This is a genomic window from Paenibacillus monticola (assembly GCF_009664975.1).
GTDB lineage: Bacteria > Bacillota > Bacilli > Paenibacillales > Paenibacillaceae > Paenibacillus_AQ > Paenibacillus_AQ monticola.
The window spans coordinates 57,672-173,014 of sequence record NZ_WJXB01000003.1; the positions used below are offsets into that span (position 1 = coordinate 57,672).

Consider the following 115,343-nt stretch of genomic DNA (forward strand, 5'->3'; position numbering starts at 1 on the left):
TAATACTTGAATCGCAAGGTTTCACTTCACCCTTACTGACAGCGAAGTTAACTCTTGATAGGCCTTGTCCAGAATTTCCTCAAACAAATCTTCCTTGGTTTTAAAGAACGTATAGATCGTTCCTTTACCCACATTAGCGATTCTGGACACTTGGTCCATTGTGGTTGCTTTATAACCAAATTGCACAAAGGATTGCGTCGCTGCTGTTAAGATTAACGATTTGCGATCTATGGACATAATTCTAACCCCTTCTTTCTAAACTGCCGGAAAATTGACTAAATTTTGAATCTGGTCAGCTAGCTACAACAATCTAACATATCTCTACTAAGATGACAACAATTTAATTTAAAATTTACATTTAAGCGGTTACAATATTGTATAATAGGTCACCATAAGGTTTGATGGTAAGATTAGTCATAATAATATTTAGTTTAAAGGAGCTAAAACCTATGGAAATATCATCTTTTTTATTACCTAAGGATCAAGTGGCCTTCATTACATCCTCGATGTCTATGCTACAGGCCTTGGAGCAGCTCGAACAACATCACTACACGGCGATTCCCATTATTGACGCTGAAGCAAAGTATATTGGTACACTCTCGGAAGGCGATCTGTTATGGATGCTCAGAAAGACACCCGGTCTAACCTTTGACAATATGCAGGAAGTTATGGTGAGTGAAATCCAGAAGCATGTTCATAATGAAAGTGTATTGATTAACGCACAAATGGAGGATATGCTCACTTTGGCTGCGGATCAAAATTTTGTTCCGGTCATCGATGATTCTGGAGTGTTTCTCGGGATTATCCGCAGGAAAGATATTATTGAATATTACACGAGGAATATAACGGATTAAACGTAACTCTATAAATACAAATCGGCCCGATTTCCCGCATCATGCCCAGGCATGAATACGATTAATCGGGCCGAAGCCACACAGTATTTCAGTGATCTATTAAGGGATAATCAGCTTTTACAGCTCTGTTAGAATAATTGTTCCCTGTGGAGTAATTGCTAAGGTATGCTCATATTGTGCCGACAAGCCTCCATCAATGGTACGGGCCGTCCAGCCGTCACCATCAACCTTGGTCCGGTAACTTCCGGTGTTCAGCATAGGCTCAATGGTAAATACCATGCCTTCTTTCAGGCGTGGTCCTTTGCCTGCCGGTCCGTAATGAGGAACCTCTGGTGCTTCATGCATATCCGAACCGATACCGTGTCCGATAAAGTCGCGTACAACAGAGAAGCCGTTAGATTCAGCGTATACCTGTATGGCATGAGCAACATCGCCAATACGGTTGCCGGCAACCGCCTGTTCAATTCCTTTGAACATAGACTCCTTGGTTGTAAGCAGCAATTTGGCTGCCTCATCACTGATTGTTCCAATCCCGTAAGACCAGGCTGAGTCAGCCAGCCAACCGTTTAGATTCACTACCATGTCTATAGTAACGATATCTCCGTCTTTAAGGGGTTCCTGCTTCGGGAACCCGTGGCATATTACATCGTTCACTGATGCGCAGGTAGCAAACGGATAGCCGTTATAACCCTTTTGCTCTGGAGTCGCCCCTTGAGACAGGATAAATTTCTCGGCAAATTGGTCAATCTCCCAAGTCGTAATCCCAGGTTTCAACATTTGCTCGATTTGCCGATGGCATTCAGCCAGAATCTTTCCTGCAGCCCGCATTTTTTCGATCTCTTCCATCGTTTTCATGATAATCATAACTTCGCCTCTTCTGTGCAGAACACATTACTTAATATAATGGCTCTTTTTATGTTTTTTTTGGTACTCCTCTATATTATGTAAGAAAAACGTCAGAAATCCAAATAAATCATGAAAATTCTTTATTCTTGTATAGTCTTGGTACACAACGAAGACCCGGTCAGAACATCCGGGTCTTCGTATATACCACTTGATTATATCCATACATATTCAATCAAGCATGAAAATTAGTTCCTGAAGTGACCGCTTGAACATACCCCGTACGGATCACAAAATCACCAAAATGCTCATCCTGCTGACGTTCCTTCGCATAACGATGGATAATCGGTCCGAGCGTATCAAGGATCTCCTGCTCATCAATACTTTCCTTGTAGATCTTATTTAATCGGTCACCTGTAAAGCCGGCTCCCAGGTACATATTATATTTACCAGGAGCCTTCCCGATGAAGGAAATCTCGCCTAAAGCCGGTCTTGCACATCCATTAGGGCAGCCTGTCATGCGGATAACAATCTCTTTATCACGCAGACCTGCCTCGTCTATGATCAGCTCCAGCTTATCAAGCAGAGCCGGAAGATAACGTTCAGCTTCAGCCATAGCCAGTCCACAGGTTGGCAACGCCACACAGGACATCGAACTGCGCCGCAAAGCAGAGAACTGCGCACCATCCGTAAGCCCATATTGCTGGGCCAGTTCAACGACCCTGCGTTTCTTGGTACTGGTCACATTGGCGATGATCAGATTCTGGTTTGGCGTCAGGCGGAAATCACCGGTATGAATCTTGGCAATTTCCCGCAATCCAGTCATTAATTTATAGTCGCCAAGGTCATGAATTCGTCCGCTCTGCACATATAGCGTCAGATTCCAGCGGCCATTGCTGCCCTTCACCCAGCCATAACGGTCTCCATTATGATCGAAATGATAGTCGCGTGCGGCTTCAAGCTGCCAGCCCAAGCGCTCATGCAGTTCACTTACGAACCATTCCAACCCATGACGGTCAATTGTATACTTGAACCGGGCATTCTTGCGGACAGAACGGTTGCCGTAATCGCGCTGGATCGTAACTGTCTTCTCAGCCAGATCAATAATCTGATCCGAACGACAGAAACCAATGATACGTCCCAGTTGGGGATAAGTGCTGGTATCCCCATGAGTCATGCCCATACCGCCGCCTACGGAAACGTTAAAGCCAACCAGCTTTCCTTCTTCAAGAATAGCGATGAGACCCAGATCCTGAGAGAATACATCGACATCGTTAGAGGGAGGCACCGCCAAGCCAATCTTAAATTTACGTGGCAGATATACAGGACCGTAAATCGGTTCTACCTCTGCTCCATCTGCCAGGCTGTCTACGACCTTTTCGCCATCCAGCCAGATTTCATGGTAAGCAGGGGTACGCGGTGACAAGTGATCGCTTAGTCTGCGCGCCCATTCGTAGACTTCTGCATGCACCTCCGACTGATACGGATTCGGGTTGCTCATGACATTCCGGTTAACATCCCCACAAGCTGCTAAGGTCGTCATTAGTGTGTCGTTAATGCTCTGGATCGTCTTTTTTAGGTTCCATTTCAGAACTCCATGCATTTGAAAAGCCTGTCTGGTCGTCAGGCGCAACGTACCATTGCCATATTTATGGGCCAGATCATCCATTACCAGCCATTGTGAAGGTGTAGCCACACCACCAGGTGCTACTACGCGCAGCATGAACTGGAAGGCAGGCTCAAGCTTCTGCCGTTCGCGTTCGTTCCGTAAATCCCGATCATCCTGCATATAGCTCCCGTGAAATTTTAACAACCTGTTATCATCTTCAGGCAAACCTCCGGTAATCGGATTACTCAAAGTCTCAACAAGCGCTCCCCGCAGGTAATTACTGTCTAGCTTAATATGCTCGACGTCACTAGGAGGCCCGCCGATGGGCTTCACCACTTCATTATTCGCCATTGTTGCTTATCTCCTCCCGGGGTAATTGTCTTGTACTTGATCTATGATTAATACACGTCACGCTGATAACGCAACTCCTGCTGCATAGTCTCCAAATATGCTGTTGCCTCGTCCGGGGACAGACCACCTTCTTGCTGGATCACTGTAATCAGCGCTGTATGAACATCATGTGCCATATGCTTCTCATCCCCACAAATGTAGACATGAGCTCCTTGTTGCAGCCATTCATACAATTCCCGACTCTTCTCTAAGATGCGGTGCTGTACATATACTTTCTCATCCGTGTCACGGGAGAAGGCCACATCCAACTTACTGAGCACGCCGTCTTTAAGCATTCTCTGCCAATCGGTCTGATATAGGAAGTCCGTCACGAAATGACGATCTCCATAGAACAACCACGTCTTCCCTTCCGCGCCCAGCTCTTCGCGTTCCTCCAGAAAGGAACGAAACGGAGCTACACCGGTACCAGGTCCGATCATAATAATAGGAACATCCGGATTAGTCGGCAGTTTGAAATTCGGATTCTGCTGGATGTAGATTGGCAGGGTACTTCCAGACGGTACACGTTCTGCACAATGAACGGAGCAGACCCCATAACGTTCACGACCATGAGCCTCATAACGTACAGCACGCACGGTGAAGTGAACCTCATCCGGGTTAGCCCTATAGCTACTGGCAATTGAATACAGACGCGCAGGCAGCTTCCGCAGAATAGTTACAAAGATGCGGGCTGGCACTTGCCAAGGGGAGAAATCCTGGATCAGATCAAGAAGATCGCGGCCTTGGATATACTCCTTAAGCTCCGACTGCTTGCCTGGTGCCAACAGTTCGGTGAGTGCGTTGCTGGAAGATAGCTGCACGGCTTGCTCTAATAATGGTTTAGTTAATACCGTAATCTCATAATGATAGGAAAGCGCGTCAAGCAAGGAGCCTTCTTCGCCTTTTTTATTGAACGGAACAGATTCAGCCGGGTTCCAGCCCATAGCTTCAATAATAGCTTTGACCAATTCAGGGTGATTCTCAGGATAAACGCCCAGCGAGTCGCCGGGCTCGAATTGCAGATTAGAACCTTCTAATGATAGTTCCAGATGGCGAGTCTCCCGATCGGAGCCGCGGCCATTCAGGTTTAGATTTTCTAATACCTCAGCTCTAAAGGGATTATTGCGTGAGTATTCCGTTTCCTGTGACTCTGAGGCTTCAGCAGCCTGAACCACCTCTGCTGCTATTGCCGGTGCATTCAGGCGTCCGTTCAAAGCATTTATAACACTCGCAAACCATTCTGCTACCGGCTCATCATAATCCAAATCGCAGTCTACACGCGGGCTTAACCGCTCTGCGCCAAGCTCACTCAATCGTTGATCGAAATCCTTGCCAGTCTGGCAGAAGAACTCGTAAGAGGTGTCTCCCAAAGACAATACAGAGAACCGCAAGTTCTCCAATTGTGGCGCTCTTTTGCTATAAAGAAACTCGTGGAAGGTGCGGGCATTATCCGGTGGCTCCCCTTCTCCATGGGTACTTACCAGTAACAACAGATTTTCAAGTTTCTTCAACCCATTGGGCTTGAAGCCGTTCATTGAAGCTAAGGTTACTTGAAATCCCTGCTCTTCCAGCTTGCGGGACAAGCTAGTAGCCAGACGTTGGCAATTGCCGGTTTGGGAACCAAAAAGCACGGTTACCTCTTTGGAAAGCTGGCCCGCTGCCGAAAGAACTTCCACGCTTCCAGCCACTGTCGGACTTGCTAGTGCTTGTAGTTCTGTTCCAACCGTTGCTACTGCAGCAGACCAGCCTAGTGCAGCTATATATCCGCTAAGCCAAATCTGCTGTGATTCCGTTAAGGACGGCAGAAGGCGATTGAGAAGCTCAACTTGACTCTCGTTAAAGGGACTGTTCGTTACTTGTAGTTGCAATAATATCCACCTCTCCTAAACATAAAATCGTTTTTTTCCATATCACTTCATCATATGTTCAGGCTATCATAATTAGTGAAAACGATCAACGAGCTCGGAGTATACTATAAAATGTTTATATTGGAAATATTATATATAAAATACGAAAAAACCGCCTAAATCAAAGTGATTTACCCTGATTTAAGCAGCTCTATTACAATTAATGATAACTTTGATTAGATAAAATGATAAAGTGATTTTCTATTATTAGCTAGCGCTGGTGAAAGCGGCTAGGTTCTCTGTTAGAAATTCTTTTAGGCTGGCTGGTGCCTGGCCTGTTAAATCTTGAACTATAGTGGTTACCACAGCGTATTCTCCCTTGGCAGAAGCTGTATCTAAGGAAGCAAAAACCTTAGCCGCACCATTAGGCAATCCTATCGATTCAAAAATACCCACTAGCTGATCTGTGGTTAAGGGCACAAATTGAATGCTTTTCCCAATGACTTCACTAGCGATTTGAGCCACATCAGTCCCTGAAAGCGACTCAGCCCCGGTTAAATCTATCGTTCTGGTTCCTGTGAAGGAGGAAGCAAGTGCCGCTGCTGCTGCCCTTGCACAATCCTTGCGGGTCACATAAGCTGTTTGGCCTTCACCTGTAGCTGCTGCGTATTGTCCACTAGCTGCGGCTTGCTGCAAGGAAGGAATCAGATTGTCGGCATAAAGATTATTACGGAGAATCGTGAAGGATAAGCCACTGCTCTTGATTTTCTCTTCTGTACTGTAGTGATCTCCGCCAAGCAAGGACTCCGTACCCGGCTCTGGATTAAGCTGAGAGGTATACACAATATGCTCAACTCCTGCCTTAATCGCCGCTTCTACGGCATTCGTATGCTGCTGCAACCGTTGCCCAGGCACACTCACAGCATCCGTACTGATAAGTAACAGCCGTTTGGCTCCAATGAAAGCTTCATCAAGTGTATCCGGTTGGTCAAAATCTGCTTGCCGTACGACAACGCCACGAGCTGAGAAATCTGACAGTGTCACCGGATTACGAGTTACCGCAATAATCTGACCTTTATAATTCTCCAGCAACCACTCTACTGCTTCACGACCTAAATGCCCGCTTGCACCTGTTACCAATACAGCTTCATTCGTGTTACTCATTTCCCATTCCTCCTCAGTATATTAAATCCAGTGAAATCGATAACCAGTAATACTCCCGCCTACCTGTAACTATTATAGTTACATGAATAGAACATGTCAACAATCCATACAAAAAGGGACAAGCGTATTGACTTGTCCCTACAGATTCGCTAATTAACTTTTCGGCTTCAACTTCAGCTTCAACTGTCCTTTGAGTAGATGGATTATAAACAATATAACGCCTATATTAATAGCCACATCGGCCAGATTAAGAATACCATTGCTCTTCCCAAAGACCAGAAAATCAGTTACCTTATGGAACACCAGACGATCAATCGCATTGCCAATAGCTCCGCCGGCCAGAAATCCCGCAGCAGTCTCCATCAAGACCCCTTTGATCTCTCCTTTACGCCGATAATAGATTAAGCCTGCTACGAAGACCACCGCAATAAGCACAAAATATTTTCCATATCCCTGAAAGGAGCTAAAAGCAGCCCCGCTGTTCTCGTAATGAGTAAATTGCAAAATATGATTCCAGATTGGAACCGTTTCTCCAACTTGCATATTCGATCTTACGATCCATTTTGATCCTTGATCAATCAGAATAACTAATGCGGATATCACAAAAATAAGCAAAACTAATACCTCCTTCTCACTCTGGAACTCAAATTCATCTCAAGCTTATCATACATACAGCAAATATTCTTTAGCAGTAGCATTCCACTTACGCGCATGTTACTTTAATAATCATCTGGGTTATAAACTCTATAATGTGTCAAGGAGGTTCCATATGGAATTAGAATCGATATTAATTAAGTTGATTGCTGGCTTTGTCGGATTATGGGCCATGACGAGGCTGCTGGGCAAAAAAGAAATTGCCGCATTGACCCCCTTCGATTTCATCTCAGCCGTTATGCTGGGTGATCTTGTAGGAAACACCATCTATGAAAAGGATACTTCCGTATGGATGCTGATATTTACCTTAGCTATTTGGACTGTCTTATCCGTCACCTTCGAAAAGATTACCCAACGTTACCAGAAGCTGCGGAAGCCGCTGGAGGGTGAACCGGAAATCTTAATTCGTAACGGGCAAATTGACCTGATGAGACTGCGTAGAAACAATCTTGACTTTGATCAGCTGCGGATGATGCTCAGAGCGAAGGATACTTTTTCGGTAAGTGAGGTAGCTTACGCTATTTATGAAACTAACGGTTCTTTGAGTATTCTCAAAAAACCGCAGTATGAAGTCGTTACCCGGGAGGATATAAATCTAAACGTACAACAAACTCACATGCCACAGAGCCTTGTTGAAGACGGAATCATCCAACTGAAAGGGCTTCGCGATCTTGGCAAAGATGAAGTATGGCTGCATCAGCAGTTGCAAGAGAAAGGCTTCCTAGATATCAAAGCAGTGGCCTATGCCGAGGTTAATGAAAAAGGCGAGCTTTATGTTGTCACCCGTATGTAAGATGAATATAGAAAAAAGGCGGCTTTGTCACATTAGACAAAACCGCCTTAACGTAAAGCCTCATGGACCTTTTTTAGCCACCAATATAGGACATCTCAATCTTCGGTTTGGTATTGCCTGATTTCGAATCGCTATCCTCTCGGCGTAGATCGGAATATCGGTCTTCCCGCTTGCTCCAGATCTGGCCGAGCTTCGCGGTCAGGTCTTCATCCGATATACCGGAGCGAAGCAGCGCCCTTAGATCAAAACCTCCACTGGCGAACAGACAGGTATAGAACGAACCATCGGCAGATAAGCGTGCGCGGGAACAGTTCGAGCAAAAGGTCTGCGTAATGGAAGAGACAATACCCATTTCTCGATTAGTCCCCTTATAGCGGTATCTAGCCGCAACTTCACCTTCATAATGTGCCTCGATAGGTTCGAGCGGCATTTCGCTGTGGATCATCTGCACAATCTGCTCCCGGGAAATGACCTGGCTGAAATCCCAGCCATTCGTGCTTCCAACATCCATAAATTCAATAAAACGCAATATATAATCCGTGTCCTTAAAGTACCGGGCCATCGGCACAATATCCTGCTCATTGGAGGATTTCTTCACCACCATATTGATCTTGACCTGAAGTCCAGCTTCCGCCGCAGCCTTCATGCCATCGAGCACACCTTGTACGCCAACTCCCATGCCGTTTATGGCACCGAACCGTGCGTCATCCAGCGAATCCAGACTCACATTCACCCGTTTCAGACCCGCAGCGTACAAAGCTTTGGCAAAACGTGGCAGCAGCAGACCATTCGTGGTCAGGGCAATATCCTCTATTCCCTCAAGCTCGTTCAACCGCTCAATAAGCGTCGGCAACCCTGCCCGCAAAAGGGGTTCACCACCTGTGAGCCGTAGCTTGGTCCCTCCCAAAGCAGCAAAGGAACTGGAGATTCTTACGATCTCATCAAAGCTCAGCAGATGATCTCTGCCCAGAAACTTATAATCGGGGCCGAAAATTTCCTTCGGCATACAATAGACGCAGCGCAGGTTACAGCGATCGGTAACAGATATCCGTAAATCCTTTAAGGGCCGGTTCAGCGTATCCAGCGTCATTGTATTTCCTCCTCTCCAGTTTCATATCCGCCTATCTTGCGGTGAACTGGGTCCTCTACACTGTTGATGCCTTGTATTCTAGCAAATTCCACCCACCGTGTCACGTTATCCTTCACGACTGTTGGCAGAGAATTAAAAAAGCTGCAGACAAGGTGTTAACCGTCTGCAGCCTGTAGGTTGTATATAATTAATGGAGAACACATACCAATTAGCGGTGTGATTGATTACCAGGCATAAGCTTCAGGAGCTGGACGTCCTGGCCCCGGGAAAATCTCATCAAGCTTCTTCAGTGTTGCTTCGTCCAATACAATTTCGGTTACCCGCAGGGAATCCTCGAATTGCTGCATCGTTCTCGGCCCAATAATCGGAGCCGTCACTGCCGGATTCGCCAGTACCCAGGCCAGAGCAACCTGATCCTCATGGTCGCCCAATTCCTTACAGAGGGCAGAGAATTGCTCCAACTGGCTGCGGTTCTTCTCAAGATTAGCAGAACGCGAGCTGCGTACGCCTGTACCCGCTAATGCGTTGCGACCCAGTAGTCCACCTGCAAGCGGACTCCACGGAATGACGCCCATTCCCAGCTCTTTAGCAGCTGGAAGAACCTCAAGCTCTGGCGTCCGTTGCAGCAGATTGTATAAATGCTGCTCAGATACCAGCCCGAGGAAATGTCTAGCTTTTGCTTCCGCTTGTGCGGTAGCAATATGCCAACCGGCAAAGTTGCTAGAACCTATATAATCCGCTTTTCCCTGCTGAACCAGAATTTCAAAGGCACCCCACAGCTCGTCCCAAGATACATTGCGATCAATATGATGCATTTGGTAAAGCTCGATATGATCCGTCTGCAGACGCTTTAGTGAGGCTTCAAAATGCCGTCTGATTTTATAACCCGATAAACCGGCACCCGAATTGGGCCCATCATTCTCATCAAACATATCATTGTACACCTTGGTTGCCAGCACTACCTTCTCGCGCCGTCCGCCCCCTTGCTGAAACCAGCGGCCAATAATTTCTTCCGTCCAGCCGCGTCGCTCCTGGCCTCCATATACATTCGCGGTATCAAAGAAGTTGATGCCAGCATCCAGTGCAGCGTCCATAATCTTAAAAGCTTCCTTTTCCTCTGTTTCGGGGCCAAAATTCATGGTACCCAGACATAATTGGCTGACTTTTAAACCAGATTTCCCTAAATAGCTGTACTTCATCCTATTTCCTCCCTTTGAACCTTGTTTAGAGACTACATTGTTTCCGCTTACTAAAGAATAATATAACCCTTAGAGTCTACTTTAACGCAAGCTTTATTTTCAACTAAGAGAACGTTCTTGATCTCTAATGGTTACCCGGAAACAATACCTCTCCTGTACCCTGCCTGATCTTCACAATTTCGGTAAGAGTGCTGGATAGTTCACCTGGCGGATAAGGCTTTGTTAAATACTTTTGGACCACAGTCATTAAGTCTTTGTCTGTTGGATCTAAAGCGGAGGAGATTATAATCGGGATACTCTCCGTCCTGGAATCATCCTTTAGCATACGGATTAAATCCCAGCCATCCAGCTCTTCACCCAACATCAAATCTACCACAATCGCCACATAAGGAGTTTTCAAAGCCTGCTCAAAGGCTTGCTCCGGGTGGTAGTGGTGTGTGACCCTAAATCCCTTGCCTTTCAGCTCCTCCGACAGCAGCAATGAAAGACTGTAATCATCTTCAACAATCATGACATTTAATTTATTATCTTTATCTGTACCCCACTTGTTCAAATCATCCTCTTGGGGATTCTCTTCAGCATGCAGGTTCGGGAGACTGAACCAGACGGTAGTGCCCTCTCCTTCAACCGAATCAATGCCTATCGTACCCTGCTGTTTCTCAATAATTTCCTTGGAAATGGCCAGTCCAAGCCCTGTTCCGCCGATTCTTTTGGATGCACTATTATCAATTCTGCCGAATTTTTGGAACAGTTGACCGATTTGATCCTGAGGAATCCCTAGTCCGCTGTCCTGTATCCGTACAATCACCCGATCTGCTTCATTATGCAAGTGTACCCTTACCTCATGACTGTCCGGTGAGAACTTGATCGCGTTACTTAACAGATTGGTCAGCACCTGGATAATCTTATCTTTATCTACCGCCACTTCTGAATGATGCGCTTCATCGACCAGTAGCACCTGATGTGTACTGCTCAGCTTATACTGATCCATTACTCCCAATACAATTTCACTTAGATTCGCGTGTTCCGAATTATATTGCTGCTTGCCTGACTCCATACGTTGCAGATCCAGGAAATCATTAATAAGATCCGTTAATCTCTTCGCTTCCTTATGAATCGTCTCCAGATACTTCAATTGTTTCTCAGGTTTCATAGTTCTGGACAGCAGCAGCTCTGTAAACCCAAGCACACTGGATAAAGGTGTTCGCAGCTCATGACTAACCGTACTAACCAACTCCGATTTCATCAAATCGAGTTCATATTCTCTGGTAATATCCCGGTGTACGAATAAAGTACCGATACGGGTCTCGCGGCGATATACAGGAATAGCATATACATCAATATGCTTCAGGTATTCTGTTCCAATGGAGTATTGCATGCTACTGGAATCCATGGTGTGCTCAGACATCGCTTTTTGATAAAATAACCGCAGTTCAGCGGATTCATTGGACGTTTCTATGAAGTGTTCCTTCCATTTTTCCTTAGGGATCAAGGTTCCCTCAGTCCAATCATAGTAATTAAAAATTTCGCAGAGCGCTTTATTAACATGCAGCATGGTACCATCTGTGTGAACAAACTGAATGCCTTCATTGATGTTATTTACGATATCCCGATTCAGCATGCGGCCATGTTCAATTTCTTCATATATAAATATCCGCTCAATGGCCAGAGCTGCCCGGTTCATCATGCCTTCAATCTCATTGATCTCCTCACCTGTAAAGGAATGTCCAATCCGACTGCCGCAAAACACAGCCAAAATCTCATTTTCGGCATTCACAACGGTTGTGTAGAAATCGTAACAGTAGACATCTTCAGCAGAAATACCCTGCTCTGATTGTGTCGCCTGACGTTTAATCTTATAAGTCTTTTCCATTTGTAGGCGATATAGCATATCATCATTATCATTCTCAAGATAACGGTCAACCTTTGCCTGAGGAATCCCTTTAACTGCAGTAATCTTATCTTTAACCAGTAGAAAGAAACTGGAATCAAACGCATAGAATCGATTCATAAAATGTAGAAACTTATCGGCGAATTCTTGTTTATCCAGCGTGTAGCTAATATCATGATTCAGCTGATTATTGAGCTCCAGCATCATTTTGGTTTGTTCCGTATGCTTCAGTGTCTCCGCCAGCTCTTGCTGCACACTCTTCATCGAGGTAATATCATTGGCAATGAGGATATACTGATAAATTTCACCTTCATCGTTCAGATAAGGCACAATGCTCAGTTGCAGCCAGAGGAGGGTACCATCCTTGGCCAGGAGCTGCACTTCGTTGCTCCATACCCCTCCGGTATTCAATCTGTGGAATATCTGCTGCATATCTGTTGAAGAGAAATTGGACAGTTCAAATAACCGGTAGGTATAACCGATAATTTCGGATTTCTTATATTTAGTGTATCCGCTCAGGTTCTCATTGGCATAGGTGAACACCCCTTTATGCGTAAGAATCCCTACAGCCGCTGAATGATCCAGTGCTTTCATCATGCTCTCAATTTCAGTTAAGGAATGCTGCAGTCTTGACTGTTGGTCCTGAAGCTCATCCTGCTGGGCGTGAAGCTCTTCGTTCTGCATCATGAGCTCTTCTTCTTTATCCTGAATACTTCTCGCCATGTTGTGAAAAGCTTCATACAGCCGCCCAATCTCATCCTGTTTCTTAAGCTTGTCCAACAGAACTCCCTCTCCAGCTGCAAGAGAATGGGTTGCTCCCTCAAGCCTCAGAATGGGATCAATCAGGCTTTTTAGAATCCGCCAAACCATTATAGTGAAGAATAGCAGGATAACAATACTGAACATGAACGCGATTAAGGTGAAGTTAGCAGCCTGTTTAATCGAATCCCTGTCCATCACATTTAAGGCATTATCTGCTCTCTGCTTAAATTCTTTGGTATACGCAAGGAAATCATTTACCGATTGCGTGCTGCCTTTCTGGGATAGGGCTCGCAAACCTGCATAATCATCAGCTTCAACCAGTGCAATCGCCGTTGGGAGGATTACCGATTTATATTGAACATAAAATGCGGATAACTGCTCATTAAATTGTATTTCTTCTGCTGTTAGCTGGAGCTTCGAATACGTACTCAGAACCCCATCCAGATTCAGAAGTGCTACATTTAAGAGCTTCAGTTCATTGTCACTCTTAAGTGATGTATAACCTCTCGCCCGAAAAAACACCTCTTTCAGCGTGCTGGCTAATTCATTAATCGTATCCGCCTTGTTCTCCATGACTTCACGTTTATGGCTTAAACTACTCTGCTCATTCTGTATGTAGATGAAGAATACCGTTCCTGAACATATAATTAGCGCAAACACACTGAAAATAATCCGAAAATATCTTTTTTTGATACTATGCTTAGCTTGGTTAGCCATTGTCACTTAGAATCCCCTCCACAATCTGCAGGAGTTCTATTGGACTGAACGGTTTCGGCATAAAATAACGCGCCCCTGCCACTATAGCTCTATTGCGGTCTACTTCCTGTGCTTTAGCTGTCAGCATTAAAATAGGTAAAGTGCTCTTCATGTCCACACTCAGCTGCCCCAACACCTCTATCCCAGTCATTTCTGGCATCATATAATCCAATATCATCAAGTCATAGTGATCCGCTGACAGTCTCGCTAGCGCCTCTAAACCGTTCTCGGCAGTATGGATCTCTACATTCTCCAAATCCTCCAGCGTATCTGTGATTAACATTCTTAACACTTCTTCATCATCTACAACAAGTACCTTCTGCATGATTCATTCCGCCTTTTCTCAAAATAAAAATCGATAAGCCAGTCGTTCAATTCTCGACAGTAGCTCAGGTATATGAAATGGCTTGATTACATAATCATCTGCGCCCATTTGCAGAGCATGGACAATATCCGCCTGATTATTTCTGCCTGTCAGCATAATAACTAATATATTAACCTCTGGATAAGTCCGGCGGATTCGCTCCAATACTTCAACACCATCAATATCCGGCATCACCCCATCGAGCAGAACGATGTACTTCTCTTCACTCGAATACCAATCCGCTTGCAGGAAGTCTAATCCGTTGGCAAAACTTTTGATGTTGACCGTTGCAATATTCGCTGGTGTCCAAGTGGAGAAATGACTGGTCATGATCCGCCGAATCAGGGCATCATCATCTACAATAATCACATTCAGGACCGAGTCTTTTTTAATAGCCGACAAGAGTTTAGAATACAGAGTCGTCTGATTTCTTCCGGCATTCTTGCTGGCATAAAGCGCCTGATCTGCTTCCTCAATCAGTTTGTCGGATTCTTGAGCAGCTTCCGTTACTTCTGTAATACCGCTGGAAAAGCTTACTTGGAAGATTTCATCCCGAGCAGAGAACTTTAAAGAAGAGAAATCCTTCTGAATACGCTCAATGACCAGCAGTGCTGAAGCGGCATTCGTATTGGGCAGAAACAGAGCAAATTCCTCTCCACCGAAACGGCAAAAGGTATCTTCCACTCGTATAGAATTCAGTACAAGGTGAGAGAAGGCCTGCAATACCTCGTCACCGACTAGATGCCCATAACTGTCATTCACTTTCTTGAAATGATCAAGGTCAATCAGTGCCAATGAGAATATACGACTAGTGCGTTTAAAATCTGAAACCAGCTGCTTCATCGTCTGATTAAATTGTTTGCGGTTAAAAGCACCGGTCAGTTCATCCACGATTATCGCTTCTTGCCATTCTCTCTTCAGCTCGAAGCGATTTTTGATTAACATCAGGAATAGATCCAGATCTACCGGTTTCTGTACAAAATCCATCACACCAAGCGAATACGCGTGCAACTGAATTTCTTTGGAATGTTCTCCACTGATAATAATGATTGGAATATACTCTTTTTTGGCCTTGCCAATAATTTGACTTAAGACTTCAATCCCGCTTTTATCGGGTAGTAGAATATCGAGCAAGATCATGTCCGGTTTACTTCCATAGAATTTCTTCAACCCACGTTCAGCGGATAAGGCAATGCTTACATAATAGGACTGTTTCTCAAGTGCTTCTTTCAGAATAGCAACCAATTCAACATCATCGTCGATAATAAGGATTTCACTCTGCCGACACTCTTCATTATTTAGCTGATTGGCTGAATTGGGAGGATTAATCATTATGGAAGACGAGTTCTTGTCGATAAGCGTTTTAAAGGGAAATAAATACTCGCCCCACTCCTCCATGGACCAGTTTTTATGACTATCATCCGAGAAGAACAGCATTGTGCTCTCGGCTAAGGCTTCAACCTCTTTCATCCCTACCGTTCCAGCAGTACCTTTTAGATTATGCAGAAAACGGTAGATCTCTTTTTCCGTAATTTGCGATTGTTCTGACCACTCTTGCAAGGTTTGCGTGATTCGTTTCTCAACTAGGTCTTTATACTTTTGTGTAGTCATAGCTGCTCCTTCAGTTCATCGTCTCAATCTATCACTTCAACACATATTCAACAGATTGTCAACAAGATCTATTTTAAATTTAAATTATAAATTCACTGGAACAGAATACTGATCAGAGTGATATAAAACCTTTGGTTGAAGCTTCTGCTCTCATTTGACATAATAGTTGAAATGGTTCATTCCGTTAACGCGGCGGATGATCACAGATAATCAAGGGAGGCCGTTTCATTGAAAGGGATTATTACTGTACTGGGAAAAGACAAAGTAGGAATTATTGCCAAGGTCTGCACCTATCTTGCTGAGCACAATTTGAACATTCTGGATATTTCACAGACCATTGTTCAGGACTATTTTAACATGATGATGATCGTGGATATTTCCAGCGCCACTAAATCCTTCGAGGAGATTGTTGAGGAGCTGCACCAGGTGGGCGAGACCATCGGCGTAGAAATCAAACTGCAGCACGAAGATATCTTCAACATTATGCACCGTATCTAAGAATTTTTAGGAGGAGTAACATGATTTCACTCGTGGAAGTGCAAGAAACCAATAAAATGATCCGTGAAATGAATCTGGATGTGCGCACGATTACCATGGGGATCAGTCTGATGGATTGTGCCCACCCGAATATGAAGATTTTTAACCAAAATGTGTATGACAAAATCACCAAATCTGCTGAGAAGCTGGTCAAGACCGGCGAAGATCTGGAAAGACAATTTGGAGTTCCGATTGTTAATAAACGGATTTCCGTTACCCCTATCTCCATAGCTGCTGGTGCGATCAAGACAGATACTTATGTGCCTGTTGCAGAAATGTTGGACAGGGCTGCCAAAGAAGTAGGCGTTAACTTTATCGGCGGCTTCTCCGCCTTAGTGCAAAAGGGCTGTACCACAGGCGACCGGATTCTCATCGATTGTATTCCTGAAGCGCTAGCCGTCACAGAAAGAGTATGCGCCTCCGTGAATGTAGGCTCCTCCAGAAGCGGAATTAATATGGATGCCGTAAAATTAATGGGTGATATCATCGTCCAAACAGCGATGCGCACGAAGGATAGAGATTCGATCGGCTGCGCAAAACTGGTAGTTTTTTGCAACGCGGTTGAGGATAATCCGTTCATGGCTGGTGCCTTTCATGGTGTCGGTGAGCGGGAATGTGTAATTAACGTTGGTGTCAGTGGTCCTGGTGTAATCAAGCGGGCGCTGGAAGAAGTAAAGGGTCAGGACTTCGAGACCTTATGCGAAACGATCAAACGTACCGCGTTCAAGGTTACCCGTGTGGGACAGCTTGTAGCACAGGAAGCTTCCAAACGGATGGGTGTTCCTTTTGGAATTATTGACCTGTCACTGGCTCCAACTCCTGAAATCGGCGATTCCATTGCCGAGATCTTTCAGGTCATGGGACTCGAAGAAGCCGGTGCTCCCGGAACTACAGCCGCACTGGCCATCCTGAATGACAACGTGAAAAAAGGCGGCGTTATGGCTTCCTCCTACGTTGGGGGACTCAGTGGAGCCTTCATTCCGGTTAGTGAGGACCACGGTATGATTCAGGCTGTTCAGCGCGGTGCACTGACACTTGAGAAGCTCGAAGCAATGACCTGCGTATGTTCTGTTGGCTTGGACATGGTGGCAATTCCGGGTAGCACGTCCAAGGAAACCATCTCCGGCATCATCGCGGACGAAGCGGCAATTGGCATGGTCAACAATAAAACAACGGCCGTTCGCCTGATTCCGGTCATCGGCAAAGATGTAGGCGAAATGGTTGAATTCGGCGGACTGCTGGGTTACGCGCCAGTTATGGCAGTCAACTCCTTCAGCTGCGCCAACTTCATTAATAGAGGCGGACGCATTCCGGCTCCGATCCATAGCTTTAAGAACTAATAACCAGCTTTACCTTTCACATGAACAGTAAGACAGCGTTCCTCCACTGAACAATGGAGGCTTGCAGTCTTACTGTTTTTTAATCCACTATATCAAAACCCTTACATGAATTAATTTGCTCTTGATTATGGTCTTATACCTAAAGTCAATTGCTCCCTAGACACATATAATACTTAACAAGACTCAGTGGTAAATCGAACAAACAACTGAAATTTAACAGGAGGAATCATGAAAAAGACAGCTGACCCACTCACTCCTCAGAAACATGAATTTCATTTATTGCAGAAGCAGCAACGTGTACTCAAACATTTAAAATTACTGCTTCTAGTTCCCTTAAAAATAAACGATAAAATGCCTAATATACGATTAATCAAAGATCAGTTCCAGTATCTCGTTAAAGAAGTTCTTGTGATTAAATATCAGCATAAACTGGACGAATATATCAATAGATTCCAACCGGATTTAATTCTCGCCTTAGGCTCGGAGACGTTGTTTCCTGAGGAGAATATAGCAGCCCTGAAGACTTCAACCGTACCCAAAGCTATATGGATGTCTGATGCTACTGGCCTCAGTATAGTAGAACGGAAATTAGCTCTCTTATTTGATTATATTTTCACCCAAAGCCTCTCCAACTTGTTTTATTATGAAGGATTACTTGGTAAACAAAGCAGCTATCTTCCTTATGTCGCCGATACCGATATCTACTTTCCAAGACGTGTTGAGAGCAGATTTAAAAGTGATGTTCTCATCCTTGGAAACTTCAGTAAGAATAACCTGCTACAATCCTTGGCTCAATCACAATGGTTAACGAATCTAAAGGTAACTGCCTATGGAATCGGAGTTGAGAATTTCAGTGATTTTATTGTCGCTATAACCTCTTCAGAACATTTATCTAGCTACTACAACGGCACCCGAATGGTCATAAACTTCTCTGGTTCTTTACAACAGGTAATGGAGGTCTCTGCCTGCGGAATATTTCAGATGACACAAGAGCACCCCAATCTGCAGGGTTACCTCATCCCTCAAAATGGCCTGATCAGCTTTTCTACATTCAATCAACTAACAGACTTTATCAAACATTATTCATCACATAGTGATGAAAAAAGACTTGCAGCCTCCCTGGCTCTCCAAAAAAATAAACATAACTATTCTTATATGCAACAAGGTTTAACACTGCTAAACGCGATATTTGAATGACCGGAAGGAGGAACTTCGTCTTGAAATGTATTGCTTTTGTATTACCGCAGTTTCACCAAATACCCGAAAACGACGACTGGTGGGGAAAAGGTTTTACAGAATGGACTAATGTTAAGAAGGCCTCTTCCTTGTATCCTGAACATCATCAGCCGAACCAACCAACAAATAATAATTACTACGACTTAACAGAACCTGAGGTAAGAAGATGGCAAGCACAGATAGCGAAAGCTCATGGAATTCATGGATTTTGTTATTATCACTATTGGTTTAAAGGTAAACAATTGTTAGAATTGCCAGTTCAGCAAATTCTAACAAGCAAGGAACCAGACTTTCCTTTTTGCCTTTCATGGGCAAATGAGCCGTGGACGCGGAGATGGGATGGAACAGATCATGAAGTGTTGATGCCCCAAGAATACGGAGAAGAACAAGATTGGGAAATACATTTTAATGTTCTACTTAAAGCATTTGTAGACGAACGATATATTCGTGTAGATGGAAAGCCCGTATTTATCATCTATAGAACCTCTAATATCCCACGTTGTGAGGAAATGCTTCAGTACTGGCGCAAACTGGCACTGGAGAACGGATTAGAAGGCCTCCATCTCGTCCGAACACTAGGAGGGTTCCCCCTAACAGAACAAAGTGGTTTCGATGCCAGCTTGGAATATGAACCCCACTACACATTCGCACACGGAGGTCTGAATTTTCTATGGAGTACAAAACAGGTTGGAGATAAGGAACATTCAGTGATTGATTACGATCAGATTTGGGATTCCATGCTAGAGCGGACACCCCATCGGGATGGAGAAATAATCTATCCTGGAGCATTTGTCAATTGGGACAATACGCCCCGTAAAGGTGTAGCTGGGCAAAGCACGCTAGGCTCGACTCCGCAGAAATTTGGACTTTATCTGTCCAGACAAATAGAAAGAGCCAAAAAATTGTTCAACACTGAATTCATTTTCATTAACGCATGGAATGAATGGGCTGAAGGAACCTATTTGGAGCCGGATAACAAACACCAATATCAATATCTGGAAGCCATTAAAGAGGCCCTTAACCGATCAGCACAATGAAGAAGATCCTTCTTCTCTCTGAAGGACCTTCTTCATTTTCCGTGGAAATATCCCTTGTCGACAGAGATGCTGAGCATATATTCTCGCAATCATTGTTATGTCCACTTCACTCTCTCTCTTAAGCAAGATGGATACCGATATGAGGAGTTCCTCCGGTCAAGTCTATGAACAGCACATAATCATTTCCATCTGTCCCCTTTAGTATGAGACCAGGCTGATTGGAAATACCTACAGGGAAGAATCTAACCTGCTGTGTGCTTGGAATACTAGCCGGTACAGTTGCCTGAGTGAGAGATATCAGTCTAGTTCCAACTTTAATGGTACCTGCACCGTCTATTTCACCTGTTACTCCTAAATGGCCGGCTATACTTTGACTACCATTCACTTGAAGACTCAGATCAATAGTCTCATTTCCGTTAACGTGTAAATCTCCCTGAATCGTTTGATTTCCCGTAACTAGAACATTATCGAAGGTTGGCAAGGCTATCATCCCTTTCAATTAGTATACTATATCTTATGTAAAACAAGCCGTTTGGACATAGATATATATACAATTTTAATATTTTCCGCTCATAGGTTTATTAATACAAGAAGAAACGGCTTCGCCGTCCTTTTATGGACGGTACCCGCTTCTTCGAGAAATATAAGGATAAGTTATCGTGTGAAACATATAAATTCTTATATTTGAAAAAAGATCCTAACGTGCCTATAGCAACAGAAGGATCTTCTTTGATTGTCCCCTCATGAATGAAATACAACTCAATTTATTTGTCGCTCTCTATCTGCACTTTGCACTCGCTGACACAAGACAGATACCCGCCGAGGTCATAAATACCACATGCATGCCGGAGAGAAAGATCTCCGGATGACCAGGGACCAGATCGGTTACCCGATGACCCGCTTGGTTGCTCATCACATTGAACACACCGCCCGTTCCGTCAAGTATCTAGAGGAATCGGGATACTTTGCTCCAAAAGATCACCAAGAATTCCGAAGCATTAATTTAGCAAAATTGACAAAGCTGGACACACCAAGAACATAAACAAGCAAGTCTCCGGTTATTGGAGACTTGCTTGTTTTTAGCTTTTTATGCATTGTGTAAAATCCTATATTACGATATGGCTTAATTTATCAGGGTCCATGATCAGATATAAATCCTGGATATGTTCTCCGTCAAGATTCAAACAGAGTACCCCTGTAACTTTGCCTTGATGAGTAAATACGATATTAGACTCTCCATTTATTAACGCAAAGGAAGACTCCCAGTTCCGCAACTTGTCCAACACCCGGCGCGAGGTCAACAGCGCAACCACACCCTTGCGACCCACCATCGGTCTAAGAATCGTATGCACCTCTCCACCGCCACCGTCAGCTATCAGTACAGGATGATCTGCTAACAGCTCCAGCACACGATTGACATCATAGGCTGCAAAGGCTGCAGTGAAACGCTTTAGCAGCGTTTTTCTCGCTGGCTCATTAATGGAGCTTCGTCTGTCAGAAGTAGACACTGGCTGCAAATTGCGCTTGGCGCGGCTGAATATTTTACGGCAGTTCGCCTCGGACTTGTCCACCATCTCCGCAATCGCCTCATATTCATACTGAAACACTTCCCTCAGCACAAAAACGGCCCGTTCAGTTGGCGTAAATTGCTCCAGCAGCACCAGAAAAGCATACGACAATGTCTCATTGCGTTCCACTATCGCTTCAGGACCCTCAAAGGTATCCGTTACAGGTTCCGGTAGCCATTCGCCAATGTAGGTCTCCCGCTGGTTATGCGCCGAATGCAGCATATTCAGGCAGCGGTTAGTGATGCCTTTGGCTAGATACGCCTTGATATTTAGGATCTCGGTACGGTCCCGCCGCTGCAGCTCTGCAAAACAATCCTGTACCACATCCTCTGCATCAGCCACAACTCCGAGCATCCGGTAGGCAATGGAGAAAGCATACTTTTGATAGCTTAAATACAGCTCCTCCATGTTATGCTGTTCCATTACCCCGCTCCTCCTTTGTTGCCCTTAGTATTCTTCGAATCAGTCAAAACATCCCGGATACATTCCTGTGGAGATAGCTATCCGATTCCAGCTGTTTATCGTGTTAATCGCCATAATGAGATCGATGAACTCTTCCTCACTGACAAATTCCCTTACTTTATCATATACCGGCTGAGGTACTCCTGCCTGTCCGATATTCGCCACCGCCTCGGCAAGTTCAAGCACCGCCCGCTCTTTCTCTGTGAATAGAGGAACCTCTCTCCATACACTAAGCAGCAGAATCCGGTCGGCATGATCACCCAGCTTGAGTAAATCCTTGGCATGCATGTCTAGGCAAAAAGAACAGCCGTTAATCTGGGATACCCTTATTTTGATCAATTCATAGAGAACCTTATCCGTGCAACGACTGCTTGTATACTGCTCTAACGACATCATTGCCTTAAGTGCTGTCGGGTTTACCTTTTGATGATTAAATCTTAATTCCATCTTGATCGCCTCCTAAAAGTGTGTACATATAGAAGACAATCAAGCACTCCGTTTTGTGACATATGGCATTATAAATTCTGAAAAGTGCAGTAGTAGAGTCTTTAAGCCGCGGCTCGCTTGGCTTTGCGGATCGTAATCATCCGCCAGCCCGTCAATAGCGCTGACACAAGACAGATACCTGCCGAGGTCATAAATACCACATGCATGCCGGAGAGAAAGATCTCCGGATGCCCAGGAACCAGATCGGTTACCCGATGACCCGCTTGGTTGCTCATCACATTGAACAGGATCGTCGTGGCGACGGTGATGCCGACCACCATGCCGACATTGCGGACTAGGGAGTTCACACTACCCGCTGAGCCGAGCTGTGTTCGTGGCACCGTGGACATGATCAGCGAATTGTTGGGCGATCCGAACAAGCCGCTACCTATTCCGAGCATGGCGATCCATAGTCCGACCAGAACAACAGAGCTTCCGTCATGCAGTCGGGCCAAGCCAAATTGAGCGATGACCATCACTATGAGCCCGGCGAAAGTCAGGAATTCGGAACCTATTTTATCCGATAACGCACCGCTGAGCGGAGCGACAATGACCATAGAGATCGGGAAGAGCATGAGTAGAAAACCTGCATAAAAAGGCGACAGATTCAGCATGTTCTGTGCATAGAACGGGGCAATGATGTTGAAGCAAAAATTCGCTACGAAGACGAGAAAAGCACAGAGAATGCTTAATGAGAACAGCGGATTCTTGAATAGGGACAGCTGAAGCAACGGGTGGGAACCGCGCAATTCGAGTATGATGAAAACAATAAAGGCTGCAGCAGCCGTGATCAGTGCCAAGATAATCCGGTTGTCCCCGTATCCAAGTTGCTGACCGAGCAGCAGACCGGCGAATAGGGTGATAATAAAGACGGCAAACAGCATGCTGCCGGGAATATCAATTTTGGATTTAACGCGGACCAGATCCTTCGGCAGAACCTTCCAACCGAGTACAATCGCAATCAGTCCAATCGGAACGTTCACCCAGAATATATATTTCCAACCCAATGCGGAAACAATAATCCCGCCTAAGCTGGGTCCGGCGATACTGCCGAGAGATACAAAGGTGCCGATAAGACCAAGCGCCTTGCCGCGTTCCGTTGACGGAAAGATATCCGTGACAATTCCCTGGCTGTTCGCCATAGTCATTGAAGCCCCGATAGCCTGAATAATTCGCGAGGCAATCAAGAACGGCAGGCTTGCGCTTAGTCCGCATAATAGGGAGCCAAGGATAAAGATAATAGTGCCTATTTTGAATATCCTGATCTTTCCGACAATGTCCCCAAGCTTTCCGAAAAAGAGAATCACCGAGCAAATCGCCATCAAATAGCCAGTGGTCACCCATACGACCTGCCCCATCGGCAACTGCAGCTGCTTCACAAGTACCGGCAAAGCAATATTTACGATGCTGCCGTCAAGCGTGGACATAAAGGTGAAAATGTTTAGGACAATCAGGATGATCCAGCGTTTCTTCTGAATCTCCGCATCATCCTGATATGTTGCGCTTATTGAACTCATGAGTAGCACCCTCTAAAATCATATTTCCGACATAGTTGCGTGCGCAACTAACCTATATTTTTCAGTGTACAGTAATTTAGTTGCGTGCGCAACCACTTTGCTGTAGTATTTTATTCAAGGCAGCATTTGTTCACCAGTATTTTACCCAAAGAGGTGTCGATTTTGACTTTGAAAAAAGAGCCCATCGGAAAACTAATTTCCCATCTTCATCGCCAGAATCAAAAAATTCTGGCCAAAGAGTTGACGCCATACGGACTCGGCAGCGGCGGGCAGCACAGCTTTCTTAAACTGATCCTTAGCCAGCCTGGTATAACGCAGGATCAAATGACCAATGAAATGAAATTCGATAAAGCAACCACCGCCCGTTCCGTCAAGTATCTAGAGGAATCGGGATATATTGAGCGCAGAATTGACCCCAAAGACCGCCGCTCTTCTCTGCTCTACCCAACGCCCAAAGCATTGGAATTCGCTCCGGTGTTCCAAGCGATCCTTGGAGAGTTCAATCGCAAGCTTGCCGCCGATTTAACGGATGAAGAAATCGATCTACTAGTTACTTTGCTCCAAAAGATCACCAAGAATTCCGAAGCATTAAATTAGCAAAATTGACGAAGCGCACGTAATATTATGTTATGGCTCTAGGCTCGCAAAAAAGCAGCACTCCATTGATCTGGAGTGTTGCTTTTTATTGAAGTTTTCGGATAAACGTATCCGCGAACAACTCCGCACCCTTAGGCCATCTGGCCGTCAGCAGCTGTCCATCCTCAACAAACAAACGGCGTGCTAAACGCTTTAAAGCCCATCTGATCGTCATTCGTCTTGTAGGGTTTCCATAATATTTGGAGCTATTTGCGGGTTTTTGAGTGCAGGTAGCAGAATGCCATCGATTAGCGCTGTGAAGAAAAGTTTGTCGAACGGTTTACGCTGGATAAGTCCGCGAAAAGAAGCCATTGAAGTAATGACCTGGCAAGCCATCTCAATGTCCGCGTGAGCGGGAATTTCACCGCGGACGACGGCTCGGTTCATAAGCTCGCGGTTCATAACAATCCATGGCTCGAAAATCCCGGCTGTTCCTGCCTCAGCAAATTCGGGATGCTGTAAAAAGGAGCCTAGGCCCGCTAGGACTCGAAACTTCCGCTCTTCTTCCGCGATTGATTGCGGCTTCAAAAGTACAAGGAGATCTTCTCGCAAGGTTCCTGTATCGGGCAAGCTTTCGAGCTCAAGATGATTTCGGTTCATCCATGCCAAAGCATCTCGGACTAACTCCGCCTTCGAAGACCAGCGGCGATACACCGTCGCCTTCCCAGCCTTTGCTCGAGCCGCGACCATGTCCATTGTCATACCATCGAAACTCGTATCGACGAGGATGTCGATTGCCGCCTCTAGGATTTTATCATCCCGCGTGTGATCTCGCTTGCGGCCCAATGTTTGCGCAGGCTTCTCTGACACAACCTTAGATATTTCGCCCCTCTCGGACATTTTCTTTTTTATTTCACTCATAAAAGTTGCTCCTTTTAAAATATATATTCAAAACTATTTAGTTCCGGAACTTTACAGTCTCGTTTATATGTGATTTAATATCATTATCCCACATCCAAAGGGAAATATATAGATGGTATCCCATACCAAAGAGGAGATTATATCCATGCAGGACAAACCCGTAGCCTTGATCACCGGCGCCAATAAAGGAATAGGTTTACAAATTGCCAAGGATCTAGCAAAACAGGGCTTCACCGTGCTAGTTGGATCACGCAGCCTCGAAAATGGAGAAACTGCCTCCAAAAGCATCGGATCGGATGCACACGCTCTTCAGCTTGACGTTACAGATCAGGATTCCATCGTTGCTGCAGCAGAGCGTATTCGGAACGAATTCGGTCGTCTCGATGTAGTCGTGAACAATGCAGGCATCTCACACGCAGGTAGAGCGGGTGATTCATTTCCGAGCAGTGGCGCCGCGAGCGGTCTTTTGACCGTTGCTTCGCTCGAAGACATTCGTGCGGTTTATGAAACTAATGTTTTTGGTGTCATTGCTGTCACCCAGGCTATGTTACCCCTTTTGCATGAGGCTCCGGCAGCACGCATCGTCAATATGGGCAGCACCGGCGGCTCCCTTAGCTGGAACTCCATTCCGGAAAACTGGCATCGTGCGATGTTTGGGGCCTATTCGGCGTCAAAATCGGCTGTTCATGCAGTGACACTTGCCTTTGCCTTTGCGCTTGAATCGACAAACATCAAGGTCAATGCGGCATGTCCAGGCTTTACATCGACTGCACTCAATAATTTCGCTGGCACTCGTAGTGTTGAACAAGGAGCGCGTGAAGCGGTCCGGCTTGCGATGATTGGTGCGGACGGTCCAACAGGAACGTTCTCCGATGAGGATGGAGCCATCGCGTGGTAATTATAATTTATACAACAATGGTTAACAGTTTAAGGGGGATTGCATAATGCGTATTTTTCTAACAGGAGCAACAGGTTACATCGGTTCCGCTGTCGTACGCGAACTCATTGATGCGGGTCATCAGGTCGTCGGTCTTGTACGCTCAGACAATAGCGCTGCGAAACTAAATGAGGCCGGGGCCGAAGTGCACCACGGCAACATCGACGATCTCGACAGTCTTCGTAGTGGTGCGGCTACTGCAGATGGTGTCATTCATCTGGCATTCAATCACGACTTCTCAAACTTCGCCGGGTCACTCATAACAGATCTGCACGCCGTCGAAGCGATAGGAGCTGCGCTTGAAGGTTCCGGTAAGCCGTTCGTAATTACCACGCACGCCAATGGAGTTGCAGCGGAAAATGTAATGTTATCGCTTGCTGAGCGCGGAGTGCGGACATCGATCATAGAGCTTTGTCCGTCCGTACACGGTGAGGGTGACACAGGATTTGTGCCAAGACTGATCAACATTGCCAAAACGAAAGGCTTATCGGCCTATGTGGAAGAGGGGACCAACCGCTGGCCGGCTATACACCGCCTTGACGCCGCACATTTATACCGCCTAGCGTTAGAAAAAGCACCCGCCGGTTCACGACTAAATGGGGTTGCAGATGAAGGGGTGCCCTTTCGCGACATCGCAAGTGTTATCGGTAAACACCTGAATGTGCCTGTAGTCAGCATTTCACGTGAAGAGGCAGACGCCCACTTCGGCTTCCTCAGCACACTTGTAGCCCTCGATATCCCGAGATCAAGCGTTGCAACTCAGGAACTTCTGGGATGGCGGCCTGTGCAACCTGCACTGATCCCCGACCTCGAACAAACTCATTACTTTAACAACTAATTGGAATGCTCCCGTAAATCCTAACCAAAGGTACGGGAGCATTTTTCTTTTTTCAGGTTATTCCAAGTACTACACAAATAAGTACGACTTTTAAACCATTCTTGAAATGTTAATAGCTAACATCTCCTGCCATCAGATTTACTTGCTATCATCTTTCGTCTCTCTAAAAACTAGAGTTAGAAACTACCGCTATTTTATTGAACTATCGTGTCCCGTTAGTTGAATTGATTTTGAAGTTTAACTTCATAGTCCACGAGGTTCCAGATACTCCAAAATACTCAAATCCAAGTTTTTCATATAACTGAACTGCTACTTGATTCTCTGGATCGACGCTTAATGAAAGTGATTTATAACCATCAGATATTGCTTGTTGAATTATTTCTTCCATAAGCCTCAACCCTAACCCCTGCTGTCTAAAATTAGAATGTATAGCAATACCTAATTCTGGGGTTTCGCAATCAATAAATCCATACCCCTTATTCGTCTCGTCAAATAATCGATACCATACAGCACCTATTGGTATATTGTCATACAGAGCTATTAAAGCCATATCACCTTTTCTCCCCCAATTCTCACTGTATTTTTTGAGATTTGGGGCATTCAGAAGCTCATGTTTGGGTGGCTTCCCCTGTAATATATAAATGGACTCATAGTGCATATCCATAAAAAAATCATATTCCTGTTGTTCCAATTTTCTTACATCTATCATAGAATCACCCCTTTGCATTTTATTCTAGTTTCAATCCTGCAGATGGTCTATGGAAAGATTAGTTTTATTCAACTCTCCTGCCCGTTAGCGCAGAGAAGGCAGCCAATTTTTGTGTCGGCTGCCTCATGTGTTGTTGAGCTATAGTTTCCCGTTAGTTCAATCGGCAAGGTGACCTTTCAACAATCGCGCCCGTTAGTTTAAGTGAAAGGTTTCAGGATTTCGCATTAATAACTGCTTCCTTTGGTTTTTTTGACTTCTAATATGTATTCCACCTTTTTATCATTATCTTGTTCGTTTTTTCTTTTATTTTCGTTTAAAATTGATAAGGTCTCTAATAGTGAATAATATTCCTTTTGTAAAACTTTCACCTTTTTCATACATATCATCTTGTTTTCTCATTATTTCTTGAAGTTCTTCTTGCCATTTATTAATTCTTTCTTGATTATAATCAGCTTTAGCTTCTTCTGTTTCTATTTGTGTTATTAACATTTCAGCAGTTTTATTCAAAATATTTCTTTTATCATCTCTTACTAGCTTTTGGGTTTCTTGGTCTAGTTCAATTTTTTTCTTGATAGCTTCCAATGCAATTGGTGAAAAAGCTTTACCCGCTTCAAGGGCAATGGTAATTCCTGTCTCTTTCCATACTGAATTTAAACTACCCTTTGTTCCTAAACCCTCAATGTCTTTTGAGTCTACTTTTACTACATCTACTTTAGAAGGTGTGAATTTATTATTCATGTTATTTCTCCTTCAAATAAAATAATCTTTTAGCAGGGTTTTATTTTAAATACTATATGTTTTATAAATTTTTGAACTTGCAAAGTATATTTAAGCAGAGCAATAACCAGATTTATCAAGATAAATGTACCACAACTTTTAATAATGGTATGCATATTTGACGAGTTCCTTCCAGTGTAATTTTACTATTTTTAAAAAAATAAAAAAAGGTGTTGATTTAAAATAAAGTTTGATAAAAATCACCTTACCCATTTTCTTCGATAAGTATAAAAACTTTCAATTCGGAAAATAGATATTTAAAAATTATAGTTAATATTAAAAATTTTGATTATATTTAAGACCCTTCTTCAAAAAAATGACCCGATTGTTGAATACAAGCTAAACAACACTCCTCAACTAATCTGCCCGTTAGCGCAGAGAAGACAGCCAATTTTTGTGTCGGCTGCCTCATGTGTTGTTGAGCTATAGTGTCCCGTTAGTGCAACAAAAAGCCCTTCACTGACACAAATAACGAAAATAGGAAGACAACAACCAAGAGCCAACCATATGCTTTTCGTTTTTTTTGAAATTCCTCTAACCCCATTACCAACATTATTAAACCCAATAGTAATATCAGAAGTGATTGAAACTCAAAATTCTTTGTTATGAGTTCATAAGCAGCCATTATAATAATAACTGTTGATAAAATATAACGTAATATCTTTAACAAAATGGCAACCCCTTTTTCTAATTAATCTATTCGTTAGTTGAAAAGGCAGCTATCGTTTTCCGTTAGTTCAATAATAAATGTACCCCTAAGAAATTCATTCCACCCGAAAAACTATTTCAATACCTGTCGATCTGTTCTTAAAGGGATCACTATATTCCTTGAACACTAATTCAGTTCCAGAAATATCGTCAGATAACGGCGGAGATACTACATAGTTATAGGATGAATGTCCTGATGTACCCCCACCATTAGTCATTCGACAGTCGTATTTTTCTCCTAAATACAACTCAAAATGACTGTGTTTATGCGTATTTGTTGAAATGTCAGTGGCCATGTCCCAATCTATGCTAAAAGTTATTACACTTGCATTGCTATATTGTCGTAAAGAGGTTACTGAATAAAAATGTTCATCTTTTTCAATTGATTTCAGGACTGGAATATGCTTTCTGAATCCAGATGGTTCAACCATTGGTTTAAAATGTTCTTCACTTCTTAAAGTTCCAAATACCGCTTTCAAATAATCTTCGTAGAGTTCGAAAGAACTTGCCCATTTAGAGATATATCCAAACGGTGGAAAACCTGGATTATTGCCCGAGATTTCCTTCCGTTGATTTATCAATGCACAAATTTGCTCATCAATATTAAAAATTCGTTCATCATAATGCTCGGTTGGACATTCAAATGGCATCCGTTTCATCATTTCCCTCCTTATGGCGTTTCTTATATCAATATGCCCATCTACATATTAACATATAATGGAATAACATAAACGATACTTTCTCCACTAGCCTGCCCGTTAGCTTAATAAAATGAGCAGGCCACCGCAGCGCCTGCTCATCGATGTGTACTATTGAACTAACGTTTCCTTTTACTCATCTGCCCCTATGTTAACTGATGCTCCCCGTAGTCTTGCTTGACCGTCAATGTCCAAGGTTTTGATGATCGAACTGTAAGATCTACCCGCATCGATTGCTACGGAAGCAGCTTTAAGGTGGAAATTATTTTGGCCTTGATTCACAAACCGGGGATCGGCAAATATAGAGTGTACATCATTTCTAGTACTGGTCTTATAAGCCGAAAAACCGACATATTCCTCGTTTTTCCAAATCCAAGTTGCTTTCGAAACGTCTCCGGGGGCGTAATAAAGATTGTAGTCTACCACATTTCCCGAGTTTTTCGTGTGTTCGTTATAGATGAAGACATTCGATGATTCCGCAAAGATGATATTATTTGTGATCATATTATTCTTGGTATCATACTGTAGCAGAATTTGACCACTGCCGTGATTCAGCGAATTATTTTGATATAGGGTATTGTTGATGATCTTGCAATTCACAGTTGCGCCTCGTTCACTATCGTAGCCGCCCATCGCTATTCCCGTATACCGATTACTGTAGACAATGTTGCTTCGCACGGTAATATCGCTTGTGGATTTCCCTGCATGTTCACTGGCAATTTCAATGCCAATATCGTTCTTGTAACTGTAATTTCGTTCAATAACACTGTCTTTCCCCCCATCTATATAAATACCGCCGGCCGCGTTGCTATTGTTAGGAAGTGATTTACCGTAAGAAGGGTTAAAGTTGGATGAGATGTTATATACTCTATTGCCACTGACTAATCCATTTCTCACTTGATCGTAGGACGGATGCGGCGCTACTCCTTCGAAGCCGATGAGATCGATTCCGATATTGTCATTATCATGAATGAGATTGTTCGTCACGGAAAAAGTATCGACATTTCCGTTTAAAACAAGGGACTCGCTTGAACCCAGTACCAGCTTGTAAAGCTCATTACCTTCTATCGCTACATGATGAATGGAGGCAGGTGCATCAGTACCATACACAGCGATACCGTGAGCATCCCGGCCAAGCAGGTCACTGCCGGTTGGTGCAGCGGTATTTTTGATATCATGCACTTTGTTATTCAGAATCTTAATATAGCTTCCTGAGCCGTGGACATATATACCTATAGGCAATTGATCTTTTTTCGTTGTGATAAAATTACGGATTTCAAACCCCTTTATCGTGATATGGCTGGCGTCTTCAATCTCAATAATGCCTTGTTGTCCTGTGACAGAAAGTCCGCTTCCATCAATGACTGCCCTTTCCTTCGGAAAGTTTACGAACGTGATCGAACCACCCCGGGCTAAGCCGGAGCGGGTAATTTTTAGCTTTTGCTTATAGACGCCCCCTCTAACATACACGGTACTGCCCGGTTTTACGACGTCTGCTGCATGCTGGAGAGTTCTCCAAGGAGATTTTTTGGTGCCCGCGTTATCATCGTTGCCTCTGGAGTCTACATAATAGGTGGGAGTGGCTGCTGAAGTAGAGGTGGCACGCAATTGCCCCATCATAATTATTACAGTTGCAACTACCGTACCAAGAATGAATAATTTACTCTTTGTTTGCATTGAGACGGATCTACCTTTCCTGAATGTTTCTTTTAATTATACTATAACGAATCTTAAGCACCATCAAGTAAACACTTGAGCAAATGTGATCAAGGAAAAGACTGGCGTACTTTGGACTCAGACGGGAATATCATTATCAGCATTTATTCTCTAGACTTGTTCAACTACCGGCCCGTTAACGTGTCCCGTTAGTTGAGCGATTACATTCAAGCAATGCAAACATGAATGCTTTACCATACAGAAAGTCTTGTTCTAAAATCATTTTCATCTGTAATGAAGTTTACTTCAGAAAACCCCATTGTTAGCGAGTTATTATAGAGCCTTTGGATTGTTTCTGGATCCTTACTATACACCGTAACATACACGCAATCGACCACTAAAATAACGAGGCTACATTCACTGATAATAAAATCTTCAAACGTTTGAATATCAATAATCTCTTTATTTCTTGGAAAAGCCTTTAGGTTTGCAAAAATCACATAATACTCGTTTTTTTCTATAGTCTGCTTTAATGTTTCGCCTTCCATTCCAATAACCTCATCAGGAAAGAGTGGCCGCCCTAACTCCCCGTCCTCGATGAAATATGCTTCTTCACCGCCAACATACCAGTTATATGCAGCTACATCGACTGGCTTCAGTATCCCAGCCAAGTAGCTCCCGTACTTATTTGGTATTTCGAAGCTAATACCTCTTATCATAATAACTCCTCTCCTATACTGCCCGTTACTTCAATGAAAAACGGCAAACGATTAATAGCGTTTGCCGTCTTTTCGTCATTCAACTATCGTACCCTTTCGTTGAACAGCGGCGGATTTATCCGCCGCCAATAAACATTAAAAAAATCTTCTATATAGTTCTCTCCGGCGCTCGCCGCGTAGCTGTGCGTAGATTTGAGTGGTCGATGCCTTCTCATGACCGAGCATTCCTTGGATGAAATCCATGAGGGGCACCGTTATCAAGTAGTTGGCACGCATAGGTATGCCGAAATCGATGTGGGTAGACATTCGCTTCAATTTCTCCGCGATCTGCCAGCCGTTTCAATACCCATCTAATCGTAGATATGGCCATTCGTTTTGTTGGATGGGTATCGGTTACAAATAAGGCTTTACAGGAGTCCTCACGGCTGGCCAGATACCTCTTTAACCATACTTTGCACTCTGTCGTGAAGTAAACTTCTCTCTGCTTTGATCCCTTGCCATTAACGATCGCTGAGCAGTTCTCCCAGTTTAGATCCTCGATGTTGACCTTCTCCACCTCGCCAACCCGGCAGCCGGTACAGTAGAGAAACTCAAGCAGAGCTCTTTCCCTGAGTGACTGGCATGAGATCTTCAAGTGTATTATATCTTCCTCAATTAAGAATTTAGGAATTCGCTTATCTAGTTTAGGTTCTCTTAATTTTAAAGATGGATTTGTAGCCAAATACGTCTCTTCATAAGCGTAACGGAAAAGAGAACGAACAAACCGAATACGATGGCCTAGGCTGCTTGGCTTCAACCGGTTTGCTTGTCTTGCTAAATATTCCTTCAGCATTGTTAACGTTACTTCCTTTATATCCAGGTCGCCTAGCTCCGACATCAACATTTTGTGCTGAAGCGCGTATGCTTTTAATGTTTTTGGACTGAACCCTTGAATACGTTTGTCAGCTCATACAACCTCCACAACTCACTTAACTTCATAAACAAAACCTCCCTTTAGAAGCTATTAAATCTAGTTTGCTTCTAAGGAGAGATTTTAATCTACATAATATATTAAACTAGCGTTCTCCAATGGGTTAGTGTAGATTTTGTCCAATTTTCTTGAGATAGGCTTCTTCGAGATATTCTTTTAATCCATCACATTGACCTTTAATCAGTGTCATCCATAATGTCTTTCCTTTTTCAGCAAGTTCTTCATCACTGTATTGTCCTTTGATAAAAAACCTCTTTCACAATCCTAATCCATTTTCTCTCGCAAAAAAAGCCGCTCCCCGCAAATACGGGAGCGGCTTCGTACACCCAGCCTCTTTATTTCCAATCCGTAATCTCGTCCACGGAAAACCGTACCGAAGCCCGGCCTTCCGCTGCTGATTTGCCGATCGAGACGATCAACACCGACGCGTAGCGCTCCGGGTCGAGGCCGAAAGCCGCGGCGATGTTCGCTTTGTCGAAGCCTCCCATCGGGTTGGTATCGTAGCCCCGCGCATGCGCAGCCAGCATCAGCTGCATGGCGGCGAGTCCGCTGTCCAGCATGACCGATTCGCGCTTGGCCTGAATCGGCATACCGCCGAGCATCGGCAGCATCATGCCCAGCTGGCGCTCTTTAAGCTCCTGCGGCATGTATCCTTGTTCGACCGCGCGTCCGTAGATCTCTTCGGCACGGGTCTCGAATCGCAGATCGCCGAAAATCGCGACGACGGCTGAAGAGGTCGTTACCTGCGAAGCGTTGAACGGGGCCAACTTCAGCAGTGTTTCTTTGGCTTCCGGGCTTTCGATTACGACAAAGCGCCACGGCTGAAGATTGAACGAAGAAGGAGCTAGTCCCGCCTCGGACAGAATCTCGCTCATCTCTTCGCGGTCGATCTTGACCGAAGGATCGTAGCTTTTGACGGAACGGCGCCCGCGCAGGACGTCGTGGAAAATCGCTTTCGGATTCGGAGTCGTTTCTGCCCTCAAACCGGATTGTTCGGATGAATAGGAATGGGAGGTATGCATAAGGATAAGCCTTCTTTCTTATTATTATTTGTTTTCTTGTTATTTGATTATTAGTCAGTCGACTTGTTTGGGACTCTTCATACCTATCTCGGAAAAAATTCGTTCCCCGCCCAGCAGCTGATCGATGATCGCCGCCATCGACTGCCGCTTGGACTGATATTCTTCTTCGCTCCAGGGGAAGATGCCGCGGTCAAGCCAGAACGAAGCGCCGACCAGCAGGAATTCCATGGCGACCTCGGGCTGCTTACCGGTAAACGAGCCTTCTTCCACACCTTGACGCACGATCTTTTTAACATACGGAATGAGTGCCTGAATCTCCGCAACGATCCATTTCTGATGCAGGCTGCTGTTGTCTTCCTTGTGCAGATAATCGAACATCGCTTCGTCGCGCTCCGGCGGGAAAGCTTCCGTGAAAATGCGTGTCAGCTTCTCGGGAGCGCCCCACTGCGCATGCTCGACCGTTTTCTCAACTTCTTCGATGCGCACCGCAAGCGCGCGTTCGCAGGCGGCATTGACCATCTCGTCTTTCGATTTGAAATGATAGTAGAACGTACCCTGCGCCACGCCTACCTTTTTGACAATATCACTAACTGACGTCTGCTCGTAACCTTTTTCGTTAAAAAGCTGCATCGCCGCGTCCAACAGTTCGTTTCGGCGTTCCTGCGGTTTTTTGCTCACTCTAACCATCGTATTTGCCCCTTTTCGTTTCCCTTGCTCTCCTTTCAATATAATTGTTGACTGATAGTCAGTCAACAGTGTATGCTCAGTTTACCTCATGACTGACTGTCAGTCAATAATAAAAAAGGATGTGTCTCTATGAAAAGCCAGACCCCAAACGGACTGAGTCTGCCGACCGCGTCCAACGCCTCCACCTCTCCTTCTTCCCGAAACCGCAGGCTGCTGTTTCTACTAGGCCTCAGCGCAGCGATCGTCTCACTGGCGCAAAGCCTGTATGTCCCGCTGCTGCCCGATTTGCAGCGTCAGCTGCATACTTCGCTTGCCCTGGTCAATTTGACCGTCACCGTATTCACTATCGCCATGGCGGTAATGCAGGTCGTGCTCGGACCGGTCGTCGATCGAAACGGCCGAAAAACGGTCTTGATCCCCGGATTAATTCTCTATGTAGCCGCGACCATTGGCTGTATGCTGTCCGGCAGCATTGAAATACTGCTCACTTTCCGCGTCTTTCAAGGAATCGGAGCTTCAGTCGTACCGCTGGTCGCCGCGACGATGATTGGCGATCTGTTCGAAGGCAAAGAACGCGCTGAAAGCATGGCGACTTACCAGATGATCCTGGGGATTTCGCCCGCGCTCGGTCCGCTGATCGGCGGATTTATCGGCCAAGCGTTCGGCTATACGGGCGTATTCGGCTTTGCCGCCGGAACCTCCATCTTGATTCTCGTACTCAGCCTGCTGATGCTGCCGGAGACCCGCCCCGTTTCTGCGCCTGATACGGACCGCAGAAACGAGGTACCGGACTCCACTCGAAAATCCGGCACATCCGGCATCTTCCGGTCGTTCGGCCGTATTTTCCGCAGTAAGACCGGAGCCGTTGCTCTCTTGGGCGGCTTCGCCCTCTACAATGTCATTTATACGCTGATCGTGTTCCTGCCAGTTATCCTTGAGACACATTACAGTTTGAATATCGCGCAGATCGGTCTTTACCCGCTACTCTTTATGGCGTTGAGCCTAGTCGGCAGCAGACTCAGCGGAAAGCTGCAAAGCCGGATGGAAGCCAGACGCGTACTGACGCTCACTGCTACGCTGAACGGCTTCAGCTTGATCCTGTTCCTTTTCGCCGCGCCCCTGTCGCTGATCGCACTGGCAGCCACGCTCGCGCTTACCGGCTTCGTCAGCGGACTGATGATGCCCGTGCTGCCGACGATGCTCAGCGCAGAGTTTGTGCAAGAACGGGCCACCGCGATTGGCGTATACAATTTCGTGCGTTATCTGGGCATGGCCGCGGCGCCGATGATCGGAAGCCTGTTGTATCCGGCCGGAGGTATCCCGCTGCTGATCGGCGTGGCCGCGGCGGTAATCGCCTTCTCCGGATTTGCGGCCGCCCGGCGCTAAATCGTTAAGTATTCGAATGCTCCAGGCACCTTTGTATGACATATAGTTTCATTTCGAGGGATACTGGACTTCACTTAGACATTGGAAAAACTCCCATCATTGTAAACGTAGAAGTTTTGTTTTTTTCTACTGGCTACTATGATGGGAGCATATCAGAATACCGGAAAGCGGCTGCGGCAGGCCTGTCGTCGGTTTAGTTTGCACCGTTGACCTGACAAAATTCTCATCCTGTCCTTGAGCAGTTAAGGTTAAACCTTCGCCCTACTTATGATACGGTTCACCGCGTTTGATCTTAACCTAACCTGCCCGTTACTTCAATATAAAAAACAGATTGCATTAGCAGTCTGCTCTTTACGCTATCGTTCTCCTTTAGTTCAATCGTGTTTTCCTATCGCTGACTGCAAATGTTGATACTCCAATGAACGATTTTTCTTATTGGCCAATTCACTCAGCTAAACTTTCGAAGATATAACTCCCAAAGCTCCATACAGCTAGATTAGTGTGTAAAACCACCGAATCTAGCTTTACGCGACGGTGGTTTTTCTTGCGATTTCCGCTTCGATTTAACCTTTAATGTTTTTTTGTGTAATACTTCCACAGCGAAAAAAATACGATCAAAACAAATAGTAGGGTAGCCAGTAAGGTATAAAATATCAAGGAATTGAAGAAACCCGCAATCACAGAAGCAATGGCCAGGCCTACGAGAATCATGACTATGCTGAGCAAGCTGGCACTTTGGATAATCAGTCCACTCCGCTCGTCGTTCTCCTCGATGTACAGCTTCTTCAGCTCTGCGTCATTTTTGCTGGCTTTAATGTACTTGGCGAGAAAAAAAACGAAGCACAATTCAGCGCCGATAAAAGCACCTGTGTGAAATCCCTTTATAAAACTGGGCAATTCGGGCAGACCACCGTGGTAAAACACAAGTCCCACATAGATCAATAGCGTGGCAGCAGCTACCAGTGACAGTGCGTTCTTGCGAGTTTTGACTTGAACCTTGTAATTGTCCATTATAATTCCTCCACTTCGCTGAAATCAAAAACATCTTCAATGGCGAGTCCGAAATGTTTAGCAATCTTGTATGCAAGAACTAGGGAAGCCGCATATTTTCCCGTTTCAAGGGAGGTGATGGTTTGCCGGGTAACGCCTACGATCAGCCCCAGCTCTTCCTGGGACAGCTTGTGCTGTTTACGCAGTTCTGCAATTCTTGTCTTCAAGTGACCACTCCCTTGCAATGTTTACTTTGCATTTATAGCATAGTTTACTTTGCATTTTGTGTCAAGCAGACTTTGCATTGTTTGCAACATTTATTTAAAGCCGACGATTTTCGCAACAATAAAAGCGCCCGATCCCTCTGTTTCTGGATGTCGGGCGCAATCTGATGTAAACATCGGTGGGTTACGGCGAAGCCCACCCGAATGGTGGTGACATTTTATCCCTTCATGAACAACAGTGAAGTTTCGGGATGTGCGCTCAAATTTGAAAGTCTTATAACTATCCTGCCTTTAGCTTAACGAGAGCGTGCAGTCTACAACTTTATTTTGACGGTCTAGTACTTTATTGTTCAATCAAATACATCGTTTCGCCGAACACCAATAGATAATTGCATTTCTCCGCCCCATGCATTACACTCTTTATATTGACAAATTTGCAGGTCTATAAAAAGGAGGTTCACGCGCCGATGTGCCCCCGTACCAAAGAACAAAATGAGCTCATACGCATGCAGCGCAGAGAACAGATCCTAGACTTCGCCGCGCGTGCCTACTTCCGCACGGGCGGCAGCTTTGATATTCGCGACGTCGCCCGCGAAGCCGAGCTCGGTTACGGCACGGTATACCATTATTATCCCAACCGGCATTTACTAATAGAAGATGTGCTGGCCAGCGGCTTCGAGCGATGCGAGCAAGCCCTGGCAGAATGGGCGAACATCAGCCGCAGCACCCCGGATAACAGGCAGCTATTGACGTATTGCAAGGTGCTGCTCCGGCTGTGGCAGTCGGACGCCCGCGCATATCTCGTCTACAAAATGGCGGCCGATCATTATGCAGGCTTGCCTGAGAAGGATCGGCAACCAGCCAAGAGACGATTCATGGAACGGCTGTATGTTCCGCTCAAATCGATCGCCCAGCGCGAAGACAACAGCGTCGACTATATGCTTGCCGTGCTGGTCGGCTGTTGCGGGCTGCACTACTATGCAAGCACTTCCGAGCTAGACATCGATCGAATCGCCCAGCTCGCGATGCAAGCTATTACGAAGGAGTCCTGAACCAAACATGATCATCTTAAAAAGCAAGCATGAAATCGAGGCCATCCGCAAAGCATGCCAAGTGGTGGCCGAATGCCATCGCACGATCGCCCCGCTCATCAAACCGGGCATCACGACAAACGAGATTGAGCGCATATTCGAGGACATTATTTTGAAACACGGTGCCAAGCCATACACGAAGGGCTACAAAGGCTATCCATATGCGACCTGTGCCTCCGTCAACGACGTAATTGCACATGGCTTCCCTACAGATAAGCCACTTGAGGAAGGCGATATCGTGACGATTGACACTGTCGCAGAGCTCGACGGTTGGCTCGGCGATTCAGCCTGGACCTATGCGGTCGGGAAAATCTCGCCGACGGCCGAGAAGCTGATGCGCGTCACGAAGGAATGCCTTGATCTCGGCATCGCGCAGGCACAGCCCGGCAACCGGCTCGGTGACGTGACGAGTGCGATCCAGCAGCATGCCGAATCGAACGGCTTCGGCGTCGTGCGCGACCTTCTCGCCCATGGCATCGGTCGGGACCTGCACGAAGCGCCGAACTATATGCATGTCGGCAAGCCCGGCAAAGGCCTTCGCTTCAAGGAAGGCATGGTATTCACGATCGAGCCCATGATTACCGAAGGCACCTACTACATGACAATCGATCCGGACGGTTGGACCGCCCGGACGCTGGACAGCAAGCTCGCCGCTCAATACGAGCATACGATCGCCATCACCGCTGAAGGTCCACAAATCCTGACCGCGCAATAAAATAATTAGAGGCCGACCAACGAGGGGGTCGACCTCTTTTTTTACGTATTCGGCCTAACTTAAGGTGAATAACATCTTCCTCGATTAAAATCTAAGGAGTTCATTTATCCAATTTGGGTTCTCTTAGTTTTAAACGAATTCAATGCTCTAGGCTACTTGGCTTCAAACATTAAGCTGCTTTCCGTTGTATGCCCGCATCGCAAAGATATAAGCTACGAGCATAATTCCGACGCACCACGCAAGCGCGATCCATATATCATTGCCCACAGGCTGACCTGACAGCAGCGCACGGATTGTTTCCACAATTGAAGTCACCGGCTGGTTATCGGCAAAAGCGCGAACCACCTTCGGCATCGAATCGGTTGGCACAAAGGCCGAGCTGATAAACGGCAGGAAGATAAGCGGATAGGAAAATGCGCTTGCACCTTCCACCGATTTTCCGGACAATCCGGCAATCGCCGCGACCCAAGTCAAAGCCAGCGTAAACAGTACGAGTATACCGGTTACGGCAAGCCATGGCAGGACCCCTGCCGACGAGCGAAAGCCCATAATGAGCGCTACAAGAATGATGACGACAAGAGAAATGATGTTGGATACCAGCGAGGTCAGCACGTGCCCCCACAGCACGGCGGAACGCGCAATCGGCATGGTGTGGAATCGCTCAATGATGCCCCGTTGCTTATCCATAAACAGGCGGTAAGCCGTATAGGATACACCGCTTGCAATCGCAATCAGCAGGATGCCAGGCAACAGGTAGTTCACATAGTTATCCGTACCGGTTTGGATTGCGCCGCCAAACACATAGACAAACAGCAGCATCATCGCAATCGGAGTGATGCAGACCGTGATGATGGTGTCCATGCTGCGGAAAATATGACGCATGGAACGTCCAAGCATAACGCTTATGTCGCTGAAAAAGTAATTATTCATGGTTACTCACCCTCCTTTTTACCGATGATTGCGAGGAAGATCTCCTCCAATGAAGGTTGTTTTTCCACATACTCCACCCTTGCGGGCGGGAACAGCTTTTTCAGTTCCTCAAGCGTGCCATTGGTAATAATCCTACCCTCATGCAAAATGGCAATTCGATCAGCAAGTTGTTCTGCCTCATCCAAATACTGAGTGGTCAGGAATACCGTCGTGCCACCGTCGGCAAGCTCCTTAACAATCTTCCAAGTCTCAATCCGTGACTCGGGGTCAAGCCCTGTGGTCGGCTCGTCGAGAAAAATGAGCTGCGGTTTTCCGATCAGGCTCATGGCAATGTCGAGCCTGCGGCGCATACCGCCCGAATAGGTGGACACCCTGCGGTCGGCGGCCTCAGTCAAGCTGAAGCGTTTCAGCAGATCGTCAGCCACTTGACGCGGATTGGCAAGGTGTCGCAGCTTGGCGATCAAGACAAGATTTTCCCTCCCGGTCAATATCTCATCCACGGCGGCAAATTGCCCGGTCAGACTGATCGCTTGCCGCACATTATCGGGTTTTGACACGACGTCAAATCCGTTTACAGTGGCGGTACCTCCATCCTGTTTGAGCAGCGTAGTGAGGATTCTGACAATCGTCGTCTTGCCCGAGCCGTTGGAGCCAAGCAGGGCGAAAATCTCACCTCGCTTCACTTCAAAATCCACGCCCTTTAGAACTTCTGTATCCTTGAAAGATTTTCGCAGACCTTTCACTTCAATTGCTTTTTCCAATCCGACATCCCCCTTTCACTTTTTTTTATCCGTAACCTTTTTCATGGCCTTGCTAACTTCTTGGTCAACAGATTCTTGATAGATGTCAGCGTAAGTTTTTGAATCTTTGATTAGATCGTCGCAGAAAGCCGCTACGTCACTGCCCGTCACTTCGAGCACGCCTTTTCCCAAGGCCGCACCCTCTTCAAAAAGATCGATAATCCCCGAGAGCAAACCCGTCCCGTCGGTTAGCTCAACAGGGCCGACCTTAAAGAGATATTTTTGAATCTCTTTATAAACAATCTGATAATCTTGTGGGAGCGCTTTGACACGCGCCACGTGCGCTCGCCATTCTTTTTTGCCTTCGATGATATCTTGTATTCTCATTTCATCCTCCTATTTACCTAATTTTTTAGCGATATTATTGTTGAGTTGCTCGCGCCACTTGTCGCGATAGGACTTTGCCCCTTCTTCACCGGCCAGTGCTGAACAGAAGCCTTTGATATCGTCACCCAAAACCTCTTGGACACTCTGACCGTCCGCAGCCGTTTCTTCGAGCAGGCCAAGCACACCATCAAGAATTGGCATAAGGTTGCGACCGGTGAAATCTGAATGCGGCCAAAGATTGGCATTAATTTTTTCCCATGCTGCTTGATAATCAGCCGGCAGCTTTTTGGCTCGCAATTCAAAAGTTTTCATTTCTTTAGTCATGTCGCTGCCAGTGATCTTTTCCCAAAAATTCATTATTTTCCCTCCTTCAACTCGTTCATTTTTGATGAAACGAACTCCCATTTTTCCCAGAACTTCCGTAGTTCCTCGCGCCCCACGTCGTTGATCGCGAAAAACTTTCGCGGTGGTCCCATGTCGGAGGGCTTCTTAGTAATCTCCACCAATTTGTTTTTTTCAAGCCGGATCAGGATGGTGTACACCGTTCCCTCCACAACATCTGTGAAGCCGAGGGCGTTCAGCCGCCGCGTGATTTCGTAGCCATAGGTTTCTTTGCGGCTGATAATTTCAAGGACACTTCCCTCAAGCACGCCTTTGAGCATTTCCGTTAGGTTTTCCAGCACAATCACCCCTTGCTATTCTGTATGACTGGTATGCAGTGTTACTTACTACCACTACAAAGTAACACGTAGTAGCTGTGTTTGTCAATATCTTTTGCTCTGATAGGATTTTACATTTTCAACTATCCTGCCCGCCACCAACGTACTTGAATGTTCAGCTATACAAATCACACTCTCTATTTGAAAAGTTAACTATAATGAGAGTATTACAAGCGTACAATAATCCACATTTTCAATAACTTTCATTCAGGGACACTATTCGAGCACCTGTTCATTACGCACAAATAGCCTTGTGAGCTAGCCTCAATACTAACCCGACTGATTCATGAGGGTCCACGACAGAAAGGAATGTATGATTACTATGTCCATAGAAAATGTAAAGGCCCATTTCCGGCTTCATAACAGAGAGCAGGATGTCCAAGAATTCGCCACCTCCAGTGCCACCATCGAACAAGCCGCGGAGACCATCGGCGTCATTCCAGCCCGCATTGCCAAGACGCTTTCCTTCCGGGGAGAGGGTGAAGCTGCTATTCTGGTCGTAGCTGCTGGTGATGCCAAAGTAGACAACAAGAAATTCCGCGAAACCTTCGGATTTAAAGCCCGAATGCTGACTCCAGACGAGGTGCTTGAACAAACCGGCCATGCGATCGGCGGGGTCTGTCCTTTTGGACTAACACATGAACTTGATGTGTTTCTTGATGTGTCTATGAAACGATTTAGCACGCTTTTCCCGGCCTGTGGAAGTACCAACTCGGCGATAGAACTGACCTGCGATGAACTGGCACAGTACTCTGGCAGCAAGGATTGGGTCGATGTATGTAAGGACTGGGAATAAGAGCTTATAACTGGTACTAGCACTGCCACTAACCTCTATTTTAACCGTTGCAGAGCAGGGGATGGGAAATAATCCTGTATGAAATACATTAATTGCTCGTGGTAGGACGTGATATAACAATAGTCCTGTATGAAATCCAACAATCGCTTGTTGTTAAGCATGATGTGGCAACAAATGCTGTATTTGATGCTACATTTAGCTGAATCAGTGCCATATCATCAGGCAATGTTGTATTTGATACAACATTTGCAGAATGGAACTTCTGGAAATGTGTAGTGAAGGCTTTTTCTTATTAATATCTGCAAAAAAAAAGCAACCTGAGCCGTTAGTCACGGTCAGGTTGCTTTTAAAGTTTGGGGTGAGTTTGGGGTGGATAGCTTCACTCTGCGCTCTAGTCTACGCTTCAGACAAAGGGAACAAGAGCGGCACTACTTTACCGGCACCGACATCGATCAGGCCCAAGTCTGTAATCTTCAGCGCTGGACTGACCGGCAGAGAATGGGTACTGATGGACATTATCGGGTTGTAATGGTCATAGCCAAGCGATTCCATGGCACTGCGCAGTGCAGATACCTGCACCGCCGTTCTCTCCAGTGGCTCCTCGGTCAGAATCCCGCCAACTGGAAGATTCAGTGAAGCTATAATCTCCCCCTCACAGACTACGCAGAATCCGCCTTGGCTGGAGATGACCGCGTTAGCCGCCACAGCCATATCCTCAGGATTATGACCTACGACGAGCAGATTATGGTTGTCGTGCGAATACGTGGTGGCGATAGCCCCACGCTTGATCGTAGCTCCTCCAATCAGGCCGTAAGCGCGGTTGCCGTTCTTCCCGTAACGCTCGAAGGTAGCAATCAAGCCATATTCGCTCTCCTGCCATTGCAGTTGCCCGCCTCGAACTTCAACTGCACCATGTAACTCCTCTGTAAACGTAGACACATTATTCACCATCATCACCCGGCAGCCATAACGACCATCCGGCTGCTCCGCGCTTACCTCGAAGTCAATTGCGGTCATAAGACCCAGCTTCACACTGTTATAGAAATGGGCCGGGAAACGCGGAAGCGGCTCCCGCTGTGGAAGTGGGTTATGCCGGTCATAGACCTGTAATCCCCGCTTATAGACCGCGTCTATTTCAAAGTCAGTCAGATCAGAGAGCAGCAGGAAATCAGCGATTTTGTTCGGGGCGATCATGCCTCGATCATTCATTTTCATCCGCCGGGACGGCGTGAACGTAGCCGCATAAACAGCATCCGCAGGAGACATGCCCATCACGATTGCTTTGCGCACCAAATGATCCAGATGACCCGTCGCCACCAGTGAATCCGTCATCACGTCATCAGTCACAAAGCAAAAATGCTCGCTGACCGAATGTTGAATTAAATAGTCCACGACATCAGGGGTCATTGACTTCTCCTGAATCTCAATAAACATACCCGCAGCAATTCGTGCAGCCAGACCTTCCAAGCTCTGATGTGTATGGTCTGAATCTATGCCAGCATAGATCAGTCGATGCAGATCAAGCTCCAGCAGCTTCGGGGTATGGCCCTCAATCACTAAATCGGGATAGTGGGTCCGAATGTGCTGGAGAATCTGATTGCTTTTGCCGCCTGGATCACGAATCACATCGACATAATTCATAACTTCCCCGAGACAGATCATCTTCTCAGTCTGCATCAACTGGTCAATATCCGCAATCTCGATCGAACCTCCGGTAGTCTCCAGTGTCGTGGCCGGAACCGAACTCGGAATGGCATAGAACATATCCACTTCACAGTCCTCGCTGGCCCGAATCATCTCATGCACACCCTCAACGCCAAAAACATTGGCCATCTCATGCGGCTCCGGGACGATAGTCGTAACCCCATGACGTAAAATACCATACGAGAAAGTTTCCGGTGTGATCATCGTGCTTTCGATATGCAAATGAATGTCGATCAGGCCAGGAACCATCGTTCTGCCTTCTCCTTCAATGATCTCATCCGCTTCAAACGTCTCTGTACCTAAGGTCCCGATATATAGAAAACGTCCATCCTTTACAGCCACATTGCCTAGATTGAACTTCTTATAATAACTGTTATACACATTCACATTCAGAATTAATTGATCTGTACGCATCTCATAAACTCCTTATTAAAGCTTTACTGCACGAGCACCAGCTTCTCTTTTGGAAAATAAACCGTAACACGTTGCCCTTGTCTAAAAGGTTCTTCCATCTCCTGATTGACGGTAAATGTACCCAGCTCCGTCTCCACCTCATATTGATAGCTGCGGCCAAGATACGTACTAACCTGCACGGTTCCCGGCAGCGTATTGCTTACCAATTTGGAATCTACGACGTTAACCAGCAACTGCAGATCGTCAGGCCGAATTGCACCCAACAGCCCCTTATTCCCGGCTCCATTCAGCCGTTTTACCGCTTGAAAATTAAACCCTTTGGTGGATAGCTCGATATCCTCACCTTCATCATTCCGGTTCTCAAACGAGATGAAATTGCCAAAACCGATAAAGCGGGCCACATATTCACTGGCTGGATATTTAAAAATCGCGGCCGGATGATCGAGCTGTTCTATCTTGCCTTGATTCATAACTGCTACCTGATCGGAGATCGAGAAGCATTCCTCTTGATCATGGGAGACGTAAACGGTTGTAATTCCCAGCTCTTGTTGAATCCGGCGGATCTCGACGCGCATATTGACCCGCAGGTTGGCATCCAGATTACTAAGCGGCTCGTCGAAGAGGAGCAAATCGGGCTCAATGACAAGCGCTCTGGCAATCGCGACCCGTTGCCGCTGACCCCCAGACAAGCTCTGCGGGAGCCGTTTCTCAAAATCGTTCAGGCTGACAATGTCGAGCATGCGCAGAACCCGCTTCTTGACTTCCGCTTCCTTCAGCTTGCGCAGCCGCAAACCAAACGCCACATTGTCGTATACCGACATATGAGGAAACAGCGCATAGCTCTGAAATACAAAGCCGAAATTCCGCTTGTTCACGGGAACATGGGTATAGTCCTGTCCAGAGAACATGAATTTGCCCTGTTCGGCATTCAAGAATCCGGCAATCAGGCGCAGGGTCGTTGTTTTGCCGCAGCCGCTGGGGCCGAGCAGGGAAAGAAGTTGACCTTTTTCCAACTGCAGATTGAAATCTTCCAATATAAAATGGTTGTCGTAAGCAACCGATACCTGTTCAAGGCTTAAGAGTGCCATTCACGTGTGCCTCCGTTATCGTTTGGTAAAATAGGCGAATCCCATCAGCCGTTCGATGATGAACATCAGGGCTGCTGTCAGTACCATCAGGATGACCGAAATGGCCGCAATCGTCGGGTCAAAATAATTCTGCACATAGGTCAGCATCTGTATCGGCAATGTGCTCACGCCCGGCCCGGTCATAAATACGGAAATGTCCACGTTGTTGAAAGACTCCAGGAAAGCGATCAGAATAGCCGCCATGATGCCGGAGCGAATATTGGGCAACACAATTTTGTAAAAGGTATATAACCGCCCTGCCCCCAGGCTCTGTGCTGCCTCTTCCACGGCAAAATCAAAATTCGCCAGGCTGGAAGCAATCACTCGAATAATAAAGGGAAGCATGATTACCGTGTGTCCGATCAGCAGTCCGGCATAGATCGGCAGTCCGTAGACCACAATCAAATAGCGGAGCAGCGTAAAGCCGAGCACTATTCCGGGAATCAGCACCGGTGACAGGAACAGCGCATTGAGCGTATCCCGACCGCGGAAGCTGAACCGGCTGAGCGCATAGGCCGCAGGCACACCCAGCAATAGTGCAAGCAGATTGCCCAGCATAGAGACGATGACCGAGGTCTTGAATGTCTCCATAAACATACTCACTTCAAAAATATTCTTATACCAGCGCAATGAAAAGCCCTCAGGGGGGAATTTCAGGATGGTGCCCGGCTCAAAAGAAGTGACCGAAATAATCGCGAGCGGGCCCAGTAAAAATATAAAGACCAGCAGCGTGTATAGTGATAACGCGCGGTTTCCTTCCTTCATGTTCTCACCCCTTCGGATTTAATCGGTTGGCCCATTTATTCATCAGACCCACGACCACAAACGTTATGACAATCATAATCACGGCGATCACTGACGCCGCCTGCCAATCATTAAGGGTCATGGCATTCTGATACAGAAAGGTTGATATGACCCGCTCCTTGCCGCCAAGCAGCGCAGGTGTCGTATACGCCGTCAAGCTGCCGACAAAGACAAGGATGCTGCCAATGATGAGTCCTGGCACGGTCAGCGGGAAGATAATTTTGCGGAACGCTGTAAAGGAAGATGCACCTAGACTTCGCGCAGCCAAGACCAGCTCGTAATCCAGATTCTCCATCACACCGAGCAGCGTAATAATAATCAACGGCAGGAACAGATGCACTAGTCCAACCATCATCGCTACAGGGGTATACATGATTTCCAAGGGATCATGAATCAGCCCGGTACTCAGCAGAAAAGTATTCAGCAGCCCTTTTTTACCGAGAATAATCATCCAGCTGAAGGAACGAACCACGGGGCTCGTCAACAGCGGGAAGATCGCCAGTGCAAGCAGAATGCTTTTCTTGCGGGCACTGGTGCGGGAAATATAATAGGCTGCCGGATAACCGAGCACTACACATACAAGCGTTGTTACAACACTAACCCGCAGCGTTGTGAACAGGATTCGATTAAAGTACCCGTCCCGAAAAAAATGGAGATAACCCTCCAGCGTCAGCTGCCCGTCCTGCACAAAGGTTGAAGCGATAGTCAACATGATTGGAATTAGCATAAAGGCTGCCAGAAACAGAATTCCCGGCAGTAGCAGCAGGTACAAGAATCTTTTGTTCATCCTCTTACTCCCGTCTTTCAGTCAGCTCTTGGTTTAAGCTATGGATAAAGCCCTCCATAAAAGCGCGGTCATCCACCTCCAGGCAGACGCTAACATTAGGTGGCTTGTTCAGACGATTCTGAAAATCGCAAACAGTCTGCCCATCACATAGGTCACTGCGGGTTTCTACATCCACATAATAGTCCTGCACCGTGACCCATTTGCGGTTCATCGCCACGGCGACAGCCAGCGGGTCATGCAGGGCACAGGCCTGAACGCCATTGCGTTCGAAATACCGCTGCCGGTAATCAGCGGTGCTCTGGGTTACATACGCCGCTATTTCGGGATTGCGCAATCTGTCAATATCCACTGTCGTAAGCAACGCCTGACGCGTGACATCGAGTCCTACCAGCGTAAGCCGTTCAAAACCGGCTTGGAGCACTTGCTTCCCGGCTTCAGGATCGACATACATGTTGTATTCTGCCGTAGGAGTTATGTTGCCGAAGCCCTTCACTACACCGCCCATGATAATTACCTCAGCGGTATGCTGCACTAGCTCAGGACATTTCTGTAGCACCTGCGCCAGATTGGTGAGTGGAGCGGTCATGATCAGCGTGACCTCTCCGGGCTGCGCCAGTACCTGGCGGATGATGAAATCAGCAGCCGCCTCTGCTTCTGCTTCCTTAAGGACAGGCATATCTGCCAGTGCCCCGCCAATCCCGTCACGGCCATGTACGTTATGCTCGAAGAACGGCTCGCGCTTAAGCGGTTTGCTGGCGCCACGGTAGACCGGTATCTCAGCAGACACGCCGAGCAATTGCAGAATTTTGCAAGTATTCTCGGTGGCCTGATCCAGTGAAACATTGCCGCTTACCGTGGTAATACCCAGAATATCGAACTGTCCGCTTGTTACCGCCAGCATGATGGCTAGTGCATCGTCCACACCTGTATCCACATCCAAAATTACTTTTTTACGTGCTGTCATCCTTAACCGCCAATCTCACGATTAAAGCGGTCGGTCCATTCGGTAATGTTCTGGTTCACAAATTTCATATCCAGCTTACGCAGCTTGCCGATCACATCCGCACCATATGTAACACCTTGTGCTTCCTCTTCAGTCAGCACCACTTCAGTATTTACGGGTGAATCTATTTTGCCCTTGGCTGATTTCTCCTGTACTTCCTTGCTAAGCTGCCAGTTAATAAAAGCTTCAGCCAATTCTTTGTTATCCGTTCCTTTTACCACGTTAAGTGTATTCATTACCGCATAAGCACCTTCGGAAGGAGCTACGAATACAGCAGCTGGAATCGCAGCCTTCAAGTCCTTGAAGTACATTTCCATAATCGGACCTCCGGCAATTTCCTCCTGGGCAAACATATTTACATATTCCGAAGTCTGGCTGTAATATTTAACTACATTACTATCCAGTTCTTTCAGCTTAGCATAGGCTTGGTCTTCATTAAATTCAGTGCTGCCCGAGACAACGGAAGCCGCATCTACGATCATCGGACCTGCAGTTGCCGTAATAGCAGGAAGGGTTAGATTCTTAGGAAAAGCCGTCCAAAGATCCTTCCATGATTTCACTTCACCCTTAACCAGTGCCGGGTTATAGGCGATTCCGAGGCGGCCGATGGTGTAAGCCGGGCCATAGTCTTCGCCAAGCGGTGCTTTCGCAAGATCATAAATACTGTCGATATTCGGAATGTTGGCACGGTCTACTTTTTCGAACAGATCCTCGTCAATCGCCTGCTGCGCATAATAGTCCGACAGGTAGATAACATCAACATCGGAGCTGCCTTGGCGGATTTTATTCAAACGTTCGGCATTGTTGCCGATTTCGACGACGATTTTGACATTATATTCTTTTTCAAAGGGTTCATATACAGCTTCCTTAAAGAAATCCTCCGAAAATCCCCAAGTGGAGATAACCAGATCTTTAGCTGCCGGTTTGTCTGTCTCCTGTGCTACTGCATTGTTAGTTGTTGTGTTAGTGGTTGCACTATTTGCTCCATTGGTGTTATTACCGGATGTGCCGCATGCTGTCAGTGCTGCCGTAAGCGTAAATGCCAAGACCGTACCCATTATTTTGTTCATGATTATTGACCTCCCTGATTTGGTTGATTCGGTGAACTTTAAGCTGTAATCTCCCCACACCTCCCGATCGTAGTCAACTTCGCATTACCTATTTTTTCCATAAAAAAGAGAAAAGTATTCTTGTAGGAACAAGAACACTTTCCTCTGTGTAAACAAAGTAAAGAGGTACCCGTTATAAAAGGACGGTCTTCGTTTAAGATAGATCAAAAACGAAAATCCGTGATGATATCATCACTCACCAGCCAATACCATATTCGTAAAAGCCCATTGTGTCGGTGCATCATAATCCCGAAGCAGAACCTCGATGTTCAACCCCATCTCATCCTCAAGTCTTTCCTTGAATTTCTTCTTAAACAGCAGTGACATGCGAAAATCCACTTCCTGCTTAAGCTCAGGTGCCTCGCCCTCAAGTGCTGTAGAACGGGGGGACCTGCGATGTTTGGCGTGAAAGGTGATGACCCGCTGATCAACCGTTACGCGAAGCAGAGTCGTACCAAAACCAAATAATTCCTTGGATAGCTCGTTGTAGATCTGGCACATCTTCTTCCTGTTCTCCGTACTGTCCAGCTCTGCCATGGAACCACCTTCAAAAAACGAAATATCGTACATTCATATCGATAATTAATGTTATTATACATAAAATTTATATATCCGGCAAGAAAAAAGCCATACTTAACATGAAAGTGACGCCAAACACGAACATTGAACGATTACAGCCCAGTCACTTTCCGTTAACAATAACCGTAACTTCTTGCGTAATTCTATCCCCACCTTGGCTTCTCCATTTCGCTACAAAATGATCAAATTCACTAAGTGGAGCATCTCCTACAATAATATTGAGGAAGGTCTCACTTTCCAGCTTCTGCAATGCCGGCCATTTGCTCTGCATGAGCAGAGTATTGCCATAAAAGACGCTGCGAACCCCCTCTATAGCTGTTGAGGTCAATACGGCCGCTCCGTATTTATAAGCATTGGCAACCTTCCAGCCCTCCAGATTCTTCTTTGGCTGTTCAGTATCTGCCATCCACTGATCATAGATGACTCGCGTATCCGGGTCCAGCGTATCTGGATCAATCTTATTATGCAACGTCTGCTGGATGTCGGTATAATGTTTCTCGATAGCATCAGAGTAATCAAGCAGAAGGTCGAACGGATAGTAGGCCCGTGGCTGAATGCCTGTCTGTGCGGAGAAATCATCCAGCTTCTTAACCTCCTCCTGGTTAGGGTCCTGCCGTCTTTCCAATCTGGTAAAAACATTAAGCAGCTTCACTACAGCCTCCGGATGCTTATAGCCTTTGCGCACAACCAAATATCGATCGGTTACCGGTGCCATATGAGCCACAAAATTGCCCGAGGCATCGAGCGGAGCCGCATAGGCTCTCCATTCCGCTTTGGTGTCTAGGGCCACCGCTTCCGACAATGGATAATAGGGCATCCACCACGGACCGAAGAACATGCCTGTCTTCCCCGCTATTATAGGCTCCTGCGTTTCTTTATAGAGCGCAAATTCAGGATCAATCAGCCCCCGCTTGTACCAGTCTGCCAGCTTGGCAAGGGCCTGTTTCGTCTCCGGTGTGATTGAGCCATATACTACTTTGCCTGAGCTGTCTTTGATCCAGTTCGTCGGGAAAGCATGATAAGCGTTAAAGATCGTATCCAGACCATTCACATGCGGCTTCGTTCCGTAGACAATATTTCTGTAGCCACTCAGGCCTATCGTATCCCGCTTTCCGTTACCGTCAGGGTCTTTGTTAACGAAGGCTTGGGCAATTGTTTCAATATCGTCGAACGTCTTAGGTGCTTGCAGCTCCAGCTTCTCCAGCCAATCCTGGCGAATCCAGAGCAAAGATGGAGAATCGGCGTTAATAGCTACATTGGGCAGACCGTACAATTTCCCATTCCGGGTAGCATCGTTCAGTGCTTCACCTTTCGTTGAATCATACATGTCCTTAATTAATTCGGAACCATAATTCTTATAGGTCTCTGTTAAATCTTCGATCAGGTCATTATCAATCAGCTTCTTCAATTGATCACGATCCACGACCATCGCATCTGGAAGATCGTTGCTGTCAATCGCCAGCTGCGCTTTTTGCGTGAACGCCTCTTCGCCCTTTGCTTCCCAGGAATGAACCACTTTGATATTCGTGATGCTCTCCAAATAACGGGTGATCGGATTATTATCATTGCTGTCGCCCGTGTTAAGTCGGGAATCGGGAACCTTGAACCCAATGCGCATCACTACCGGATCGGCATATTTCCCATACGCAGCAGTCTCGGCATTGCTCCCTCCCTGTGAGAGATTACCCAAATGGCTAGGTTCTTTGTTGTCGCGGCAAGCCGTGAGAGAGAGCAGCAAGAGGACAAGCAGAATATATCCTCTCCAATTCATAACTGTACCCTCCCCTCCGCACGATATTCGCTCGGCAGCTTGCCGATGCGTTCCCGGAACAGCCTGCTGAAATAACGATCATCCTCAAATCCGGATCTGGAGGCAATCTCACAGACGGGAACTGTTGTCTCCAGCAGCAGTGCTTTAGCCAGCTCCAGCCTCATTCCCCGCAGTGTTTCACCAAAGGATTCCCCCGCAAATCTGGCAAAACATTGGCTGAAATAACCACGGCTCATATGAATAGCGGCTGCCACCTCGCCCTGATTGATTTTGTCACCAGCATGGCTTCTCATGTAGCGAACAGCACGGATCAGGCAGGACATTACCTCCTTGCTCAGACTAAGCTCCAGCATCCGTCGCCCCACATTATCCGAGAAACGCCGCAACCAATTCTTCCAATGGCACCAGTTCAAGTTACGCCGGATGGTCTGCTCCAACTGCTCCGCTTCCTCAGGTTTCAGCAATAATGCACCCCAACTGCTCAACAGAGAATGTCCAAATGCCGGAAAATGATCATATCGGGGCTTAAGTCGAACTACGTCAGCGACAAACTGATCCCATTCCACCCCATCTGTGGTCCATTTCAAATTATGTGCTAGTTCGAACAACTCCTCCTCTGTGTGGAGCCGTTGAATAGCTGGTGTCACCATTCCCTCACCCTTCAATTCCTCATAAGTTAATGCAGTCAGTTCCTCGCTACCCGAGCAAACGCTGTAAAAGAGGGTATGCTGCAGCTTCGCATTGAACAGCTCCTCAATCTCCTGAAGCGGCTGTCCTCGCAGCCCGCTGACCAGCGCAGTCTGCCAGCGTGTACCCAACTGAGCCTTAAGCTCTCGCCTGCACTCCTCCTCTGAAATCCGCTGGAGCAGTGGCGATACCCACATCTCCTGAAAAGCAAGCAGCGGATTATTCTTCACCGTTGACAGCTGAAACAACTCCTCTTCACTCGCCTGCCGTTCCAAAGGAAGGTACAGCAGCGCTTTGTCGGCAGCCATTACCTTGCCCTCTCCACGGAGCAGCACCTCACGGGTACTGTCCTCCCACTTCATCCGTTCTACGATACGGCCAATCGTCTCATCGACATTTTCCATCTCCAGCAGTGTCTTGACGATATAATCAACAGCTCCGAGACGCATGGCTTCCTGAACATAATCGAATTCATGGTGGCAGGTCAGTACTACACAGCGGATGCCAGGGAATCGTAACCTCACCTGTCGGATAAGATCAAACCCCGACATGCCCGGCATCGTAATATCCACAAAGAGCAGATCCACCTCCTGCTGCTGGAGCAGTGTAAGTGCGGTTTTGCCATCGCCAGCCTCACCCACGATCACCACTCCGAAGGATGACCAGTCGATCAGCGATATGAAGCCTTTGCGCACAAGTCGCTCATCATCAACCACTGCAGCTTTAATCATCGAAGTCCTCCTTATTTTTTCTAGGAATAATGATAGTTACCGTTGTGCCTTCTCCTGGCTTGCTGTCCATTAGCAGCGTCATTTGTTCCCCGTAGTAGGTTCGCAGCATTCGCGTTACATAGGAGAAACCAATCCCCAGACCCCGTTCCTTGGCTCCGTTGTCTGAGAGCAGCTGTTCTATCATCTCTGGATCAGTCCCTGCACCGTTATCAATTACGCAAAGCTGTACCTCGGCTGTTCCATGTGCTGTGATCATGACATCCACCTTCCCGTTATCGCTTAAGCCATGATAAATGGAATTCTCGACGAGTGGCTGCAGCAGAAACCGCGGCACAGCCGCTAAGAGCACAGCCTCATCGACCTGCACATTGAACTCAAACTCATAATCATAACGAATGCGCTGCAGCTCCATATAATTACGGATCGCTTCAATTTCCTCACCAATCGTGACAATAATGCTCTGCTTGCCCAGATTATAATGCAGCACCTTTACGAGCAGCGTCACCAGCTTATCAATCTCCTTCTGACCGTTCAGCCGGGCCAGCCACTGTACTGTATTAAGGGTATTGTGCAGAAAATGTGGGTTTATCTGGCTGAGCAGCTTCTCAATTTCGAACTGGCTCTTCTGCTTCTCATTGCGGGCAACCGCCAGAATGAGCTCGTTGACCTGATCCTTCATTTGCTGAAAGTTGCTAAGCACGAAGTCGAACTCTTCAACATTTGTGAATGAAACTGGTGCGGTAACATTCTCCGCCATGCGGATAATTTCTAGATTAACCTTTCTTAAAGGGCCATAAATACGCTTCCAAATCAGCCAGGCCAGAAACCCGGCGAAGCCAAGTGTCGATAGCGCCAACAGAATCATTTTATAGAACCAGGAGTAAATCTCACTATTGAAGACTGACTTCTTAACCACAGAGACTAGCTTCCAGCCTTGGGGGCTTTCGTAGCGGAACAGATGGTATCCACCCAGCTCTTCATGTGTACGAGTCGAACTTCCACCCGCAGCTTTTACAATTTGGGCAGGCAGCTTCCCATCCAGCACATTCGTAATATTGCCCTGCTGATTCACCAACAGATGGTTAACCTTCATGCCGTAGGCTTCCTGATTAAAAATTTTGCGCAGCAAACTATAATTCGTTTCCAGATAAATATACAACTGCTGCTGTCCAGTCACCCGTACGATGCGCTGTTCGGAGAAGACAAGATTGTCACCAACCGCATACATCGTGTTGTGTGGCCCATAGTAATCAGCACCGTTATAACGCATAAAAGTGGGCAGGCTGCTGACATCAAAATTCCGCCTTGTACTCATATTAGTAAACAGCACCGGATCATCACTGCCCGGCATAATATAAGCAGTCAAGCCAATATAAGGATTAGTGAAATTGACGAGGTTAATCTTCTGGTTGATCGAGTTCATAATTTGCGATTTGCGATAAATCTGTTTTTCCTGTAGAAAAGAGGACATCTCTTCCACTATTTGACCGTCCAGTGCAAATTGCTTGGAGGCGAAATCCAGGTTGTCGACCGCATTCTCCAAACTTACGGCTTCCTGCCTTAGGCTTGCGCTGATCCCGTTACCAATTTTGCCCGATAGAATTGAGTAAATAGAAGAATAGGTTACAACTCCGACCAGCAACAGCGGAAGCAAAGTCCCAATGACCACATAGATAACCAACGTTTTGCGCAAAGATTTAACCGCTGGCGTATGACTCTTTAGGGTTGCTCGCAGCATCGGCAATGTCCTCTTCTCTCTTTCGTGAAAGCGGTTTATTAGTATCAGAATACCAGATTTATCCTTCTAGGAATATAACTTAGTAACGTTAGTAATGAACGCAAACAAGACGACTCATATTGATATAGAGTCGTCATCTTGTTTCTTGATTTATAGCTATTTTCTTGTAGTAGAAACACATATCAAACAAAAAAATTCGGCAAGTAATCTCTATTCGCTTCCAGCATCTCATCCAGGAGGTGTATGGCTACTTCGACTGAAGGAATGAGCGGATGATGCGCGAGCGCCTGAATAGCAAGATTGCGGTCTCCGGTTACTGCAGCGTCAATGGCCAACTGCTCATAGGTTTTGACGGCATGAATTAGTCCCTTGACCATTGACGGGATCTTGGTCAACGGCAGAGGCAGCGGCCCGGTTTTGGTGACGACACAGTTGACCTCGATACTTGCGTCGTCAGGCAGGAAGTCAAGGGTACCACGGTTAGCGACATTCAAAGTCTGAATATCATTCGTTCCGTTGTAGAGGGATCTCATCAGATTTACAGCTGCCTCTGAGTAGAAGGCGCCGCCACGCTGTTCTAACTGCTTCGGTTTCTCCTTCAACTCTAGGTCACTATAAAGTTCGAACAGTTCTTTTTCTACCCTTTTGACCACCTCTGCACGGTTTCCGCCCTCTTTAAAGGACTCTATCTGCTCTGCGAGCATGGCATCTGTCATGTAGAAATACTTCAGATAGTAGGTCGGCAGGGCGTGCAGAGATTGCAGGAATTCTGGATTCCACTCCCGTGCAGGAACGTTCTTAGCGCTGTAGCTTGCCGTATCTGCCAGCATTTCATCCAGCTTGTCTTCGCCTTCAACATCGATGCGGGTAATCCAGTGCAGATGATTAAGGCCGACAAATTCGGCATATATGCGGTCAGGGGCAACGTTATATTTGCCCGACACCTGCTTGATGAAACCGATAGGCGCATTGCACAGGCCGATACTCTTCACGGTGGAATACTTTAGGACAGCCTCGGTGACCATACCCGCCGGATTGGTGAAATTAAGCAACCAGGCATCAGGAGCCAGTTCCTCCATATCACGGCAGATGCCTAAGATAACAGGAATGGTTCGCAGCGCCTTCATCATCCCACCCGGACCCGTTGTTTCTTGGCCAATGACACCGTATTTCAGTGGGATGGACTCGTCACGGGAACGAGCCTCCAGCATGCCAACACGAATCTGGGTGCTGACGAAATCCGCACCTGCGATCGCTTGACGACGGTCTGTTGTCAGATAAATTTGAATGGGAAGGCCCGCTTGCTCAACCATTCGTTTGGCGAGATTACCCACAATATCCAGCTTGCGCTGTCCAAGTTCGATATCCACAAGCCACAACTCGCGTACCGGAAGCTCCTTATAATGAAGAATGAATCCCTCGACTAATTCCGGTGTATAAGAAGAACCCCCGCCAATGACAGCGATTTTAAGTCCTTGCTTCACTTCCAAGCTCCATCACCTCTGACTTATTCGTTATCCTGATAGCTTCAAAATCCTGATAAACCCGCATCTTTTCATATACTGCATCACTGATACCTATCCCGCTATACTCCATGGCAGACCAGACTGCGCCTACTACGGGCTCTGTAGTTAGAGTAACAACCGTTGCCCGAGGAGCGACAGCAAGTACAGCCTGCTCAATGGGTTTACGAATCCAACCACGGTCCCCACGGGTTAGCAGGCTTCCTACCAGAACAACGTCGAAGATGTCTTGTTCCATTTCAAGTTTGTGAATTACTGCCACCGCCGACTTGCCAAGCTCCACTCCCTGGCGATGAAGAATCTCCATGGCTACGACATCACCTTCATCCGCTGCATCGAACAATAATCTGGCAGCATCTACAGGTACTTGCTTAGCATGGTCGAGGAAGTCATTCTGCATCTCGCCAACCTGTTCATAACCGAGCCTATTCAGCAGCAGCTCGGTAAGCAGAGTGGGCTGCTCCCGTCCGTCCCAGGCCCGAATGACCGATCGGAATACCTCGATGCTAAGCGTAGCTCCCCCGCCAAAATCACCGTGCATATAGCTAAAGCCACCGCATTGATAGTACTGGCCTTGCCGATTCCTGCCTGCTGCATTTGTACCTGTGCCGCAGATGAGGGCTATTCCAAAGTGACGGGGTGTGCCTGCACGCAAACCGATGATCGTATCACAGTTGAGGGTATATTTTGTGAAACCAATTTGCTGTATCATCCGATGGAGAAGTTTATAGTCTGCTTCGCGGTCAGCACCGGCAAGTCCCAAGTAGGCATGCTCGATATCAGCCAATTGGAGTCCCGTATCAGCCAGGGCTTCAATCGTAGCCTCCCGAATACTGAATGCTGCTTCAGTCATGCCCGCCTGATGGTTGCCGTTACCGCTCCTGCCTTTGCCAAGCACATTGCCCCATTCGTCGCACAGCAAAGCGTAGGTTTTGGTCGCTCCCCCATCAATTCCCAAGTAGTAAGTCAATGGTCGTCACTCCTGCCTGAACCGGCTGAATTTCATCACATGCCGTACTCCCATACTTGTATCGCCGCCCCGACCATATTGCTGCTTCCCCCAAGCTCGGCTGGCACAATTCGTACAGCCTCCAGCATCGACGGCATAGCTAGAGTAGATATCCTACTCCGCAGTGGAGCGAACAAAGGCTCTCCAAGCTCGGCGATACCTCCTCCAATAACAACGACTTCGGGATTAAAGATGTGGATCAAGCTCGCAATGGCGGCTCCGAGTCCAGCAATGGTCATCTCAATCACCTGCCTCGCCGCCATTTCTCCGGACAACCAACGTTCTACAACATCGTTTGCACTGGTAGCTTGTTTCTTGATGTTTAGAACGGTTAGCTCCTGGTAGCGGTTAAATATTCCGGTGCCGGAAGCATAAATCTCCAGGCAGCCGTAGCTGCCACAAATGCAGGCAGGCCCGTTCATATTTACTGACATATGGCCGATTTCACCAGCTCCGCCATTTACACCATGCAGAAGACGGCCATCTGCGATAACTGCCCCGCCAACTCCGGTTCCAAGGGCCAGACATACCATATTCCGACAATCCATACCTGCGCCAAAGCGGCTTTCAGCTAGTGCAAGCACATTAACATCATTGTCGATATAAACAGGCAGGTTGAAACGTTGGGTGACAAGATCCTTTACAGGAGTAGCAGTGTAGCCTGGGATAAGTTCACTGGCAAAATGCACGGTCCCGCGGAGAAAATCAATTTGCCCCGCACTACCAATGCCAATGCCGTTCAGGCGATGCGATGCCAATGAATTTTCCCAGACCAAAAGTATTTGTTCAATACCCGCGTATACTTGTTCCATCACCCGCTGCTCAGCCGCTTTCGTAGGAAGTACCAGAGTATGAAAGATCAGGCCATCACTACGCACAAGTCCGAACCTGATTTTTGTTCCACCAATGTCAACTCCGATCGCTACGGAATCGTCTGGATAAGATATCATCAGACCTTCCCCTCTCTACGTTGTCAGCCTTTACAATGCAGCAAGGTAAGCTTCCAGATTATGAATAGAACGGGTGGAGCCTTCCTTCTGCTCCTCGTCGCCTTCATATTCCAGGGTCAACCAACCCGTATAATTGTTATTTTTCAACTCCCTCAAAATATAAGGTAAGTCAACAGAACCTTCCCCCGGAATATGACCTGTAAACTTTTTACCTTCGAGAGAGGTGTAAATCGTACCGCTATATCCATCTTCCACAATGGCAAAATCCTTGATGTGAACATGAGCAACGTAATCCTTTAGTTTCGTGATAGCCTCACTTGGATTCTCATCCACAAGCAAAAAATTACCGGTATCGAACGTACTGCAGAGATGATCGGAATGGACCTCGCGAATCACTTCCAGTACCTGATCTGCTTTCCCGGCGAACAACCCGTGATTTTCTAGACAGAGCTTAATCCCTTTGTTCTCCGCGTAGGAGGCCGCTTCTTTGAGTCCCGCGATTATCCAAGTCTTCGCATCTTCGTAGGTTACATCCTGCTCCTTGTCACCGGAGAATACCCTTACTACTTGAGCTCCGAACAATACCGCACGATCTACGGAACTCGTAATATTGAGAAGTTGTGCCCGACGGGCTTCCGGATCGGCAAGAGCCAAGTTATTGCTTGCACCGAAGCAGGCCATCTGTAACCCCGTCCGCTGCAAAGCAGCATGAATGCGTTCTTCCTCCCGTCCATCCTCCTTCCAGAACACGCTTAGCAGCTCCACGCCCTTCGCGCCGGTAGTGGCTGTAAATTCTATGAACTGCTCATTGTCCATTTCCCCTGAGTACATATATTTATGCATACTCCAGACACTCAAACTTGATTTCATCATGTTTCCCCCTCTTAATTGCTAATTACATGATCAGCCAGCCATTGCTCGACGGCGGAAGTATAGGATTCAGTGATCAGCTGTGGTCTTGTAATAGCACTGCCGACCACAACATTCTGCGCTCCCGCCTGCAGCGCCGCCAGCGCTTCCTCCGGCCGCCATACTTTCCCTTCCATAAATACAGGTACACGAAGAAAAGCACTTAGCTTCTTCACCAGTTCGATGTCCGGTCCATCTCCTTGAATACTGTAAGACGTGTAGCCTGAAAGTGTGGTTGAAACGTAATCAAAACCCATTTGTTCGGCCTGAACGCCTTCCTCATAAGTAGACACATCAGCCATGGCTAGTTTCCCAGCTTGATGGACATATTCCAGTAGTTCCCGAACAATCTCCAATCTGTTCTCCCGGTCCGTCACATCCATCGCCACGATATCTGCTCCCGCTTTCACTACAGCCTGCACTTCTTCCAGCGTCGGGGTAATAAACACATCAGATCCCGGAATATTTCGTTTAATCAGACCGATCAGCGGTAGCGGAACTTCCCGTTTGATCGCCGCGATATCCTCTGAGCCATTGGTACGTATGCCAACTGCCCCTCCTAACTGTGCAGCCTTGGCCATCTTCACCATGGCATCTCCCCCGTGCAACGGTTCGCCAATGAGGGCCTGGCAGGAGACAATAATCCCTCTCTTAATAAATGTAGTCATGGGCCTCCCACCTCTATCTATATCGATTAATAAAAGACACCGCCTGGCGAATATCTTCTTCAGGCTGTCCGCCAACTTCCCGTTCGATGGTTAAGTAGCCTTTGTACCCGATCTCAACCAGAGCACCGAAATAAGCGTCAAAGTCCACATTCCCCTCACCCAGTGGGGTTTCCCGAAATACTTCTCCAGCTGTCACCATTTTGGATATTTTACCGTGGTCCATCGGCTCAAACCCAAGCGCGCCGTATACCTCGCGTGGGTCAACGTCCTGGTAACGAATCCCGTCTTTGACATGGGTATGAACAATATAATTCTTCAAGGTATGAACTCCCTGAACAGGATCATCGCCCGTTACCATCACCATATTCGCTGGATCGAAATTGACTGAAACTCCGTCATCTGATAAGGAATCCAAAAAAGCCTTAAGATGCTGAGCCGTTTCCGGTCCAGTCTCAATTGCAAAATACGCCCCTGCCTGCTTGGCATACCGGTTCAACTCGTCACATGCCTCTTGCATGACACGATAAATCTCCGTATCTTGCTCCGGTACGATCCCAATATGTGTCGTCACAATATTGCAGCCAAGATCAAGGGCCAGATCCAATATGGCCTTCGATTTAGCGATTTTGAAGGGATTTTCCTGCCAGTCCTGAAAACCATGACCACCAAGATCACCGACAAGCGCAGATATCTCCAGTCCAAGTCCTGCAATCTCCTTTTTCAAGGCCTTTCGGTCGGCCAACAACAACTGCCCGGGGTCCATTTCACCCGATACTGCATACATTTGCACACCTTCTGCTCCGACCTCTCTGGCCTTCTTCAGCCCTTCCCGCAAGCCGACGCCGAAGCTGTCTACAATTACACCGATTTTATTGGTCAGTTTTTCCATCTATTTATCCCTCCTATTTCCATAATAAAATAATACTACACTTTCTCCCCCCATTAACCTTTGATCCCCGTTAAAGAAATTCCTTCAATCAATTGTTTCTGGGCAAAGAAAAAGAGGATGATGATCGGAACCGTAAACATAGCGCTTGCTGCCATTAATTGTTCCCACTGGATATAGTGAGTCTGCATGAAAGCATATAGACCCAGCGATAACGTATATGTCTTCTGGTCATTAAGGTAAAGCAACGGACCAAGAAAATCTGACCAGGTACTTAGAAACACAAGTACACCTACAGTAGAAACTACTGGTTTACACAACGGCAGAATGATCTGTACATAAATGCGGGCCTCTGTAGCTCCATCGATTCTCGCTGCCTGAACAAGAGAATGAGGTAAGGTTAGAAAAAACTGACGAAGCAGGAAAATATAATAACCTGCTCCAGCGCCAAGAAAGGCGGGCAGCACGAGTGGGACATAGGTTCCAACGAGATTCATTTTGCTAAAAAGAACGTATAGCGGAACCATTGTCACCTGGTAAGGCAGCAGCATTGTCGCGATTATAATCGCAAATAAAATATTTTTCCCTCTCCAGTCAATGTGGGAGCAAGCATATGCCGCAAGCGGTCCCGAAATCAGAACCCCGATTACTGCCATAATAGAGATGAACATCGTATTGCCGGTCAGACGGAAAAAATTGATCGTATTAAACACATCAGCATAATTATGCCATTGTGGATTGTGCGGGATAAAGATCGGCGGGTCGGCGAACAACTCCACCTGGCTCTTCAAAGAAGTCGATAACAGCCACAAGAGCGGAAGTGCAAAGATGGCACTGCACAGCACCAGAAGCGTATACGGAATGACTTTTTGTTTCAGTGTGGACATTGTTTATTCGCCTCCGTACGTGACCCATTTTTTGGATGTCTTAAATACCAACCAGGTTACTATCCCCGTGATTAGAAACAGCACCCACGCCATCGCACTCGCATGGCCCATACTGAAATCAACAAACGCTTCGCGATATAACAAAATAGCATAGAAGAGCAGCGAATTCTCTGGACCGGACATGGATTGGTCTGGACCCGACGCAGTCAGAGAAGAAAGCATAAACGCTTGGGCGAAAAACTGAAAATAGGTGATCAAACTCATGATCAACTGAAACAAAATTATCGGTGATATGCTAGGTAGCGTCACATGATAGAATTTGCCTAGTTCACCAGAACCATCAATATCTGCCGCCTCGTAAAGACTTCTTGGCACTTCCTGGAGTGCTGCGAGAAATATAATCATAATGCCGCCAGATCCCCAGCCTAACATCAGAATCAACGATGGTTTAGTCCAGGCCGCGTCGAGCAGCCAGTTCGGACCGTTAACACCAAATATCTTCAATATGGAATTGATCATCCCGCTCTGTGGATTGAGCACCCACATCCAGACGAGAGAGGAAGCAATGACCGGCACAATGGATGGGATGTAAAACAAGGTGCGGAAGATGGACTGCCCCCTGACCTTGGTGTTCAACAACATGGCCATAAATAATCCGACTGCGAGACTGACTGGTGTCGCAATGATGACCATGTACATGGTGTTCCTGATACTGATCAGGACTTCCTTTTCCTCGATGATCCATTTATAATTTTCTAGCCCTATCCACTTTAGTGGCTTGAACAAATTGAAATTCGTAAAACTGTAGAATAGCGAAGCTCCGGTTGGATACAACGTGAATAGTAAAAAGCCGATGAGGAAAGGTCCTGCAAACAGAAGACCGGTCATATTGTTCTTTTTTCTCATTTTCAACCCCCTATTCTCTTCAGTCACGCCACTTGAGTATGTAGGGAATGAAGGGAACGGAATAGACAAGCTATCCCGCTCCCACAACATACCTTTGGGATTCCTACCAGTTACTTCAGCAGTTCTTCTGTCCGGCTTTGCAATTTCTGAATCGTTTCTTCAGGCGTCTGTTTCAAGTTAAACAAGGCTTCGAATTCTTCTTTGACTGCCTTGCTGATATCATTCAGAGGTGTGATATTAGGCAGCGACTTTAAGTTCTTCCCCTTGGACATTGCAATAAAAGCAGCTGCATCAGGGACATTGTCGAACAGCGCATTCTCCATCGATGACTGACGGGCCGGGATGTTGCCCATGCCTGCCATAAATGTCGCCAGTTCCTCGGAGGAATACATGAACTTCATAAATTCCCAAGCTCCTTCTTTGTTCTTCGCGTTGTTAGCGATATAGAAGATAGAACTTTGGTTTTCGCCACTTTCCGCCATTTCCGGATGCCCATCCAGGTAAGGAATAGGAACAAGGCCATAATCAAGATCGATATTATTGGTTTTTATAAAGGTAGAGAGCCATGAACCATCAACCCGAAACGCTTGTTTACCGGTCATGAATGGATCGTTTGGATCTAGCCATTTGCCAGAAGCCTGAACCTTCTTAATGTTATCCACACCAAACTGTTTGGTGTAATTGTAAACGGAGGTTAGTGCAGCCAAGTTGGCGTCACTATCAAACATTGCCGTCTTACCGTCGGCGGAGAGAAACTGCCCTCCGAAACCGTGTGTCAACACTTCGAAGTCAAAGTTCGGGTAAACCGGGTAACCCAACACTTCGATTGTGCCATCGGTTTTCGTTTTTGTCAGCTTTGCTGCCATGTCATACAATTCTTGGCTTGTCGTTGGGGGCTCGGTGTATCCAGCTTCGGATAATAGCTTCTTGTTGTAGTACAAACCCCGTACTGTAGTGTTAAGGGGCAACGCATAGAATTTGTCTTGGTACTTCCCCTGCTCCAACGTGGCGGGAATAAAGTCGCTTAGATCATAGGCATCGCGATCAATCATGCTGTCCAGATCTAGTGCTATGCCTTCTTCTGCATACTGAGCAATGTTAGAGGCAAAGGAATCCGTAATATCCGGACCATCACCACCAGCGATGGCTACCTTGATCTTCTGCTCATCGGGCACGGACAGCCCTTCTGCGGTATATAGATCTTGGCTTTCATTAAACCGCTTAATGAGCGATTCGACTTGTTCACCCTCGGCTCCTCCCCACAGATACCATACCGAAACTTTTGTTTTCTCAGCTTTGACGTTGGCTGTATTCCCAGATGAACCCTCTGCATTTGCATCCGCATTGTTACCTGAAGAGGCATTGTTGCCTCCACCGCAACCAGACAGTACAAGAGTGATCATAAGCACCGCTGCAGTAGGCAGCATCCAAGATTTGTTGAGATAGCGATTCGACATTGTCACTCACCCTTCCTACTCCCAATGTAAAGCATGTCATATTCCCTGACCTCGGAGCCCCCGAAACCTCAAAACATGTTATACTTCCTGACTTGATTATAGAGGGGAGGGATGAAACTGTAAAGAGTAATTATTCTTTTTTTATAAAATAAATAAATTTTTCCTCCAAAAATGATTATATAGGATCTACATTCCCAAATAAGGATGACAATCCTCCATTTCGCTTCACCAAACATAAGAATGGGACGCCCCTCGTCTCTCTTTTGGCGTCCCATTCTTATTCAATACTATTAATATTTGAAAATATCATTGCTCTCTGAAGAAATGCGGATAGCTTCCAGTAGTGACGTTACCGTCGCCCCTTGCTCCACATCAGATAAAGGTTTCTTTCGCTGCTGCACGCAATCGATAAAATGTCCAATTTCCTTCTTGTAGAAGTCAGCTTCAGGAACTCCCAGCGAGTGTTCTACGGGTATACCACCGGTATCCCGGAATAAGGTGAGCGGCTCAAGCGTGGCTCCACCTTTCGTTCCGAACAGTTCTACCTTGACGGCATCGTCCTGACTGCCGTTGATAGCCCAACTTGCTTCAACGGTCAATACTGCCCCGTTTTTAAACGTGATGAAGGCTACGCCGAGGTCTTCAACATTATATAAGCCTTCTTCCTTGTTCTCTTTCGAGTGGGCGACATAAGGAAAAGAAGCATCATCACCATAAGGAGCTATTTCCCGGAACAACTTGCCTACTACCTTGTCAGGTTCCGGCTTGCCCATCATCCACCAAGCAAGATCTAACACATGTACACCGATATCCTTCATGGGTCCCCCGCCAGAATACTGATTATCCGTAAACCAGCCGACAGGTACACCACGACGGCGCAGAATCTTGGTCTTTGCAAAATAAATATGCCCCAACTCACCACTTTCTACAGTTCGCTGGATGACCTGGGAGTCGTTGCGGTAGCGGTGGCTCATGCCGATCATGACAAGATTATCCGAGGCGGACTCCGCCGCCTTCAGCGATTCAGCTTCTTCCATATTCATCGCCATCGGTTTCTCCAGCAATACATCAAGACCATGCTTAAGTGCCAACAGGGCCAACTCCACATGAGAGTTGTTGAATGTACAAATGCTGACCGCATCCAGGTCTTCAGCCTCGAACATCTCCTTCGCCGATCCGTAAGCGACAATGCCACCATATTCTGCTGCTACACTGATAGCTCTTTCCTTATCGATATCCGCTACGGCGACTAGCTCCACCTCTGGATGATCACGATAATTGTCTAAATGAAACATATGGGCTATCGATCCAATGCCCACAACACCCACTTTTACTTTTTTCATCTTGCGTTCCTCCCTGGTTTAATATAATTTGTCAGCCACAGCGTCAGCTGTCTTCTTGATCGCGGCGTAGGCGGAGTCTTTCATATGAAGCGTAAGCAGCGTAGACAAAATATCAATCAAGTGGATCTGGGCAATCTTCGTCGACAGTGCCCCTCCCTGAAAAGGCATCTCCTTAGAGGGCACAAGCAGGACAATGTCTGCGTATGTGGTAATCGGGGATCTGGCATGACTGGTTAGGCAAATAATCAATGCACCATTTTCCTTGGCCATTCTCGTCGCAGCGACGACATCCTTTGTGCTGCCAGATGTCGAAATCCCGAACACGACATCTCCTGCCTTTACCAGTGCCGCCGACATGGCGAGAATATGAATATCACGCTGCACGTCGACATTCAATCCAATCCGCATAAACCGATAGTGCGTATCCAGCGCAGTGATGCCTGATGAGCCAACCCCGTACACGAACACACGATTCGCCGCGGCCAATGCCTCCACTGCCTGCGAGACCGTACCCATATCAATTAAATCCAGTGTTTTATCAAGCAGCTTGGTATGATTCAAGGTCAGTTTACGGGCAATGAGCTCCCAGTCATCTTCCTCTTCGATTTCTTCGTCGATATAGGTAGAGACGTTGACTAGGTCTTGGGCAACCGATAGCTTGAACTCGTGATATCCACGAAATCCGATTTTACGGCAAAAACGGATGACCGATGTTTCTCCGACTTTAGCCTTCTCGGCAAGATCAGTTACCGTAGCAAGTACGGCATATTCAGGATCACTCTGAACTGCGTCAGCTACCTTCTTCTCAGCCTTGCTCAGGGAGTTGTAAATGCTCGAAATCATCAGCAGCGTGCTTGAGGAATTTATCGGTTTTCCAAATTTACTCATGAAATTCCTCATTTCAAATAATTTTCTCACGATCATCATATCATCAAATATAGCAGCTTTAAAGAGCTATATTTTATTTTTTTTATAATAAAAGAATATATCCTCCATTTTTATTTATTTATGATACAATACGTCCTAAAGATCATTGACGGAGGGATTCCCTATGGGTAAAATCGTATATTTGCCACTCGACGAACGTCCTTGTAATGAGAAATATCCACGCCTATTAGCTGAGATTGGAGGGTTGACGCTTATTTCCCCTTCTGCTGCTCTTCTAGGTGACAAGAAGAAACCAGCTGATGTTCATGTTATAGCGGACTGGCTACTTACAGAAACAAGGGATGCGAATGCGTTAATTGTTTCCGTTGATATGCTCGTATATGGAGGAATTGTCCCTTCGCGCCTGCACTACCTTGCTGAAAAAGAATGCGCAGAGCGGATCAATCTACTAAGACAGTGCAAGGCGGATCATCCCCAACTACGCATCTATGCTTTCAACCTTATTATGCGTACCCCTGCTTACAATAGCAGCGAAGAAGAGCCAGATTACTATTTGATACATGGTGCCGACCTTCACCGATACGGCTGGCTCTTGGATAAGAACACGAGTGAAGGGCTTGATTCCAGCGAGCAGACTCAATGGGACGAATTGCAGGAGAACATTCCCTCCAATATTTTGCTGGACTTTATACAGCGACGCGAAAGAAATGCGAGCGTAAATGAAATGGCTGTCGAGCTTGCCAGAGAAGGAATTATCGATCAGCTGATCATTCCGCTAGACGACAATGCCCGCTATGGGTTCACTTCCATAGAGCAGCGCAAGCTGCTATTCGCTGTGGAAGCGGAACGGCTGATGGACCGCGTGCTCATCTACCCCGGAGCAGACGAAATTGGCTGTACTCTGCTCGCCCGCGTGTTCTGCGAGGAGAAAAACTACGTTCCGGAAGTCTTTGTCCGTTATTCCTCCACCCAAGGTCCGTTCATCATTCCCCGTTATGAAGATCGTAGCCTGAACGAGAGCATCAAGTCTCATCTCACTGCAGCCGGCGCATTTATGAGCGATTCCTCTGCCGAAGCGGATGTTGTGCTCATGGTTAATTCTCCGCCCGTAAATCAGAGCGACGCGGCCGAAGCCAATCAAACTTATGCCGAAAGGCACCGTTCCTACTTCTCAGAAGTACATCTCCCGGAATTCTCTCAGGCTATTCATACCTATGCCCGTAAAGGAAAGTTTGTCGCGCTAGCCGATGTTGCGACCTCCAACGGCGCTGACGAATCGTTGATGCAGCTGCTCTTCGGAAACGGTGGTCTCTCCTGCCTATCTGCATATGCCGGCTGGAATACTTCGGGCAATACACTCGGGACGGTCATCGCCCACGCGGTCATCGCCTCTTACTACGCCAGTCGCCCCTTGGAATACTCAACAGTTCAGATACGAAAAAGCGAAAAGTTTCTGCTCTATCGTCTTCTGGAAGACTGGGGCTATCAATCCAATGTTCGCACAGGGATTAACCTTGAGCTTCAGGAGACTGGCCACATCATAAAGGAAAGGTCTTCCAGCCAAATCAGTGAGATTACCTTCCAAATTTCTGAACGACTGAAGGCTTTTTTTGATACCTATCTGGCTAGTACTGCCACTGTCCCCACCCACGTAAACAGCGTGAGGCTCCCCTGGAAACGGACATTTGAAGTGAATTTTGATCTCACAGATCTGTAATCGAAATTATCGCTAGAGTATCTCAAAAAAGAGCCTTCCTCCGTTCAACGGCACGGGAAGACTCTTTTTTCTTTACCTCATTAATAATCTCTAGCTTATTGGACGCTTTTGCGGGCTTCGAACAGCTCTTCAGCCTTTTTGACAGAGAAATCCATGACGTCAGAGTAGCCGAGACCATTAACCTTGTCATGCAGCTGTTTATTCAGCTTGTCATATTCAGCCTGATTTTTGGCGAAGACCATTTTCCAGGAAATTTGCTGAATGATCGTCCCGATTTGTTTGTTCTTTTGTTCCAGTGTTTTGTCCATCGTCAGCGGCTCTTTGCCTGTGAAGCCTTGTGGAGCTACCGCCAAGAGATTGTTCTTCTCAAAATATTCCTTCGCAGTCAGCACGCCCATTTTCGCTCTCCAGTCACTATCAAGCTTCGATGGATTACGTTGCAGTGTCGCCGTCCAGAGGTTGTGATCATAGGGCTCGCTGTTCTCCGGATTCACCATCGCTGGCACTACAAACGAGAAGTTCATTTGATTCGAACCATAATAGTAGTCCCCACCGCCATATTCTGCCGGCACCTGTGTATTCTGTTGATCGGTATAAGCTTTCCAACCAAAGTCGGTGACCACCGGCTTGCCACTGCTATCCAGATCCCAAGTCAGTCCCTGCGGTCCGTTCGGCACCGCTGTTCCACTGCCTGCTGAGATCATTGCACCTTCAGGAGTGTACATCCAGTTAATGAACTCCATAATCCGGGCAGGGTCCTGCGCTTTAGCACCGATCGAGATGATACCATTCCCGCCGTATACATTAAAGCCGGTCGAATACATCAACTCATCCTTGAAGGGTACAAGTGCGAAGCCTTTACCTTCCGCTGTTCTTTCCGGTGTATTGTAATTAGCTGCTCCAAGCCATGGGAACCAAGAGAAGAGCAGACGGCCGTCCTTGTACTTGGCGACAACATCATCGAATTTCTGGGTCAGTGAATCAGGATCAAGCAAGCCCATCTGATTAGCTTCGTAATACAGCTTCAGCGACTTCATATACCAGCTGTCATCGGACAGGAAGTCATAATATTTCTCTTCATCCGCTTTCACATAAAGAGCCGTGTCCGGAATTTCATCATAGCCCATCATATTAGCGAACTGTTTAGCCAGCGTCATTTTATAGTTGCCGTCCCAATCGGACCAGAGTGAGAAGGCATAGGTTTTTTTGCCAAGCACATTCTTCGGTTCCAACTCCTGCATCTTCTTCAGCACGGGCAGATATTCCTCAATGGAATTAATCTCCGGCGCTCCAAGCTGCTGGTACAGATCCCACCGTAGATCAGGACCCCAGGTCATATCCTTTCCTTCGGACGGGCCTGTAGGGTTGGTAGCTACGCTATTCCCAATCCCATACACCGCTGAGCCACCGCCAAAAGCAATTTTGGCTTTCTCCACGGCTTTAGGGAATGTCTTGCTAATATCCTGACCGTACTTATCCAGCAGGCCATCCTGGGTCCAGTCCAGCAGCAGCTTGCCTTTGATCGCGTTCGGATAATGGTTCTTGTCATCCCCGAAGATGATAATATCTCCGAGATCTCCAGACGCCATCATGGCCGAAATCTTCGTATCTCCACCTGTCAGGTTGGAGGCGACAATATCCATTTCGATATTGAATTTATCCTTGATAATCTTGGCGAACCATCCGGTTTGCGGACCTGCATAGTTGGCAGTTGTCGAGAATACCGTCAGCTTCAGTGGCTTGGAATGATCTAGCGCTCCGTCTGCCGGTGCCGTGGTTTCTGCAACTGCATTCGTAGCCGGTGCAGTCGTTTCTGCCGCTGCATTCTTGTTGGAATTGGCCGAGTTCCCATTACCCCCACTGCAGGATGCCAAGACGAAGACTAGGACTAGGATTACGCTCAGCATCAGAAGTGAACTTTTTCTTAATTTCATTGCTTCATAACCTCCTAAAAGTTTTGATAGCATAAGCTTCTTGAACGCACTTCGCAAAACTACTTCGAAAGCATAAACTTAAATTTTGTTAGCATTAGCTACACTGAGTTACTTCGTACAAAACTCGCTTCGAAAGCATAAACTTAAGTTTTGATAGCATTTGCTACACTGAATTACTTCGTACAAAACTCGCTTCGAAAGCATAAACTTAAGTTTTGATAGCATAAGCTACACTGAGTTACTTCGTACAAAACTCGCTTCGAAAGCATAAACTTAAGTTTTGTTAGCATGACTTCATTGAGTTTTGTATATGTTGCTAATCAGCCTTTGACTGCGCCGATCATAATGCCTTTGACGAAGTAACGCTGGAAGAACGGATACACGATCAGAATCGGCAACACAACAATCATCGTGACCGTCATTCGCACAGAGGTAGGTGTCTGCATGTTCTGAATGCTGGCAGCCATGTCTGGGGAATTACGTATTAACGCAGCTAGTGAGCTGGATTCGTTCAGATAACGCCATAACAGAAATTGCAGCGTAAAATATTTCGTATCCGTCATCAAGAATGCTGTATCAATGAACGAGTTCCATTGGTTCACCGCCGAGAAAATCGTAATCGTCGCCAGAATAGGCGTGGTCAACGGTACAATAATGCTCCAGAACACCCGCGTGTAGCCCGCCCCATCCATGGATGCCGATTCCTCCAGGGAAGGAGGGATGGCTTCAACAAAGGTTTTGATGAGAATGATGTTGAACGGTGTAATAATCGTTGGCAGAATATAAGCCAGATAATTGTTGGTCAGATGCAGATTGTGCATCGTAATATACCAGGGAATCAGCCCTGCGCTGAAATACATCGTGACAACAACACTGCGATACCAGATTTTGCGGCCCCACATTTCTTTTTTGGTGAACAGATAGCCGAGAAAAGCGGATGCTCCTACAGTCAGGAGTGTGCCCACTACAGTCCGGTAAATCGAAACCAGGGCCGCATGACTCAGTCCGCTGATTCGCAGAACTTTGAAATAGTTATCAAAGTGGATATTCCGCGGATAATATTTGATATAGCCACCTGCACTTAAATCGTTGGAGCTGATCGTGTTAATGAACAGATAATAGAAGGGATAGATGCAGCTCAGGGTGAACACTCCGAAGAGCAGATAGATTAACCCTTGAAATACTACATCTCCAGGCTTTCGCTTTTTCCTCAATGGGCTCACCCCGCTTAAATGATAGACTCGTCACGAACCACCTTGGACAACGTGTTGGCGGCGAACAGCAGAATGACGCTGACGACCGATTTCAGCATGCTGACTGCTGTGGCGAACGGAAAGTTGTTGGCGAACGCGATATTGTATACATACAGATCCAATACTTCAATCGCATCCTTATTCATCGCATTCTGAAAAGAAAAGTATTGCTCCATCCCGTTGTTGACGAAATTACCGATGGAGAGCAGCAACAATACGAAGAAAGTCGGAATCAGGCCAGGGATCGTAATATGCCATATTTTACGGAATCGGCTCGCTCCATCCACCTCTGCCGCCTCGAACAATTCCTGATCAATGCCGGCAATAGCCGCCAGATAGAGGATCGCCCCCCACCCCAGTGACTTCCACCAATACCAGGCAATCATCGTGACCCAGACATTCGAACTGGAAGCGAGAAAATTATGCCCCTCTCCTATCACTCCCAGCTGTACAAGAATGTTATTAATGACTCCGTTATCTACGGAGAATAACGAGAAGGCCAGTGCATAGACGAGAATCCAGCTAATAAAATTCGGTATTGTGGTAAGCGTCTGCACCAGCTTGCGGTACCAACCTGACTTAATCTCTGAGAGCAGGATGGCAAAGATGACTGGAAAGACAGAGGTAATCAGTCCGAGTGAACTCATCGCAATCGTGTTCTTCAAGACGCGCAGCACTTCTGCAGTTTGTGTTGGATTGGATACCATCGTGCGGAACCATTTCAGCCCGACAAACGGCGTGTCCGACAGCGGGATGCCTGGAATGAAATCATAGAAGGCATAAATCCAGCCACTGATCGGCAGATAATAGAAAATAAAGGTTATTACCAGAAAAGGAAGTGCCATAAAGAACAACTTGTATTTGTTCAACATCTTCCTGCGGGATCGATGAACCGGATCGATCCCGCGAATAAGCTCGCCAGATGATGCCGCCATGTCTGAATCTCCTTTGCATTAATTTTGTTCACGCTTTCATCCTAGCAGAGAGCACTAAAGCAGCGAGATAGACGGCCGAAGGGCTTTTTGTGAGAGCGGTTTGACGGTATCGGACCCTTTTCACAGACAATCAGACGAATTTCTCAATGAACAGCAAAAAGCCCCGCAAGAGGGAATCTCACAGAGCTGCTAAATATAGTAATCTATTCGATTCACACAACTTCTTACTGTATCTCACATTCAGCTTAAATAGGGTTTCGTTTATTCATTGACCATTCTATTAGTTAAAGCACCCAGCTGCTCTATCTCTACTGTGACCACGTCTCCGTGCTTCAAGTAAAGCTGCTTCTCAGGCAGATAACCAAGAACGACGCCCTCGGGAGTTCCGGTCAGAATAATATCCCCTGGCGAAAGTGTCATACATTGCGAGATATAGCTGACAATTTGCTGGCAGTTGAAGATCATATCCGAGGTATTGGAGCTTTGCCGCAGCTCTCCGTTGACTGTACATTTAATATTCAGCAGATTCGGATCAACAATCTCATCCTTCGAGACCAAATAAGGCCCAATCGGTGAAAATTTATCGCAAGACTTCCCGGCAAGCCATTGACTGGTCCGCTGCTGCAAGTCACGGGCCGACAGATCATTGGCTATACAATAGCCAAATACATAGTCAAGCGCCTCTTCCTCACTGACATATTTGGCGGTCCGGCCGATCACGATGCCGAGCTCTGCCTCATAATCAACCTTCTGGGAACTCCTCGGAAGCGGCACCTCTACTCCATGCCCAGTCAAAGCATTGCTAAATTTATTAAAAAGAATCGGGTACTCCGGAATCGGCATCCCCGTTTCTTCCGCGTGTCTGCGGTAATTCAGGCCAATACAGATGATTTTGCCGGGATCAGGGACACAGGGTCCGAAAGACAGACTATCCTCCGCCTTGAAATAGCTGCCTCCGCCATCTACAAGAACGTCATTAACAAATTCCTGCAACGCTTTTAGCGCTGCTTCGCCTCCGTTCAGTACTTCTCTCAGCGTCGAGGGTACCGGAGCTAATGATAATTCAGGCTTGTCCGCAATCGCCGCTTCCACATCCAGAACACCTTGTTCAGTCTGTACTCCTAAATGAAATAATCCTGCTTCCTCAAAGGTTATTAACTTCATGCGTATATCGCTCCTTTATATTCGTTTATGTATGTTTACGTGAGACTGGCCGGAACCGATTGGCAGGTACTCCCTTTGCCCCAGGTTTAACCTTAAACAACCCGCCTGACATAGGAAAATCTAGGGATTCCGACTCCTTCATTGGGGAGCGCGCCGTTGTAATGTATAGCTCGTCCAACTCTTTGCCCCCAAAGGTACAGGAAGTAACATATTGTGCAGGAACCTCAACCGTGGCCATTTGCTGGCCTGTGTCTGGGTTCCAACGTGATACACATCCACCACCCCATTGAGCAATCCACAGCATTCCTTCGCTGTCAATAGTCATACCGTCGGGATATCCGCTGGAAGCGGGGATCTGAACAACTGTCCTACGCCCGCTCAGCTTGATATTATTCTCATGATAATCAAAAACACTCACACATCTCGACAACGTATCAATGTAATACATCAGACCACGTTCATCATCCCAGGCTATACCATTGGAACAGCCAATGCCAGACAGAACCCGTTGCACCTTCCCATCAGTCTGTAATACATATAAGCTACCTGCTCCCGGTGAAAAATCCATGCTCATCGTGCCGAACCAAAGCCGCCCTGTTCTATCGCATTTCGCATCATTCAATCGGTTCCCCGGAATCTCAGTCTCCACTAGGGATAGAAGCCCAAGCGGATGTCCACTCTTAAAGATGTAAATACCGTCTTGCATGGCAAGCACCCAACCTCCATCCATGGATGGAATTACTGCACTGACCATTTTGTCGAAGGAATATATAATTTCGCTATGTGCACTGCTGTCATAACTGTGGAGTTGTTTACCCTCAACATCAACCCAATAGAGCTTGCCTTCTTCTTGATCCCAATGAGGACCTTCGCCAAGAGCAGCCTGCACATCAAGAACCAATTCAGCTTGTAAAATCAACTGGAACCCTCCTAATAATTCATCATCAGATACATTGCTATTCCTTCCTTTTCATCCAACCTGACATACCTTTGTCTAGTTTCGCATGCTATTCTATCTCTTAAAGGAGTGTTGTTCACATGAAATATGAATGGAAGAAACAAGACAAGGTTATTTATCAGCCCAAAAGCAAACCGGAAACCATCACTATTCCCAGTTTCAACTACTTTATGCTGAAAGGCAAGGGCAATCCGAACAACGAAGCATTTTCTGAAGCCGTAGGTGTTCTCTATTCTCTTTCCTATGCTATTAAAATGCTGCCCAAAAAAGGTCCAGCACCGGAAGGATATTATGATTACACTATCTTTCCGCTGGAAGGGGTCTGGGATCTGAGCGAAAAAGGCCGAATGAAATCATCTCTCGATAAAGACGAGCTGGTATACACCGTGATGATCAGACAGCCGGATTTTGTCACAACGAGTCTGGCTGCCGAAATATTAGAAAGACAACAGTCTCTTAAACCGCTGCCCCAAATGGAAAAAGCCATCTTCGGCAGTGTCGAAGATGGCCTTAGTGTTCAAATGCTCCATAACGGTCCTTTTGAAGCTGAACCGCAAAGCTTCGCCCTAATGGAGCAATATTGCCAGGAGAACGGCCTGTTACGAATGTCCCATACACACAGAGAAATTTACCTCTCAGACGTCCGCCGCAGCCAACCGGATAAGCTTAGAACTGTCTTGCGTTTCCCGGTGTCCGTGTCAGATTAATGCTGTTCTGAAGGTAGGGTCTTTCCTTCTGCCGAGGCATCCATTTTTTGACGGCCCATGAAAAAGGAAGCCAGCAACGCCAGCCCGGCCGGAATAACCGCCCAAGCAAAGGTGTTGACAATGGAGGAGGAAAGCCCTTCCGTAATCTTCGCCAGAATATCCGGTGGAATTAAAGCTCTTGTCTCCGGTGACAGTAGGGAATGAGGATCTTTGAAATCCATTGCTCCCCCTGCTGCGCCAGTTCCGCTTGCCGAGAACTGTTTGGCAAGCGATGCCGCAAAATAATGGCTTTGAATAATTCCAAACGAAGTAATTCCGATCGTCATCCCCATCGAACGGAGGAAGTTCAACGTTGCACTTGCCGAGCCGCGCTGCTGTGCAGTTAAGCCATGAATGGCGGCTGTGCTAAGCACAGAGAATGAAGCTCCGACTCCTAGCCCGATTAAGATCATGTATGAGGTTACCAACAGGCGTGAAGCGTCCGGGGTGAGCGTGGCTACAAGTGCTGTTCCTAGTACCAGCAGAGCAAGTGTAGGAATCATCAAGCTGCGGTAACTAATCTTCGCCATCAGGAAACCACCGGTAGAAGCCGTAATCACCGAACCCACCATCATCGGCAGCAGTACCAGCCCCGAATTGGTAGCCGTTCCTCCCAGTACGCCCTGAATAAAGATCGGGATGTATACTGAAGCTGCAATAAAGGCCGCCCCACTAAATAACGCACAGAGAATACTGAAAGCATACAGCCGTTCTTTGAACAAGGTAAAGGAAATAATAGGCTCTTTCACTTTTGTCTCCACATAAAGGAATAGAAGTGCGAGGACAACAAAGGCTGCAAATAGGCCGAGTATCATTGAGGAATCCCAAGCATACTGCTTCCCGCCAAGCTCCAGCGCGAACATCAGCGAGATTACAGCTCCCAGCAGTGAACCGGCACCGAGCCAATCTATCGGCTGCTTGGAATGCTCCACAGATTCCTTATAGAAGAACACTACCATCGCAAAAGCCACTACTCCCAGCGGCAGGTTAATATAGAACACCCACTGCCAAGCAATATGATCCGTGATATAAGCTCCGAGCAGCGGGCCAAAAATACTCGACAAACCGAATACCGCACCGAAGGCTCCGCCTAGCTTGCCGCGTGACTCTAAAGGTACAGCATCATACATAATGGCAAAAGCAATAGGTACCAACGCTCCGCCCCCGATTCCCTGAAGCGCCCGGAATGCAGCCAACTGAGTAATCGTATCTGCTGTTCCGCAGAGTGCGGAACCCGCCATAAACACTACGATCCCGAATACAAAAAACTTTTTGCGGCCATACATATCCGAAAGCTTACCGAATATCGGCATACCCGCCATCTCGGCCACGAGATAAGCTGAAGTAACCCAGACGAACTTATCCATGCCGCCAAGCTCCCCAACAATATTGCCCATAGCGGTGGCCACAATCGTACTGTCCATGGAGGCCATTAGTATGCCCAGCAGCAGACCTGCAATAACGATGCCCAAATTGGGCGATTTAGCTGAACTCAAGTACTCCACTCCTTTTTTTGCAATCATCTATTCATCTATAATTACAGTTTCACTTGACGCTTCACATTTGCATACTTATGAAGCTCCAGCGAACTGCTGTATTCCATCCCTTCACATTCATCGTACCGTTGCATTCCATTTCCGCTGCCGTCAGATCACTTCTCAGACGAATATGTCCGTTTCCCTTAAATATTCTAGCCACAAGCGGTCCGATTACCTTACCTACAGCATCAATACTAACACTATCACAGCTGCCGCCGGCTCCATCACTGACTCCGCTTATAATTAAATCAGGAAGCTGAACTTGTTCCATAATCCTTCCCTCCCCATTATATTTTTAAATAAGCTTGTAAGTAAGCTTGCCTTTTAATTGTTCCCTCAAATCACCCAGCGAGAGTCTACTGATCAGCCGAACTCCCTCATCGAAGATCAATTCAGCTGGCGCCGAGGCCAGAATAAAGGAGGTAATGCCCATTTTCCGGACAAAAAAGAGTTCCCAGCCCTTCCCCTCAAAGCTTGCCGCCTTCTCACTCAGGGTGCGAAAGAGCAGCTCCGCTTCGGTCAAATTCAAGTCTCCTGTACTTAGCAGACGATCAACGGCAACGAAATGAATGATCTGATCGTACGTATATTCTTGTTCAGAGGAGTGCCCCCCACCAAACTTGTTCATCGTGGTTAACGAAACAATGTTGCGTTCAATCAGTTCTTTTGCAGCTATTGTCACTTTGTCATAGGCTGAGCTGTCCGACAACTTATTTGCCAGCTCATCTAATGAGAGATCATCTTTCATATTTACGATGTTGTGAATCCGGGCCAGGATCCTTTCTTTAGGAAAAAAGGTTTCTTGACCGGTAAACGTAGATTTGCGGATGAACCATTCCTCCGGGATCAACTGTTTCCGCTTCCAGCGGTACAATTGTCCATACGAAATTCCCGTTAAATCGAGCAGATCCTTCTTCGAGATCAAATCTTCTTCCATGCTGATCACTCCTTGCGATCATCGTAACATAACACTGTTACGTTGTAAATATGCAGGAATATAGCTATTCTCTGACCCTGTTGTACATGTTGAAGCACTCCACTTCCGATTCTAACCTATATAAAAAGAGCGGACCTCCGTCCACAGGACGATTTCCACTCTTTTACCTTAACTATTCTGTTTGCTTGTAATATTGCTGCACAACCGCATAAGCCAACTTTGGTCTGCGATATCGGTCCACAATGCCTTTGCTGTTCTGCGTTCCAGCCCGCGCCAACAGCCAGCCAAGCCCTTCTGTTACCCGGCAATCGCAGAATTGCCAGATGAACATCCCGGACAAGAACGGAAGTGAGATGTAGGCCTTCAGATTCTGTTCCAGAATATCGCCCTGCCGCTCCTCTGTTCCCTTGACCCGACTGGGATCGCGATACCCGTAATATCCATCCGCGCCGAATTCGCTCATAATCATCGGCTTGCCCAATCCTCCTGCAGCATCCGCCCAACCTCGCGCCTGGATGCATAGCTCCCGAGGATCTTCGTCATCATACCATTGCGGATAGAGATTAAACGATACGATGTCCACCAGATCGAAGCACAGCTCCCTATCCCGCTGATGTGAGGCAAAGCTAAGTGGCCGGGAAGCATCCATGTCGCGGATCTGCGACAGCTGCGTACGATACATTTCTTTGCCTTCCGGCAAATCACTGGCGCATTCATTCAGAATCGCCCAAATAATAATACCTGGATGATTATAATGAGACTCTACCATCTCGCGGTTGCAGTCCGCACATTGCTTGGCGAATAAAGGGTGCCGCATCTGCTCGATGCTAAGGCCACGGGCATGATTCTCCTCCCAGACATAAACCCCTCTCTCGTCGCACAGATCCAGAAACCGCTCATCATTCGGATAATGGCTTGTCCGTACCGCATTCGCACCCATATCAAGCATCAACTCCAGATCCTGAACCATCAGTTGATAAGGAATTGCCGCCCCGACAAGCGGATGATCCTCATGGCGGTTGAAGCCTTTGAATACGATGTCTTCCCCGTTGATTTGAATGGCGCCATGCTCTGTAGTCACCCTGCGGAACCCAACACGTTCAATCAGATCATCCAAAGGTTCAACCTGCCCCTCCGACAGGAGCTGTAGCTCCAGCAGATACAATTGTGGATGTTTTCCAGACCAAGGGAGAACTGCCGTGAACTTATGATTGAGGGTGAGCACCCCGGTTGCCCTTGGTTGTACTACAAGACTACCAAGTGCAAAGGAGCTATTACCAAGCTTCCCATGAACGTGAAGAACGGCCTCACTCTCCCCGACATTTCTCACATAGGCTTTTATATCAGCACTCCAAATCCCCTTAGAGAAGTGAGGTGTGAATTCGATACGCTCAATAAAGGTATCTGGAATAAATTCAATGGCAACCGGACGGATAATTCCGCCATAAGTATAATAATCATTCGGAACATGCAGTGCCGAGGCTTCACTAAAAGTATTATCTACGATAACCGCAAGCTCATGTTCACCGGGCTTTACGTTGCGGACGATAAGCTCAAACGGGGTGTAGGCATTATAATGCTCACCAATTCTGACTCCATTCAGAAATACTATACCCGTATGGCTAATCCCTTTGAAAAGCAAACGGAGAGCACCCTGTTTCTCCACCGTAATCCTGGTGCGGTAAGCACCCTTTCCACGGTAGGTTGAGAACGCCGGATGTATTTCCCAACAGCCCGGAACAGGCAGACGATAACCATAATGGACAGGCAGTCTTTCTGCACTTTCTAGCGGTTGGAAATCCCAATCTCCTTCAAGCTCACGTACTAGTCGAATCTTATTGCTTGGAAATAGCCGCAGCATAGCAAAGACCTCCAGGAGTTTATTAATAGATCTGTTCACAAGTGTACTCCTACTCCGAACTAATGCAACCAGAGCAAGAGATATGAAAATGACCGAAAGAGGCTCACTGCTCTTCCGGTCATCATCTATTCACATCCTGTTATGTCCGATCGATCAGACTTGCTTACTGGACGTACGTATAATGTGGAGAATCATACTGTGGTCCCGATTTCTCGTAGGTGAACCAGTATTCAATGCTGCTGCCAGTGCTAAGTCCGCTGACCGTCTGCCGCCAGGTTCCCGAGCTGTTGGTCATTCGATAATTAAGCTGCGCCCCGCCATTCACCTTATAATGAACATCCACATATAAGGCAGCTGTAACCGGTGTAATATAAATACTGGCCTCAGCTGAAGACAGTTTCGTTACTCCTGCAGTAAAGTCGGCTGTAACATGATCTCCACTTCCTCCGCTAGAGGCATTGGTTGTAACTGTAACGGCTGTGCTTGCTGCAGACAGATTGCCTGCCGCGTCTGCCGCCTTCACAGTAAAGGTATAGGCTGTTGCTGCCGTCAATCCACTTACGGTAGCTGTTGTTCCTGTTACGGAAGCTGCTGGAGAGGCACCGTTATACACCGTGTAGCTGGTAACTCCGGTATTGTCAGTGGAGGGCGACCAGCTTAAGCTGACAGTTGTATCCGTCTTGCTTGTTACCGCAAGACCTGCAGGTGCGCTTGGCGCTGTCGTATCCCCTGGATTGCTCCCGCCGGTCAAATATTGTCCGGTGAATGGATTGAACCGGTGTAGTGACAGAATCAACCAGCCGGTGCTGGACACGCAATTTTGCTGAGCCATCACCCAATAGCTGTTGCTGGTCCCCTTCAGCGAATAAGGGATACCGCCTAGTGACGCTCCGCTCGTGCCCTGCTTTTTAATAATCTCAGTATTGATTGCATCCGCTTTGGCAACATTGCCCTGCATATAGTAAGCGAGCGACATAAAGGCGGTTCCCTCCAACCATACATCTGCACCCGTATTGCCAATCTGGTTGCCGTTATCGTCGTAGGCTGGAAGAACCTCATCCGTCCAGTCGAAGTCATATCCGCTCAGTGTATTTCCGGCATCATTATACGTCAAGGTCTGCTTGTAACGCGGGTTCGCCAGAGTACCTGGGCTGCCAGCAGCATTTTCGACATAGGCCAGACTTGCTCCATAATTATGTGTTCCTGTGGAACCCAGGGCCAGTACTCCCCAAGGATTCACATCAAGTGGAATTTTGGGATCAATAAGATTGGTATCATTCTTCCAGCCGCCCTTGAAGCGTTTGGCTGTGTCGTCCCATACGTAATTGTCAAGGAAGCTTTTGACACCTGTAGCTGCACTATTGTAGGCTGTCGCCTTAGTAGAATCTACCGAAGCGTAATATTGCAGTACGCGGTAAATGTCGATATTATGCTCCGTGGAGCTCCATGGCTCGTCCGAGTTGCTCCATGCGCTCCAGCCTCCGGCGATGCCGCCGTTCGCCTTCTTGTACTGCAAACTCCAATCCAAAGCCTTCAGTGCCATCGGACGGTATCGTGTATCATTATATTGCTTCTCATAGGCCATAGCGGCCATCGCCATCCAGGCCACCGGCCCGACATGCTCACGAATTTCCTCACCATATCCGTTGTTATACCAATATGAATTCAGCCAGTATCCGGATGGGTCCTGTATGTCCCGCATTTTGTTCAAGACTTTCTCAGCGCGGGTCCGTTCTCCTTTAACAATAAACGCAATGGCAGCGACTGCTTGGTCATAGGTGTAGACAATCTGCTTGGGATTGTTTGGACCCCAGAAATCCTCAAAGCTGTCCACCAATCCGTCAAAAGCATAACCGGCGGTCGCATCCTGCTGGGCTTCCAGCCAGGTCAATGCACGATTGGAAGCATCGCTTGCCGCGTCTGCATTCGCAAGCCCTGAGACGGGCAAAGCCACCCCCAACACTAGCAGAATAGACATTAAGATCTGAAACAGCTTCCTTTTCATACCCTTTCCTCCTCATAAAATGATGGACGTTTGAGATGAGTTTCCAGCTTAGATCTCTTAACTAAAGCGTTTTCATAACGCATCGGTTAGACTTTTTCTACCTTTTACCATGGTAAGTACCCTCATTTTCAGCTCTTTAGATACGGTCGTCAATCCATTTTTAACATATTTAAACTAAATAAGTCGAAATGCCCATTTTTTCAAATGCAGAAACTCAACGAAAGACCCTCTATATAATTATAATTACGCTCTTGCGCAAGCTTGTTCATTAAAATAGGAAGCCTTATCCCTACGGAATAAAGCTCCCCTTAATTCATGTTTTATGAACCTACAATTCCTTTAGCTTTGGCTTCCCGCAGCCATTTCGGATATTCATCGAATAACCGGTCATACAAGTCCTCGTCGCTAACCTGATCAAGATCATCCAGTGCAAAGAAATCCGCATTATCCAGATAACGTCCCTGCAGATCATCCAACTCCCGCAAGACACCGTAATCCGCATTGCCGAGTCCGACAAATTGCCAAAATATATTTGCTTTTGAGCTTTTGATCAGGAGTTTGGAGATCTTTGGCGTTTCATAGATGCCACCATCACTGAAGAAGACAATATACGTAGGCAGGTTGCTTGGAGCTTCCTTCGTATATTTTTTGATCACGTCCTCCATCACTACAGGTTCATTGTTTCCGATTCCTAGCCCACCGAACATGCGCGGTGCCGGATAGGTTCGTTTCACGTAATCCTCATACCCATGCTCGTCCACACTTGCCATCCGCTTGGCTTTAGTAGCGAAGAACCAGACATCCAGCAATCCGTCATCGTCCATACTCGCCGCTACTGCCAGCACACGTTCGAACGCACGCTGTACCACACCATTCTGGTAGAGCGATGTCATAGAGCCTGAAGCATCAAAAACAACCGCCACCCGCGCCTTCTCCTGCTCTATATTTTTCTTGCGCAGTGAAATGCCTACCTTCTCCTTGAGCAGATCCATTTTGGTCAAATTAAGCTTGAGGGGAGCAATCTCTGGAACCGGTACAGTAGGAGCTTCTTGGACTGCCGCCTTCGCGGCGGCAACCTCTAAGCGTGAATCGCTCAGAGAAGCAACTGCCTCTTTGGCTGCAGGCGCAGTACTATTCTCCGCATCTTCCTCTCCCTCGACTTCGACGCCATGAGCTTCAGCGAGCGGTTTTAGACCGCCATGGAAACCTCTGCCGACAGCTCTCAGCTTAAAACCTGCGCCATGACGGTATAGTTCGGCCAGTACAAGTGAGGTTTCCGCATTGCCTTCTGTAATCTCGTATACGATCTCCGAGTTTGCTGTGATCGCACGAATTCGACAACCGCTGACCTCGGCGAATGTGCCAGGTCCATCCAGAGTAACAGCGAACACACATTTATCAATCGGTGATGATTGCAAGGCTTGCAGATTTATAACAAACTCACCGCTATGCTTGTCCTCGGACACATATTGCACAATCCGTCTAGGGTCAGCGGGCTGATTATAGAAAATAAAAAAGTCGTCAGAAGCCACTTTCCCATCTGCTCCCACCATAAAACAACTGAGATCCAGTACTGCCGGGGAACTGTCACAAGAGATCATAATCCTGACGGTGGTTGATATCTCATCCAGCTTGGCATTGGAGCCACTGATCAGATTGACTGTAGTTATATCCATACGTTCACTCTCCTTCTCTCAATAAAAAAGAGCAGACACTCCTGATATAAGGATTCGTCTGCTCCTGTTTATTTACTTATCTGCAGGGTAGGTTGTGCGACCTTACTCAGCTTCTTTATCTCCAGCTTCAACAGCTGCAGGTTCGGCGACAGCCTCATCTTCAGTAGGCTCTTCAAGCGCCAGTGGAGGGGCAATCCGAACAATTAGTGCATCCTCTGGAGTCAATACTTCCCAGCCTTCATGTACAGGAAGATCAGAAACCAGCAATTGGTCACCAATTTCCAGTCCACTGATATCCACCTCAAAGTTTGCCTTCAGGTTGTCTGGCAAAGTACGAATGTCCAGCTCATAGAGCTCAACCTGCTGTACGCCTCCACTCTTCACACCCACCGGATCTCCGGTAAAGTGGAAAGCTACTTTAGTGTCCAGCACCACCTTCATATCAATCTGCTGGAAGTCCACATGCAGCAGATTGCGTGACAACGGCTGGCGCTGTACTTCCTGAATCACCACATTTTTGGAACCAGAGTTCGGCAGTTCAACCTTCAGAATGGCCCGCGGGTTCTTCCCAAGTATTTCATTTATGGTCTTCGCATCCGCTGTAAAGGACTGTGTATCAGAACCTGCACCGTAGATGACAACCGGTACAAAACCTTTGCTCCGTTGTGAAGTAGTCGAGCCGGATCTTTCTGTCAAACGTACTGTTGTATTCATGACAATTCCTCCTTCGAAATTAAAAAACAAAACCGATTAGATATGTATGTCTAATCAGTCTCTTATTAACCATATTTGCATGCAATGGAAACAGTATAGCACTGCCAATTTAACAAGTCAAAATAGGCTTATTTTCAATTATAATACATTTTTCGGCATCATTGGCCCTTGAATTAGACCAGGTGATAGGCCACATAATGCCCGCTTCCAGCATCACGAAACACCGGAAATTGGGCGCTGCAGATCTCTTGTGCATAGGGGCAGCGTGTATGAAACTTACAACCTGAGGGTGGATTAGCCGGATTTGGAATATCGCCCTTCAGCACAATTCTCTCCCGTTTCAGTATTGGTCGACGATTGTGCAAGTCTCGCTTTTTGCAGGACAGGGTAGTAAAATAAAGGCAATCAAATAGTCGGGAGTGAAGAACATGGTACAAATTGAACATGGAGCAGGACGGTTTTATGTTGCTGGTGACGGGAAGGACCTTGCTGAAATTGTGTACAGATTAGAGGAGACCACCGGCGATATAGTCATTGACCACACTTATGTCTCTGAGGATCTGCGTGGTCAAGGTGCTGGTGAAGAGCTTGTGCGGGCCGTTGTCGACAAAGCACGAACTGAAAAATTAAAGATTGTACCCGTATGCTCCTATGCCGCTCATCAATTCAAGAAGCATCCGGAGTACGAGGACGTACTCAGCGGAGACGAAAGCCTGAATTCATAAGGCTGACACCTGTTTCCCTGAGGATTATAAAAGGAGGAAATGGGTTTGAGTACAATTGACACATTAAAAGATATAGAGGAATTACAGCATCGCTGTGAGCAATTCGATGGAATAACACTGAAATTAAATTGGGACATGCTGCGTCAACCACCAACTGCTGGTGGTGCTGAATGGATGGTGACCTACGAGGACGAACAGCTAGTCGGCTTCATGGGTCTGTATGGCTTCGGCAGCGATATGGAAATTTGTGGCATGGTTCGTCCAGGATACCGCCGTCGCGGCATCTTTACCGCGTTATGGATTGGAGCACAAACTATTATCAAGCGCAACAATGTTGCGACGCTTCTACTCAATGCCCCTGCCTCATCTGCTTCGGCTACGGCGTACCTGAAGAAACTCCCGCTCTCCTTCGATCATTCGGAATACCAGATGAAATGGGATGGAACCTCGGCGCAATTTGCGTCGCTTGAGGCAAGTTCAGCCCCAGTCGTGCTGCGCCCTGCTCGCGAGGACGAGGCTCCGATTCTTGTTGAACTGGATTGTGGGGGCTTCGATATGACCCAAGAGGAAGCCTCAGAGGTCTATGAACAACAAAAGATCGATAGCATGGAAGAGCATATTATCATCGAGATGGACGGATTACCTGTCGGAAAAATGCGGCTGTGGACTGATGATAATGAAACCTGGATCTATGGATTCACCGTTGACAAGAAGCTGCGCGGACTCGGCATCGGCCGCAGCGCGCTTTTGCAGACGATTGAGCGGGAACGCCGAAATTATAATGGCATCAATCTGGAGGTTTCACTTGATAACCCCAATGCGCTGAAGCTCTATGAGAGCTGTGGCTTTGTCATTCTGAACAAGCAGGACTATTTCCGTTACAACGGCTAACCTGCTTATAGCATCCCAAACAAGCACCCTTTTCGCTGGCGTAACTGCCAACGAAAAGGGTGCTTTGTTGTACCCCAAGTCTAGAGTTCAATTACATTAACCCGTATCCTCCGTAGGAGTCTTCACCCTTCTCGTGTCTGCGGTCGCCGTATTTCAGGGCGCGATCTGTCATCTCTCCCTGCTCCAGAAACACAGATAACAATTGTACGTAGTCCATGGATTCAGCCAGTGGAAATGAGCTGCCATCGAAAGTGAATTTGCCTCCGTCCAGCAGTGAATAAATTTCCACAGACTCGGGCGGCTCGCCATAAGCCCTGTGGCAAAAAACATTTGCCATATGCATAAATCCGGTAATAACCTCTTCATTTCCACTAACCATAAACTTCTGGATATTCAAGCTTCGACCCTCTATCGCAGATTTCCAAGCAAGCTGAAAAATCATCGATAACTCAATGCTTAAATCGGGTACAGGAATATGCCACTGCTCATATAACATTACCGGATGATCCTGCAAATGATTACTGGAGACTATGCGCATAAGCTCATCCGCTATTCCTGTTTTGATCTCCCAGTATTGCAGCAATGAGGGAAAAGCATCTCCCTTGGGCGGCCAGCGGCGTTCTAGTAGAAATTGTATCGGCGTTTCTCTCCGCACCTCAGGCAACAAACTATAGAAATCGTTAAGCGTGTGACCAATCGCGTACTGAACCTGCTGCCGCCAGCGGGGGAGTCCCGTCGCAGCACTTACAGTGGCAGGCTTCTCCGCTCCGCCAAGCATGATGTGCTCCATCCGGTAATCATACAGCCGATTATACTGAACCGTATGCGCTCCTAATCTGCTCGCTGCACAATTGCCGACCGGCCCCCCCACCCCTAAGAAACCGCCGTACAGGCTTCAATAAATTGACGACCAAATTGGCGGCAGGTTTCTTTTTCTGGAGCGCTCGGTCCGTATTCAATTTTCAGGCTCTCTTGGAGAATCGTAGCTCCACGTTCCTTTAATTTCTCTTCAATCAAATTCACAGCCCCACAATAAATCTCATATCCAGTGTCGCCACTCCCGAAAGCCGCTGCCTTGTGGGCGCTTAAGTCGAGTTCATCCATCTCCTCATAGAAATCGAGGAACTCATCCGGCAACTCGCCGTCCCCCCAAGTGTACGCGCCCAAGAGGACACTTTCATACGATTTTATCTCATCTGCATTACAGTCGGTAACTGATTTCAAGACAGCATCTCCACCTGCCTGACGTATACCTTCCGCAATCAGTTCAGCAATTTCTTCAGTGTTGCCAGTCAAACTGGCATACGCTACCAAAACTTTAGCCATAAACGTTCCTCCCTAACTATTACTAATTCCATTCTATTTGATAATGATTATCATTGTCAATATTTAAAATGCAAAACGCAAACAGTCCCGACCTCAGCCGTTTCTGCTTGCGTTTTTCAATTATGCGCGTGTAAGATCCCGCTGGTTTAATATGCTCCTTGTAGCAAAGTGATGCCATTGCCGTCAAGATCACGGAAGTTCATTTCCTTGCCGCCGTATTCCATAGTCACCGGAGGCTCACATTCGAGTCCTCTTGCTTGAAGCTCCACATACGTCTCGTCCAGATCGTTGCAAGAGAATACCAGATTTACAACGCCAGTCGTGTGCTTGCCCCATTTGTTCTCATCCCAAATAATGATACCAGGCTGGCCGCGGTCAAAGCCGATCTTCGCCCCATCATAATTGCCGAAGCCTTCAAAAGGAATAGGAATTCCCAGCACCTCAGAATAAAATGCTGCCAACGCCGCAGTATCTTTAGTGTAAATGTTAAGGCCTTCAAATGAAGAAATCATCGTATGTCCCCTTTCTGATTATCACAATTTTAACTGCTGTTATACCCTCGTGTATTGCAAAAAAGCGACATTCTAGCGTATTCTGGCAACCTTTAAAGCTTCCAATGGCGTTCTTCCAGCATATTTCTTGAAATTATTATTAAAATGAGACTGGTGGCTATAACGATAAGCATAAACAATGTCCAGCATGGTCTTGCTCTGCGGCGACGGATGGTATAGCTCCTGCCACACATTTTGAAAACGCACAAGATCTGCCGTTTGTTTCGGGGTCACGCCTATATACTCATGAAAGAGCCGTTCCAACTGACGACTGCTTAGACCAGAGCTAACCTGCAGTTCAACAGCACTAACTAGGCCTTTGCTATTGATAATCGCATGGACAGCATTCATCATACTATCGTTTGTACGACGGTGTCCCTCTAGACGGCGCAGTAAATAAGCTTCTGCTGCAACAATCCGCTCCATCATCGAGCTTGTCTCAGTCAGATGTTTCCCCAAATCTTTGTGGAATGTGCTGAAATATTGCTCCACCTCCACATGGGCGTTCAGAACAGCTCTAAGATGGTCATCCGCAAAATAATGCACAGCCCAAAAGTGAAACCGAATACCAAAATAGGACTTCTCCTGTTCTGCCTCATAAGGTATTTCAAATGGAGCGTCATTGATACCAGAGAAAAACGTGCTTGCACGTCCTGTAGACTTATCCACCTCCCATATGATGTCCATACATGTATCAGGTATAATGATTTCCCTAGGATCATGTTGAGTCGAGACTTCAGTAATCATCGATTCTGAACCAGAACCCCAAAAACAGCGGATGTACGGCTGCAGAGCCTTACAGGGTAAATACTCATTAGTCTGTGACGGGTTCGCGGTTATAGGGTGATACAGCTGTGCGAGATTGAACATAGGCACCCTTTCTCAGGTTAGTATTTTGGATGGTTTTATTTTATCTTGCAACAAAATATCTTCTGAATACTCCTTATTCTTGCCGCTAAGCGTGTATGTAATCTTCATGTGCAGGACAGATTTATTGGTATGATTGATTCCACCGAGTGCCGCACCCTTGTCGATCAAGTTTAGAGTGGCATTCTCAGTCTGGATAGCAAAATGATACTCTAACGGCATGCGATGCAGTTTAATTTGATCATACACAATCGTTGCCATAAGTACCAGAATAACCGCTGTGAGCAGTCCCCTTGAGAATAGTCGCAGCTTTGAACCAATTTGTTTGTAGCAGCTAGCTGAAATGTTGTACAATTAAGGCTAAATGAATTTTTGAAGGATGGATTAACTAATGTATATAGCAAGCGATTGGAAAGACTATGAAGTTATTGATACCGGTGGCGGAGAAAAGCTGGAGCGCTGGGGAGATATTATCCTGCGCCGCCCCGATCCGCAGATTATTTGGCCACTCGCGCATGAAACAGCCAAATGGCGTGATGTGCATGGACATTATCACCGCAGCGCAGCAGGCGGCGGAGAATGGGATATGAAGAAGACCATTCCTGAAGATTGGAAGATCAACTACGGCAAGCTTAAATTTCATCTTCGTCCCACGAATTTCAAGCATACAGGATTGTTTCCTGAGCAAGCAACCAACTGGAGTTGGATGATGGACAAGATCTCAGCAGCAAATCGGCCGATTCAGGTTCTGAATCTGTTTGCCTATACCGGTGGTGCTACTGTAGCTGCAGCAAGCGTTGGCGCTTCTGTTGTTCACGTTGATGCTGCAAAAGGTATGGTTCAGTGGGCCAAGGAAAATGTTCAGCTATCGGGTCTTACAGAACGTCCAGTCCGCTTCATCACTGACGATGTATTCAAATTCGTACAGCGTGAGCAGCGCCGTGGCAGCAAATACGATGCGATTATCATGGACCCGCCTTCCTACGGAAGAGGTCCGAATGGTGAAATGTGGAAGCTGGAGACGAATCTCTATCCTTTCCTCGAAAGCTGTATGGAGATTATGAGCGACAAACCTTTATTTATGCTCATTAATTCCTATACGACCGGCATCTCACCAACCGTACTGCGCAATATGCTCTCAATGACCATGGGTAAACGTTACGGTGGCAAACTGACCTCCGGCGAGATCGGCCTGCCGATCACTTCCTCCGGCCTGAATCTGCCTTGTGGTATTCTGGGTCGCTGGGAGGCGTAAGCTTGTGACACACAGAGCTAATGATACAGGAGATGGTTCATCCGCCTTTGAGGTGTTGTATGAAGATAATCATCTGCTGGGCATTGTGAAGCCGGTGAATATACCTGTGCAGGAGGATGCTTCAGGCGATATGGATCTCCTGAACCTGCTTAAAGAAGATGTAAAAGTACGTTTCAACAAGCCTGGCAATGTATTTATGGGCCTTGTCCATCGTCTGGATCGACCTGTAGGAGGCGCTATGGTCTTCGCCAAGACGTCCAAGGCGGCTTCGCGACTGTCAGAGAGCGTCCGAACACATAGCTTCCACAAGGTATACCTAACCGTTGTGCACGGGATGCCGTCTTCAGCACAAGGCCGTCTTACAGATACGCTGCTTAAGGATGCAACCAGCAATACCGTTACTGTCGTCCGAAAAGGCACTCCTGGCGGCAAAGAGGCCATTCTGGATTACACGGTACTTGGAACCTCAGAAGGCTTTAGTCTGCTGAAGATAGACCTGCTTACCGGCCGCTCCCACCAGATCCGTGTGCAGCTCAGCTCCATCGGCTGCCCTCTTTACGGAGATCAGAAATATGGCGCCTCGGTGAACCGGCCCGGACAGCAAATTGCACTCTGGTCGGCTTTGGTTGGATTCCCTCACCCCGTCAGCAAAGAACAAATAGAATTAATCTCGCTGCCTCCACAGAATTATCCGTGGAATTTATGGCCGCAGGAAATGCAAAAGCAGGCCGTCCATTAAGGACGCCTGCTTTTTTTCCTATTTTCTTAATGGCCGATCATCCCATACTTGTACTTCAATATACCGCTCTGGACCTTTATCACCCTTGGCATTCCAAATTTGAGGTAAACCAAATTGTCCTATTACTTGAAATATTTCATTCACCGTATAGAGCTGATTGCGATAGGGCTTTCCGTCAAAATATCTCATAGTAGGAAACAAATCTCCGTAAGTAAAACTAATCGTATCAGGTTCAAACTCCGTAATTACAATCTGCAGTACTTTCCCACTCGGATACCATTCAGGTCAGATAAATTTTGAAAGGGACCCGTAGACTCATCATAGTAATGATATAAGAATTCCGTCATTCTAAGGAGTTGAACCCTCTGGTGTCGGAGTCACAACCATCTTCCCCATCAGATAAAGAAGCAATTGCTGATTGTGAGAGGAAATAGGATCTAGTGCTTCAGCAAAAAAATCACTGCGGATCTTGAGTCCGCGTAACGTTTCTCTTTTCCCTATTTCCGTAATACTTACCCACACGATTCTACGGTCTGCTGCATCCCGCTCACGAATAATAAGTTCGTGCTTCTCCATTCGATCAAGCAGCATCGTAACCGCCGCCGGACTGGTAGCCAGATGTGGAGCCAGATCAGAAGGCTTCATTGCGTCACGTTCCTGAAGTAATTCCAGTACGGTGAGTTGGGCATCAGTTAGCGTCGGGGCAAGCTTGCTATCCATATGTAGCTTATAGTCCTTCAAAATCTTATGCCAAATTTTACTGAATTCAGAGGAGTGCACACTTATTCCTTCCTTTCCTTACGGTTCTTTAAGGTATAACTACATTTTCGCGAAAAAAATTCCATTTCCTGCAAAAGAAAAAAATAAAATAAAAGGTGTCTTTAATCAGCTCTCCGGAGAAAGTGACCAAAAACACCTATCATTCATTTTTATTTAATGGTTGGCAAAATAGTAATAATCTCATCCTTCTTCTCTACAGGAACAATCTGCTTGCCTATAGATTTACGTTCTCCAAGCGGTGCAGACTCGGATGAGAAAGTATGGATAAGCCCATCTTGCGTAACGGCAGTCAGTTCCAGTGGCTCCCGGCAATAATATGCGCCTACCAGTCTACTTCCGTTCGGTCGAACCCGCTTGCCTTCCTTAAATTCGAAGGTTGGCAATCCTTTGCCACCACGGCTCTGAGGCAGATAATCCAGAAGTAAAGTACGTTTAGCAAAACCAAGATCGGATATGGAAAGAATCTCACCTTCATCTTCACTTACCCAGAAGGAGGAAATAATCTCATCGCCTTCGCGCAATTGAATTCCCCTTACTCCACTGGCAACTCGGCCCATCGGATTCACTTCACTCTCACGGAACCTGATGCTCATGCCTTCACGGGTAACGAGCACAATATCCTTGTCTCCGCTGCTGGAAACCACAGTAAGGATCTCATCTCCTTCAGCTACCTTACAGGCTGCAACAGCCCCTGAACGGCTGGTGGAATATTCCTTAAGCTCCGTACGCTTCACCTGACCCTTACGGGTGACGAATACCAGACTTGCTTGTGGATCATCCAGATTGCTGACTGGAAGCACACTTATGATGCTATCCCCTTTGGCTAAGCCGATAACGTTAACAACCGCCGTACCCGGTTCCTTCCACTTAAATTCCGGAATCTGGTGTACTGGAAGGAGGAAATACTGGCCTTTACGCGTGAATACCAGCAAGCTGTCCCGTGTGTTCAGATCCAGTAGTTTGACGATATGGTCACCTTCCTTAACACCTGAAGCGTGGCGCTCGCCGCCAGATCGGGTGAACGAAGGCATTCCGGTCCGTTTAATATAACCATTCGCTGAAAAGGCTACAAGCACTTCCTCTGCATTGACCAGTACTTCAAGACTCACCTTAAGCTCTTCCACTTCACCTTGGATCAGGGAGCGGCGATCGATCCCGTATTTGTCACGGATCTCCAGCAATTCCTTGCGAATTACCGCAACCAACTTTTTGTCGCTGTCCAATATTCCCTGCAGCAAGGCCTTCTTAGCCAGCATCTCGTCCAATTCCTTCTGGAGAGAGTTAATCTCCAGATTAGTCAGACGATACAACTGCAAGGTAAGAATAGAATCTGCTTGGCGTTCGCTGAACCCGAACATCCATACGAGATTGTTCTGCGCATCCAGACGGTTCTTCGAGGCTTTAATAGCCGCGATAACCTCATCCAGAATATTCAATGCCTTTACCAGGCCCTCCAAGACGTGCGCACGGTCTGCTGCGCGTTCTAGATCGAACTGGGTACGATGAGTAACTACCTCGCGCTGATGGGCAATATAGGCTTCAAGAATAGACTTAAGACCCAACTGCTGAGGTGCTTTATTCACAATGGCTACCATATTGGAATTGTAGGTCACCTGAAGATCAGTTTTTTTGAGCAAATAGGCAAGAATTCCTTGGGCATCGGCTTCCTTCTTCAATTCCACCACAATCCGCAGGCCTTCCCGTCCACTCTCGTCACGAACTTCGGCAATACCTTCAATCTTTTTCTCTAATCGAATCATTTCCATCGCCGTAACGAGCCGCGATTTCACAACCTGAAAAGGAACCTCAGTAATGACAATCTGCTGCTTCCCACCACGCAAATTCTCAATCTCTGTCTTAGAGCGCAAATAAATGCGGCCTTTGCCAGTGCGGTAAGCATCCATGATGCCCTCTCCGCCCATAATGGTGCCGCCAGTTGGGAAATCCGGTCCTTTGATGAAGGTCATAATGTCTTCCAGCTCTATATCCGGTTTCTGCATCACGGCGATACAAGCATCAATGACCTCACGCAGATTATGCGGAGGTATTTCCGTTGCAAAACCGGCTGAGATTCCGCTCGTGCCGTTTACCAGCAGATTCGGATAACGCGAGGGAACAACAACTGGTTCTTTCGTTGTATTGTCGAAATTGTCCTTGAACAATACAGTCCGCTTCTCGATATCACGCATCATCTCCATCGCAATTGGAGATAGACGTGCTTCCGTATACCGCATCGCTGCCGCTGGATCATCATCCATCGAACCCCAGTTGCCGTGTCCGTCAACCAGTACATGGCCCAGCTTCCAAGGCTGTGCCATACGCACCATTCCATCATATATGGAGGAATCTCCATGAGGATGGTAATTACCCATAACATCTCCGACCGTCTTGGCTGACTTGCGGTACGGCTTGTCCGGACTATTGCCCGAATCGTACATTGCGTACAGAATTCGGCGCTGCACAGGCTTCAGTCCATCGCGGACATCTGGAATGGCCCGATCCTGAATAATATATTTGGAGTACCGACCAAAGCGGTCACCCACGACCTCCTCCAGAAAAGCCGGTAAAAATTGTTCTGATAAACTACTCATTGGCTCACCTTCTGTTCCTCAATCTGTCCGTTGATAAAAAGTGTGGTGATCTAACCGTTACTGCGGGAAACTTTTGGACTTCCGATCGCTGTTATTCTCAAATTTCTTCAATTCCATCCGCACTGCGGTTGAAATTTGAGAATAAAGGCGACCGCTGACGCTTCTCCAGTTCCAAAATTCCCCTCCGTTCCTTTAATCACCAAGCTTATAAAAAACGGGATTATCGTCACTTGCAGCATTACTCTAAAACAGCAATATTAGTTTCTATAAGCAGTCGTTATTCCACTATTTCTGTGAAATCGACGTTCTCTACGATCCAGCGCTTGCGGGGATCAACTTTATCGCCCATCAGCGTAGAAATGCGGCGCTCGACCTTGGCGATATCATCAATCTCCACCCGCAACAGCGTGCGAGACTCGGGATTCATCGTTGTTTCCCACAGTTGATCCGGGTTCATCTCACCTAGTCCTTTGTAACGCTGCAGCTCGAAGTTTTTGCCGAACTCCTTCAAGTAATTCTGCAGTTCCTCATCACTCCAAGCATAACGTACTGTTTCCAGCTTACCCGTTTTGCGAGTCAGCTTATACAGCGGCGGCTGGGCAATATAAATCTTGCCTGCATCAATCAAAGGCTTCATATAACGATAGAAAAAAGTCAGCAGCAACACCTGAATATGCGCGCCATCTGTATCCGCATCGGTCATAATAATAATTTTGGAATAATTGCTTTCTTCCACAGCAAATTCGGGACCCACACCCGCTCCAATGGCCGATATGATAGCCTTATACTCGTCGTTCTTCAGAACATCCAGCAACTTGGCTTTCTCCGGATTCATGGGCTTACCCTTTAGGGGTAAGATCGCCTGAATTTTGGAATCACGACCTTGCTTGGCAGACCCTCCGGCTGAATCACCTTCTACAATGAACAGTTCTGTGCGCGTAACGTCTTTAGACTGTGCAGGTGTCAGCTTCCCACCAAGATTTGAGCTCTCGCTGCGTTTCTTGCCGGTGCGGATTTCATCGCGGGCTTTGCGTGCCGCTTCGCGGGCCTTGGAGGCCTGGATCGACTTTCTGAGCAAACTTTGCGCAACCTGTGGATTCTCTTCCAGGAAACGGGCCATTTTTTCGGATACGATATAATCAACTGCACTGCGAGCAGAGGCGCTGCCGAGCTGGTCCTTGGTCTGACCCACAAACTCAACATCAGACATCTTGATGCTAATGACAGCCATCATGCCTTCCCGCAGATCATTGCCCTCCAGATTCTTGTCTTTCTCTTTAAGCATCTGGGTACGGCGGGCATAATCATTTAATACACGGGTATATGCTGTTCTAAAGCCCGTTTCATGCGTCCCCCCGCTACGAGTAGGAATGGAGTTAACAAAGGAAGCCAGCGTCTCTGTGTAGCCTGCATTGTACTGCAGAGCAACCTCTACCTCAATATCATCTTTCTCCGCATTAAAATGAATGACATCATGTAGGACATCTTTGCCTTCGTTCAGAAATTCTACGAATTGTCTTGCTCCACCTTCATAGAAGTATTCATCCTGGCGATTGGTGCGGTCATCTGTAATCAAGATCCGCAGACCGGAATTCAAGAAGGCAATCTCCTGAACCCGTTCTGCAAGCGTGTCATAACTCAAGGCAATGCCATTCGGGAAGACACGAATATCCGGCTTGAAGGTAACCTTCGTACCGGTTTTATTCGTATTTCCCATAACTTCGAGGCCGGTAACAGGTTCACCTACATGCTCTTTTCCGTTAGGATCTGCCCAATATTCGAAACGCTGACGATGGATCTTACCGTCCCGATAAATTTCTACTTCCAGCCATTCGGACAAAGCATTGGTAACCGAAGCCCCAACACCATGCAAACCGCCCGATTTCTTGTAGCCAGATCCGCCAAATTTACCCCCCGCATGCAGAATGGTGAATACAACTTGCGGTGTCGGTACTCCTGTCTTATGCATTCCAGTCGGAATCCCCCGGCCATTATCAATCACGGTAACCGAGCCGTCCTTGCGCAGTGTAATATCAATCTTCGAGCAGTGCTTTGCTAAATGCTCGTCTACGGCGTTATCCACTATTTCCCATACAAGATGGTGCAGTCCCGAGGAACTCGTACTGCCAATATACATGCCGGGCCGTTTGCGGACCGCAACTAGACCTTCGAGCACTTGAATGTCGTCAGCATCGTATCCAGTCAGGCTAACCCCGCCATCCTTAGAGACTTCAGCAAACATATCGATCTGTTCGAGCATTCATGCTCCTCCTTCATTTCTCACTTATACTTTATTATATTTCAAAAAACGCAAACAAACGTTTCCTCACTTTGTACATTCTAATTCAAAATATCACGTTTCGTAAAGACGGTGAATGAAATGATCACAGAAGCAAGTCCCCAAACAGCCAATACAGCCATGGAAAAAGCCAGCGTCATCCCCTCAATAGGCGCAGGTGTGCCCGCTAAATAACCGGTTAGGCCCAGATTAACCATAAATAAATATTTCGCGGTTGTCCAGGCTGAAGCCATATTTGTCAATATGGTGCCGGCGATCAGTGCTGCCATCATTACCACAATACTCGCCGCTGTGCTTCGTACCAGAACTGATACCATAAAGGCAAGCAAAGCAACAACGACACTCACGAACCAGATTAGCCCGCACTGCATGAGCAAATATTTCCATTGTGGCACAGCATGCACGGTTGACATATCCACCGAATCTCCGCTGATCTGAAAGCCTGTAAAGACAGGGACATTAAATCCCTTATATCCAAAGGCTAACCCGGAAATGAGATAGCTGACCAGAAAGGTGGAGAGCACAATCAGCGAGACGAACATCAGCAAGGCCGCCATTTTGCTAAAAAGCACTTTCCAGCGTTTCACTGGTCGGGTTAGTAGCATCTTAATCGTCCCGGTTGTCCGTTCTCCTGAAACCAGATCAGAGGCCACCGCCATGATTAGCAGCGGAATGAACAGCGTAACTGAATTATCCAGAAACTCTCGGGTGAAGGTTACACCACTTGGTTCATTCGGATTCACATCGTGGTTGAGATAATACTGCAGTTGTTGGACAAATATTTTCCGGTAGGATTTCCATTCCTCGGGAATACGGTCGCTGCCGAGCGAATTCTGATTGTCTGTGATCTGTTGCTGAACCTCCAGCCGCCAGTCCGAGTTGAACTTATTCTGGCTCCGCTCAGCGATACGCATCTGTGCATAAGTAAACATAGGCACTAGTACAAGCAGAATTAGCAGTATAACATAAAAACGTTTCTTTTTTATAATCTTCAGGCACTCATTGCGGATGAGTGGCAGCAGGTTAATCAATGGTCTCACCCTCCGTTAGCTTCAAGAATAACTGTTCCAGTGTTGGATTGATTTTATGCACTGCCCTTACCTCTACCTCAGCAGTAACCAGTACGGCTACGATCTCGGGAATCAGATCTTCATCCATAATGGTAATCAAGGAGTTCGGGCCCATGCCTGCAATGATGGAATCGTCGAGCGTAACTTCACTCAGCTCCAGCAGCTGTATATCAGAACGATCTATCATTAATTCCTGAGCTCTGTCAAAAGGCTCCAGCTCCCATAATACATAAGGGGAATTCCGGGAGACCAGCTCATTCACACCGCCTACAGCCAATACACGTCCCTTACTGATAATGGCCACACGGTCACACAGCAACTGAATTTCGCTCAGCAGATGACTTGAGACGAATACAGCCAGTCCCTCATCTGCGAGCTTGCGGATGAATTCACGCAGCTCCTTGATGCCTTTGGGGTCAAGTCCATTTGTAGGCTCGTCCAGAATCAGTAGTCGTGGGCGTCCGAGCAAGGCTTGTGCAATTCCTAGACGTTGGCGCATCCCAAGCGAGTACGTGCTTACCTTATCATGTATGCGCTGGTCCAGCCGGACAATATCGACCACCTCGGCAATACGCGCTTTATCTACGCCAGGCTGCATCCGGGCAAAATGCTGCAGATTTTCCCAGCCTGTCAAATAGGTATATACCTCAGGATTCTCTACGATTGAGCCGACATACTGTAGTGCTTTTTCCGGATTACGATTTACATTGAAGCCACAGACCGTAATCTTCCCTTCGCTTGGCCGGATCAAATCTACAAGCATGCGGATCGTCGTCGTCTTACCTGCACCATTTGGGCCGAGAAAGCCAAAAATTTCTCCCTCTCGCACGTCGAATGTAACATCATCAATAATCCATTTGCGGCCTATTTTTTTACGAACCCCATCTACAGACAAGACGACTGCTCCGGAGCCACCGCTCTTTCCATTTGTCATATTCCATACAGCTCCTGTTGTTTGTAAAATATTCCCTGCCCTTCTAACGTACAGCCTGAACGATCCGTTCACCCATCCGCTGATAGCCATCGCCATTGGGATGAAAATGATCTGAGGAGAGATATTGGTCCAGATGGCGGTTGAAGAGATCAAAAGTCGGGACCAATGTCATATTACTGTGTTTGTTAATAATATCCATCGCCGCATTGTTCCAAGCGGCTACTGCCTGATTGCCTGGTACCAGCAAATCAGGGATATCCCCGAACGGATTATATAAACCCACATAATAAATTTGTGCCTGCGGATTAATCTTTGCAATACTCTCTAATATGAGACCCAATCTCTTCGCAGCTTCCGGCAGTGCAGCCAGCAGAGCCTCCGGAGTCAAATCCTTATCTACGGCAGAGGAGTTAGATGTGGTAGAACTATTACTGCCATCCTTAAGAATGTCTGATCCTCTGAACAGATCATTTCCGCCGATAGAGAGCAGAATCACACTCGCCTGACGCAGCTCATACTGTACTCCTTCTTCTTTGAGACTGTTTTGCAGCCCCAGCGTGGTCTGGCCGTTAATCCCCATATTGCCGAGCAATTCAGTATGTTCTCCATCTGCCGCTAAGCCGTCTACAGCACGTTTCACAAAACCAGCTCCAGTGTTGTCGCCTGTCCCTTTAGCTAGTGAATCTCCAAGTGCTACTACCTTTAGTAGTTCGTTAGTCCCTGTCAGAGGGGTTGCCGTACCCTGTGGCAGAGAAGTCTGGAGGGTATCACCTGCCGGATTAATGATGTCATTCACTGCATAAACAAAGCCAATAATTAAAAGCACGGTAGCTGCTATGGAAATCAGGCTTACACTGCGCCACGTCCACTTGGAATCGTTCAAAATCTATCCCTCCGTATGCCGTTTCTATTCTGTATTGTTCCACAATTTACAAACTTCTTAACTATGTAGTTAAACATAATTCTTCTATGCGTAATTTGCAAATATTCATAGTAGTGATAACCTCAGTATTTCCGGCAATAATTCATGCTCAACGGTTCGAGTACAATAAGACCTCCAAAAAAACCAAAAAAAAGACTAGCTTTTACTTCTGAGACGTGATATATTATTTCCTGTTGAGTCATTGCAATGCACGGGTTATTAGCTTAGCTGGTAGAGCAGCCGACTCTTAATCGGCAGGTCGCTGGTTCGAGCCCAGCATAACCCATAATGTTATTAAAGAAGCAAGAGCTAACGCTCTTGCTTCTTTTTTTATTTCCATAATATTCCCTTTTCACACCAAAAGAACGTTCTCCGATTGTAGCCGGAGAACGTTCTTTTATTAAGTCGTTGTTACTATTTACCTACAAATTCCTGTACCCAATAATTATTATCGAAGCCTACTCCAATATAATTAAAGTTTGCACTTAAAATATTGGCGCGGTGACCCGGGCTGTTCATCCATGCAGTCATTACTTCTTCCGGTGACTTCTGTCCCATAGCGATGTTCTCTCCTGCATAGGAATAAGTGACCCCAAAGGAAGCCATCATATCAAAAGGTGAACCATACGTAGGTGAAGTATGGGAGAAGTAATTGTTAGAGCGCATATCTGTCGCTTTAGCTGCTGCCACCTTGTTCAAGCTATCCAGGCTAGAAACAGGAGCTAGTCCAGCTGTGGCACGTTCCTTGTTAACAAGTGTCACGATCTGTTGGGTATACGATGTATTAGTGCTAACAGCTACTGGTGCTTTTGTTGGTGCTGGCGTTGCCACTGGTGCTTTTGTTGGTGCCGGCGATGCCACTGGCGCTTTTGTTGGTACTGCGGTTGCTACTGGTGCTTTTGTTGGTACTGGCGTTGCTATTGGTACCGAGGTTGGTGCTGCTGTTGGCTTTGTTGTAGGTGTACTGCCAGTCACGCCATCTACAATGATGAAAGAAAATCCCTTTATATTATACTTACTTAAATACTGTAATAATTGCGCGTAGCTGGTGCCTGCTTTTGTCACCGTAGTGTCATTTGCTGCTGCGCTGGCTGTGTAAGGAAGAGAAATGCTAAGCGCCATAACTGCGGCTACACTCCCACCTATCATTGCTCTCAAAGTCTTGCTCTTCATTCTGCCATCTCCTTATTCTTGGTGTATTTTCTGTGCTGTTGGGAATTAGTCAGCTGCAAAGATTACAAATCTGTAATTTCTTCCTCAGTTATTGTAACATATTTATCTGGGTTGTGCTCTGCTAAATTTTTACATTAAATCAAAGCTGTGCAGGGATTTCCCATAGCAATTCAGGCGATTATATTCGACTTTTGGAGAGACTTGGAAACAAACAATAAAAAATCCTCCTCATCGTAGCTGAGGAAGATTCTTATATCCACCAGGTTGTGGTCTCTTGTACTTAGTGAAAGGATTGCCAGAACTCCCCTTCGGTCGAAATAAGCCCCATAATCTCTGCATAAGGAATGCGGAAGGTCGGAAAACCTGCTGCATAAGGAGCAATCTCATAGGGAGCAAAATAAAGATACAGCGCCTCTTGATCCACAAAAAAAGGCTGATCAGCAGTTATCCCCTTATAGGTATCCGGAAATACGTACGAGTATTGTGGATCATTCGCAATCTGCTTGCCGACGATTTCACTCAGCTTCGCGACATATTTGCTTCCCGGCTTAAAGAGGTCACTAAGCCCAAAGAATCTGCCGTTACGCAAATTAATATGCGTATAGATTCTTGACGGCATACCATGTGCAGCTCCAAAAGGAAAGCGGTAGCCGTTCAGCTCCAGCACCAGAAGGTTTTTACGGAAAAAGGATACGGCAAAATCTCCGGTGTAGCTAAAGTCCTTTGATGTTCCGCCACTTCCTGCTCCCTCAGCGAGTGAAAGCTTCCGCAGCTTAGCGTTAACTTCACTGGAGACCTCCGAGTTGGCGATTCCTTCAACAACCGGATAATAGACCAGATAGTCACTGTTCGGCTTATATTTCTTCTCTAGGACTGAATAAGGAGGTCTCAGCGGGATGACACCGTTCTGTCTCCATACCTGCTTCCCCCTCCGGTCATAGTAGGCTGTACGCTGATCTACATCCGCTCTAATTAAACGGCCATTCAAAGAAAGTGTTCCTGAACCTGGAACAACAGGAGGCTGAGCAGCTCTGTTGCCACTTTTGTCGATAAAATAAGTCTCCTTAGTATCATATACAGACGCCAGGCCCTCTTGATAATTATTAACACCCAGCAAGGAATGGTTATTTAGAATTCTTCCAGTGTCCGCATCTGCAATGACATAACGTGAACCACGATACGGCTGATCAGGATACAGGGGAGTGCCGAGCGCAATCCTTTTCTCTCCCAGTTGGAGAACCTCATAATATTTTGCCGGAATAATAGCTTTACCTTGTTTATCTATCAATCCATAGGCATTGCCATAATCCTCTGCTGTATTAATAACTGCTCTGCCTTCAGAGAAGGGTAAGGCAGCCGTGAACTGCGGTTGAATGGCGATAGTACCATCTGTGTGGAGATAGCCGTACTTGCCGTTCTCCGTCGCTTGAAAAGAAAGCAGGCCATCCCCCGGGTTGCCCACAAAAGGATAATTATAAGTGTGCAGACGGTGACCTTCAGGATCAATAAGTGCATATTCGCCCTCCGCAATCTTGACCAGTGCCATCCCGTTCATAAAATCTCCCGCATCTACATAAATAGCAGGCAGTACTTCTTTACCTTGTGGGTCCAGATATCCATAATGTGATGGTCCACTTGTACTCTGATTGGAAAATACAGCGCGCCCCTCGTGCAGCGAGTTCAGATAATCATATCGCGCCGAAGTCACCTCTTTCCCTTTTTCATCAATGAAGGTATACCCTTTAAGGTCAGATACCACCGCGCGTCCTTCTGAAAAAGGAGCAATAAAGGAATAGACCGGTTTTACTTTCTCCCGCCCTGAGCTGTCGATCACGCCACTGCCCCCTTTGGTCTGCACAATAGCCAGACCATTCTCCTGAAAATCTTCGGCATATTCGTATCTGGGCTCAATAACCGTGAGCCCCTCGTCATTGATATACCCCCACAGCGTGCCCTCCTTTAGCTTAAAGGGGGCTGGGTGCAGCGCCGTTGTACGCAGCTCACTTCCCTCTTCTACCTCAGGAAGCACGAATAACGTCTCAAAAGGACTTCTGGAATAGTCTACACGGTACAAACCCGACTCTGCGGGTATCGTAACAAATAGATCATCCTCCGCACGGATGAAATCTTCATCTTGCTGTGTAACGTATTCGTTCCAACCAATCCCGTCCCATTTCCATACATCGGCCTGTAACAGGCCGTTCTCATTCCCGTTCCCCAGCTCATTCAACCTAATCCTCAGCATGCAGTCGCTCCCCTTTAACAAAGGCATTTGCCTATAGTTTATGGGGGGAGGGCGGTTTTTGTGCTTTTTGATCGTGCAGAGAGCTGGTACTGGTGCGTGTCTGGGGTGGCGCTCCGGTGGACGCTCCGAGAACGGAATGTTGCTCCCATCGCTGTTGTCTCCAGATTGTTTGAATTTTACCTTAACGGTAACAATCCGGAGACAAAGGCGACCGCTACCGCTTGTACGCAATCATTCCGTTCTCTCCGCTGCCTTTCAGCGTGCCCACACTTACCCCAGTACCCCTTTCCTTTCGAGAAAAAAAGCCCAAAAACACCCTCTGAGAGGGGTGTTTTCGGGCTTTACAAGTGGCGGTTCCCTCACTTGCAAAGACACTTGTGAGAAGCTACTGTAGCAAATATTACCAACCCAATCCTCAAGTAACTAGGTTTTTGCTTTTGGGGTTGTCATTTCGGAGCGAAGCAATCGAAACACAAAAAGCGTTTGCTGTTTATCGCAAACGCTTTTTGGTACTACACCTGCTTAGGCGAGGTGATGGAAGTAACGAAGGGGAATTTTGGAACTGTAGGAGCGTAGCGACCGCCTTTGTCTCCGGATTGTTACCGTTAAGGTAAATTCAGACAATCTGGAGACAACAGCGGCCGGAAGTCCAAAAGTTCCCCGCAGTTACGGACATATCACCGAGCCTTTATTTCTTCGAAGAATACTTACGCATATCGAACGCTACCGCAGCGATGATGATCAAACCTTTGATGATCAACTGGTAGTATGGGCTGATCCCGATAAAGGTTAGACCATAGTTAATGAGGGTAAAGATGATAACACCGACCAGAACGCCCGGCACAGTACCGATACCGCCTGTGGTAGATACACCGCCGACTACGCAAGCTGCGATGGCATCCAGCTCATACATGTTACCATAGTTATTGGTTGCTCCACCTGTTCTTGCAGCTTCAAGTACACCAGCCAGACCATAAAGAGCACCGGCGATAGCATAGATGTAGATCAGGTTCTTGGAAACATCGATACCAGATACTTTAGCAGCCTGCATGTTGCCGCCGATGGCATACATATTCTTGCCAAGCTTGGTCTTGTTAAACAGGACCCAAACAATGGCGGAGACGACCAGGGCTATAATGACAATGTATGGTATAGAATATTGCCCACTTCCGAAAAATCCTGAACCAATTTTAGTGAAGTCAGGACGCAGACCACCGATAGGTTGCGATTGGTTCGGGTCCATATCGAAGTAGAGTGAGTTCACACCGTATACAATAACCATTGTGCCTAGTGTAGCAATAAACGGTGGAACATTAAGTTTGGAGACGATGATACCATTTACCAGTCCGCAAAGGAGACCTGCTACTATTGCAATAAGAATTGGAAGAATGACGTTCACTTGCGGCATATCCGGGAAAAAGCGGCGGGAATAGTCCGGAATTTGCAGCATAGAAGCGGAGATAACTGCTGTAAAACCTACGACCCGTCCTGCAGACAAGTCAGTCCCTGCTGTAATAAGGATGAAGGCTACACCAAGTGCGATGATAATCCGCGTAGACGATTGAATCAGGATATCACGTAAAGTATTGACAGAGATAAAAGCTGGTTCATATAAAGCAATACCCATAATTAGAAGTACCAATACGATATAAATAGCGTTCTGTGTAACAAAAGCTTGAGCTTTTTTAGCGTTCATTAGTAGTGTTCCCCCTTAAAGTTACGCGAAGTACTTCGTAAGCATAATTTATTCCTATCCTAGTGCTGTGCAGCGAGACGCATAACTTCGGTTTCCGTAGCTTGCCCGCCTTCTAGTATACCTGTGAGTTTACCCTCCGACATTACCATTACACGGTCGGACATTCCGAGCAGTTCTGGCATTTCAGAAGAGATCATAATAATACTTTTGCCTTGCTTTGCCAAATCGGCAATGATGGTATAAATCTCGAACTTGGCTCCAACATCGATTCCGCGTGTTGGTTCATCCAGTAGGAGAATTTCAGGCTCGGTGAGCAACCATCTAGCAAGCAGTACTTTTTGCTGATTCCCACCTGATAGATTCATGATCAAGGTCTTTGTTGTAGGTGTTTTGGTGCGCAATTTCTCAATCATTCTATCTACTTCTACCTTCTTCTTCTTGCCATCCAGCAGCAGGTAAGGTTTCTGATAACGATCAAGATTAGCAATCGCTGCATTCTCATGCACCGATAATACCGGGAAGATACCCGTTACACGACGCTCTTCAGTAAGCAAGGCCATACCGTGCGCCTTTGCATCCTTGGGAGAGTTAATTTTGACTTGTTTACCTTTAATGGAAATCGTTCCTGATTTGATAGCACGCAGACCAAACAGAGCCTCAATAACTTCTGTTCTCTGAGCACCGACCAGACCGCCAATGCCGAGAATCTCGCCCCGCTTCAGATCAAAGGTAACATCCTTAAAGGATCTTGGCTCTGGTGAAGTTAAACCTTCAACTTTCATGTACACTTCACCTGGGACGTTAAAGCGTTCAGGGAAACGATTGGTCAAATCACGGCCGACCATTTTTGAAATGATGATGTCAGTAGTCAATTCTTCCGCTGGCCATGTGCCAATTTTTTTACCATCACGCATGATCGTAACTTCATCAGAAATTTCCAGGATTTCTTCCATTTTGTGAGATATATAAATAATAGCTACGCCTCTTTTTTGCAAATCCCGGATAATCCGGAACAAATGCTGTACTTCCACGCTTGTGAGGGAAGAAGTAGGTTCATCCATTACAATAACGCGGGAATGAAAGGAGACAGCCTTCGCGATTTCAATGGATTGGATTTTGGATACGGACAGCTTGCCCACCAAAGTTTCGGGATTTAGATCAATATCCAGATCCTTAAATAGATTTTCCGTGTCAGTATACATTTTCTTGTGATCAATAAACTGAATCGGTCCGATTCCTTTGGTCGGAAAACGTCCTAACCAGATATTCTCCATTACACTACGGAACGGCACAGGATGCAGTTCTTGGTGAATCATTGAGATTCCGCTCTTAAGCGCATCGTTAGAGCTACTAATGGAGGCTTTCTCGCCGTCCAAAAATATTTCACCGGCATCCGGTGAGTAAATACCAAAGAGACATTTCATGAGTGTTGACTTACCAGCACCGTTCTCGCCCATCAAAGCATGAACCGAACCCGGTCTAACCTTTATGCTTACTCCATCCAGTGCTTTTACGCCGGGAAACTCTTTTGTTATGTTATTCATTTCCAGCAAAAACTCAGCTTCAGCCATGTTGTTACGCCTCCTACACTTTTTTTCTTTTTACATGAGAGGCACAGCGGTTCCATCCTATTCCCTATCCGAAAGGAATTCCGGGAAGCGATAAACCGCTCCCCGGTAAACTCATTTAATTTAGGATTGTATCTGTGTCTGTAATTGTATTAGGGAGAATTTATTTAACGTCAGCAACATTGTCCTTGGTGATTTTCTTGTAAGAAATCCACACATATTGGTTGTCAGTGATATCAAAGCCAACATTTTCTTTCGTAGGTGTTTCACCTTTTGCAAGCAGAGCGGCAACGGTAATAGCTGCTTTACCCTGGTTGTTGGCATCATTCAGAACAGTTCCTAGCATTGTGCCATCTTTCAGCGCTTGAACAGCAGGAGCAGTTGCATCAACACCTACTACCGGCATGAATTTATCACCAACGAAATATCCAGCAGCTTTTAATGCTTCGATAGCACCAAGTGCCATATCATCATTGTTGGCAAGAACAGCTTCAATTTTGTCGCCGTGGGAGCCGAGGAATGCTGCCATTTTTTCTTGACCTTTTACGCGATCCCACATTGCAGTATCTTCAGCCAATTTCTCAACTTTGATGCCGGCATCTTCAATAGCTTGAATGGAGTAGGTTGTACGCAGTTCAGCATCTTGGTGTCCTGGTTCGCCTTTAAGCATTACGTATTGAAGCACTCCGTCTTTGTTCTTATCAGCTTCAGGGTGTGCTTTCCAGTAATCAACGATCAATTGACCAGACATTGTACCAGATTCTTCTGCTTTAGCGCCTACATAATAAACTTTATCCCATTTCTTCATATCTTCAGGAAGGGGTTCGCGGTTAAGGAATACAACCGGAATGTTTGCTACTTTTGCTTTATCGATAATAACGCCTGCAGCTGTACGGTCAACCGGGTTGATCAGCATACCGTTATATTTCTTAGTTACGAATAAGTCAACCTTGTCATTTTGGGTTGGCTGGGAGTTTTGGCTATCCACGATGTCCACAGTTGCAACATCTTTAGCAGCTGTTTCGATTGCGTTACGAACACCAGTCATGAACGTGTCATCGAATTTGTAAATAGCAACGCCTACTTTAGGCAGCTCAGTAGTTTTTCCAGCATTAGCGGAATTTGTAGCTGCACCGGAGTTTGCTGTATTTGCGGCATTATTGTTGTTGCCGCCGCAGCCTGCAAGAGCAGCACCCAGCAATGCACTAGCAAGTAAAACGGAAGTGATTTTTTTCATATTAATTGACCTCCTGATTTATATTTCTTTTTTTGTTTCGCCCCAGGTTGTCCCGGGTACATCCTTATTATGCCTTAGGTGAAAGCGGTTGCGAATATAAAATCCTACTCTTTATTATGAAAATTCTCCTATACTACTGAGATCCCTATCTATCTGACAAAGGGAAATAACAATTTCTGGTTTTCCGGCCATAGCATGTTATCTAGATCAATCAGCTTTGTTCCTGTATCCACGCGTTCAGGAACATCCATGCCTTCAATGACCTCGACAGCATATTTTACAGCTAAATAGCCGTTACTGAACGGATTTTGAATCACGGTTGCTTGAACAGTCCCTTCCTGCAGGAGTTCCATCATTGAAGGGGAACTGTCAAAGGCAACCATCTTTATGTTGTCCTTTCCTAAGTTTTTTATGACCATTGCTGCACCTTGCGAAGCCGTCTCATTCAAGGTCGCAATCCCACGCAGCTTAGGATGCTTCAGCAGCATCAATTGAGTAAGATCCTCGGCATTTGTAATATTCGAAGAGGTATAGGAAATTTCGACTACATGAACATTAGGATAACGTGCGGCATAATTCAAAAAACCTCTTTCCCGTTCATCTGCATCACGCGCACCATAATCAACAGTGCTCGTGGATTCCGGTTGTTCGTTCAGAGATGAATTTGTGAAATTGATAATGCCGATTTCACCATATCCATTCAGCAGCTCAATAAGTCTCTCTGCAGACTTCTGTCCTGCTTCATAACCATTCGATCCGACATAGGTTCTTACTCTCGCTGAACCAACCTCTGCATCTACTGAAATTACGGGTATTTTATAATAAGCGGCTTGGTCCACTACTTGGGCAAGTCCCATGTAGCTGCTGGCCGCCAATATAATGACATCCGCCTTCTGTTTAATAGAAGCCTGCACCATTCCAATCTGCTCATCGATATCACTCTCTGAATCAGGAGCCTTGAACGTCAGTTTCACATTAAATTCCTGAGCAGCAGCTTCAGCACCCAGCTTAACCGTATTCCAGTAATCCCCCCTGTTCATTTTCACGATCATATGAATATTGCGGGTCTTATTCGTGCTAATGTAATCCGGAGCCGAGTTAAAGCAGGAGGTAACCGTTGTCCATAATCCCGCACACATCAGCAATGTAAGCCAAAACCGTTTTGTCTTCATGCAGATGTCTCATCCTCCTTCTCCTTTGGTTTGTCCAGATTCTCCTGAGTCTTCAGTGCCGGGAAGATAATCGTCACCGTTGTCCCTTCCTCAATCTCACTCTCAAAAGTTAATCCGTATTCACGGCCATAATAAAGCCCAATCCGTTCATTGACATTTCTGACGCCAACACCGGAACCACTTCCGCTTTTATTACCGCCCGTGAGGATAAGCTTCATGGTTTCCTGCGACATGCCCAGTCCATTATCACTGATCACTATGACAACGAGCTCATCTCGCAGTTCTGCACTAATAGAGATAAAGCCTTCATCAGGCATCATTTCAATCCCATGATAAATTGCATTCTCAACAATTGGCTGGAGGATTAGCTTAATCGTCTGCAATTGCAGCACTTCTTCTTGGGCTGTAATTTTATAGCGAAATTTATTTTTGAAGCGGATATTCTGAATGACCAGGTAGTGCCGTATATGATCCAACTCTTCTTGTAATGTAATAATATTTTTCCCTTTGCTTAGACTTATCCTGAAAAATCTGGATAACGATTGAATCATCGTTACCACTTCCTCGGTTTTACCCCGTTCCGCAAGCCGGATGACCGAGTTGAGCGTATTGTACAAAAAGTGTGGGTTAATCTGTGACTGTAATACTTCAAGCTCACCCTTGCGTTTGGTCTCCTGTTCATAAATAATCTGATCCATCAATTGACGAATCCGCTGCAACATCAGGTTAAACCGCTTGGACAGCTGTTCTACCTCATAGGCTCCTCTGACATTAATCGGAGTATACAGGTCACCCTCTCCTACCAGTTTAACTGTACGTTCGAGTCTCCGAATCGGGCTGGCAATAAGCGCTGATAAGAGAATGGAAACAATAATTACGCCTAAGATGACAGCTGACAGGAACCAGGCTAAGAACTGGTTAAGATCACGTTTTGTCGTCACAATCTCATCATAATAAGCCACACCAACAATTTTCCAGCCCGTCTGAGCCAAAGTGCGCACGGTAATAAACCGTTTCTCACCAGTGGACTCATCCAGATAACTGCGGTAGGCATATTCCAATACAGGCTCGACATTCTCATACTTCAAGCCTGCGTAAATTAGCTGCTGCTGAGGATGATATACGATGTTGCCTAATGAATCGAGAATGTAAGCGTAGCCCCTTTTACCGAGTTTGACCTGCTTGCTCAACTCATCAATGGTGCGAAAGTTAAAATCAATTAGCAAAATACCGGTTTTCAGTTCACCGTTCTCCCGGTATTGAATTAGCTTGCTTACGGAAACGACCCAAGTATAACGACCCTTGAACAAATTCTGTATATGAGGGGCTGAAAAGGCAACTTCCGATGTCTTCTTAGCCGAAGTGAACCAGCTCTGGGTGTCCAGCTGAGTATTCAGACGCATATTTTGACCTGGAGTGCCTATGACATAACCGCCCTGTGGCGTAAAAACGGCAACAGATACGATATCCTCTCTGCTGCCCATCAGCATGCCTATTCTCTCGCTTAGAAGTGCTGAGTCTACGGATGAACTATTGGTAACCTGTCCTTCTGCTGTTTCAAAAATGTTCCGCATCCCATTCACGTAAAGCTCCAGGTTGTAATTGACCTGTTCAATAATCTGCTGCATATTCAGATTGGCATTCGCCTCGGCCGTCTTGGCGAACTTGTTGTACAGCATAATACTGACGATCACTGCTACAAGTACAGTGACCGTCGTGAAGGTAAACGTAATGATAAGCTGGATGCTGCGCAGCTTGGAGGAAATCCTTATCTTGTTTCCCTTACGCCGCTGCGGCCGCAATGGAAAGAAAAAAGCCTTCTCCTTCGGCATGGACTATCCTCCTCTGGAGCTATTTTTATACTCTTTAGGTGATTGTCCATATTTCTTACGAAAGCAAAAACTAAAATAGTTCGGATCAGCAAAACCTATTTTTTCGGCAATTTCAAAAGCCTTCAGCTCAGTGGAACGCAAAAGCTCCTTCGCTGCCTCTAGACGGATTTGCAGGAGATAGCTTACAAACGTCATTTTCATTTCTTTTTTAAAGATGCTGCTAAAATAGCCTGTACTGATATGCAAATGCTGGCAGACTTTGCCGATGGAAATATCAGATTCCTCATAATGACTGCGTATATATTCCTTAGCTTGATCGATAAGCTGCTTGTAGCTCGATTGCCGTTCCGAAGCTATGGTATCCATAAGCTGGCTGCAAACCGTAATAATCCACTGCTTGGCTTCACTCATATTATTAAACTTATGCATATCCGTGAGTGAATAAATGCCAGAGCCAATAAACTCTGTGGTCTCACTGCCCGATTCTTTGGCCACCCGTAGGATTGAAGTGATGATCTCCAGCAGAAATATCTGATAATCCTGTGTAGATACTTGCGCGGCATCCAGTCCACCGAACAACTCCTCAACCACTTCTTTGAGCTCCTGTGCCGTGCCCAGCTTGATTGTTCGCATTAAAGACTGCTGCGACAACTCATCATAATCCAGCATCCGGTTAGACCGTGACTCCACATCCTCGATCCAGATCACTCTATTATTACCAAGAATAAGACGATAATCCAGCGCCTGTAGGGCATCCCCAAAAGAATGGAAGAGCAAGGCCGGAGTCTCACAGACCGTTCCGGTACCAGCAGTTATAGTAAGCTTTAGGAACCGCTGCACATTGAGGCGAATTTCCTCCAGAATCTCCAGCGTCATCCGTGTAATCTCGGCTTCATCCTTATCTCCTCTGATCGAGAGCATAACCACATCATCACGATGAATAAAAACTTTGCCGAAGCGATGTTTGTTACATATTTCCTCTGCAACATTCAGCACTGCAAACAGCTGCAAATTCCGGTCACCGGTATCCCGCAAGGAGACTGGCTTACCCGAGGGTAAATCTGATTCTCCATCGGTACGAATATGGTCCACACGGATTACTGAGGCCTGGAACAACTCCCCTGAAAGCTTAATTCCATATTCCATACTCTTCTCAGCAATCTCTGAAGGATGCAATCTACGAGAAACGAGGGAGGACAAGAACTGCTCACGCAGGACAGGAAGGCTTTTGCGATAATGTTCACTTAATACAAATACATTTTCTTTCTCTGCGATTTCCGCTTCGATTGTTGCTTTGACCTTTAAGAGGATGTCAATCAATTCCTGCGAGGAGAAGGGTTTCAAAATATATTCATCAATCTGCAGCTTGATAGCCCGCTGTGCATATTCGAATTCATCATAACCTGTCAAAATAATGATCTTGGTATTGGGGTGGTGAGCGCGAATCCATTCGGCCAGCTGCAGTCCGTTCATGAAAGGCATCTGAATATCGGTGACGACTACATCTGGCAGCAAGCGGTCAATGGACTCCGCAGCTTCTCTACCGTTCTCCGCCTGATCTACGACTTCAAAGCCATAACGCTCCCAGTCAATCTGTCCGACTATTCCTTCTCTTACGTCTTCTTCATCTTCAACAAGAATTAATTTATACATGCTTCATCCCTCTTCGAACATTGTTTGAATTGTAATAAAACCATTCTATATGATTCAACCCCTTCAATCTATGTTTAAGTTAAGTTATCGTAAAAATGAGCAGATTTCGGCAAGAAGCAACGGCTTCGCCGTCCTTTTATGGACGGTACTTGTTACTTCGAGAAATATAAGGATAAGTTATCGCGTGAATCAAATAAATTCTTATATTACAAAAAAAACCATCCCGCCTATGCCGGGATGGGGATGATCGGTCACGTATAAGTGCTACAGCAATGCTTTGTTAAAGCGATAGCCGGCTGTCTTTTCGAATCCGATATGACGGTAAAAAGCATGCGCTGGTGCGCGCTCTACACGGTTGCCGCTTCTCAAGAAGAGCTGGCAGCAGCCTTGCTGGCGAGCCCATTCTTCGGCCGAGGCCACAAGTCTCTTACCTAGTCCTTTGCCTCTTAGCTCCTCTGATACAATGAGAGCGGTAATCTCTGTAATACAATCCTGCTGTTTGTAATATGACTTTACCTGTCTAAGTCCGATCATTCCCACAACTTCGTTATTTAATTCAGCAACAAGTGTGCAATGGAAAGGGTCGTTCTCCATGCCTTCCATTCTCTCTTTCATCACGCTAAGCGTTGTTGGATAGCCGAATTCCCGTAGAAGCTTTGTTACTCTCTCCAGATCATTCATGCCGCATTTGCGAATTTGCAGTACTGGTGCTTCAATACTACTGTTCATCCTCATATACCTCCACTGTTAGCATAGACGCTGCCTGCTTGGCTATCGTCCGCGCGATTTCCACATCTTCCGCTGTACTTAAGGTTACTGCCATCCGCCGTCCAGGGCGAACTTCTGGTTTACCAAACACTCGAACTTGAGTACGTGGAAGTGCCAACGCCTCACCAAGTCCGGATACAACAAAGGCTCGTCCTTCACCTTCTGCCTTCAGCGTAGCTGAAGCGCCTGGTGTCAGCAATTGTACTGAATCTAGCGGGAACCCCAGAATCGCTCTGACATGCAGGGCAAATTCCGACAAATCTTGTGTCACCATTGTCACCATGCCGGTATCATGCGGTCTTGGAGAGACTTCACTGAACAATACGCCATTAGCCGTAAGAAACAGCTCCACTCCAAAAATACCGCGGCCACCGAGCTGATCGGTTACTGCTTTGGCCATCAACTGTGCTTCAGCCAGCAAGGCGGCATCCATCGGATGCGGCTGCCAGGATTCCACATAATCGCCGTCTTTTTGAATATGTCCGATTGGCGGGCAAAAGATGGTTCCAGATACGGAACGCACTGTCAGCAGAGTAATCTCACTCTCAAAGGTGACGAACGCCTCCACAATGACACGTGTTCCTTTGGCTCGTGCTCCTTCAAGTGCAGTGTTCCAGCAGTCCTCGGCATCCTCCGGTTTCCGGCAAATACTTTGACCTTTACCGGAGGAGCTCATAATTGGCTTAATTACACAAGGTGTACCCAGCTCGTCCACAGCTTGGCGCAATTCGTCCAGACTATCCGCGAAGCGGTAAGCCGCTGTCGGCAGTCCAAGCTCTTCGGCAGCAAGCCGGCGGATACCTTCCCGGTCCATCGTCAGCCGGGCCGCACGAGCGGTTGGGACAACGAAGAAACCTTCTTCCTCCAGTTCCTGGAGAGCTTGAGTAGCAATGGCCTCAATCTCCGGTACGATAATATCCGGCTTCTCGGCACGAATTAGTGCTTTCAGCGCCTCTGCATCCAACATATCAATACAATGAGATCGATGGGCTACACCCATCGCCGGTGCGTTATCGTAACGGTCCACCGCTACGGTCTCTACGCCAAGGCGTTGAGCTTCAATAATGACTTCCTTACCCAGTTCCCCACTGCCCAGCAGCAGCAGCTTACGGCTTTGAGCTGAAAAAGGAGCTCCCCACATTGTCGATATCAACCTCTTTTTCGCAAATTTGACTGAAAAGTTCCCTTAGAGTAGACGATTCTTCCGTAAAAGAAAAGAAAAATCACTACTGTTTCGAAAACATTGCAGTTTCTTTGTAAATTTTCAGACATCTTCATTTTCATTCATCATCAGCCAGAATGCAAGCATTCTTCGACATTTTCCTACAATATTCACAGTCTTGTGTCCACCATATCGTCGAAAGATTCCTCATAGAGGCGTAATTGATGTGCTAATCGGCCCCAATGCGCTGCAGAATCACCCCCTTTCCGGAGTCCAGACAAGGCCTCCTCCTGCTCTGCCAAACCCTCACGCAGCTTAGCAGCGGCTGTCGTCAGAGCTCTGGTTACAGCTTCTGCATAATGTCCCAGTAATGTATTCTCCTGAGCAACTGCAGCCAGGGCAATGGCTTCTCTCAGCAAAGGTTCAACTGTGGTTTTGAATTTATCCCGACCAGTACCTTCAAAGAAATGCCGCGGTGATTTGAAATATCCCCATATCGCCAACCAGTCTACTGGCTGTAGCTTACATTCCAGCACTATCGGTGAGGGCCAAGACTCGGTGTCGTTCTCCATGAACTGAAGTTCCGGTGCTGAGAAAGATAGTTCTGCGGCAGCGGTGGCGGCAGCTTCATGGACAAGCCGGCGTCCGGTAGCTTCGAGCCGCAGTGTTGTGGCCCACAGCTCCTGTTCCAGCTCACGCTGAGTTGTACGCCACAGCTCTCGGCCGCAGGCGGTGAAGATTTCTTTCAAGCTTCCGGCATCCTCACGCAGCAAGGATGGATGGAAGGACTCCTGGAAATTGCCGCCGAAGGAAAAGCTGAGGCGCTGTCTGACATGATACAGCAGTTCCCCACCTTCCCGATGCAGATCACGGAGTGGCCGCTCCTCCACCTGTAGAGCAGACAATCGCTGCTCCGCCAGGCGACGGCGCTCCTGCAGCCTCCGCACTCCAGCTTCAAGCTGACTTGCCTCTTGTGTCGCTAATTCCTGCCATTCTTCTGCCCTACGACGGACAGTAGCGATACTCTCCACAGCTGCCTTAAGGGACAGCTGTGGCAGCTCTTCGCCCGCAAAGCTCCACAGCGCTTGCTCAAAGACATGAAAACCTGAGGTTTCATAGCTACTGCGGTTATTATCAACTTTCCCGTCTAATGCCTGCAAGCTGGACAGTGCATAAATCTGCGGAGAACGCAGTCCTCCAGCCCGTAAATTCTGGGCGACATGCTCCCTGACTTCTTCCAGCTCTGCTTCCCCAGATGCCAGATCGGAGGCATTGATGATAAAGAACATTTTATCCAGCGCGAAGCTGTCTTTGATCCGACCCAGCTGAGCCAGCAGGCTCCGATCCGCCTTCGAGAAGGCAT

General features: G+C 46.7%; 107 protein-coding genes, 1 tRNA gene and 2 pseudogenes (2 of these 110 cut by a window edge). 20 read left to right on the forward strand and 90 right to left on the reverse strand.

Going from position 1 to position 115,343, the window contains the following annotated elements; all coding sequences use genetic code 11:
• Positions 1 to 237 (reverse strand): annotated as a pseudogene (locus tag GJB61_RS09350) (TetR/AcrR family transcriptional regulator) (it extends 137 nt beyond the left edge of the window).
• A 212-nt stretch (positions 238 to 449) separates the two neighbouring features.
• Here GJB61_RS09350 and GJB61_RS09355 point away from each other — a divergent pair.
• Positions 450 to 854 carry a CBS domain-containing protein gene (locus GJB61_RS09355; RefSeq protein WP_154118256.1) on the forward strand — a complete coding sequence of 135 codons (405 nt, stop codon included), beginning with the start codon at positions 450 to 452 and terminating at the stop codon, positions 852 to 854.
• 117 nt (positions 855 to 971) lie between these two features.
• Here the strand turns inward: GJB61_RS09355 and map (GJB61_RS09360) are convergent, their stop codons facing one another.
• From map (GJB61_RS09360) to lspA, 5 genes are all read right to left on the reverse strand, one after another.
• Positions 972 to 1,718, reverse strand: a complete 747-nt coding sequence (gene map, locus GJB61_RS09360) for a type I methionyl aminopeptidase (RefSeq protein WP_154118257.1) — start codon at positions 1,716 to 1,718, stop codon at positions 972 to 974.
• Between the two features lie 214 nt (positions 1,719 to 1,932).
• A complete protein-coding gene (gene cysI, locus GJB61_RS09365) occupies positions 1,933 to 3,657 on the reverse strand; it encodes an assimilatory sulfite reductase (NADPH) hemoprotein subunit (RefSeq protein ID WP_154118258.1) in 1,725 nt (574 codons plus the stop codon).
• Positions 3,658 to 3,704: 47 nt separating this feature from the next.
• Positions 3,705 to 5,564 (reverse strand): assimilatory sulfite reductase (NADPH) flavoprotein subunit, encoded by a 1,860-nt coding sequence (locus GJB61_RS09370; RefSeq protein ID WP_154118259.1) that lies wholly within the window; start codon positions 5,562 to 5,564, stop codon positions 3,705 to 3,707.
• Between the two features lie 246 nt (positions 5,565 to 5,810).
• Positions 5,811 to 6,707 (reverse strand): SDR family oxidoreductase, encoded by an 897-nt coding sequence (locus tag GJB61_RS09375; protein ID WP_154118260.1) that lies wholly within the window; start codon positions 6,705 to 6,707, stop codon positions 5,811 to 5,813.
• 153 nt (positions 6,708 to 6,860) lie between these two features.
• On the reverse strand, positions 6,861 to 7,322 hold the full coding sequence (gene lspA / locus GJB61_RS09380) for a signal peptidase II (RefSeq protein WP_154118261.1): 462 nt from the start codon (positions 7,320 to 7,322) through the stop codon (positions 6,861 to 6,863).
• A 154-nt stretch (positions 7,323 to 7,476) separates the two neighbouring features.
• On the opposite strand from lspA, the gene GJB61_RS09385 reads away from it, so the two are divergent.
• Positions 7,477 to 8,154, forward strand: a complete 678-nt coding sequence (locus tag GJB61_RS09385; protein WP_154118262.1) for a DUF421 domain-containing protein — start codon at positions 7,477 to 7,479, stop codon at positions 8,152 to 8,154.
• 73 nt (positions 8,155 to 8,227) lie between these two features.
• Here the strand turns inward: GJB61_RS09385 and moaA are convergent, their stop codons facing one another.
• The 5 genes from moaA to GJB61_RS09410 all read right to left on the reverse strand — a co-directional run bounded on the left by moaA (position 8,228) and on the right by GJB61_RS09410 (position 15,827).
• A complete protein-coding gene (moaA, locus tag GJB61_RS09390) occupies positions 8,228 to 9,244 on the reverse strand; it encodes a GTP 3',8-cyclase MoaA (protein WP_154118263.1) in 1,017 nt (338 codons plus the stop codon).
• A gap of 224 nt (positions 9,245 to 9,468) precedes the next feature.
• The gene (locus GJB61_RS09395) at positions 9,469 to 10,443 is read right to left on the reverse strand and encodes an aldo/keto reductase (RefSeq protein WP_154118264.1); all 975 of its coding nucleotides are present in this window, start codon (positions 10,441 to 10,443) and stop codon (positions 9,469 to 9,471) included.
• A 124-nt stretch (positions 10,444 to 10,567) separates the two neighbouring features.
• Positions 10,568 to 13,813 carry an ATP-binding protein gene (locus GJB61_RS09400; RefSeq protein ID WP_154118265.1) on the reverse strand — a complete coding sequence of 1,082 codons (3,246 nt, stop codon included), beginning with the start codon at positions 13,811 to 13,813 and terminating at the stop codon, positions 10,568 to 10,570.
• The gene (locus GJB61_RS09405) at positions 13,806 to 14,177 is read right to left on the reverse strand and encodes a response regulator (RefSeq protein ID WP_154118266.1); all 372 of its coding nucleotides are present in this window, start codon (positions 14,175 to 14,177) and stop codon (positions 13,806 to 13,808) included. The genes GJB61_RS09400 and GJB61_RS09405 overlap by 8 nt, the downstream gene beginning before the upstream one ends.
• A gap of 18 nt (positions 14,178 to 14,195) precedes the next feature.
• The gene (locus GJB61_RS09410) at positions 14,196 to 15,827 is read right to left on the reverse strand and encodes a GGDEF domain-containing response regulator (protein WP_154118267.1); all 1,632 of its coding nucleotides are present in this window, start codon (positions 15,825 to 15,827) and stop codon (positions 14,196 to 14,198) included.
• Positions 15,828 to 16,055: 228 nt separating this feature from the next.
• On the opposite strand from GJB61_RS09410, the gene GJB61_RS09415 reads away from it, so the two are divergent.
• The 4 genes from GJB61_RS09415 to GJB61_RS09430 all read left to right on the forward strand — a co-directional run bounded on the left by GJB61_RS09415 (position 16,056) and on the right by GJB61_RS09430 (position 19,977).
• Positions 16,056 to 16,325: an ACT domain-containing protein gene (locus tag GJB61_RS09415; protein WP_154118268.1), complete on the forward strand. Its 270-nt coding sequence runs from the start codon at positions 16,056 to 16,058 to the stop codon at positions 16,323 to 16,325.
• A 23-nt stretch (positions 16,326 to 16,348) separates the two neighbouring features.
• Positions 16,349 to 17,704 (forward strand): DUF711 family protein, encoded by a 1,356-nt coding sequence (locus GJB61_RS09420; RefSeq protein WP_338115779.1) that lies wholly within the window; start codon positions 16,349 to 16,351, stop codon positions 17,702 to 17,704.
• 228 nt (positions 17,705 to 17,932) lie between these two features.
• Positions 17,933 to 18,901: a glycosyltransferase family protein gene (locus GJB61_RS09425; RefSeq protein ID WP_154118270.1), complete on the forward strand. Its 969-nt coding sequence runs from the start codon at positions 17,933 to 17,935 to the stop codon at positions 18,899 to 18,901.
• Between the two features lie 20 nt (positions 18,902 to 18,921).
• Positions 18,922 to 19,977: a glycosyltransferase WbsX family protein gene (locus tag GJB61_RS09430; RefSeq protein WP_154118271.1), complete on the forward strand. Its 1,056-nt coding sequence runs from the start codon at positions 18,922 to 18,924 to the stop codon at positions 19,975 to 19,977.
• A 118-nt stretch (positions 19,978 to 20,095) separates the two neighbouring features.
• On the opposite strand, the gene GJB61_RS09435 is transcribed toward GJB61_RS09430, so the two are convergent.
• The 5 genes from GJB61_RS09435 to GJB61_RS09450 all read right to left on the reverse strand — a co-directional run bounded on the left by GJB61_RS09435 (position 20,096) and on the right by GJB61_RS09450 (position 24,010).
• Positions 20,096 to 20,467, reverse strand: coding sequence for a hypothetical protein (locus GJB61_RS09435; protein ID WP_229521622.1), 372 nt, complete (start codon positions 20,465 to 20,467; stop codon positions 20,096 to 20,098).
• Positions 20,468 to 20,755: 288 nt separating this feature from the next.
• Complete coding sequence (locus GJB61_RS32140; RefSeq protein WP_267490794.1) at positions 20,756 to 20,890, reverse strand: hypothetical protein; 135 nt, start codon at positions 20,888 to 20,890, stop codon at positions 20,756 to 20,758.
• A gap of 193 nt (positions 20,891 to 21,083) precedes the next feature.
• Positions 21,084 to 21,968 (reverse strand): RNA polymerase sigma factor SigJ, encoded by an 885-nt coding sequence (gene sigJ / locus GJB61_RS09440; RefSeq protein WP_154118273.1) that lies wholly within the window; start codon positions 21,966 to 21,968, stop codon positions 21,084 to 21,086.
• Positions 21,969 to 22,007: 39 nt separating this feature from the next.
• Entirely contained in the window at positions 22,008 to 22,454 is a 447-nt protein-coding gene (locus GJB61_RS09445) for a carboxymuconolactone decarboxylase family protein (RefSeq protein WP_154118274.1), read from the reverse strand.
• Between the two features lie 101 nt (positions 22,455 to 22,555).
• On the reverse strand, positions 22,556 to 24,010 hold the full coding sequence (locus GJB61_RS09450; protein WP_154118275.1) for an MFS transporter: 1,455 nt from the start codon (positions 24,008 to 24,010) through the stop codon (positions 22,556 to 22,558).
• 168 nt (positions 24,011 to 24,178) lie between these two features.
• Between GJB61_RS09450 and GJB61_RS09455 the strand changes: the two genes are divergently transcribed.
• Positions 24,179 to 24,607: a MarR family winged helix-turn-helix transcriptional regulator gene (locus GJB61_RS09455; protein WP_154118826.1), complete on the forward strand. Its 429-nt coding sequence runs from the start codon at positions 24,179 to 24,181 to the stop codon at positions 24,605 to 24,607.
• 85 nt (positions 24,608 to 24,692) lie between these two features.
• Here the strand turns inward: GJB61_RS09455 and GJB61_RS32145 are convergent, their stop codons facing one another.
• A complete protein-coding gene (locus GJB61_RS32145; RefSeq protein ID WP_267490795.1) occupies positions 24,693 to 24,821 on the reverse strand; it encodes a hypothetical protein in 129 nt (42 codons plus the stop codon).
• Positions 24,818 to 25,507, reverse strand: a complete 690-nt coding sequence (locus GJB61_RS09460) for a TetR/AcrR family transcriptional regulator (RefSeq protein ID WP_154118276.1) — start codon at positions 25,505 to 25,507, stop codon at positions 24,818 to 24,820. Before GJB61_RS09460 ends, GJB61_RS32145 begins: the two co-directional genes overlap by 4 nt.
• Positions 25,508 to 25,619: 112 nt before the next feature.
• On the opposite strand from GJB61_RS09460, the gene GJB61_RS09465 reads away from it, so the two are divergent.
• Together GJB61_RS09465 and GJB61_RS09470 are read left to right on the forward strand one after the other, a co-directional pair.
• Positions 25,620 to 26,405 carry an SDR family NAD(P)-dependent oxidoreductase gene (locus GJB61_RS09465; protein WP_229521585.1) on the forward strand — a complete coding sequence of 262 codons (786 nt, stop codon included), beginning with the start codon at positions 25,620 to 25,622 and terminating at the stop codon, positions 26,403 to 26,405.
• A gap of 46 nt (positions 26,406 to 26,451) precedes the next feature.
• The gene (locus GJB61_RS09470) at positions 26,452 to 27,282 is read left to right on the forward strand and encodes an SDR family oxidoreductase (RefSeq protein ID WP_154118277.1); all 831 of its coding nucleotides are present in this window, start codon (positions 26,452 to 26,454) and stop codon (positions 27,280 to 27,282) included.
• 202 nt (positions 27,283 to 27,484) lie between these two features.
• Here the strand turns inward: GJB61_RS09470 and GJB61_RS09475 are convergent, their stop codons facing one another.
• The 9 genes from GJB61_RS09475 to GJB61_RS09515 form a co-directional block, all read right to left on the reverse strand.
• Positions 27,485 to 27,991 (reverse strand): GNAT family N-acetyltransferase, encoded by a 507-nt coding sequence (locus GJB61_RS09475; RefSeq protein WP_154118278.1) that lies wholly within the window; start codon positions 27,989 to 27,991, stop codon positions 27,485 to 27,487.
• A gap of 303 nt (positions 27,992 to 28,294) precedes the next feature.
• Positions 28,295 to 28,729: a hypothetical protein gene (locus tag GJB61_RS09480; protein WP_154118279.1), complete on the reverse strand. Its 435-nt coding sequence runs from the start codon at positions 28,727 to 28,729 to the stop codon at positions 28,295 to 28,297.
• A 475-nt stretch (positions 28,730 to 29,204) separates the two neighbouring features.
• Complete coding sequence (locus GJB61_RS32150) at positions 29,205 to 29,393, reverse strand: DUF3953 domain-containing protein (RefSeq protein WP_267490804.1); 189 nt, start codon at positions 29,391 to 29,393, stop codon at positions 29,205 to 29,207.
• A gap of 139 nt (positions 29,394 to 29,532) precedes the next feature.
• Positions 29,533 to 30,138: a hypothetical protein gene (locus GJB61_RS09490; RefSeq protein WP_338115733.1), complete on the reverse strand. Its 606-nt coding sequence runs from the start codon at positions 30,136 to 30,138 to the stop codon at positions 29,533 to 29,535.
• A 168-nt stretch (positions 30,139 to 30,306) separates the two neighbouring features.
• Complete coding sequence (locus GJB61_RS09495) at positions 30,307 to 31,851, reverse strand: right-handed parallel beta-helix repeat-containing protein (RefSeq protein WP_154118281.1); 1,545 nt, start codon at positions 31,849 to 31,851, stop codon at positions 30,307 to 30,309.
• A gap of 230 nt (positions 31,852 to 32,081) precedes the next feature.
• Entirely contained in the window at positions 32,082 to 32,549 is a 468-nt protein-coding gene (locus GJB61_RS09500) for a DUF2691 family protein (RefSeq protein ID WP_154118282.1), read from the reverse strand.
• 211 nt (positions 32,550 to 32,760) lie between these two features.
• Entirely contained in the window at positions 32,761 to 33,426 is a 666-nt protein-coding gene (locus tag GJB61_RS09505) for a tyrosine-type recombinase/integrase (RefSeq protein ID WP_338115734.1), read from the reverse strand.
• 428 nt (positions 33,427 to 33,854) lie between these two features.
• Positions 33,855 to 34,541, reverse strand: coding sequence for a nitroreductase family protein (locus GJB61_RS09510; protein WP_154118283.1), 687 nt, complete (start codon positions 34,539 to 34,541; stop codon positions 33,855 to 33,857).
• 54 nt (positions 34,542 to 34,595) lie between these two features.
• Positions 34,596 to 35,228, reverse strand: coding sequence for a TetR/AcrR family transcriptional regulator (locus GJB61_RS09515; protein WP_154118284.1), 633 nt, complete (start codon positions 35,226 to 35,228; stop codon positions 34,596 to 34,598).
• A 129-nt stretch (positions 35,229 to 35,357) separates the two neighbouring features.
• Between GJB61_RS09515 and GJB61_RS09520 the strand changes: the two genes are divergently transcribed.
• The gene (locus tag GJB61_RS09520; RefSeq protein WP_154118285.1) at positions 35,358 to 36,614 is read left to right on the forward strand and encodes an MFS transporter; all 1,257 of its coding nucleotides are present in this window, start codon (positions 35,358 to 35,360) and stop codon (positions 36,612 to 36,614) included.
• Between the two features lie 570 nt (positions 36,615 to 37,184).
• Here GJB61_RS09520 and GJB61_RS09525 read toward each other — a convergent pair.
• A complete protein-coding gene (locus GJB61_RS09525; protein WP_154118286.1) occupies positions 37,185 to 37,625 on the reverse strand; it encodes a hypothetical protein in 441 nt (146 codons plus the stop codon).
• A complete protein-coding gene (locus tag GJB61_RS09530; RefSeq protein WP_154118287.1) occupies positions 37,625 to 37,831 on the reverse strand; it encodes a helix-turn-helix transcriptional regulator in 207 nt (68 codons plus the stop codon). The genes GJB61_RS09525 and GJB61_RS09530 overlap by 1 nt, the downstream gene beginning before the upstream one ends.
• 464 nt (positions 37,832 to 38,295) lie before the next feature.
• Here GJB61_RS09530 and GJB61_RS09535 point away from each other — a divergent pair, with 464 nt between their 5' ends.
• Positions 38,296 to 38,880, forward strand: coding sequence for a TetR/AcrR family transcriptional regulator (locus GJB61_RS09535; protein WP_154118288.1), 585 nt, complete (start codon positions 38,296 to 38,298; stop codon positions 38,878 to 38,880).
• A 7-nt stretch (positions 38,881 to 38,887) separates the two neighbouring features.
• A complete protein-coding gene (gene map, locus GJB61_RS09540; RefSeq protein WP_154118289.1) occupies positions 38,888 to 39,634 on the forward strand; it encodes a type I methionyl aminopeptidase in 747 nt (248 codons plus the stop codon).
• Positions 39,635 to 39,796: 162 nt separating this feature from the next.
• On the opposite strand, the gene GJB61_RS09545 is transcribed toward map (GJB61_RS09540), so the two are convergent.
• Genes GJB61_RS09545 through GJB61_RS09565 form a run of 5 tightly spaced genes read right to left on the reverse strand, consistent with a single transcriptional unit; the run spans position 39,797 to position 42,353 of the window.
• Positions 39,797 to 40,564 (reverse strand): ABC transporter permease, encoded by a 768-nt coding sequence (locus tag GJB61_RS09545; protein WP_154118290.1) that lies wholly within the window; start codon positions 40,562 to 40,564, stop codon positions 39,797 to 39,799.
• Between the two features lie 2 nt (positions 40,565 to 40,566).
• A complete protein-coding gene (locus GJB61_RS09550) occupies positions 40,567 to 41,325 on the reverse strand; it encodes an ABC transporter ATP-binding protein (protein WP_154118291.1) in 759 nt (252 codons plus the stop codon).
• A 15-nt stretch (positions 41,326 to 41,340) separates the two neighbouring features.
• A complete protein-coding gene (locus GJB61_RS09555; protein ID WP_154118292.1) occupies positions 41,341 to 41,691 on the reverse strand; it encodes a DUF1048 domain-containing protein in 351 nt (116 codons plus the stop codon).
• Positions 41,692 to 41,700: 9 nt separating this feature from the next.
• Positions 41,701 to 42,048: a DUF1048 domain-containing protein gene (locus tag GJB61_RS09560; protein WP_154118293.1), complete on the reverse strand. Its 348-nt coding sequence runs from the start codon at positions 42,046 to 42,048 to the stop codon at positions 41,701 to 41,703.
• Positions 42,048 to 42,353 carry a PadR family transcriptional regulator gene (locus GJB61_RS09565; RefSeq protein ID WP_154118829.1) on the reverse strand — a complete coding sequence of 102 codons (306 nt, stop codon included), beginning with the start codon at positions 42,351 to 42,353 and terminating at the stop codon, positions 42,048 to 42,050. Before GJB61_RS09565 ends, GJB61_RS09560 begins: the two co-directional genes overlap by 1 nt.
• Positions 42,354 to 42,732: 379 nt before the next feature.
• On the opposite strand from GJB61_RS09565, the gene GJB61_RS09570 reads away from it, so the two are divergent.
• Positions 42,733 to 43,206: a YbaK/EbsC family protein gene (locus GJB61_RS09570; RefSeq protein WP_154118294.1), complete on the forward strand. Its 474-nt coding sequence runs from the start codon at positions 42,733 to 42,735 to the stop codon at positions 43,204 to 43,206.
• Positions 43,207 to 43,602: 396 nt separating this feature from the next.
• Here the strand turns inward: GJB61_RS09570 and GJB61_RS09575 are convergent, their stop codons facing one another.
• The 21 genes from GJB61_RS09575 to GJB61_RS09675 all read right to left on the reverse strand — a co-directional run bounded on the left by GJB61_RS09575 (position 43,603) and on the right by GJB61_RS09675 (position 67,086).
• Complete coding sequence (locus tag GJB61_RS09575; protein ID WP_154118295.1) at positions 43,603 to 45,324, reverse strand: adenine deaminase C-terminal domain-containing protein; 1,722 nt, start codon at positions 45,322 to 45,324, stop codon at positions 43,603 to 43,605.
• Between the two features lie 23 nt (positions 45,325 to 45,347).
• Positions 45,348 to 46,412, reverse strand: a complete 1,065-nt coding sequence (locus GJB61_RS09580; protein ID WP_154118296.1) for an ABC transporter ATP-binding protein — start codon at positions 46,410 to 46,412, stop codon at positions 45,348 to 45,350.
• A 15-nt stretch (positions 46,413 to 46,427) separates the two neighbouring features.
• Positions 46,428 to 47,216: an ABC transporter permease gene (locus GJB61_RS09585; protein WP_154118297.1), complete on the reverse strand. Its 789-nt coding sequence runs from the start codon at positions 47,214 to 47,216 to the stop codon at positions 46,428 to 46,430.
• 4 nt (positions 47,217 to 47,220) lie between these two features.
• On the reverse strand, positions 47,221 to 48,042 hold the full coding sequence (locus GJB61_RS09590; RefSeq protein WP_154118298.1) for an ABC transporter permease: 822 nt from the start codon (positions 48,040 to 48,042) through the stop codon (positions 47,221 to 47,223).
• A 4-nt stretch (positions 48,043 to 48,046) separates the two neighbouring features.
• Positions 48,047 to 49,006 carry a nucleoside hydrolase gene (locus GJB61_RS09595; RefSeq protein WP_154118299.1) on the reverse strand — a complete coding sequence of 320 codons (960 nt, stop codon included), beginning with the start codon at positions 49,004 to 49,006 and terminating at the stop codon, positions 48,047 to 48,049.
• Positions 49,007 to 49,008: 2 nt separating this feature from the next.
• Positions 49,009 to 50,115: an ABC transporter substrate-binding protein gene (locus GJB61_RS09600; RefSeq protein WP_154118300.1), complete on the reverse strand. Its 1,107-nt coding sequence runs from the start codon at positions 50,113 to 50,115 to the stop codon at positions 49,009 to 49,011.
• Positions 50,116 to 50,346: 231 nt separating this feature from the next.
• On the reverse strand, positions 50,347 to 50,691 hold the full coding sequence (locus GJB61_RS09605) for a DUF2294 domain-containing protein (protein WP_154118301.1): 345 nt from the start codon (positions 50,689 to 50,691) through the stop codon (positions 50,347 to 50,349).
• A 145-nt stretch (positions 50,692 to 50,836) separates the two neighbouring features.
• Entirely contained in the window at positions 50,837 to 52,504 is a 1,668-nt protein-coding gene (locus tag GJB61_RS09610; protein WP_154118302.1) for an extracellular solute-binding protein, read from the reverse strand.
• A complete protein-coding gene (locus GJB61_RS09615) occupies positions 52,501 to 53,922 on the reverse strand; it encodes a response regulator transcription factor (protein ID WP_154118303.1) in 1,422 nt (473 codons plus the stop codon). The genes GJB61_RS09610 and GJB61_RS09615 overlap by 4 nt, the downstream gene beginning before the upstream one ends.
• Positions 53,915 to 55,660: a sensor histidine kinase gene (locus GJB61_RS09620; protein WP_154118304.1), complete on the reverse strand. Its 1,746-nt coding sequence runs from the start codon at positions 55,658 to 55,660 to the stop codon at positions 53,915 to 53,917. The genes GJB61_RS09615 and GJB61_RS09620 overlap by 8 nt, the downstream gene beginning before the upstream one ends.
• Positions 55,661 to 55,842: 182 nt before the next feature.
• Positions 55,843 to 57,144 (reverse strand): 6-phospho-beta-glucosidase, encoded by a 1,302-nt coding sequence (locus tag GJB61_RS09625; RefSeq protein WP_338115780.1) that lies wholly within the window; start codon positions 57,142 to 57,144, stop codon positions 55,843 to 55,845.
• Entirely contained in the window at positions 57,128 to 58,153 is a 1,026-nt protein-coding gene (locus GJB61_RS09630) for an N-acetylglucosamine kinase (RefSeq protein ID WP_154118306.1), read from the reverse strand. The genes GJB61_RS09625 and GJB61_RS09630 overlap by 17 nt, the downstream gene beginning before the upstream one ends.
• A 35-nt stretch (positions 58,154 to 58,188) precedes the next feature.
• Positions 58,189 to 59,142, reverse strand: coding sequence for an ROK family protein (locus GJB61_RS09635; RefSeq protein WP_154118307.1), 954 nt, complete (start codon positions 59,140 to 59,142; stop codon positions 58,189 to 58,191).
• Positions 59,143 to 59,172: 30 nt separating this feature from the next.
• Positions 59,173 to 60,015 carry a sugar phosphate isomerase/epimerase family protein gene (locus tag GJB61_RS09640; RefSeq protein ID WP_229521586.1) on the reverse strand — a complete coding sequence of 281 codons (843 nt, stop codon included), beginning with the start codon at positions 60,013 to 60,015 and terminating at the stop codon, positions 59,173 to 59,175.
• Between the two features lie 11 nt (positions 60,016 to 60,026).
• Entirely contained in the window at positions 60,027 to 60,719 is a 693-nt protein-coding gene (locus GJB61_RS09645; RefSeq protein ID WP_154118308.1) for an N-acetylmannosamine-6-phosphate 2-epimerase, read from the reverse strand.
• A gap of 13 nt (positions 60,720 to 60,732) precedes the next feature.
• Entirely contained in the window at positions 60,733 to 61,608 is an 876-nt protein-coding gene (locus GJB61_RS09650) for a sugar phosphate isomerase/epimerase family protein (RefSeq protein ID WP_154118309.1), read from the reverse strand.
• Positions 61,609 to 61,661: 53 nt separating this feature from the next.
• Complete coding sequence (locus tag GJB61_RS09655; protein ID WP_154118310.1) at positions 61,662 to 62,492, reverse strand: carbohydrate ABC transporter permease; 831 nt, start codon at positions 62,490 to 62,492, stop codon at positions 61,662 to 61,664.
• A 3-nt stretch (positions 62,493 to 62,495) separates the two neighbouring features.
• Complete coding sequence (locus tag GJB61_RS09660; protein WP_154118311.1) at positions 62,496 to 63,398, reverse strand: carbohydrate ABC transporter permease; 903 nt, start codon at positions 63,396 to 63,398, stop codon at positions 62,496 to 62,498.
• Positions 63,399 to 63,508: 110 nt separating this feature from the next.
• Positions 63,509 to 64,855: an ABC transporter substrate-binding protein gene (locus tag GJB61_RS09665; protein WP_154118312.1), complete on the reverse strand. Its 1,347-nt coding sequence runs from the start codon at positions 64,853 to 64,855 to the stop codon at positions 63,509 to 63,511.
• A 290-nt stretch (positions 64,856 to 65,145) separates the two neighbouring features.
• Complete coding sequence (locus GJB61_RS09670) at positions 65,146 to 66,198, reverse strand: Gfo/Idh/MocA family protein (RefSeq protein WP_154118313.1); 1,053 nt, start codon at positions 66,196 to 66,198, stop codon at positions 65,146 to 65,148.
• Positions 66,199 to 66,216: 18 nt separating this feature from the next.
• A complete protein-coding gene (locus GJB61_RS09675) occupies positions 66,217 to 67,086 on the reverse strand; it encodes a MurR/RpiR family transcriptional regulator (protein ID WP_154118314.1) in 870 nt (289 codons plus the stop codon).
• 163 nt (positions 67,087 to 67,249) lie between these two features.
• Here GJB61_RS09675 and GJB61_RS09680 point away from each other — a divergent pair, with 163 nt between their 5' ends.
• Entirely contained in the window at positions 67,250 to 68,803 is a 1,554-nt protein-coding gene (locus GJB61_RS09680) for a DUF4127 family protein (protein ID WP_154118315.1), read from the forward strand.
• A gap of 95 nt (positions 68,804 to 68,898) precedes the next feature.
• Here GJB61_RS09680 and GJB61_RS09685 read toward each other — a convergent pair whose 3' ends face one another.
• From GJB61_RS09685 to GJB61_RS09705, 5 genes are all read right to left on the reverse strand, one after another.
• The gene (locus GJB61_RS09685) at positions 68,899 to 70,737 is read right to left on the reverse strand and encodes a type 2 periplasmic-binding domain-containing protein (RefSeq protein ID WP_154118316.1); all 1,839 of its coding nucleotides are present in this window, start codon (positions 70,735 to 70,737) and stop codon (positions 68,899 to 68,901) included.
• A gap of 320 nt (positions 70,738 to 71,057) precedes the next feature.
• A complete protein-coding gene (locus tag GJB61_RS09690; RefSeq protein ID WP_154118317.1) occupies positions 71,058 to 71,951 on the reverse strand; it encodes a carbohydrate ABC transporter permease in 894 nt (297 codons plus the stop codon).
• 14 nt (positions 71,952 to 71,965) lie between these two features.
• Positions 71,966 to 72,925: an ABC transporter permease gene (locus tag GJB61_RS09695; RefSeq protein ID WP_154118318.1), complete on the reverse strand. Its 960-nt coding sequence runs from the start codon at positions 72,923 to 72,925 to the stop codon at positions 71,966 to 71,968.
• Positions 72,926 to 73,186: 261 nt separating this feature from the next.
• A complete protein-coding gene (locus GJB61_RS09700; protein ID WP_154118319.1) occupies positions 73,187 to 74,089 on the reverse strand; it encodes a fumarylacetoacetate hydrolase family protein in 903 nt (300 codons plus the stop codon).
• 25 nt (positions 74,090 to 74,114) lie between these two features.
• On the reverse strand, positions 74,115 to 75,008 hold the full coding sequence (locus GJB61_RS09705; protein ID WP_154118320.1) for an SMP-30/gluconolactonase/LRE family protein: 894 nt from the start codon (positions 75,006 to 75,008) through the stop codon (positions 74,115 to 74,117).
• Between the two features lie 119 nt (positions 75,009 to 75,127).
• Here GJB61_RS09705 and GJB61_RS09710 point away from each other — a divergent pair, with 119 nt between their 5' ends.
• Entirely contained in the window at positions 75,128 to 75,754 is a 627-nt protein-coding gene (locus GJB61_RS09710) for a GyrI-like domain-containing protein (RefSeq protein ID WP_154118321.1), read from the forward strand.
• Here the strand turns inward: GJB61_RS09710 and GJB61_RS09715 are convergent.
• The 8 genes and pseudogenes from GJB61_RS09715 to GJB61_RS09750 all read right to left on the reverse strand — a co-directional run.
• Complete coding sequence (locus tag GJB61_RS09715; RefSeq protein ID WP_154118322.1) at positions 75,751 to 77,316, reverse strand: MFS transporter; 1,566 nt, start codon at positions 77,314 to 77,316, stop codon at positions 75,751 to 75,753. The genes GJB61_RS09710 and GJB61_RS09715 overlap by 4 nt on opposite strands.
• Positions 77,317 to 77,350: 34 nt before the next feature.
• Positions 77,351 to 77,602 (reverse strand): hypothetical protein, encoded by a 252-nt coding sequence (locus GJB61_RS09720; RefSeq protein WP_154118323.1) that lies wholly within the window; start codon positions 77,600 to 77,602, stop codon positions 77,351 to 77,353.
• 24 nt (positions 77,603 to 77,626) lie between these two features.
• Positions 77,627 to 78,268, reverse strand: a complete 642-nt coding sequence (locus GJB61_RS09725; RefSeq protein WP_154118324.1) for a YhbD family protein — start codon at positions 78,266 to 78,268, stop codon at positions 77,627 to 77,629.
• Positions 78,269 to 78,440: 172 nt separating this feature from the next.
• A complete protein-coding gene (locus GJB61_RS09730; RefSeq protein ID WP_154118831.1) occupies positions 78,441 to 80,129 on the reverse strand; it encodes a glycoside hydrolase family 2 protein in 1,689 nt (562 codons plus the stop codon).
• Positions 80,130 to 80,292: 163 nt separating this feature from the next.
• Entirely contained in the window at positions 80,293 to 82,134 is a 1,842-nt protein-coding gene (locus GJB61_RS09735) for a fibronectin type III domain-containing protein (RefSeq protein WP_154118325.1), read from the reverse strand.
• A gap of 320 nt (positions 82,135 to 82,454) precedes the next feature.
• On the reverse strand, positions 82,455 to 83,810 hold the full coding sequence (locus GJB61_RS09740; protein ID WP_154118326.1) for a vWA domain-containing protein: 1,356 nt from the start codon (positions 83,808 to 83,810) through the stop codon (positions 82,455 to 82,457).
• 102 nt (positions 83,811 to 83,912) lie between these two features.
• Positions 83,913 to 84,524 carry a 50S ribosomal protein L25 gene (locus tag GJB61_RS09745; RefSeq protein WP_154118327.1) on the reverse strand — a complete coding sequence of 204 codons (612 nt, stop codon included), beginning with the start codon at positions 84,522 to 84,524 and terminating at the stop codon, positions 83,913 to 83,915.
• Positions 84,525 to 84,697: 173 nt separating this feature from the next.
• Positions 84,698 to 84,874: pseudogene (locus tag GJB61_RS09750) on the reverse strand (oligopeptide/dipeptide ABC transporter ATP-binding protein); the annotation flags it as partial.
• Between the two features lie 78 nt (positions 84,875 to 84,952).
• On the opposite strand from GJB61_RS09750, the gene GJB61_RS09755 reads away from it, so the two are divergent.
• Positions 84,953 to 85,249: a GNAT family N-acetyltransferase gene (locus tag GJB61_RS09755; RefSeq protein ID WP_154118328.1), complete on the forward strand. Its 297-nt coding sequence runs from the start codon at positions 84,953 to 84,955 to the stop codon at positions 85,247 to 85,249.
• 45 nt (positions 85,250 to 85,294) lie between these two features.
• The gene (locus GJB61_RS09760; RefSeq protein WP_195724297.1) at positions 85,295 to 86,140 is read left to right on the forward strand and encodes a GNAT family N-acetyltransferase; all 846 of its coding nucleotides are present in this window, start codon (positions 85,295 to 85,297) and stop codon (positions 86,138 to 86,140) included.
• A gap of 91 nt (positions 86,141 to 86,231) precedes the next feature.
• On the opposite strand, the gene GJB61_RS09765 is transcribed toward GJB61_RS09760, so the two are convergent.
• The 5 genes from GJB61_RS09765 to GJB61_RS09785 form a co-directional block, all read right to left on the reverse strand.
• Positions 86,232 to 87,011, reverse strand: a complete 780-nt coding sequence (locus GJB61_RS09765) for a hypothetical protein (RefSeq protein WP_154118330.1) — start codon at positions 87,009 to 87,011, stop codon at positions 86,232 to 86,234.
• A gap of 2 nt (positions 87,012 to 87,013) precedes the next feature.
• Complete coding sequence (locus GJB61_RS09770) at positions 87,014 to 87,466, reverse strand: flavodoxin (protein ID WP_154118331.1); 453 nt, start codon at positions 87,464 to 87,466, stop codon at positions 87,014 to 87,016.
• Between the two features lie 146 nt (positions 87,467 to 87,612).
• Positions 87,613 to 87,978, reverse strand: a complete 366-nt coding sequence (locus GJB61_RS09775) for a VOC family protein (RefSeq protein ID WP_154118332.1) — start codon at positions 87,976 to 87,978, stop codon at positions 87,613 to 87,615.
• Between the two features lie 72 nt (positions 87,979 to 88,050).
• A complete protein-coding gene (locus tag GJB61_RS09780) occupies positions 88,051 to 88,887 on the reverse strand; it encodes a helix-turn-helix domain-containing protein (protein WP_154118333.1) in 837 nt (278 codons plus the stop codon).
• A 12-nt stretch (positions 88,888 to 88,899) separates the two neighbouring features.
• The gene (locus GJB61_RS09785) at positions 88,900 to 89,145 is read right to left on the reverse strand and encodes a hypothetical protein (protein ID WP_154118334.1); all 246 of its coding nucleotides are present in this window, start codon (positions 89,143 to 89,145) and stop codon (positions 88,900 to 88,902) included.
• Positions 89,146 to 89,275: 130 nt separating this feature from the next.
• On the opposite strand from GJB61_RS09785, the gene GJB61_RS09790 reads away from it, so the two are divergent.
• A complete protein-coding gene (locus GJB61_RS09790; protein ID WP_154118335.1) occupies positions 89,276 to 90,139 on the forward strand; it encodes a class I SAM-dependent methyltransferase in 864 nt (287 codons plus the stop codon).
• Positions 90,140 to 90,143: 4 nt separating this feature from the next.
• A complete protein-coding gene (locus GJB61_RS09795; protein ID WP_338115735.1) occupies positions 90,144 to 90,878 on the forward strand; it encodes an RluA family pseudouridine synthase in 735 nt (244 codons plus the stop codon).
• A 348-nt stretch (positions 90,879 to 91,226) separates the two neighbouring features.
• Here GJB61_RS09795 and GJB61_RS09800 read toward each other — a convergent pair whose 3' ends face one another.
• The 6 genes from GJB61_RS09800 to GJB61_RS09825 form a co-directional block, all read right to left on the reverse strand.
• The gene (locus GJB61_RS09800) at positions 91,227 to 91,658 is read right to left on the reverse strand and encodes a MarR family winged helix-turn-helix transcriptional regulator (RefSeq protein ID WP_338115736.1); all 432 of its coding nucleotides are present in this window, start codon (positions 91,656 to 91,658) and stop codon (positions 91,227 to 91,229) included.
• Between the two features lie 149 nt (positions 91,659 to 91,807).
• Positions 91,808 to 94,249 (reverse strand): DNA gyrase subunit A, encoded by a 2,442-nt coding sequence (gene gyrA, locus GJB61_RS09805; protein WP_154118336.1) that lies wholly within the window; start codon positions 94,247 to 94,249, stop codon positions 91,808 to 91,810.
• Between the two features lie 277 nt (positions 94,250 to 94,526).
• Entirely contained in the window at positions 94,527 to 96,509 is a 1,983-nt protein-coding gene (gene parE / locus GJB61_RS09810) for a DNA topoisomerase IV subunit B (RefSeq protein ID WP_154118337.1), read from the reverse strand.
• A gap of 80 nt (positions 96,510 to 96,589) precedes the next feature.
• Positions 96,590 to 97,579, reverse strand: coding sequence for an ABC transporter permease (locus GJB61_RS09815; protein ID WP_154118338.1), 990 nt, complete (start codon positions 97,577 to 97,579; stop codon positions 96,590 to 96,592).
• Entirely contained in the window at positions 97,572 to 98,552 is a 981-nt protein-coding gene (locus GJB61_RS09820; RefSeq protein ID WP_154118339.1) for an ABC transporter ATP-binding protein, read from the reverse strand. Before GJB61_RS09820 ends, GJB61_RS09815 begins: the two co-directional genes overlap by 8 nt.
• A 43-nt stretch (positions 98,553 to 98,595) precedes the next feature.
• Positions 98,596 to 99,435: a GDSL-type esterase/lipase family protein gene (locus GJB61_RS09825; RefSeq protein WP_154118340.1), complete on the reverse strand. Its 840-nt coding sequence runs from the start codon at positions 99,433 to 99,435 to the stop codon at positions 98,596 to 98,598.
• 252 nt (positions 99,436 to 99,687) lie between these two features.
• On the opposite strand from GJB61_RS09825, the gene GJB61_RS09830 reads away from it, so the two are divergent.
• Positions 99,688 to 99,760 (forward strand) — tRNA-Lys (locus GJB61_RS09830).
• A 128-nt stretch (positions 99,761 to 99,888) separates the two neighbouring features.
• Here GJB61_RS09830 and GJB61_RS09835 read toward each other — a convergent pair.
• The 11 genes from GJB61_RS09835 to GJB61_RS09885 form a co-directional block, all read right to left on the reverse strand.
• Positions 99,889 to 100,647 (reverse strand): CAP domain-containing protein, encoded by a 759-nt coding sequence (locus GJB61_RS09835; protein ID WP_154118341.1) that lies wholly within the window; start codon positions 100,645 to 100,647, stop codon positions 99,889 to 99,891.
• A gap of 280 nt (positions 100,648 to 100,927) precedes the next feature.
• Positions 100,928 to 102,892: a WG repeat-containing protein gene (locus GJB61_RS09840; RefSeq protein ID WP_154118342.1), complete on the reverse strand. Its 1,965-nt coding sequence runs from the start codon at positions 102,890 to 102,892 to the stop codon at positions 100,928 to 100,930.
• A 688-nt stretch (positions 102,893 to 103,580) separates the two neighbouring features.
• Entirely contained in the window at positions 103,581 to 104,588 is a 1,008-nt protein-coding gene (mglC, locus tag GJB61_RS09845; protein WP_154118343.1) for a galactose/methyl galactoside ABC transporter permease MglC, read from the reverse strand.
• A gap of 59 nt (positions 104,589 to 104,647) precedes the next feature.
• A complete protein-coding gene (locus tag GJB61_RS09850; protein WP_154118344.1) occupies positions 104,648 to 106,159 on the reverse strand; it encodes a sugar ABC transporter ATP-binding protein in 1,512 nt (503 codons plus the stop codon).
• A gap of 160 nt (positions 106,160 to 106,319) precedes the next feature.
• Complete coding sequence (locus GJB61_RS09855) at positions 106,320 to 107,393, reverse strand: galactose ABC transporter substrate-binding protein (protein WP_154118345.1); 1,074 nt, start codon at positions 107,391 to 107,393, stop codon at positions 106,320 to 106,322.
• A 149-nt stretch (positions 107,394 to 107,542) separates the two neighbouring features.
• A complete protein-coding gene (locus tag GJB61_RS09860; RefSeq protein WP_154118346.1) occupies positions 107,543 to 108,565 on the reverse strand; it encodes a substrate-binding domain-containing protein in 1,023 nt (340 codons plus the stop codon).
• Positions 108,562 to 110,397, reverse strand: a complete 1,836-nt coding sequence (locus GJB61_RS09865) for a sensor histidine kinase (protein ID WP_154118347.1) — start codon at positions 110,395 to 110,397, stop codon at positions 108,562 to 108,564. Before GJB61_RS09865 ends, GJB61_RS09860 begins: the two co-directional genes overlap by 4 nt.
• 3 nt (positions 110,398 to 110,400) lie before the next feature.
• A complete protein-coding gene (locus GJB61_RS09870; RefSeq protein WP_154118348.1) occupies positions 110,401 to 112,050 on the reverse strand; it encodes a response regulator in 1,650 nt (549 codons plus the stop codon).
• 264 nt (positions 112,051 to 112,314) lie between these two features.
• Positions 112,315 to 112,779: a GNAT family N-acetyltransferase gene (locus tag GJB61_RS09875; protein WP_229521587.1), complete on the reverse strand. Its 465-nt coding sequence runs from the start codon at positions 112,777 to 112,779 to the stop codon at positions 112,315 to 112,317.
• The gene (gene purT, locus GJB61_RS09880) at positions 112,769 to 113,959 is read right to left on the reverse strand and encodes a formate-dependent phosphoribosylglycinamide formyltransferase (RefSeq protein ID WP_154118350.1); all 1,191 of its coding nucleotides are present in this window, start codon (positions 113,957 to 113,959) and stop codon (positions 112,769 to 112,771) included. The genes GJB61_RS09875 and purT overlap by 11 nt, the downstream gene beginning before the upstream one ends.
• Before the next feature lie 191 nt (positions 113,960 to 114,150).
• A protein-coding gene (locus GJB61_RS09885) for a dynamin family protein (protein WP_229521588.1) crosses the window boundary here: on the reverse strand, positions 114,151 to 115,343 show its 3' end. Its footprint extends 2,491 nt past the window's final position; 1,193 of the gene's 3,684 nt are visible here — the last part of the coding sequence; its start codon lies beyond the right edge, outside the window — the gene reads right to left on this strand; it ends in the stop codon at positions 114,151 to 114,153.

Bases quoted from the DNA above. Each gene is read 5' to 3' on its own strand.
- GJB61_RS09355 (WP_154118256.1), top strand. From the start codon at position 450: ATGGAAATATCATCTTTTTTATTACCTAAGGATCAAGTGGCCTTCATT.
- map (WP_154118257.1), bottom strand. From the start codon at position 1,718: ATGATTATCATGAAAACGATGGAAGAGATCGAAAAAATGCGGGCTGCA.
- cysI (WP_154118258.1), bottom strand. From the start codon at position 3,657: ATGGCGAATAATGAAGTGGTGAAGCCCATCGGCGGGCCTCCTAGTGAC.
- GJB61_RS09375 (WP_154118260.1), bottom strand. From the start codon at position 6,707: ATGAGTAACACGAATGAAGCTGTATTGGTAACAGGTGCAAGCGGGCAT.
- GJB61_RS09385 (WP_154118262.1), top strand. From the start codon at position 7,477: ATGGAATTAGAATCGATATTAATTAAGTTGATTGCTGGCTTTGTCGGA.
- moaA (WP_154118263.1), bottom strand. From the start codon at position 9,244: ATGACGCTGGATACGCTGAACCGGCCCTTAAAGGATTTACGGATATCT.
- GJB61_RS09395 (WP_154118264.1), bottom strand. From the start codon at position 10,443: ATGAAGTACAGCTATTTAGGGAAATCTGGTTTAAAAGTCAGCCAATTA.
- GJB61_RS09400 (WP_154118265.1), bottom strand. From the start codon at position 13,813: ATGGCTAACCAAGCTAAGCATAGTATCAAAAAAAGATATTTTCGGATT.
- GJB61_RS09405 (WP_154118266.1), bottom strand. From the start codon at position 14,177: ATGCAGAAGGTACTTGTTGTAGATGATGAAGAAGTGTTAAGAATGTTA.
- GJB61_RS09410 (WP_154118267.1), bottom strand. From the start codon at position 15,827: ATGACTACACAAAAGTATAAAGACCTAGTTGAGAAACGAATCACGCAA.
- GJB61_RS09425 (WP_154118270.1), top strand. From the start codon at position 17,933: ATGAAAAAGACAGCTGACCCACTCACTCCTCAGAAACATGAATTTCAT.
- GJB61_RS09435 (WP_229521622.1), bottom strand. From the start codon at position 20,467: ATGATAGCCTTGCCAACCTTCGATAATGTTCTAGTTACGGGAAATCAA.
- GJB61_RS32140 (WP_267490794.1), bottom strand. From the start codon at position 20,890: ATGAGCAACCAAGCGGGTCATCGGGTAACCGATCTGGTCCCTGGTCAT.
- sigJ (WP_154118273.1), bottom strand. From the start codon at position 21,968: ATGGAACAGCATAACATGGAGGAGCTGTATTTAAGCTATCAAAAGTAT.
- GJB61_RS09445 (WP_154118274.1), bottom strand. From the start codon at position 22,454: ATGGAATTAAGATTTAATCATCAAAAGGTAAACCCGACAGCACTTAAG.
- GJB61_RS09450 (WP_154118275.1), bottom strand. From the start codon at position 24,010: ATGAGTTCAATAAGCGCAACATATCAGGATGATGCGGAGATTCAGAAG.
- GJB61_RS32145 (WP_267490795.1), bottom strand. From the start codon at position 24,821: ATGACGATCAGATGGGCTTTAAAGCGTTTAGCACGCCGTTTGTTTGTT.
- GJB61_RS09460 (WP_154118276.1), bottom strand. From the start codon at position 25,507: ATGAGTGAAATAAAAAAGAAAATGTCCGAGAGGGGCGAAATATCTAAG.
- GJB61_RS09465 (WP_229521585.1), top strand. From the start codon at position 25,620: ATGGTATCCCATACCAAAGAGGAGATTATATCCATGCAGGACAAACCC.
- GJB61_RS09470 (WP_154118277.1), top strand. From the start codon at position 26,452: ATGCGTATTTTTCTAACAGGAGCAACAGGTTACATCGGTTCCGCTGTC.
- GJB61_RS09475 (WP_154118278.1), bottom strand. From the start codon at position 27,991: ATGATAGATGTAAGAAAATTGGAACAACAGGAATATGATTTTTTTATG.
- GJB61_RS09480 (WP_154118279.1), bottom strand. From the start codon at position 28,729: ATGAATAATAAATTCACACCTTCTAAAGTAGATGTAGTAAAAGTAGAC.
- GJB61_RS32150 (WP_267490804.1), bottom strand. From the start codon at position 29,393: ATGGCTGCTTATGAACTCATAACAAAGAATTTTGAGTTTCAATCACTT.
- GJB61_RS09490 (WP_338115733.1), bottom strand. From the start codon at position 30,138: ATGATGAAACGGATGCCATTTGAATGTCCAACCGAGCATTATGATGAA.
- GJB61_RS09495 (WP_154118281.1), bottom strand. From the start codon at position 31,851: ATGCAAACAAAGAGTAAATTATTCATTCTTGGTACGGTAGTTGCAACT.
- GJB61_RS09500 (WP_154118282.1), bottom strand. From the start codon at position 32,549: ATGATAAGAGGTATTAGCTTCGAAATACCAAATAAGTACGGGAGCTAC.
- GJB61_RS09505 (WP_338115734.1), bottom strand. From the start codon at position 33,426: ATGTCGGAGCTAGGCGACCTGGATATAAAGGAAGTAACGTTAACAATG.
- GJB61_RS09510 (WP_154118283.1), bottom strand. From the start codon at position 34,541: ATGCATACCTCCCATTCCTATTCATCCGAACAATCCGGTTTGAGGGCA.
- GJB61_RS09515 (WP_154118284.1), bottom strand. From the start codon at position 35,228: ATGGTTAGAGTGAGCAAAAAACCGCAGGAACGCCGAAACGAACTGTTG.
- GJB61_RS09520 (WP_154118285.1), top strand. From the start codon at position 35,358: ATGAAAAGCCAGACCCCAAACGGACTGAGTCTGCCGACCGCGTCCAAC.
- GJB61_RS09525 (WP_154118286.1), bottom strand. From the start codon at position 37,625: ATGGACAATTACAAGGTTCAAGTCAAAACTCGCAAGAACGCACTGTCA.
- GJB61_RS09535 (WP_154118288.1), top strand. From the start codon at position 38,296: ATGTGCCCCCGTACCAAAGAACAAAATGAGCTCATACGCATGCAGCGC.
- map (WP_154118289.1), top strand. From the start codon at position 38,888: ATGATCATCTTAAAAAGCAAGCATGAAATCGAGGCCATCCGCAAAGCA.
- GJB61_RS09545 (WP_154118290.1), bottom strand. From the start codon at position 40,564: ATGAATAATTACTTTTTCAGCGACATAAGCGTTATGCTTGGACGTTCC.
- GJB61_RS09555 (WP_154118292.1), bottom strand. From the start codon at position 41,691: ATGAGAATACAAGATATCATCGAAGGCAAAAAAGAATGGCGAGCGCAC.
- GJB61_RS09560 (WP_154118293.1), bottom strand. From the start codon at position 42,048: ATGAATTTTTGGGAAAAGATCACTGGCAGCGACATGACTAAAGAAATG.
- GJB61_RS09565 (WP_154118829.1), bottom strand. From the start codon at position 42,353: ATGCTCAAAGGCGTGCTTGAGGGAAGTGTCCTTGAAATTATCAGCCGC.
- GJB61_RS09570 (WP_154118294.1), top strand. From the start codon at position 42,733: ATGTCCATAGAAAATGTAAAGGCCCATTTCCGGCTTCATAACAGAGAG.
- GJB61_RS09575 (WP_154118295.1), bottom strand. From the start codon at position 45,324: ATGCGTACAGATCAATTAATTCTGAATGTGAATGTGTATAACAGTTAT.
- GJB61_RS09580 (WP_154118296.1), bottom strand. From the start codon at position 46,412: ATGGCACTCTTAAGCCTTGAACAGGTATCGGTTGCTTACGACAACCAT.
- GJB61_RS09585 (WP_154118297.1), bottom strand. From the start codon at position 47,216: ATGAAGGAAGGAAACCGCGCGTTATCACTATACACGCTGCTGGTCTTT.
- GJB61_RS09590 (WP_154118298.1), bottom strand. From the start codon at position 48,042: ATGAACAAAAGATTCTTGTACCTGCTGCTACTGCCGGGAATTCTGTTT.
- GJB61_RS09595 (WP_154118299.1), bottom strand. From the start codon at position 49,006: ATGACAGCACGTAAAAAAGTAATTTTGGATGTGGATACAGGTGTGGAC.
- GJB61_RS09600 (WP_154118300.1), bottom strand. From the start codon at position 50,115: ATGAACAAAATAATGGGTACGGTCTTGGCATTTACGCTTACGGCAGCA.
- GJB61_RS09605 (WP_154118301.1), bottom strand. From the start codon at position 50,691: ATGGCAGAGCTGGACAGTACGGAGAACAGGAAGAAGATGTGCCAGATC.
- GJB61_RS09610 (WP_154118302.1), bottom strand. From the start codon at position 52,504: ATGAATTGGAGAGGATATATTCTGCTTGTCCTCTTGCTGCTCTCTCTC.
- GJB61_RS09615 (WP_154118303.1), bottom strand. From the start codon at position 53,922: ATGATTAAAGCTGCAGTGGTTGATGATGAGCGACTTGTGCGCAAAGGC.
- GJB61_RS09620 (WP_154118304.1), bottom strand. From the start codon at position 55,660: ATGCTGCGAGCAACCCTAAAGAGTCATACGCCAGCGGTTAAATCTTTG.
- GJB61_RS09635 (WP_154118307.1), bottom strand. From the start codon at position 59,142: ATGATATCTTATCCAGACGATTCCGTAGCGATCGGAGTTGACATTGGT.
- GJB61_RS09640 (WP_229521586.1), bottom strand. From the start codon at position 60,015: ATGATGAAATCAAGTTTGAGTGTCTGGAGTATGCATAAATATATGTAC.
- GJB61_RS09645 (WP_154118308.1), bottom strand. From the start codon at position 60,719: ATGACTACATTTATTAAGAGAGGGATTATTGTCTCCTGCCAGGCCCTC.
- GJB61_RS09650 (WP_154118309.1), bottom strand. From the start codon at position 61,608: ATGGAAAAACTGACCAATAAAATCGGTGTAATTGTAGACAGCTTCGGC.
- GJB61_RS09655 (WP_154118310.1), bottom strand. From the start codon at position 62,492: ATGTCCACACTGAAACAAAAAGTCATTCCGTATACGCTTCTGGTGCTG.
- GJB61_RS09660 (WP_154118311.1), bottom strand. From the start codon at position 63,398: ATGAGAAAAAAGAACAATATGACCGGTCTTCTGTTTGCAGGACCTTTC.
- GJB61_RS09665 (WP_154118312.1), bottom strand. From the start codon at position 64,855: ATGTCGAATCGCTATCTCAACAAATCTTGGATGCTGCCTACTGCAGCG.
- GJB61_RS09670 (WP_154118313.1), bottom strand. From the start codon at position 66,198: ATGAAAAAAGTAAAAGTGGGTGTTGTGGGCATTGGATCGATAGCCCAT.
- GJB61_RS09675 (WP_154118314.1), bottom strand. From the start codon at position 67,086: ATGAGTAAATTTGGAAAACCGATAAATTCCTCAAGCACGCTGCTGATG.
- GJB61_RS09680 (WP_154118315.1), top strand. From the start codon at position 67,250: ATGGGTAAAATCGTATATTTGCCACTCGACGAACGTCCTTGTAATGAG.
- GJB61_RS09685 (WP_154118316.1), bottom strand. From the start codon at position 70,737: ATGAAATTAAGAAAAAGTTCACTTCTGATGCTGAGCGTAATCCTAGTC.
- GJB61_RS09695 (WP_154118318.1), bottom strand. From the start codon at position 72,925: ATGGCGGCATCATCTGGCGAGCTTATTCGCGGGATCGATCCGGTTCAT.
- GJB61_RS09700 (WP_154118319.1), bottom strand. From the start codon at position 74,089: ATGAAGTTAATAACCTTTGAGGAAGCAGGATTATTTCATTTAGGAGTA.
- GJB61_RS09710 (WP_154118321.1), top strand. From the start codon at position 75,128: ATGAAATATGAATGGAAGAAACAAGACAAGGTTATTTATCAGCCCAAA.
- GJB61_RS09715 (WP_154118322.1), bottom strand. From the start codon at position 77,316: ATGATTGCAAAAAAAGGAGTGGAGTACTTGAGTTCAGCTAAATCGCCC.
- GJB61_RS09720 (WP_154118323.1), bottom strand. From the start codon at position 77,602: ATGGAACAAGTTCAGCTTCCTGATTTAATTATAAGCGGAGTCAGTGAT.
- GJB61_RS09725 (WP_154118324.1), bottom strand. From the start codon at position 78,268: ATGGAAGAAGATTTGATCTCGAAGAAGGATCTGCTCGATTTAACGGGA.
- GJB61_RS09730 (WP_154118831.1), bottom strand. From the start codon at position 80,129: ATGCTGCGGCTATTTCCAAGCAATAAGATTCGACTAGTACGTGAGCTT.
- GJB61_RS09735 (WP_154118325.1), bottom strand. From the start codon at position 82,134: ATGAAAAGGAAGCTGTTTCAGATCTTAATGTCTATTCTGCTAGTGTTG.
- GJB61_RS09740 (WP_154118326.1), bottom strand. From the start codon at position 83,810: ATGGATATAACTACAGTCAATCTGATCAGTGGCTCCAATGCCAAGCTG.
- GJB61_RS09745 (WP_154118327.1), bottom strand. From the start codon at position 84,524: ATGAATACAACAGTACGTTTGACAGAAAGATCCGGCTCGACTACTTCA.
- GJB61_RS09755 (WP_154118328.1), top strand. From the start codon at position 84,953: ATGGTACAAATTGAACATGGAGCAGGACGGTTTTATGTTGCTGGTGAC.
- GJB61_RS09770 (WP_154118331.1), bottom strand. From the start codon at position 87,466: ATGGCTAAAGTTTTGGTAGCGTATGCCAGTTTGACTGGCAACACTGAA.
- GJB61_RS09775 (WP_154118332.1), bottom strand. From the start codon at position 87,978: ATGATTTCTTCATTTGAAGGCCTTAACATTTACACTAAAGATACTGCG.
- GJB61_RS09780 (WP_154118333.1), bottom strand. From the start codon at position 88,887: ATGTTCAATCTCGCACAGCTGTATCACCCTATAACCGCGAACCCGTCA.
- GJB61_RS09785 (WP_154118334.1), bottom strand. From the start codon at position 89,145: ATGGCAACGATTGTGTATGATCAAATTAAACTGCATCGCATGCCGTTA.
- GJB61_RS09790 (WP_154118335.1), top strand. From the start codon at position 89,276: ATGTATATAGCAAGCGATTGGAAAGACTATGAAGTTATTGATACCGGT.
- gyrA (WP_154118336.1), bottom strand. From the start codon at position 94,249: ATGAGTAGTTTATCAGAACAATTTTTACCGGCTTTTCTGGAGGAGGTC.
- parE (WP_154118337.1), bottom strand. From the start codon at position 96,509: ATGCTCGAACAGATCGATATGTTTGCTGAAGTCTCTAAGGATGGCGGG.
- GJB61_RS09820 (WP_154118339.1), bottom strand. From the start codon at position 98,552: ATGACAAATGGAAAGAGCGGTGGCTCCGGAGCAGTCGTCTTGTCTGTA.
- GJB61_RS09835 (WP_154118341.1), bottom strand. From the start codon at position 100,647: ATGAAGAGCAAGACTTTGAGAGCAATGATAGGTGGGAGTGTAGCCGCA.
- GJB61_RS09840 (WP_154118342.1), bottom strand. From the start codon at position 102,892: ATGCTGAGGATTAGGTTGAATGAGCTGGGGAACGGGAATGAGAACGGC.
- mglC (WP_154118343.1), bottom strand. From the start codon at position 104,588: ATGAACGCTAAAAAAGCTCAAGCTTTTGTTACACAGAACGCTATTTAT.
- GJB61_RS09850 (WP_154118344.1), bottom strand. From the start codon at position 106,159: ATGGCTGAAGCTGAGTTTTTGCTGGAAATGAATAACATAACAAAAGAG.
- GJB61_RS09855 (WP_154118345.1), bottom strand. From the start codon at position 107,393: ATGAAAAAAATCACTTCCGTTTTACTTGCTAGTGCATTGCTGGGTGCT.
- GJB61_RS09860 (WP_154118346.1), bottom strand. From the start codon at position 108,565: ATGAAGACAAAACGGTTTTGGCTTACATTGCTGATGTGTGCGGGATTA.
- GJB61_RS09865 (WP_154118347.1), bottom strand. From the start codon at position 110,397: ATGCCGAAGGAGAAGGCTTTTTTCTTTCCATTGCGGCCGCAGCGGCGT.
- GJB61_RS09870 (WP_154118348.1), bottom strand. From the start codon at position 112,050: ATGTATAAATTAATTCTTGTTGAAGATGAAGAAGACGTAAGAGAAGGA.
- GJB61_RS09875 (WP_229521587.1), bottom strand. From the start codon at position 112,779: ATGAACAGTAGTATTGAAGCACCAGTACTGCAAATTCGCAAATGCGGC.
- purT (WP_154118350.1), bottom strand. From the start codon at position 113,959: ATGTGGGGAGCTCCTTTTTCAGCTCAAAGCCGTAAGCTGCTGCTGCTG.